The organism is Streptomyces sp. NPDC039480, assembly GCF_055597165.1.
Genome location: NZ_JBVITX010000013.1, coordinates 1 through 113,362, shown reverse-complemented (window position 1 = coordinate 113,362; position 113,362 = coordinate 1). Strand labels below are relative to the sequence as shown.

Annotated in this window: 101 protein-coding genes and 2 pseudogenes (1 of these 103 cut by a window edge); 57 read left to right on the top strand and 46 right to left on the bottom strand. The window is 71.1% G+C overall.

The window, feature by feature from the left end:
• From ACZ56E_RS33625 to ACZ56E_RS33605, 5 genes and pseudogenes are all read left to right on the top strand, one after another.
• A protein-coding gene (locus ACZ56E_RS33625) for an ABC transporter substrate-binding protein (RefSeq protein ID WP_471220043.1) crosses the window boundary here: on the top strand, positions 1-1,420 show its 3' portion. It extends 74 nt beyond the left edge of the window; the window shows 1,420 of its 1,494 coding nt (coding positions 75-1,494); the start codon falls outside the window, past its left edge; the stop codon is at positions 1,418-1,420.
• A 368-nt stretch (positions 1,421-1,788) separates the two neighbouring features.
• Positions 1,789-3,555 carry an ABC transporter permease subunit gene (locus tag ACZ56E_RS33620; protein ID WP_471220040.1) on the top strand — a complete coding sequence of 589 codons (1,767 nt, stop codon included), beginning with the start codon at positions 1,789-1,791 and terminating at the stop codon, positions 3,553-3,555.
• Between the two features lie 288 nt (positions 3,556-3,843).
• Positions 3,844-4,878, top strand: coding sequence for an ABC transporter ATP-binding protein (locus tag ACZ56E_RS33615; RefSeq protein WP_471220039.1), 1,035 nt, complete (start codon positions 3,844-3,846; stop codon positions 4,876-4,878).
• Positions 4,875-5,609, top strand: a complete 735-nt coding sequence (locus tag ACZ56E_RS33610; protein ID WP_471220036.1) for an ATP-binding cassette domain-containing protein — start codon at positions 4,875-4,877, stop codon at positions 5,607-5,609. The genes ACZ56E_RS33615 and ACZ56E_RS33610 overlap by 4 nt, the downstream gene beginning before the upstream one ends.
• A gap of 68 nt (positions 5,610-5,677) precedes the next feature.
• A pseudogene (locus ACZ56E_RS33605) lies at positions 5,678-6,937 on the top strand (MFS transporter); the annotation flags it as partial.
• Between the two features lie 667 nt (positions 6,938-7,604).
• On the opposite strand, the gene ACZ56E_RS33600 reads toward ACZ56E_RS33605, so the two are convergent.
• Positions 7,605-8,852 (bottom strand): FAD-binding protein, encoded by a 1,248-nt coding sequence (locus tag ACZ56E_RS33600; protein WP_471220034.1) that lies wholly within the window; start codon positions 8,850-8,852, stop codon positions 7,605-7,607.
• A gap of 167 nt (positions 8,853-9,019) precedes the next feature.
• Here ACZ56E_RS33600 and ACZ56E_RS33595 point away from each other — a divergent pair, with 167 nt between their 5' ends.
• Positions 9,020-10,132 carry a glycoside hydrolase family 43 protein gene (locus ACZ56E_RS33595; protein ID WP_471220032.1) on the top strand — a complete coding sequence of 371 codons (1,113 nt, stop codon included), beginning with the start codon at positions 9,020-9,022 and terminating at the stop codon, positions 10,130-10,132.
• A gap of 60 nt (positions 10,133-10,192) precedes the next feature.
• Here ACZ56E_RS33595 and ACZ56E_RS33590 read toward each other — a convergent pair whose 3' ends face one another.
• From ACZ56E_RS33590 to ACZ56E_RS33560, 7 genes are all read right to left on the bottom strand, one after another.
• Positions 10,193-11,341: an aldose epimerase family protein gene (locus ACZ56E_RS33590; RefSeq protein ID WP_471220030.1), complete on the bottom strand. Its 1,149-nt coding sequence runs from the start codon at positions 11,339-11,341 to the stop codon at positions 10,193-10,195.
• 32 nt (positions 11,342-11,373) lie between these two features.
• Positions 11,374-12,603, bottom strand: a complete 1,230-nt coding sequence (gene mmsB, locus ACZ56E_RS33585; protein WP_468302435.1) for a multiple monosaccharide ABC transporter permease — start codon at positions 12,601-12,603, stop codon at positions 11,374-11,376.
• Between the two features lie 10 nt (positions 12,604-12,613).
• Entirely contained in the window at positions 12,614-14,152 is a 1,539-nt protein-coding gene (gene mmsA, locus ACZ56E_RS33580; protein ID WP_471220284.1) for a multiple monosaccharide ABC transporter ATP-binding protein, read from the bottom strand.
• Between the two features lie 17 nt (positions 14,153-14,169).
• A complete protein-coding gene (gene chvE / locus ACZ56E_RS33575; protein WP_471220028.1) occupies positions 14,170-15,279 on the bottom strand; it encodes a multiple monosaccharide ABC transporter substrate-binding protein in 1,110 nt (369 codons plus the stop codon).
• A gap of 3 nt (positions 15,280-15,282) precedes the next feature.
• A complete protein-coding gene (locus ACZ56E_RS33570; RefSeq protein ID WP_471220026.1) occupies positions 15,283-16,251 on the bottom strand; it encodes a hypothetical protein in 969 nt (322 codons plus the stop codon).
• Positions 16,252-16,417: 166 nt separating this feature from the next.
• The gene (locus ACZ56E_RS33565; RefSeq protein ID WP_471220024.1) at positions 16,418-17,431 is read right to left on the bottom strand and encodes a zinc-dependent alcohol dehydrogenase; all 1,014 of its coding nucleotides are present in this window, start codon (positions 17,429-17,431) and stop codon (positions 16,418-16,420) included.
• Complete coding sequence (locus ACZ56E_RS33560) at positions 17,428-18,594, bottom strand: mandelate racemase/muconate lactonizing enzyme family protein (RefSeq protein ID WP_471220022.1); 1,167 nt, start codon at positions 18,592-18,594, stop codon at positions 17,428-17,430. Before ACZ56E_RS33560 ends, ACZ56E_RS33565 begins: the two co-directional genes overlap by 4 nt.
• A 247-nt stretch (positions 18,595-18,841) precedes the next feature.
• Between ACZ56E_RS33560 and ACZ56E_RS33555 the strand changes: the two genes are divergently transcribed.
• Together ACZ56E_RS33555 and ACZ56E_RS33550 are read left to right on the top strand one after the other, a co-directional pair.
• Entirely contained in the window at positions 18,842-19,612 is a 771-nt protein-coding gene (locus ACZ56E_RS33555) for an IclR family transcriptional regulator (protein WP_471220020.1), read from the top strand.
• The gene (locus tag ACZ56E_RS33550) at positions 19,609-20,472 is read left to right on the top strand and encodes an SMP-30/gluconolactonase/LRE family protein (RefSeq protein ID WP_471220018.1); all 864 of its coding nucleotides are present in this window, start codon (positions 19,609-19,611) and stop codon (positions 20,470-20,472) included. The genes ACZ56E_RS33555 and ACZ56E_RS33550 overlap by 4 nt, the downstream gene beginning before the upstream one ends.
• A 2-nt stretch (positions 20,473-20,474) precedes the next feature.
• Here the strand turns inward: ACZ56E_RS33550 and ACZ56E_RS33545 are convergent, their stop codons facing one another.
• From ACZ56E_RS33545 to ACZ56E_RS33520, 6 genes are all read right to left on the bottom strand, one after another.
• Positions 20,475-21,476 carry an ABC transporter substrate-binding protein gene (locus ACZ56E_RS33545; RefSeq protein WP_471220016.1) on the bottom strand — a complete coding sequence of 334 codons (1,002 nt, stop codon included), beginning with the start codon at positions 21,474-21,476 and terminating at the stop codon, positions 20,475-20,477.
• 16 nt (positions 21,477-21,492) lie between these two features.
• Entirely contained in the window at positions 21,493-22,266 is a 774-nt protein-coding gene (locus ACZ56E_RS33540; protein WP_471220282.1) for an ABC transporter ATP-binding protein, read from the bottom strand.
• Positions 22,267-22,306: 40 nt separating this feature from the next.
• Positions 22,307-23,359: a FecCD family ABC transporter permease gene (locus tag ACZ56E_RS33535; RefSeq protein ID WP_471220280.1), complete on the bottom strand. Its 1,053-nt coding sequence runs from the start codon at positions 23,357-23,359 to the stop codon at positions 22,307-22,309.
• A 50-nt stretch (positions 23,360-23,409) separates the two neighbouring features.
• Positions 23,410-24,675 carry an MFS transporter gene (locus ACZ56E_RS33530; RefSeq protein ID WP_471220014.1) on the bottom strand — a complete coding sequence of 422 codons (1,266 nt, stop codon included), beginning with the start codon at positions 24,673-24,675 and terminating at the stop codon, positions 23,410-23,412.
• On the bottom strand, positions 24,672-25,511 hold the full coding sequence (locus ACZ56E_RS33525) for a Rossmann-like domain-containing protein (RefSeq protein WP_471220012.1): 840 nt from the start codon (positions 25,509-25,511) through the stop codon (positions 24,672-24,674). Before ACZ56E_RS33525 ends, ACZ56E_RS33530 begins: the two co-directional genes overlap by 4 nt.
• 88 nt (positions 25,512-25,599) lie before the next feature.
• Positions 25,600-26,592: a pyridoxal-phosphate dependent enzyme gene (locus ACZ56E_RS33520; RefSeq protein ID WP_471220279.1), complete on the bottom strand. Its 993-nt coding sequence runs from the start codon at positions 26,590-26,592 to the stop codon at positions 25,600-25,602.
• Positions 26,593-26,795: 203 nt separating this feature from the next.
• On the opposite strand from ACZ56E_RS33520, the gene ACZ56E_RS33515 reads away from it, so the two are divergent.
• Together ACZ56E_RS33515 and ACZ56E_RS33510 are read left to right on the top strand one after the other, a co-directional pair.
• Positions 26,796-27,842 carry a GHMP family kinase ATP-binding protein gene (locus ACZ56E_RS33515; protein ID WP_471220277.1) on the top strand — a complete coding sequence of 349 codons (1,047 nt, stop codon included), beginning with the start codon at positions 26,796-26,798 and terminating at the stop codon, positions 27,840-27,842.
• Complete coding sequence (locus ACZ56E_RS33510; protein ID WP_471220010.1) at positions 27,839-28,321, top strand: Fur family transcriptional regulator; 483 nt, start codon at positions 27,839-27,841, stop codon at positions 28,319-28,321. The genes ACZ56E_RS33515 and ACZ56E_RS33510 overlap by 4 nt, the downstream gene beginning before the upstream one ends.
• Positions 28,322-28,906: 585 nt before the next feature.
• Here ACZ56E_RS33510 and ACZ56E_RS33505 read toward each other — a convergent pair.
• On the bottom strand, positions 28,907-31,210 hold the full coding sequence (locus tag ACZ56E_RS33505) for a heavy metal translocating P-type ATPase (RefSeq protein ID WP_471220008.1): 2,304 nt from the start codon (positions 31,208-31,210) through the stop codon (positions 28,907-28,909).
• A 176-nt stretch (positions 31,211-31,386) separates the two neighbouring features.
• Here ACZ56E_RS33505 and ACZ56E_RS33500 point away from each other — a divergent pair, with 176 nt between their 5' ends.
• Positions 31,387-31,770, top strand: coding sequence for an ArsR/SmtB family transcription factor (locus tag ACZ56E_RS33500; RefSeq protein ID WP_471220006.1), 384 nt, complete (start codon positions 31,387-31,389; stop codon positions 31,768-31,770).
• 29 nt (positions 31,771-31,799) lie between these two features.
• Here ACZ56E_RS33500 and ACZ56E_RS33495 read toward each other — a convergent pair whose 3' ends face one another.
• On the bottom strand, positions 31,800-32,972 hold the full coding sequence (locus ACZ56E_RS33495) for a carboxylate-amine ligase (RefSeq protein ID WP_471220004.1): 1,173 nt from the start codon (positions 32,970-32,972) through the stop codon (positions 31,800-31,802).
• Between the two features lie 91 nt (positions 32,973-33,063).
• Entirely contained in the window at positions 33,064-33,825 is a 762-nt protein-coding gene (locus ACZ56E_RS33490) for an NAD(P)H-dependent oxidoreductase (protein WP_471220003.1), read from the bottom strand.
• 168 nt (positions 33,826-33,993) lie between these two features.
• Here ACZ56E_RS33490 and ACZ56E_RS33485 point away from each other — a divergent pair, with 168 nt between their 5' ends.
• The 3 genes from ACZ56E_RS33485 to ACZ56E_RS33475 all read left to right on the top strand — a co-directional run bounded on the left by ACZ56E_RS33485 (position 33,994) and on the right by ACZ56E_RS33475 (position 37,531).
• Positions 33,994-34,227, top strand: a complete 234-nt coding sequence (locus tag ACZ56E_RS33485) for a hypothetical protein (protein WP_471220000.1) — start codon at positions 33,994-33,996, stop codon at positions 34,225-34,227.
• Positions 34,227-36,539, top strand: a complete 2,313-nt coding sequence (locus ACZ56E_RS33480; RefSeq protein WP_471219999.1) for a heavy metal translocating P-type ATPase — start codon at positions 34,227-34,229, stop codon at positions 36,537-36,539. Before ACZ56E_RS33485 ends, ACZ56E_RS33480 begins: the two co-directional genes overlap by 1 nt.
• Before the next feature lie 620 nt (positions 36,540-37,159).
• Complete coding sequence (locus ACZ56E_RS33475) at positions 37,160-37,531, top strand: copper chaperone PCu(A)C (RefSeq protein ID WP_471219997.1); 372 nt, start codon at positions 37,160-37,162, stop codon at positions 37,529-37,531.
• Here ACZ56E_RS33475 and ACZ56E_RS33470 read toward each other — a convergent pair.
• Entirely contained in the window at positions 37,528-38,121 is a 594-nt protein-coding gene (locus ACZ56E_RS33470) for a TetR/AcrR family transcriptional regulator (RefSeq protein ID WP_471219995.1), read from the bottom strand. The genes ACZ56E_RS33475 and ACZ56E_RS33470 overlap by 4 nt on opposite strands.
• An 82-nt stretch (positions 38,122-38,203) precedes the next feature.
• On the opposite strand from ACZ56E_RS33470, the gene ACZ56E_RS33465 reads away from it, so the two are divergent.
• The 10 genes from ACZ56E_RS33465 (at position 38,204) to ACZ56E_RS33420 (ending at position 50,495) form a co-directional block, all read left to right on the top strand.
• A complete protein-coding gene (locus ACZ56E_RS33465) occupies positions 38,204-39,181 on the top strand; it encodes a GNAT family N-acetyltransferase (protein WP_471219993.1) in 978 nt (325 codons plus the stop codon).
• 107 nt (positions 39,182-39,288) lie between these two features.
• Entirely contained in the window at positions 39,289-40,122 is an 834-nt protein-coding gene (locus tag ACZ56E_RS33460; RefSeq protein ID WP_471219990.1) for a M55 family metallopeptidase, read from the top strand.
• Positions 40,115-41,500 (top strand): M20/M25/M40 family metallo-hydrolase, encoded by a 1,386-nt coding sequence (locus tag ACZ56E_RS33455; protein WP_471219988.1) that lies wholly within the window; start codon positions 40,115-40,117, stop codon positions 41,498-41,500. The genes ACZ56E_RS33460 and ACZ56E_RS33455 overlap by 8 nt, the downstream gene beginning before the upstream one ends.
• Positions 41,501-41,527: 27 nt before the next feature.
• On the top strand, positions 41,528-43,516 hold the full coding sequence (locus ACZ56E_RS33450; protein ID WP_471220275.1) for a prolyl oligopeptidase family serine peptidase: 1,989 nt from the start codon (positions 41,528-41,530) through the stop codon (positions 43,514-43,516).
• The gene (locus ACZ56E_RS33445) at positions 43,513-44,457 is read left to right on the top strand and encodes a S66 peptidase family protein (protein ID WP_471219986.1); all 945 of its coding nucleotides are present in this window, start codon (positions 43,513-43,515) and stop codon (positions 44,455-44,457) included. The genes ACZ56E_RS33450 and ACZ56E_RS33445 overlap by 4 nt, the downstream gene beginning before the upstream one ends.
• A gap of 162 nt (positions 44,458-44,619) precedes the next feature.
• The gene (locus tag ACZ56E_RS33440; RefSeq protein ID WP_471219984.1) at positions 44,620-46,386 is read left to right on the top strand and encodes a CocE/NonD family hydrolase; all 1,767 of its coding nucleotides are present in this window, start codon (positions 44,620-44,622) and stop codon (positions 46,384-46,386) included.
• Positions 46,387-46,539: 153 nt separating this feature from the next.
• Entirely contained in the window at positions 46,540-46,785 is a 246-nt protein-coding gene (locus tag ACZ56E_RS33435) for a LapA family protein (protein WP_468603318.1), read from the top strand.
• A gap of 62 nt (positions 46,786-46,847) precedes the next feature.
• Positions 46,848-47,444 carry a GNAT family N-acetyltransferase gene (locus ACZ56E_RS33430; protein ID WP_471219981.1) on the top strand — a complete coding sequence of 199 codons (597 nt, stop codon included), beginning with the start codon at positions 46,848-46,850 and terminating at the stop codon, positions 47,442-47,444.
• Between the two features lie 90 nt (positions 47,445-47,534).
• Positions 47,535-48,431 carry an arginase family protein gene (locus ACZ56E_RS33425; protein WP_471219979.1) on the top strand — a complete coding sequence of 299 codons (897 nt, stop codon included), beginning with the start codon at positions 47,535-47,537 and terminating at the stop codon, positions 48,429-48,431.
• A gap of 84 nt (positions 48,432-48,515) precedes the next feature.
• Entirely contained in the window at positions 48,516-50,495 is a 1,980-nt protein-coding gene (locus ACZ56E_RS33420; RefSeq protein WP_471219976.1) for a DUF5107 domain-containing protein, read from the top strand.
• 25 nt (positions 50,496-50,520) lie between these two features.
• Here ACZ56E_RS33420 and ACZ56E_RS33415 read toward each other — a convergent pair whose 3' ends face one another.
• The 4 genes from ACZ56E_RS33415 to ACZ56E_RS33400 all read right to left on the bottom strand — a co-directional run bounded on the left by ACZ56E_RS33415 (position 50,521) and on the right by ACZ56E_RS33400 (position 53,402).
• On the bottom strand, positions 50,521-51,807 hold the full coding sequence (locus ACZ56E_RS33415; protein WP_471219973.1) for an amidohydrolase: 1,287 nt from the start codon (positions 51,805-51,807) through the stop codon (positions 50,521-50,523).
• Positions 51,808-52,000: 193 nt separating this feature from the next.
• Positions 52,001-52,738 carry a GntR family transcriptional regulator gene (locus tag ACZ56E_RS33410; protein WP_471219971.1) on the bottom strand — a complete coding sequence of 246 codons (738 nt, stop codon included), beginning with the start codon at positions 52,736-52,738 and terminating at the stop codon, positions 52,001-52,003.
• 83 nt (positions 52,739-52,821) lie between these two features.
• Positions 52,822-53,178, bottom strand: coding sequence for a VOC family protein (locus tag ACZ56E_RS33405; protein WP_471219969.1), 357 nt, complete (start codon positions 53,176-53,178; stop codon positions 52,822-52,824).
• Positions 53,179-53,324: 146 nt separating this feature from the next.
• Positions 53,325-53,402 carry a 50S ribosomal protein bL37 gene (locus tag ACZ56E_RS33400; RefSeq protein WP_370443954.1) on the bottom strand — a complete coding sequence of 26 codons (78 nt, stop codon included), beginning with the start codon at positions 53,400-53,402 and terminating at the stop codon, positions 53,325-53,327.
• A gap of 160 nt (positions 53,403-53,562) precedes the next feature.
• Between ACZ56E_RS33400 and ACZ56E_RS33395 the strand changes: the two genes are divergently transcribed.
• A complete protein-coding gene (locus ACZ56E_RS33395) occupies positions 53,563-54,048 on the top strand; it encodes a phage holin family protein (RefSeq protein ID WP_471219967.1) in 486 nt (161 codons plus the stop codon).
• A 129-nt stretch (positions 54,049-54,177) separates the two neighbouring features.
• On the opposite strand, the gene ACZ56E_RS33390 is transcribed toward ACZ56E_RS33395, so the two are convergent.
• The 3 genes from ACZ56E_RS33390 to ACZ56E_RS33380 form a co-directional block, all read right to left on the bottom strand.
• Positions 54,178-54,720: a nucleoside/nucleotide kinase family protein gene (locus ACZ56E_RS33390; protein ID WP_471219965.1), complete on the bottom strand. Its 543-nt coding sequence runs from the start codon at positions 54,718-54,720 to the stop codon at positions 54,178-54,180.
• 86 nt (positions 54,721-54,806) lie between these two features.
• A complete protein-coding gene (locus tag ACZ56E_RS33385; RefSeq protein ID WP_471219963.1) occupies positions 54,807-55,904 on the bottom strand; it encodes an enolase C-terminal domain-like protein in 1,098 nt (365 codons plus the stop codon).
• Between the two features lie 82 nt (positions 55,905-55,986).
• Positions 55,987-56,979, bottom strand: coding sequence for a TIGR03557 family F420-dependent LLM class oxidoreductase (locus ACZ56E_RS33380; RefSeq protein ID WP_471219961.1), 993 nt, complete (start codon positions 56,977-56,979; stop codon positions 55,987-55,989).
• A gap of 219 nt (positions 56,980-57,198) precedes the next feature.
• On the opposite strand from ACZ56E_RS33380, the gene ACZ56E_RS33375 reads away from it, so the two are divergent.
• On the top strand, positions 57,199-58,590 hold the full coding sequence (locus ACZ56E_RS33375; protein ID WP_471219959.1) for an NAD(P)/FAD-dependent oxidoreductase: 1,392 nt from the start codon (positions 57,199-57,201) through the stop codon (positions 58,588-58,590).
• The gene (locus tag ACZ56E_RS33370; protein ID WP_471219957.1) at positions 58,565-60,418 is read left to right on the top strand and encodes a transketolase; all 1,854 of its coding nucleotides are present in this window, start codon (positions 58,565-58,567) and stop codon (positions 60,416-60,418) included. The genes ACZ56E_RS33375 and ACZ56E_RS33370 overlap by 26 nt, the downstream gene beginning before the upstream one ends.
• 36 nt (positions 60,419-60,454) lie before the next feature.
• Here the strand turns inward: ACZ56E_RS33370 and ACZ56E_RS33365 are convergent, their stop codons facing one another.
• A complete protein-coding gene (locus tag ACZ56E_RS33365; RefSeq protein ID WP_471219953.1) occupies positions 60,455-61,009 on the bottom strand; it encodes a hypothetical protein in 555 nt (184 codons plus the stop codon).
• 222 nt (positions 61,010-61,231) lie between these two features.
• On the opposite strand from ACZ56E_RS33365, the gene ligD reads away from it, so the two are divergent.
• From ligD to ACZ56E_RS33310, 11 genes are all read left to right on the top strand, one after another.
• A complete protein-coding gene (ligD, locus tag ACZ56E_RS33360; protein WP_468603344.1) occupies positions 61,232-62,203 on the top strand; it encodes a non-homologous end-joining DNA ligase in 972 nt (323 codons plus the stop codon).
• 78 nt (positions 62,204-62,281) lie between these two features.
• Positions 62,282-62,662, top strand: a complete 381-nt coding sequence (locus tag ACZ56E_RS33355; protein WP_471219950.1) for a gas vesicle protein GvpO — start codon at positions 62,282-62,284, stop codon at positions 62,660-62,662.
• Between the two features lie 76 nt (positions 62,663-62,738).
• Positions 62,739-63,167 (top strand): gas vesicle structural protein GvpA, encoded by a 429-nt coding sequence (locus ACZ56E_RS33350; RefSeq protein WP_398299654.1) that lies wholly within the window; start codon positions 62,739-62,741, stop codon positions 63,165-63,167.
• Positions 63,164-63,904: a GvpL/GvpF family gas vesicle protein gene (locus ACZ56E_RS33345; RefSeq protein WP_471219947.1), complete on the top strand. Its 741-nt coding sequence runs from the start codon at positions 63,164-63,166 to the stop codon at positions 63,902-63,904. Before ACZ56E_RS33350 ends, ACZ56E_RS33345 begins: the two co-directional genes overlap by 4 nt.
• A gap of 10 nt (positions 63,905-63,914) precedes the next feature.
• Positions 63,915-64,160, top strand: coding sequence for a gas vesicle protein GvpG (locus tag ACZ56E_RS33340; protein WP_471219945.1), 246 nt, complete (start codon positions 63,915-63,917; stop codon positions 64,158-64,160).
• Positions 64,157-64,843: a DNA primase gene (locus ACZ56E_RS33335; protein WP_471219943.1), complete on the top strand. Its 687-nt coding sequence runs from the start codon at positions 64,157-64,159 to the stop codon at positions 64,841-64,843. The genes ACZ56E_RS33340 and ACZ56E_RS33335 overlap by 4 nt, the downstream gene beginning before the upstream one ends.
• Positions 64,836-66,002: an SRPBCC family protein gene (locus ACZ56E_RS33330; protein WP_471219941.1), complete on the top strand. Its 1,167-nt coding sequence runs from the start codon at positions 64,836-64,838 to the stop codon at positions 66,000-66,002. Before ACZ56E_RS33335 ends, ACZ56E_RS33330 begins: the two co-directional genes overlap by 8 nt.
• Positions 65,999-66,358 carry a gas vesicle protein gene (locus ACZ56E_RS33325; RefSeq protein WP_468603356.1) on the top strand — a complete coding sequence of 120 codons (360 nt, stop codon included), beginning with the start codon at positions 65,999-66,001 and terminating at the stop codon, positions 66,356-66,358. Before ACZ56E_RS33330 ends, ACZ56E_RS33325 begins: the two co-directional genes overlap by 4 nt.
• Entirely contained in the window at positions 66,342-67,190 is an 849-nt protein-coding gene (locus ACZ56E_RS33320) for a GvpL/GvpF family gas vesicle protein (RefSeq protein ID WP_471219938.1), read from the top strand. Before ACZ56E_RS33325 ends, ACZ56E_RS33320 begins: the two co-directional genes overlap by 17 nt.
• The gene (locus ACZ56E_RS33315; protein ID WP_362992974.1) at positions 67,187-67,375 is read left to right on the top strand and encodes a gas vesicle protein; all 189 of its coding nucleotides are present in this window, start codon (positions 67,187-67,189) and stop codon (positions 67,373-67,375) included. Before ACZ56E_RS33320 ends, ACZ56E_RS33315 begins: the two co-directional genes overlap by 4 nt.
• 3 nt (positions 67,376-67,378) lie before the next feature.
• Complete coding sequence (locus tag ACZ56E_RS33310) at positions 67,379-67,678, top strand: gas vesicle protein K (RefSeq protein WP_471219934.1); 300 nt, start codon at positions 67,379-67,381, stop codon at positions 67,676-67,678.
• A gap of 26 nt (positions 67,679-67,704) precedes the next feature.
• On the opposite strand, the gene ACZ56E_RS33305 is transcribed toward ACZ56E_RS33310, so the two are convergent.
• Together ACZ56E_RS33305 and ACZ56E_RS33300 are read right to left on the bottom strand one after the other, a co-directional pair.
• Positions 67,705-68,520 (bottom strand): class I SAM-dependent methyltransferase, encoded by an 816-nt coding sequence (locus tag ACZ56E_RS33305; RefSeq protein WP_471219931.1) that lies wholly within the window; start codon positions 68,518-68,520, stop codon positions 67,705-67,707.
• 105 nt (positions 68,521-68,625) lie between these two features.
• Complete coding sequence (locus ACZ56E_RS33300) at positions 68,626-70,155, bottom strand: phosphatase PAP2 family protein (protein WP_468603362.1); 1,530 nt, start codon at positions 70,153-70,155, stop codon at positions 68,626-68,628.
• Positions 70,156-70,259: 104 nt separating this feature from the next.
• Here ACZ56E_RS33300 and ACZ56E_RS33295 point away from each other — a divergent pair, with 104 nt between their 5' ends.
• From ACZ56E_RS33295 to ACZ56E_RS33280, 4 genes are all read left to right on the top strand, one after another.
• The gene (locus ACZ56E_RS33295; protein WP_468603364.1) at positions 70,260-71,888 is read left to right on the top strand and encodes an ABC-F family ATP-binding cassette domain-containing protein; all 1,629 of its coding nucleotides are present in this window, start codon (positions 70,260-70,262) and stop codon (positions 71,886-71,888) included.
• Positions 71,889-72,017: 129 nt separating this feature from the next.
• On the top strand, positions 72,018-72,251 hold the full coding sequence (locus ACZ56E_RS33290) for a DUF6158 family protein (protein WP_468603366.1): 234 nt from the start codon (positions 72,018-72,020) through the stop codon (positions 72,249-72,251).
• Positions 72,248-72,844, top strand: coding sequence for a TIGR03086 family metal-binding protein (locus tag ACZ56E_RS33285; protein ID WP_471219926.1), 597 nt, complete (start codon positions 72,248-72,250; stop codon positions 72,842-72,844). Before ACZ56E_RS33290 ends, ACZ56E_RS33285 begins: the two co-directional genes overlap by 4 nt.
• A gap of 30 nt (positions 72,845-72,874) precedes the next feature.
• Positions 72,875-73,891 (top strand): Ppx/GppA family phosphatase, encoded by a 1,017-nt coding sequence (locus tag ACZ56E_RS33280; RefSeq protein ID WP_471219924.1) that lies wholly within the window; start codon positions 72,875-72,877, stop codon positions 73,889-73,891.
• A 16-nt stretch (positions 73,892-73,907) separates the two neighbouring features.
• Here ACZ56E_RS33280 and ACZ56E_RS33275 read toward each other — a convergent pair whose 3' ends face one another.
• Both ACZ56E_RS33275 and ACZ56E_RS33270 read right to left on the bottom strand, forming a co-directional pair.
• The gene (locus tag ACZ56E_RS33275) at positions 73,908-74,471 is read right to left on the bottom strand and encodes a type 1 glutamine amidotransferase domain-containing protein (RefSeq protein ID WP_471219922.1); all 564 of its coding nucleotides are present in this window, start codon (positions 74,469-74,471) and stop codon (positions 73,908-73,910) included.
• 222 nt (positions 74,472-74,693) lie between these two features.
• Positions 74,694-75,068, bottom strand: coding sequence for a CBS domain-containing protein (locus ACZ56E_RS33270; RefSeq protein WP_468603374.1), 375 nt, complete (start codon positions 75,066-75,068; stop codon positions 74,694-74,696).
• A 159-nt stretch (positions 75,069-75,227) separates the two neighbouring features.
• On the opposite strand from ACZ56E_RS33270, the gene ACZ56E_RS33265 reads away from it, so the two are divergent.
• A complete protein-coding gene (locus ACZ56E_RS33265; protein ID WP_471219919.1) occupies positions 75,228-75,356 on the top strand; it encodes a hypothetical protein in 129 nt (42 codons plus the stop codon).
• Between the two features lie 75 nt (positions 75,357-75,431).
• Here ACZ56E_RS33265 and ACZ56E_RS33260 read toward each other — a convergent pair whose 3' ends face one another.
• Complete coding sequence (locus ACZ56E_RS33260) at positions 75,432-77,222, bottom strand: thiamine pyrophosphate-requiring protein (protein WP_471219917.1); 1,791 nt, start codon at positions 77,220-77,222, stop codon at positions 75,432-75,434.
• Between the two features lie 250 nt (positions 77,223-77,472).
• On the opposite strand from ACZ56E_RS33260, the gene ACZ56E_RS33255 reads away from it, so the two are divergent.
• Positions 77,473-78,282 (top strand): RNA polymerase sigma factor SigF, encoded by an 810-nt coding sequence (locus ACZ56E_RS33255; RefSeq protein WP_468603378.1) that lies wholly within the window; start codon positions 77,473-77,475, stop codon positions 78,280-78,282.
• 4 nt (positions 78,283-78,286) lie between these two features.
• On the opposite strand, the gene ACZ56E_RS33250 is transcribed toward ACZ56E_RS33255, so the two are convergent.
• Positions 78,287-79,417, bottom strand: a complete 1,131-nt coding sequence (locus ACZ56E_RS33250) for a PAS domain-containing protein (protein ID WP_471219915.1) — start codon at positions 79,415-79,417, stop codon at positions 78,287-78,289.
• Positions 79,418-79,492: 75 nt separating this feature from the next.
• On the opposite strand from ACZ56E_RS33250, the gene ACZ56E_RS33245 reads away from it, so the two are divergent.
• From ACZ56E_RS33245 to ACZ56E_RS33235, 3 genes are all read left to right on the top strand, one after another.
• Positions 79,493-80,200: an ANTAR domain-containing response regulator gene (locus tag ACZ56E_RS33245; RefSeq protein ID WP_471219913.1), complete on the top strand. Its 708-nt coding sequence runs from the start codon at positions 79,493-79,495 to the stop codon at positions 80,198-80,200.
• 272 nt (positions 80,201-80,472) lie between these two features.
• Positions 80,473-81,720 carry an aminotransferase class I/II-fold pyridoxal phosphate-dependent enzyme gene (locus ACZ56E_RS33240; RefSeq protein WP_471220273.1) on the top strand — a complete coding sequence of 416 codons (1,248 nt, stop codon included), beginning with the start codon at positions 80,473-80,475 and terminating at the stop codon, positions 81,718-81,720.
• Positions 81,717-82,868, top strand: a complete 1,152-nt coding sequence (locus ACZ56E_RS33235) for an MBL fold metallo-hydrolase (RefSeq protein WP_471219911.1) — start codon at positions 81,717-81,719, stop codon at positions 82,866-82,868. The genes ACZ56E_RS33240 and ACZ56E_RS33235 overlap by 4 nt, the downstream gene beginning before the upstream one ends.
• A 27-nt stretch (positions 82,869-82,895) precedes the next feature.
• Here the strand turns inward: ACZ56E_RS33235 and ACZ56E_RS33230 are convergent, their stop codons facing one another.
• Positions 82,896-83,510 carry a DedA family protein gene (locus ACZ56E_RS33230; RefSeq protein WP_471219909.1) on the bottom strand — a complete coding sequence of 205 codons (615 nt, stop codon included), beginning with the start codon at positions 83,508-83,510 and terminating at the stop codon, positions 82,896-82,898.
• Entirely contained in the window at positions 83,510-84,286 is a 777-nt protein-coding gene (locus ACZ56E_RS33225) for an MBL fold metallo-hydrolase (protein WP_471219906.1), read from the bottom strand. Before ACZ56E_RS33225 ends, ACZ56E_RS33230 begins: the two co-directional genes overlap by 1 nt.
• A gap of 83 nt (positions 84,287-84,369) precedes the next feature.
• On the opposite strand from ACZ56E_RS33225, the gene ACZ56E_RS33220 reads away from it, so the two are divergent.
• From ACZ56E_RS33220 to ACZ56E_RS33210, 3 genes are all read left to right on the top strand, one after another.
• Positions 84,370-84,795: a hypothetical protein gene (locus tag ACZ56E_RS33220; protein ID WP_471219904.1), complete on the top strand. Its 426-nt coding sequence runs from the start codon at positions 84,370-84,372 to the stop codon at positions 84,793-84,795.
• A 179-nt stretch (positions 84,796-84,974) separates the two neighbouring features.
• Positions 84,975-87,041 carry an alkaline phosphatase family protein gene (locus tag ACZ56E_RS33215; protein WP_471220271.1) on the top strand — a complete coding sequence of 689 codons (2,067 nt, stop codon included), beginning with the start codon at positions 84,975-84,977 and terminating at the stop codon, positions 87,039-87,041.
• Positions 87,042-87,124: 83 nt separating this feature from the next.
• A complete protein-coding gene (locus tag ACZ56E_RS33210; RefSeq protein ID WP_471219902.1) occupies positions 87,125-88,516 on the top strand; it encodes an amino acid permease in 1,392 nt (463 codons plus the stop codon).
• 6 nt (positions 88,517-88,522) lie between these two features.
• On the opposite strand, the gene ACZ56E_RS33205 is transcribed toward ACZ56E_RS33210, so the two are convergent.
• The 3 genes from ACZ56E_RS33205 to ACZ56E_RS33195 form a co-directional block, all read right to left on the bottom strand.
• Positions 88,523-90,154: a DUF6345 domain-containing protein gene (locus ACZ56E_RS33205; RefSeq protein ID WP_471219900.1), complete on the bottom strand. Its 1,632-nt coding sequence runs from the start codon at positions 90,152-90,154 to the stop codon at positions 88,523-88,525.
• Between the two features lie 513 nt (positions 90,155-90,667).
• Complete coding sequence (locus ACZ56E_RS33200; RefSeq protein ID WP_471219898.1) at positions 90,668-91,555, bottom strand: hypothetical protein; 888 nt, start codon at positions 91,553-91,555, stop codon at positions 90,668-90,670.
• 940 nt (positions 91,556-92,495) lie between these two features.
• On the bottom strand, positions 92,496-92,636 hold the full coding sequence (locus tag ACZ56E_RS33195; RefSeq protein ID WP_471219896.1) for a hypothetical protein: 141 nt from the start codon (positions 92,634-92,636) through the stop codon (positions 92,496-92,498).
• A 336-nt stretch (positions 92,637-92,972) separates the two neighbouring features.
• On the opposite strand from ACZ56E_RS33195, the gene ACZ56E_RS33190 reads away from it, so the two are divergent.
• From ACZ56E_RS33190 to ACZ56E_RS33180, 3 genes are all read left to right on the top strand, one after another.
• On the top strand, positions 92,973-97,241 hold the full coding sequence (locus ACZ56E_RS33190; protein ID WP_471219895.1) for a LamG domain-containing protein: 4,269 nt from the start codon (positions 92,973-92,975) through the stop codon (positions 97,239-97,241).
• A gap of 196 nt (positions 97,242-97,437) precedes the next feature.
• The gene (locus ACZ56E_RS33185) at positions 97,438-103,908 is read left to right on the top strand and encodes an RHS repeat-associated core domain-containing protein (RefSeq protein ID WP_471220269.1); all 6,471 of its coding nucleotides are present in this window, start codon (positions 97,438-97,440) and stop codon (positions 103,906-103,908) included.
• The gene (locus tag ACZ56E_RS33180) at positions 103,905-104,153 is read left to right on the top strand and encodes a hypothetical protein (RefSeq protein WP_471219894.1); all 249 of its coding nucleotides are present in this window, start codon (positions 103,905-103,907) and stop codon (positions 104,151-104,153) included. The genes ACZ56E_RS33185 and ACZ56E_RS33180 overlap by 4 nt, the downstream gene beginning before the upstream one ends.
• A gap of 637 nt (positions 104,154-104,790) precedes the next feature.
• Here ACZ56E_RS33180 and ACZ56E_RS33175 read toward each other — a convergent pair.
• The 4 genes and pseudogenes from ACZ56E_RS33175 to ACZ56E_RS33160 all read right to left on the bottom strand — a co-directional run bounded on the left by ACZ56E_RS33175 (position 104,791) and on the right by ACZ56E_RS33160 (position 106,358).
• Positions 104,791-105,000: a hypothetical protein gene (locus ACZ56E_RS33175; RefSeq protein ID WP_471219892.1), complete on the bottom strand. Its 210-nt coding sequence runs from the start codon at positions 104,998-105,000 to the stop codon at positions 104,791-104,793.
• 4 nt (positions 105,001-105,004) lie between these two features.
• A complete protein-coding gene (locus ACZ56E_RS33170; RefSeq protein ID WP_471220290.1) occupies positions 105,005-105,412 on the bottom strand; it encodes a PGRP and LysM peptidoglycan-binding domain-containing protein in 408 nt (135 codons plus the stop codon).
• A gap of 58 nt (positions 105,413-105,470) precedes the next feature.
• Positions 105,471-106,059 (bottom strand): annotated as a pseudogene (locus ACZ56E_RS33165) (N-acetylmuramoyl-L-alanine amidase); the annotation flags it as partial.
• A gap of 56 nt (positions 106,060-106,115) precedes the next feature.
• Positions 106,116-106,358, bottom strand: coding sequence for a hypothetical protein (locus ACZ56E_RS33160; protein ID WP_471219890.1), 243 nt, complete (start codon positions 106,356-106,358; stop codon positions 106,116-106,118).
• 969 nt (positions 106,359-107,327) lie between these two features.
• Between ACZ56E_RS33160 and ACZ56E_RS33155 the strand changes: the two genes are divergently transcribed.
• Both ACZ56E_RS33155 and ACZ56E_RS33150 read left to right on the top strand, forming a co-directional pair.
• On the top strand, positions 107,328-107,873 hold the full coding sequence (locus ACZ56E_RS33155; RefSeq protein WP_471219888.1) for a hypothetical protein: 546 nt from the start codon (positions 107,328-107,330) through the stop codon (positions 107,871-107,873).
• On the top strand, positions 107,870-107,995 hold the full coding sequence (locus ACZ56E_RS33150) for a hypothetical protein (RefSeq protein WP_471219886.1): 126 nt from the start codon (positions 107,870-107,872) through the stop codon (positions 107,993-107,995). Before ACZ56E_RS33155 ends, ACZ56E_RS33150 begins: the two co-directional genes overlap by 4 nt.
• A 235-nt stretch (positions 107,996-108,230) precedes the next feature.
• On the opposite strand, the gene ACZ56E_RS33145 is transcribed toward ACZ56E_RS33150, so the two are convergent.
• A complete protein-coding gene (locus ACZ56E_RS33145; protein WP_471219884.1) occupies positions 108,231-108,491 on the bottom strand; it encodes a hypothetical protein in 261 nt (86 codons plus the stop codon).
• A 714-nt stretch (positions 108,492-109,205) separates the two neighbouring features.
• Here ACZ56E_RS33145 and ACZ56E_RS33140 point away from each other — a divergent pair.
• Positions 109,206-109,850: a hypothetical protein gene (locus ACZ56E_RS33140; protein ID WP_471219882.1), complete on the top strand. Its 645-nt coding sequence runs from the start codon at positions 109,206-109,208 to the stop codon at positions 109,848-109,850.
• Positions 109,851-109,870: 20 nt separating this feature from the next.
• The gene (locus tag ACZ56E_RS33135; RefSeq protein ID WP_471219880.1) at positions 109,871-110,236 is read left to right on the top strand and encodes a hypothetical protein; all 366 of its coding nucleotides are present in this window, start codon (positions 109,871-109,873) and stop codon (positions 110,234-110,236) included.
• A gap of 156 nt (positions 110,237-110,392) precedes the next feature.
• Here ACZ56E_RS33135 and ACZ56E_RS33130 read toward each other — a convergent pair whose 3' ends face one another.
• The 4 genes from ACZ56E_RS33130 to ACZ56E_RS33115 all read right to left on the bottom strand — a co-directional run bounded on the left by ACZ56E_RS33130 (position 110,393) and on the right by ACZ56E_RS33115 (position 113,240).
• Positions 110,393-111,865, bottom strand: coding sequence for a hypothetical protein (locus ACZ56E_RS33130; protein ID WP_471219878.1), 1,473 nt, complete (start codon positions 111,863-111,865; stop codon positions 110,393-110,395).
• Complete coding sequence (locus tag ACZ56E_RS33125; RefSeq protein ID WP_471219876.1) at positions 111,862-112,215, bottom strand: hypothetical protein; 354 nt, start codon at positions 112,213-112,215, stop codon at positions 111,862-111,864. Before ACZ56E_RS33125 ends, ACZ56E_RS33130 begins: the two co-directional genes overlap by 4 nt.
• A 209-nt stretch (positions 112,216-112,424) precedes the next feature.
• Positions 112,425-112,874 (bottom strand): HNH endonuclease, encoded by a 450-nt coding sequence (locus tag ACZ56E_RS33120; protein ID WP_471219874.1) that lies wholly within the window; start codon positions 112,872-112,874, stop codon positions 112,425-112,427.
• 207 nt (positions 112,875-113,081) lie between these two features.
• A complete protein-coding gene (locus tag ACZ56E_RS33115) occupies positions 113,082-113,240 on the bottom strand; it encodes a hypothetical protein (RefSeq protein ID WP_471219872.1) in 159 nt (52 codons plus the stop codon).
• Between the last annotated feature and the right edge of the window lie 122 nt (positions 113,241-113,362).

The following is a 113,362-nucleotide window of genomic DNA, read 5'->3' as shown; positions in this document are numbered from 1 at the left end:
CGCGAGCACGGCAGGCTCCGGACAGGCGTCGGACGGCGAACGGATACGCGTGGCGATGATGAACCCGCCCCGCTCCGGCCTCTCCCCGCTCAGCGACGACGCCTTCAAGCTGTCGCGCTGGTCCACCGCGGAGACCCTGGTCACCCTGGACAAGGACGGCGACGCCGAACCGGCGCTCGCGACCAGGTGGAAGCGGACCGGCGAGCGCACCTGGACCTTCACCCTCCGCGAGGGCGTGACGTTCCATGACGGCACACCGCTGACCGCGCGGGCCGTCGTGCGGTCCCTCACCGAGGCGGCCACCGCCTCGCCCAAGCCGCGCATCCTCGACGGCGTCGACTTCACGGCCGAGGCCAAGGGCGACACCGTCGTCGTCACCACGGGCGAGCCCGACCCGCTCGTCCCGCAGCGGCTCTCCTCGCCGCAGCTGTCCGTCCTGGCCGCCAGGGCGTACCGGGGCAGGACGGTCGATCCGGTCGGGGCGGGCACCGGCGCCTTCGTCCTGAAGAAGGCCGACGGCACGTCGTCGGCGACCCTCGACCGCTACGAGAAGTACTGGGGCGGGCGCGCCAGGGCCGCCGGGATCGACGTGACGTACGTCCCCGACGGTGCCGCGCGGGCCGCCGCCCTGCGCAGCGGCGACGCCGACATCGTCGAGGCCATTCCGGTCTCGCAGGCCTCGCTCCTGGAGAAGGACCAGATCACCGAGGTGCCCATGCCGCGCACCAACACCCTCTACCTGAACACCGGTGAGGGCGTCTTCAAGGACGCGGGGCAGCGGGCCGCCGCCCGCGAGGCCATCGACGCCGACGCCCTCGTCGACGACATCTACGAAGGGCGCGCCGACACGGCGGAAGGTCTGCTGGGGCCGGCTCTCCCCTGGGCGGCGGAACGCGCCGGACGTACCCGCGCGGCCGAGCCGGCGAAACCGTCCGGCGACACCGTCACCATAGGCACCTTCACCGACCGGGCCGAGCTGCCCGAGGTGGCGGCCACGCTCCAGCAGCAGCTGAAGAAGGCCGGGTTCAAGGTGAAGCTGGAGGTGCGGGAGTACGCCGCCATCGAGGCGGACGCGCTGGCCGGGAAGTTCGACGCGTTCGTCCTCTCCCGCGCCACCGTCATCGACTCCGGCGACCCGGCCGCGTACCTGCGCAGCGACTTCGCGGGCGACGGCTCCTTCAACCTCTCCCAGCTCACCGACCCGGATGTCGACAAGGCCGTCCGCAAGGCGGAGAAGACCATGTCCGGCGACGCCCGCCGCGCCGTGATCCTCGACGCCGAGACCGCGGTCCTCAACACCGACGCGGCCGTCCCCATGCTCCACGAACGGGTCATCCAGGGCGACGCCACGAACGTCGTGGGCTCCGCGAAGGACCCACGCGAGCGTGAGCTGATCACCCTCGACACGTACGTCAAGTGATGCCGGAGATACGCCTCGTGGCGCGCCGGACCCGGCTCGTGACGCGCCGGGCGGCGCGTGGGGCTGTGGGGGTGGTTGGGGCTGTGGGGTCGGCGTGGTCGGCCTGGCCGATGCGGGCGGCAGGAGTGCGGGTCGTGCGGTCGTCGGGCGGGGTGCGGCCCCTGCAGCCGACGGCCGAGGCGCGGGCTGCGGGTGGGGGGTGTGCCGTGCGGTCTGCGGGCGGGGTGCGGGGCGTGCGGCCGACGGCCGAGGCGCGGGTTGCGGGACCGTCGGTCGGGGTGAGAGCCGGGCGGTCGGGCGGCGGGGTACGGCGGGTTGTGTGCTTGGCGGGGGTGTGGGGCGTGCGGCAGTTGGGCGGGTTGCGAGGCATGTGGCTGTCGGGTGGGTTGCGGGTCGGGCTTGTGCGGGTTTGTGCGCTTGTCGTGGTTCTCGCCGTCGTCGGGCTGCTGCCCTGGCTCTCCGGACGGGATCCGGCCCTCACCGTGCTCCGCGCGCGCTCCGCCGAGCAGGAGCCCACCGCCGAGGCGCTGTCGGCCGTCCGCGCCGACCTCGGCCTGGACGCCGGGCCCCTCACCCTGCTCACCGACTGGGCCCGCGGCCTGATCCGCGGCGACCTCGGCACCTCCTGGGTCTCCGGCGCCGACGTACTCCCCTCCGTGCTCTCCGGGCTCGGCGTCTCGCTCACCCTCATGGGCGCCTCGCTCGCCGTGGCGCTGCTCGTCGCGGCCGCCCTGTGCCTGCCCACGCTGGTACGCGGCGCGCGCGGCACCCTGCGCGGCGGGGGAGGAGCCGGCGGGGCGATGCTCGCCGCCGTACCCGAATTCCTGCTCGCCACCGTGCTGTTGATCGTGCTCGGCGTCTGGTGCGGGCTCCTCCCCGTCTCCGGCTGGCAGGGGCCACACCACCTCGTGCTGCCCGCCCTCGCCATGGGCGTCCCCGCGGGCGGGCTGCTCGGCCGGCTCGTCGCCGACGCGCTGCCCGCGGTGTTCCGCGAGCGCTGGACGGACGTGTGGCGGGCGAGCGGGACGAGCCCCGCCCGGCTGACCGGGGCGGCACTGCGGCGCGCTCTGCCCGCGCTCGTGCCGCAGATCGGCCTCGTCGCGGTCGGGCTGACCGGCGGCGCGGTCGCCGTCGAGACCGTCTTCGCGGTGCCCGGCCTCGGCCGCACCGCGCTCGGCGCCGCCAAGTCCCAGGACCTGCCGCTGCTCCAGGGCTCGGTCCTCGCACTGCTGCTCCTCGCCCTGGCGGCGGGCGGCTGCGCGGCCCTCGTACGGAAGGCGCTGTTCGGCGCCGCGCTCAAGGGCTCGGCGCTCGCGCTGCCCGCGCCGCCGCCGGGGCACGTACCGGCGAGGGTGCCGGCCCTGCTCGGGGCGGCCCTCGCGGCCGTCATCGGGTGGGGGCTGCTGCGCGACCCGTACGCCGTCGACACCGCGCTGCGGCTCGCCGCGCCCTCCGCGGCGCATCCGCTCGGCACGGACGCGCTCGGCCGCGACGTGCTGGCCAGGCTCGGGCACGGGGCCGCGAGCACCGTCGGCGTGGCGCTCGCCGTGTGCGCCGTCTCGCTGCTCGTCGCGCTCGTCCTCGGCTTCCTGCCGAGCGTGGCCGCGGGCGCGTCCGACATCGCCAACGCCCTGCCGCCCGTCGTGGTCGGCGTCCTCGCCGCCGCCCTCACCGGGCCAAGCACCTTCGGCGCGTCCCTCGCGGTCGCGCTCATCTCCTGGCCGCCGCTGGCCGCGCACGCCGCGGCGCTCGTCCAGGAGACGCGCGCCGGGGCCCACCTGACGGCACAGCGCGCCATCGGGGCGAGCCCCGCGTGGATCCTCACCCGGCACGTGCTGCCCGCCGTCGCGGGCCCCGTCGCCCGGCACGCGATCCTGCGCCTGCCCGGCACCGCGCTCGCCCTGGCGGCCCTCGGCTTCCTCGGCCTCGGCACGCGGCCGCCGTCCCCCGAGTGGGGGCTCCTGCTCGACGAGTCCCGGCTGTACGTCGAGAGGGCCCCGGTAGCGGCCCTCGCACCGGCCGCCGCACTCGCACTCCTTGCGGGCCTGGCGGTGACGCTGTCGGCGGTACGACCGCGGGGGGCGCGCACGATGCGTGCGGCACGCTCCGTGACGCTCGCGGAGGTCAAGGCGTGAAGGCCCCTTTGCTCGCTGTGCGGCCGGGTTCGGCGCGGTCGGTGCGTAGGGCACAGTCCACGCCGCGTACAGCGCGGCCGGTGCACAGGGCACAGCCCACGATGGTCGCGGAGGTCAAGGCGTGAGGGTCCCTTTGCTTGTTGTGCGGGGCGTGAGGGTGAGCGCCGTTCTTGCGTCGGCCGCTGCCGCACGTGCGCTGATACCAGCGGTGGTGCGGCCGCGCATGGCGCGTACGGCGCGTACGGCGCAGTCCACGATGCCTGCGGAAGACGAGGCATGAGCATGAGCATGAGCACGAGCCACCCTTTTCTCGTCGTGCGGGATCTGCGGGTGACCGTCGGGGCGGTGCCCGCGGTGCGCGGTGTGTCCTTCGATGTGCAGGCCGGGCGGGTCACCGCTCTGGTCGGGGAGTCCGGGGCGGGCAAGTCGCTGACCGCCAGGGCGGTCCTCGGGCTCGCGCCGCGCGGCGCCCGGGTGACCGGCAGCGTACGTCTCGACGGCGAGGAGATCGCCGGGGCGGGGCCGGACGTGTACGGACGCCTCTGGGGGCGGCGCGTCGCGTACGTCCCGCAGGACGCGCTGGCCGTCCTCAGCCCCGTGCACACGGTCGGCGCCCAAGTCGCCGCCGCCGTACGCTCGGTGGCCCGCGTGCCGCGCGCGGAGGCCCGCCGCAGGGCGGTCGCGGCACTGGACCGCGTCGGCATCGCGGACGCCGCACGGCGCGCCCGCTGCCTCCCGCACGAGTTCTCCGGCGGCATGCGCCAGCGCGCGGTGATCGCGATGGCGCTGGTGAACTCCCCGGACCTGATCGTCGCCGACGAACCGACCACGGCGCTCGACCCCCGCCTCCGGGAGGAGATCCTGCACACCCTGACGACCACACCCCGCGAGGGTGAGGACAAGTCATCGGCGCTGCTCCTCATCACCCACGACCTGCCCCTGGCAGCCGCCCACGCCGACCGCACGGTGGTCCTGTACGCGGGCAAGCCCGTGGAGTCGGGCCCGACGGCCCAGGTGCTCACCCGTCCGAAGTCCCCGTACACGGCGGGCCTCCTGGCCTCGCTGCCGGGAGCCACGGAGGCGCGGCGTGCGACGCGTGCGACGCGTGGGCCGCTGCCCGTGGTCGCGGGGAGCCCGCCGTCCCCGCTCGCCCTCCCCGCCGGGTGTGCCTTCGCGGACCGGTGCCCGGTGGCCGTCGACCGGTGCAGGGTGGCGGAGCCCGTGCTGGTCGACGGTGGGGGCGGGCACGCCGTCGCGTGTCACCGGTCGCGGGAGCTGCCCGTACCCCTCACCGCGCTGTTCGCCGAGGAGGCCGCCGCGTGACTCCGCTGCTCGAAGTGACCGATCTCGTCGTGCGGTACGGCGAACACACCGCCGTGGACCGTGTGTCGTTCCGCATCGAGGAGGGCGAGACGCTCGCGCTGACAGGCGAGTCCGGCTGCGGGAAGACGTCCACGGCGAACGCCGTGCTCGCGCTGCGCAGGCCCGAGCGGGGCAGCAGCGTCCGGTTCGCCGGGCAGGAGCTGACGACGCTGCGCGGGCGCGAACTGCGCGCGCTCCGCCCGCAGTTCCAGCCCGTCTTCCAGGACCCCTACGCCTCCCTCTCGCCCCGCGCCCCCATCGGCGCCACCATCACCGAGCCGCTGCGCGTGCACGGCAGGCCCGTCGCGGGACGGGCGGCCGAGCTGATGGAGCTGGTCGGCCTCGATCCCGCGTACGCGGGGCGCCTGCCGTACGAGCTCTCCGGCGGCCAGTGCCAGCGCGCCGGAATCGCCAGGGCGCTCGCCCTCGGCCCCCGGCTCCTCGTCCTCGACGAGCCGGTCTCCGCGCTCGACCCCTCCGTCCGCTCCGGCATCGTCAACCTCCTCACCGACCTCCAGGACCGCCTCGGACTCGGCTACCTCTTCATCTGCCACGACCTGGCCCTCGTCCGTCACCTCGCCCACCGCGTCGCCGTGATGTCGGCCGGGCGGATCGTGGAGACGGGGCCCACGCACGAACTCTTCGACGCGCCACGGGACCCGTACACCCGGCAGTTCCTCACCGGCCACTGAGTCTGTCCCGCTTCCCGGACCCATCGAACTTCTCACCCCACCCGATTCGAGCCCCACGAGCGTTCGCCATGTCTGCCGTTGCCCCCGCCACCCGCACCCACCTCTGGCGCACCCTGCCCGCCCTGCCCCGGCTGCTGATCGCCACCCAATGCGCCTTCAACATCGGCTTTTTCGCCGTGCTGCCATTCCTCGCCGACCACCTCGGCGACGCTCTCGGCCTCGGCGGCTGGCTGGTCGGGCTCGTGCTGGGGCTGCGCACCTTCAGCCAGCAGGGGCTGTTCGTCGTCGGCGGCACGCTCACCGACCGGTACGGGCCACGGCCTGTCGTGCTCGCCGGGTGCGTGCTGCGGGCCGTCGGCTTCGGCTGGCTCGGCTTCGCCGACGCGACCTGGTCCGTCATCGGCTCGGTGCTGCTCGTCGGGTTCGCGGCGGCACTGTTCTCGCCGGCCGTGGAGACGGAGATCGCCAGGCAGGCGGTGCGTCACGAGGAGGCGACCGGCGTCGAGCGGACCCGGGTCCTCGGCCTCTTCTCGGCGGGCGGCCAGGCGGGTGCCCTGGTGGGGCCGGTTCTGGGTGCGGCCCTGCTGGCGGGCGGGTTCCGGGTGGCCTGTCTCGCGGGGGCGGGGGTGTTCCTGGTGATCCTCGCCGCGCACGGCCGGCTGATGCCGGACACGCGCGCGGGCGGCGCGGGCGCGGGCGGCGCGGCCACGGACCGCCCGTCGCTGCGGGGCGGTGTACGGCAGATGCTGCGCCACCGCGCCTTCCTCGGCCTCTGCCTCGCCTACAGCGGCTACCTCCTCGCGTACAACCAGCTCTACCTCGCCCTGCCCGCGGAACTGGACCGCTCCCTCGGCTCGCAGGCCGCGCTCGGCTGGCTCTTCGCGCTCTCCTCGGTCCTGGTCGTCGCGGGTCAACTGCCCCTCTCCCGCTGGATCGCGGCGCGGCTCTCGTCTCCGGCGGCACTGCGGTGCGGCCTCGTTCTCGTCGCCGGGTCGTTCGCGGCGACGGGGGTGCTGCTTCCGGTGGGCGGTGTCGTGCCGTCGCTGGCGTTCGTGGTGCTGCTGACGCTCGGGCAGATGCTGGTGGTCCCGGCGGCCCGGGCCTGGCTCCCCGACCTGGTCGAGGACCGCAGACTCGGCTTCTTCACGGGGGCATTGTCCTCGGTCTCCGGCGCGGTGGTCCTCGCGGCAGGCGCCCCGGCGGGCGCCCTGCTGGAACGGGGCGGAGCGATACCGTGGGCAGTGCTGGCGGCGGTGCCGGTGCTGGGGCTTGTGGGGGTACGCCGGGTGCCGCGCCGCTCCGAAAGCCCTGGGCCGCCAGGCCCCGCCAAACGCACCCGCCTCGCGGAACTCACCGAGCCCGCCCGGGCCGCCGAGCCCTTCGGGTCTGCCGAGCCCGCCGCATCCGCTGGGGCCGCCGAGTCCGCCAAGGCCGCCGGGACTGCCGAGTCCGCCGAGCCTGCCCGGGCTGCCGAGCCCGCCGCATCCGCCGGGGCTGCCAAGTCCGCAGAGCCTGCCAAGTCCGCCGGGGCCGTCGGACCTGCCGGGGCCGCCGGGCCGGCGGGTGCCGCCGGGCCCACTGAACCCACCGAGTCCGCCGAGTCCATCGAGTCCGCCGGGACCGCCGCATCCGCCAGAGCTGCCGGGCCTGCCGCATCTGCCAAGCCCGCCGGGCAGGCCGGGCAAGCCGGGCAAGCCGGGCAGGCCGGGCAGGCCGGGTCTGCCCGGGCTGCAGCATCTGCCAACCCCGCCGGGCCGGCGGGTGCCGCCGGGCCCACTGAACCCGCCGAGTCCGCCTACTCCACCGACTCCACCGAGTCCGCCGGGACCGCCGCATCCGCCTGGGCTGCCGGGGCCGCCGCATCTGCCAAGCCCGCCGGGCGGCCGACTGGGGCCGCCGGGTCCACCGCCCCCGCCTGAACCCCCCCGCATCCGCCGGACCCGCCAAGCCCACTAGCCTGCCAATCCCACCGAACCCCCCGCCTCCCACCCCCGCCTAGAAAAGACCCCGGACGAAGGCGTTGCGGAACTTGCCCGGCGGGTCCAGCTTCTCCGCGAGTGCTGTGAAGTCGGCTCGGCGCGGGTAGCGGGCGTGGAGGTCGGTGGGCGGCAGGGTGAAGACTTTGCCCCAGTGGGGGCGTGGGGCGAATGGGGCAAGGTGGTTTTCGAGCAGGGTGACCGCCGGGAGCACCGCCGTCGGGTCCGGGGCCCAGGTGAAGTGGAAGGCCACCGTGTCGCGGCCGTACGCGGGGCTCAGCCACTGCGTGTCGGCGGCCACCGTGCGGACCTCGCAGACCTGGAGGACCGGGGCGATCGAAGCGCGCAGGGAGTCGAGCGCGTGGAGGGCGGCTAGCGCGTCCCGCCGGGGGAGGAGGTACTCCGACTGGAGTTCGGCGCCGCTGCTCGGGGTGAACGCCGGACGGAAGTGCGGCAGCCGCTCGTGCCAGGGCCCCGGTATCCCGTGTTGGTGCGTGCAGTTGACCGCCGGCATGCCCGGCACGGGGTGTGCGGGCGCGGTGGCGGGCCGCGCCCACGGGAAGTCGGCCGGCGGCCCGTCGGCGCGCCGCTTCAGCCACACCTGCGTGAAGCGGGAGCCGCGCCAGTCCGTGAAGAGACTCACGCTGTACGCCGCCGCGCTCACCGCCCCGAAGTCAAGCCCGGCCAGCGGGAGTTCGCCGTACACGTGCTGGCATACGTCGAAGGCGGGCTCCACGTCCAGGGTGAGGGCGGTGACGACACCCAGCGCGCCCAGCGCGACCACGGCGCCGTCGAAGCCGTCGTCGCCCCGGCGCACCGTGAGCAGGGAACCGTCCGCCGTGATCAGCTCGACGGCCCGGACCGCCGAGGACAGGGGCTGGTTGCCGTTGCCGGAGCCGTGCGTGCCGGTGGCGACCGAGCCGGCCACCGAAATGTGCGGCAGGGAGGCCAGGTTGGGGAGGGCGAGGCCCTGCGCGTGGAGGTGGCGGGTGAGTTCGGCGTAGCGTACGCCGCCCGCGACGCGCACGGTCCGGGCCGACGTGTCGACGTCGACGGACGGTTCGAGCCCGGCCAGGGAGACCAGGGCCCCGCCGGACCCAGGGTCGACGTCGGCGATCCTGTTGAACGAGTGCCCGGTGCCGAGGACCCGCACCTGGCGGCTGCCCGCGATCAGGTCCCGCAGTTCGTCGAGCGAGCGGGGGCGGTGCAGCTCGCCGGTGGAGAAGGTGATGTTTCCCGCCCAGTTGGTCCACGTGCCGCTCGTCATCCCCGGTACTCCCTCGGTGTCGACCTCGTCCCGTCCTACCCGTTGACCAGCTCCGAACACGCCTTTACCGTTTCGGCGTTCGACATCACAGATGTTGTTCGAAATCACGGACGTAACCACGGACGTCATCACGGACGTCCCCTCGCTCCGGAAAGGCGCGCCAGCGTATGAACCCCAGCGAACCCACCACGAACCCCGGCCGACACCCGCACCCGCACCCACACCGCAGACTCGTACTGAAGGGCGCCGCCCTCGCCGCAGGCACCCTCGCCGCCGCCCTGGCCGTCGCCCGCGCCGCGACGCCGGACACCTCGGCCCGCGCGCCCCACGCCGCCCTCTCCTTCCCCAACCCCCTCGTCCGGCAGCGCGCCGACCCGCACATCCACCGCCACACCGACGGCCGCTACTACTTCACCGCCACCTCCCCCGAGTACGACCGCATCATCCTGCGCCGCTCCCGCACCCTGCGCGGCATCGCGACCGCCGAGGAGGCCGTCGTCTGGCGCAAGCACGCGAGTGGTGACATGGGCGCGCACATCTGGGCGCCGGAGATCCACCACATCGACGGCAAGTGGTACCTGTACTTCGCCGCCGCGCCCGCCGACGACGTGTGGAAGATCCGTATGTGGGTCCTGGAGAATCCCCACCGCGACCCGTTCAAGGGCACCTGGACGGAGAAGGGGCGGATCGTCACCGCCTGGGACACCTTCTCCCTGGACGCGACCACCTTCACGCACCGCGGCTCCCGCTACCTCGCCTGGGCGCAGTACGAGCCAGGCATGGACAACAACACCGCCGTGTTCCTGTCCCGCATGGCCAACCCCTGGACGGTGACCGGGCCCCAAGTGCGGCTCACCACACCCGAGTACGACTGGGAGTGCCGCGGCTTCAAGGTGAACGAGGGTGCCTCGGTGATCCGGCGCAACGGGCGCGTCTTCATGACGTACTCCGCGAGCGCCACCGACGCCAACTACTGCCTGGGCCTGCTCACCGCCGACGCCCGCAGCGACCTCCTCGACCCGAAGTCGTGGACGAAGTCGCCGAAGCCCGTCTTCACCAGCAACGACACCACCGGGCAGTACGGGCCCGGCCACAACTCCTTCACCGTCGCCGAGGACGGCCGCACCGACGTCCTCGTCTACCACGCCCGCCAGTACAAGGACATCACCGGCGACCCGCTGCACGACCCCAACCGCCACACCCGCATCCAGCGGCTGGGCTGGAAGGCCGACGGCACACCGGACTTCGGCATCCCCGTGGCCGACGGCCGCAGCTCCTGAGAAACAGCGCGACCCGGCCACCTGGCCGGGTCGCGCCGAGCTCCGGACCTACGGCCCGGATCAGCGGGCGGAGAAGGCGTGGACCGTGCTCGACCGGTAGGTCTCGCCGGGCCGCAGCACCGTGGAGGGGAACGACGGCTGGTTCGGGGAGTCCGGGAAGTGCTGGGTCTCCAGGCACAGCCCGTCGCCCTGGCGGTACGTGCGTCCGGAGGGGCCCGTCAGCGTGCCGTCGAGGAAGTTGCCGGAGTAGAACTGCACGCCGGGCTCGGTCGTGGCGATCCTCATCGTGCGGCCGGACTCCGGGTCCCGCAGGGTCGCGAAGTGTTCGGGGCGGCGGGTGATGCCCTTGTCGAGGACCCAGTTGTGGTCGTACCCCTTGGCGGTCACCAGCTGCGGATGGGCGACGCGGATGTCCTCGCCGACGCGCTTCCCGCGCCGGAAGTCGAAGGGCGTGCCCGCCACCTTCGCCAGCTCACCCGTCGGGATCAGCCCCGCGTCGGTCGGCGTGAACCGCCCCGCCAGGAGCGAGAGTTCGTGGCCGTAGATGTCGCCGCTGCCCTCGCCCGCCAGGTTGTAGTACGTGTGGTTGGTGAGGTTCACGACGGTCGCCTTGTCGGTGGTCGCCGCGTAGTCGATCCGCCAGTCGCCCCTGCGGGTGAGGGTGTACGTCACCTTCACCCGCAGCGTCCCCGGATAGCCCATCTCACCGTCGACGCTCACATGCCGGAGGACCAGACCGACACCGGAGGACCCGGCGAACGGCTCCACGTCCCACACCCGCGTGTCGAAGCCCTTCGCCCCGCCGTGCAGGCTGTTCTCCCCGTCGTTGACGGACAGTTGGTAGGACTTGCCGTCCAGGGTGAAGCGGCCGCGCGCGATGCGGTTGCCGTACCGGCCGATGAGCGCGCCGAAGAACGTGGTCCCGGCGACGTACGCATCGAGGTTGTCGTAGCCCAGCGAGACGTTGGTGTACCGGCCGTGCCGGTCGGGCAGTTCCAAAGACTGCACGATGCCGCCGTACGAAAGGACCTTCATCCGCGTGCCGCCGTTCGCCAGCGACCAGAGGTACACCTTCGTCCCGTCGGCGAGCCTGCCGAACAGCTCCTTGGTGGGTCGCGCGCCGTCCGCCGCGTGCGACGTGCCGGCGACGGCCGCGGTGAGGCCGGTGGCGGCGGCCGCCGCCAGTACGGTGCGTCTGCTCGTTTCCATGTGCCGCTCCATAAGGGTGAGTTGGACTGTGACTACCGGCCGACCTTGCGCTTGTTCCAGACGTCGAACCCGACCGCGGCGAGCAGCACCAGACCCTTGATGACCTGCTGGTAGTCGGTGCCGATGTTGACCAGGGACATGCCCTGGTTGAGGACGCCGAGCACCAGGCCGCCGATCACGGCGCCCATCACCGTGCCCACGCCGCCGCTCATCGACGCGCCGCCGATGAACGAGGCGGCGATCGCCTCCAGTTCGAAGTTCAGGCCCGCCTGCGGGGTGCCCGCGTTCAGTCGCGCCGCGTACACACAGCCCGCGAGCGCCGCCAGCACACCCATGTTGACGAAGATCAGGAAGGTGACGCGCTTGTCCTTGACGCCGGACAGCTTCGCCGCCGCCTTGTTGCCGCCCAGCGCGTACACGTGCCGCCCGATGACGGCGTTGCGCATCACATAGCCGAGGCCGATCAGCAGGCCGCACATGATGAGCAGCACCACGGGCACACCGCGGAAGCTCGCCAGGGTCAGCGTGAAGGCGATGACAGCGGCGCTGATCGCGACCAGCTTGGCCACCCACAGGCTCGTCGGCGTGACGTCGAGGTCGTACGCCAACTGCTGCTTGCGGCTGCGCCATTCACGGAAGACGAGGAACGCGACCGTCACGAAGCCGATGACCAGCGTCGGGTTGTGGTACTGCGTGTACGGGCCCATCTCCGGAATGAAGCCCTTGGCGATGTTCTGGAAGCCGTCGGGGAACGGCGAGAGGGACTGGCCCTCCAGGACGATCTGCGTGAGACCGCGGAAGAGCAGCATGCCGGCCAGCGTCACGATGAACGACGGGATGCCCACGTACGCGATGAAGAAGCCCTGCCACGCCCCCGCGACCGCGCCGATCAGCAGCGAGAGGACGAGCGCGAGCACCCACGGCATGTCGTGTTTGACCATCATCACCGCCGACATGGCGCCGACGAAGGCCACCAGCGAACCGACGGACAGGTCGATGTGGCCGGCGATGATGACGATCATCATGCCGATGGCCAGGATGAGGATGTAGCCGTTCTGCTGGATCAGGTTGGAGACGTTGCTCGGCAGCAACAGGACGCCGTCCGACCAGATCTGGAAGAGGATGACGATGAAGGCCAGGGCGATCAGCATGCCGTACTGGCGCATGTTGGAGCGCACGCTGCGCAGCAGCAGTTCGCCGACGGAGGCCTTGGCGGGTGGCGTGGCCGCGGTGTCGCGCGGGGGCGTGGTCGTGGTGGTCATGGCGGATGCCTCAGCTTCTGTTCTTGGTCATGTGGCGCATCAGGAGTTCCTGGGTGGCGTCCGCGCGGTCGACCTCACCGGTCAGCCGGCCCTCGGCCATCGTGTAGATCCGGTCGCACATCCCGAGCAGCTCGGGCAGTTCGGAGGAGATGAAGAGGACCGCCTTGCCCTCGGCCGCGAGCTTGTCGATGACGGTGTAGATCTCGTACTTGGCGCCGACGTCGATGCCGCGCGTCGGCTCGTCGAGGATCAGCACATCGGGGTCGGCGTGGATCCACTTGCTCAGCACGACCTTCTGCTGGTTGCCTCCGGAGAGCCGCCCCACCTGCTCGAACACCGTGGGCGCCTTGATGTTCATCGACTTGCGGTAGCGCTCGGCGACGGACCGCTCGTGGTGCTCGTCGACGAAACCGTCCCGGCGCCGCATGCCCGGCAGTGAGGCCAGGGAGATGTTGCGGTTGATGTTGTCGATGAGGTTCAGGCCGTATTGCTTGCGGTCCTCGGTGACGTACGCGATGCCCGCGTCGACCGCGGCGGGCACCGTCTTCGTGACGACCCGGCGGCCGCCCACCGACACCGTCCCGGATACGTACTGGCCGTACGAACGCCCGAACACGGACATCGCGAGCTCGGTGCGGCCCGCGCCCATCAGGCCCGCGATGCCGACGATCTCACCGCGCCGCACGGTCAGCGACACGTCGTCGACGACCTTGCGCTGGTGGTCGACCGGATGCCGCACCGTCCAGCCCTCGACGGCCAGGGCGGGCGAGCCCGCGTCCTCGCCCTCGTAGGGTGTGCGGTCGGGGAAGCGGTGATCGAGGTCGCGGCCGACCATGCCGCGGATGATGCGGTCCTCCGACAACTCCGGCTCGGCGTCCGGCGTCTCACGGACCGTCAGCGTCTCGATGGTCCGCCCGTCGCGCAGGATCGTCACCGAGTCGGTGATGGCCCGGATCTCGTTCAGCTTGTGGGAGATGATGATGCTGGCGATGCCCTGCTCCCGCAGGCCCACGATGAGATCGAGGAGCTTCGCGCTGTCCTCGTCGTTGAGCGCGGCCGTCGGCTCGTCCAGGATGAGCAGCTTCACCTCCTTGGAGAGCGCCTTGGCGATCTCCACCAGCTGCTGCTTGCCCACGCCGATGTCGGCGACCGGCGTCTGCGGCTTCTCGTTCAGACCCACCCGCTTGAGCAGCGCGCTCGCCCTGCGCAGTGTGTCGTGCCAGTCGATGAAGCCGCGCCTGGCCTGTTCGTTGCCGAGGAAGATGTTCTCGGCGATGGACAGGTACGGGACGAGTGCCAGCTCCTGGTGGATGATCACGATGCCGTGCCGCTCGCTGGCGCGGATGTCCTTGAAGGCCATGCGCTCGCCCTCGAAGTGGATCTCGCCGTCGTAGCTGCCGTGCTCGTGGACGCCGCTGAGAACCTTCATCAGCGTCGACTTGCCCGCGCCGTTCTCGCCGCAGATCGCGTGGATCTCCCCGGCCCGCACGGTCAGGTTCACATCGGAGAGCGCCTTGACGCCGGGGAACGTCTTGGTGATGCCGCGCATCTCGAGTACGGGCCTGCTCACTTGAGCTGCCCTGCCGTGAAGTACCCCTCTTTGACGAGGAGTTGCGTGTTCGACTTGTCGATGCTGACCGGGTCGAGGAGGTACGACGGCACGGTCTTCTTGCCGTTGTGGTAATTGGTGGTGTCGTTGACCTTGGGCTTCTTGTCGTTCAGGACCGCGTCGCCCATCGCCACCGTCTGCGCGGCCAGCTTCCGGGTGTCCTTGAACACCGTCTGCGTCTGCTCCCCGCGGATGATGGACTTCACCGACGCCAGCTCCGCGTCCTGCCCGGTGATCACCGGCAACGGCTGGCTCTTGGAGCCGTACCCCGCGCTCTTCAGCGCGGAGATGATGCCGAGCGAGATCCCGTCGTACGGCGAGAGGACCGCGTCGACCCGCTCCGAGCCGTAGTTCTTGCTGATCAGGTCGTCCATGCGCTTCTGCGCGGTGCCGCCGTCCCAGCGCAGCGTGGTGGCCTGGTTCATCCTCGTCTGCTTGCTGCGGACGGTGAGCTGCCCGGACTTGAAGTACGGCTCCAGCACCTTCATGGCGCCGTTCCAGAAGTACTTGGTGTTGTTGTCGTCCGGCGAGCCCGCGAATAGCTCGATGTTGTGCGCGTCTCCGCCCTTCTCCGGCTTGCCCAGCTTCAGCTTGTCGACGATGTACTGCGCCTCGAGCCGGCCGACGCGCTCGTTGTCGAACGACGCGTAGTAGTCGACGTTCTTCGTGCCGAGGATGAGGCGGTCGTACGAGATCACGGGGATGCCGGCGTCGTGCGCGCGCTGCAGGACGTCGGTCAGCGCGGAGCCGTCGATGGCGGCGACCACCAGCAGGCTGCGCCCCTTGGTGATCATGTTCTCCAGCTGGGCGACCTGGTTCTCGACCTTGTCGTCGCCGTACTGCAGATCCGTCTTGTAGCCGGCCTTGCGGAACTGCTCGGCCATGTTCTTGCCGTCGGCTATCCACCGCTCGGAGGCCTTGGTCGGCATCGCGAGTCCGATGGTGGTGCCCTTTCCGGCGTCCGGCTTGTAGCGGCTGCCGCCCTTGGCCTCCTGGCCGCAGGCGGTGAGCGAGCCGAGCAGGACGGCGGTGGCCACCGCGGCGGTGAGGCGCGTGCGGGTGCGCATGGGTCAGCTCCTTTCCGGGAAGCGGTTCAGGTCGCCGGGCAGGCGCGAGCCCAGCGGCGACATCCCGGCACCGGCGCCGTGCCGGGCCAGCAGATCCAGGGCGAGCCGGCCGCGGCGCACGCGCTCGCGGGCGGTGTCGAGGGTGACGTCGCGCAGCTGCGCCCCGTACGGGTAGAGGGCGGGCGCCTTCGCCAGACCGAACTTCAAATAGAGGGGCGCGCCGCGCCGGATCAGCTCGGCGATCTCGTACATGCGGATGTAACCGCCGAGGTCGTCCGGCGCCTCCACGTACATGTCCATCGGCGCACCCGACACCCGCCGTATCTCGGTGAGGTGAGCGAGCGTCAGGTCGCTCGGCACGTTGAGCGAGTCCGCGCCGAGCCGCTCGTACACCGCGTAGGCGGCCGGGTTGACCGGGCCGATCAGGGCGGACACCTTCAGCGTCGTGTCGGCCGGGATGATCCCCGCGGTCCGCGCGCGGTGCAGCGTCCACAGCACACCCTCGTCGGCGACGAGCAGACACTTGACGCCCAACTCCGTGGCCCGCACAGCATCTTCGATGCACCCGGCGACTGCGTCGTGGCCGCGGGCGCGCAGCCCGGCCCCGCGCGAGTCGGTGCGCACGGAGGCGCCGGTGTCCCAGGTGCCGCGCGGCCCGGTGAACAGGCAGAGCTCGATGTCGCGCTCGGCGGCCGTCTCCACCATCTCCGTGATCTCGGCGTCGGAGAGCATCCACACGCCGCTGCCCTGGCTGATGCGGTGGATCGGCACGTCGAGCCGCGCGGCCTCCTTGAGCACGACGCCGAGCGCCTCGGGCCCCTCGACCGACGGAATCTCGACACGCCAGGTGCCACCGTCGGGAAACCTGTGGGGCGAGGCGTCGGCGGGATCGGGGGAGGGGGCGGCGAGCCCGAGCGCGGTGAGGGCGGGTTCGCCGGGCTGTCGGGGGAGAGAGGTGGAGGGGTCGGTCACGGTGTTCCTTTGCGTGAGATCGCGTAGTTCGAAATATCGAACGAAGTTCGTGTCATGGGGTGTGCTTCGGTGAGGCCGCGCAAGCGGGGGGCCCGCGTGCGGTGTGCTCAGGGGCGCGGGGAACTGCGCGACCAGCCACACACGGCCCGCAGACGAAGAGAAGAGCTCAGGGCAGCAGCAAGACCTTCCCGGTCCCGGGATCACCACCCCCGACCAGCGCAACCGCCTCCCCGAACCGCTCCAAGGGAAACTCATGCGTGATCAGCGGAGCCGGATCGAGCAGCCCGAGCTCGAACGCCCGCACCGCGTCGGCCCACGCACCGGACGACGCCCCGAAGACGGACCGCACCTCCAGCTGGCTGACGGACAGATGCACGGGATCGATCCCGACGGCCCCCTCCGCGAACATCCCGGTGAGCACCACCCGCCCGCCCCTGCGGGCGAGCAGACACGACGAGGCGGCCGTGGTCGCCGCACCCGCCGTCTCGACCACCAGGTCGAAGGACCCGTTCACGGCCCCCGCCTCCGCGGGAGTGAGCGCCGACGTCGCCCCGAACCCCAGAGCCAGCTGCCCACGGGCCGCGCGCGGATCGACGACGGCCAGCTCCGCGGGGCTGCCCGCCGCGAGCCACTGCACCGCGAGCAGCCCGAGCGTCCCCGCCCCGACCACCGCGACCCGCTCACCGGGCCGCGGCCGGCCCGCCCGCACGGCCGCCGCGATCACGGCGGACGGTTCGAGCAGGGCCGCGGCCCGCAGATCGGCGTCGCCACGCAGCGGATGCAGCAGCCGCGCGGGCACGACGACGTGGTCGGCGAAGGCGCCGGGTTCGGTGAACCCGGTCTCCGCGTAGCCGCCGCCGCACAGGCTCGTCTCGCCGTACCGGCACCGCTCGCAGACGCCGCACGCGCGAAAGCCCTCGGCGACGGTCTTCCGCCCGACCAGGCCGGGGTCGACCCCCGTGCCGACGGCCACCACGGTCCCGGCCCACTCGTGGCCGGGAACCACCGGGTAACGGACGTACGCGGCGTCGCGCTGTCCGTCGTACACCTCGCGGTCGCTCATGCAGATCCCGGCGGCGGCCACCTCGACGAGGACCTCACCGGGGCGCGGCTCGGGGCGCTCCCCGGCGACGAGGCGGTGGCTGCCGGGGCGGTCGACGACGACGGCGCGCGACGTCATGCGTCGGCCCCGCCCGGCGTCCGCTTCTCCCAGCCCTCGGCCCACAGGTCGAACCGCGCCCGCTGCTGCGGGAACTCGGCGGCGGCGTCGGTGTCCAGCTCGACACCGAGACCCGGCGCGTGCGACAGCTCGAAACAGCCGGTCTCCGGGTCGACCTGCGGCGCGCCCTTCACGACCTTCTTGATGTCCGCGTCCGCGAAGTCGTTGAAGTGCTCCAGGATCTTGAAGTTCGGGGCGGTGAAGCCGACCTGGAGCGAGGCGGCGGTCAGCACCGGGCCGCCGACGTTGTGCGGGGCGACCAGCATGTAGTGCGTCTCGGCGGTGGCCGCGAGCTTGCGGGTCTCCCAGATGCCGCCGATGTGGCCGACGTCGGGCTGGATGATGTCCACGGCCTGGCTCTCGAACAGCTCGCGGAACTCGATCCGGTCGTGGACGCGCTCGCCGGTCGCCACCGGCATGTCGACCCTGGCGGCGACCTTCTCCAGCGCCTTCAGGTTCTCCGGCGGTACGGGCTCCTCCAGCCAGGCGGGCCGGAACGGCGCGAGGTCGCGCGCGAGCCGGACGGCTGTGGCGGGCGAGAACCGGCCGTGCATCTCCAGCATCAGCTCGGCGTCGGGCCCGATGGCGTCGCGCACGGCCTCGATCAGCGAGACCGCGTACAGGCTCTGCTCGTGGTCCAGTTCGTAGTGGCCGGTCCCGAACGGGTCGATCTTCAGGGCGCGGTAGCCGCGATCCATGACGCCCTGGGCGGCCTTGTGGTACGCCTCCGGGGTGCGCTCCGTGGTGTACCAGCCGTTCGCGTACGCCTTGACGCGGTCGGTGACCTTTCCGCCGAGCAGCTGCCAGACGGGCACGCCGAGCGCCTTGCCCTTGATGTCCCAGCAGGCCATCTCGATGACGGCGATGCCCGACATCACGATCTCGCCGGCCCGGCCGTAGTCGCCGTACTTCATCCGGCGCACGAGGTCCTCGACCGCGAACGGGTCGGAACCCTTGATGTGATTGGCCTCCGCCTCGCGGAGGTAGCCGATGAGCGCGTCGGTGTGGCCGAGCATGCGGGTCTCACCGACACCCGTCAGGCCCTCGTCGGTGTGGACCTGGACATAGGTGAGATTACGCCACGGCGTCCCGACCACATGCGTGCTGATTCCCGTAATGCGCAAGGCAGTTGCCCCTTGACTTGTTCGGTATTTCGTCACACGTTCGAAATGCTGGCGTGACGTTATTCACGGTGGCCGGAAGGTGTCAATGGGTCGCGCGAAAAGGTCTTGGACGGGCTCGTCCCCGTACCGCCGGGGGTCGGGCGGCCATTGCGCCGCGAACTGCGCCGTGCCTACCCTGTGTTCGTCATATCGATCGGCGACCGAAGTTTCGGACAGTTTCGGACGCGCAGGGTGGGAGGCCGAACTCATGGGACGACTGGTGCCCGCGGTGACCAGGTCGCTGGACATACTCGAACTGTTCCTGGAAGGGGACGGTACGTTCTCCGCGCCCGAGGTCACCCGCAGACTCCAGCTGCCGCGCACCACCGTGCACGAGCTGCTCACCACCCTGGCGGCCCGCTCGTATCTCGTCCAGATCCCGGACCAGCCGGGTCGCTACCGCCTCGGCGTGCGCACCTACCAGCTCGGCAGCCGGTACGCGGAACAGCTCGACCTCGCCGCCGAGGGGCAGCAGGTGGCCCGCGAGGTCGCCGAGACCTGCGACGAGACCGTTCACGTCGCGATCCTGGAGGACACCGACGTCATCTACATCGCCAAGGTCGACTCCACGCACGCCGTGCGCATGGTCTCCGCGGCGGGCCGCCGTCTGCCCGCGCACTGCACCTCGGTCGGCAAGATGCTGCTGGCCTCGCTGCCGCCGGACGAGCTCGAATCCCGGGTGCGGGGACGGGAGTTCACCGCGATGACCGCCGACAGCATCACCGACCCCGACGAGCTCCTCGCCGCGCTCACCGACATCCGCGAGCGGGGTGTCGCCGTCGAGCACCGGGAGTCCAACCCGGACGTCAGCTGTGTGGCGGCGCCGGTGCGGGACAGTGCGGGACAGGTCGTCGCGGCCCTCTCCATCTCCGTGCCGATGATCCGCTGGAGCGAGGAGCGCGAGCGCGAACTGGCCGAGCTCGCCGCCAAGGGCGCCGGCGACCTGTCGGTCCGCCTCGGCCACCGGGGCGCGCGATGACGCATGGGACGAGGCGGGCGTACGACGTGGCGGTGCGCGCGGAGGCCGCGCTCGGCGAGGGCCCCACCTGGGACGCGGTCACCGGCCGCCTCATCTGGGTCGACATCCTCGGCTCACGCGTCCACACGTACGACCCCGTGGACGGCCGGTGCACCATCATGGCGACCGAACAGCACGTCGGCGCCGCCAAGCCCCGCGAGGGCGGCGGCCTGGTCGTCAATCTCCGCGACGGCATCGGCCTGTACGGCCCGGGCGGTACGCCCTTCAGCTGGCTGGTGCGCGACCCGGTGCCCGGCCGGCGGGGCAACGACGCCGCTGTGGCGCCCGACGGCTCGCTCTGGGCGGGCACCATGCGCTACGACGAGGCGGCGGGCGGCGGCAGCCTCACCCGTGTCGGCCCCGACGGCACCACGACCGAACTCCTCGGCGACGTGGCCGTCAGCAACGGCACCGGCTGGAGCCCCGACGGGCGCCTCGTCTACTACGTCGACAGTCCCACGCGACGTATCGACGTACTCGATCACGACGGCCAACGCTCCCTGAACAGGCGCCCGTTCGCACACATCGACAAGGACGCGGGCTTTCCCGACGGGCTCACCGTCGACGCCGACGGCTGCGTGTGGGTCGCGCTCTGGGACGGCGGCGCGGTCCGCCGCTACACACCGGACGGCCGCCTCGACCGCACCGTGGAGCTCCCGGTGCGCCGCCCCACGGCCTGCGCCTTCGGCGGCCCCGCCCTGCGCGACCTGTACATCACCACGGCCCGCACCGGCCTCGACCGCCCCCACCCCCTCTCGGGCTCGGTGCTGGTCGTGCCGGACGCGGGCCACGGGCTCCCTGGCGTGCCCTTCGCGGGCTGAGCTCAGCGCTGGCGGTCCAGCGCGCGCAGGTACTTGCCGAACTTCTCCAGGCCGTCGATGTTGCGCGGCCCGCTGATGCCCTCGTTGTAGTCGAGGACGAAGAAGTTGTTCTTCTTGACGGCGGGCAGCTCCTTCGTGTGCGGCGACTTCTTCAGGAACTCGATCTTCTTCTTCGCGGGCTGGTCGCCGTAGTCGAAGATGATGACGACCTCGGGCTCGGCCTCCGTCACGGCCTCCCAGTTGACCTGCGTCCAGCGCTCGTCGAGGCCGTCGAAGATGTTCCTGCCGCCCGCGCTCTTGATGATGTCGTTGGGCGGGACCTGGCTGCCCGCAGTGAAGGGCTGGTCGGTGCCGGAGTCGTAGAGGAACACCGGCACCCGCTCGCCGCCCTTCGGCGCCTTCTTCTCCACGGCCGCGACACGCTTCTTCAGGTCACCGACGACCTGGTCCGCCTTCTTCTCGACCCGGAAGATCTTGCCGAGCCGCTCCAGGTCGCTGTAGAGCGCCTTGAACGGCGTGACCTTCTCCGGGTGTCCGGGGTAGTTGAAGCAGCTCTCCGTGTGCATGAAGCTCTGGATGCCGAGCTTGTCCAGGGTCTTCGGCGTGATGCCGCGCTGGTCGCTGAAGCCGGAGTTCCAGCCCGCGACGACGAAGTCGGACTTCGCCTCGACGACGATCTCCTTGTTGAGCAGGTCGTCGCTGAGCATCTTCACCTTGGCGTACTCCGACGCCCAGGGCGACTCGCTCACCGGCGGGTTGGCGGGCGGCATCACATAACCGTGGACGTGCTCGGTCAGGCCGAGGCTGAACAGCTTGTCGGCGCTGCCGCCCTCGTACGCGACCGCCCGCTGCGGAACCTTGTAGGAGACGGGCTCGCCGCAGCGCTTGACGGTGGTCTTCTCGGACGCCTTCGCGGCGCCGTCCGAGTCGACCTCGGCGCCGCAGCCGACGAGCAGCGTCAGCGCGAGGGCGGAGCCGGCCGCGATGGATCGGGTGTGGGACATAGGGAGTCGGTGCCTTTCAGAGGGACGGGTGGAGCGCGTACAGAAGCTGCGGGTCGCCCGTCAGCGGATGCTTGATGACGCTGGCCCGCACGCCGAACACATCGGCCACCAGGTCTTCGGTGAGTACGTCCTCGGGCGTGCCGGACGCCACGAGCCGCCCCTGCGACAGCACGCCGAGCCGGTCGCAGGCGGCCGCCGCGAGATTCAGGTCGTGCAGCACGACGAGGACGGTGAGCCCGGCGCCGCGCAGATGCGAGAGGACCTCTATCTGATGGCGTACGTCGAGGTGGTTGGTCGGCTCGTCGAGGACGAGGACCCGCGGCTCCTGGACGAGGGCGCGGGCGAGCAGCACGCGCTGCCGCTCCCCGCCGGACAGGGTCAGGACGCCGCGCCCGGCGAGGTGGTGGATGTCGAGCCGCTCCATCGCCCGCGCGCACAGCTCGCGTTCGCGCGCCGTGAGCGCCTGGTTGCCGCGCTGGTGCGGGGCCCGGCCGAGCGCGACGACCTCCGCCACCGTGAAGTCGAGGTCGACGGCGCCGTCCTGCGTCATGGCGGCGACGAGCTGGGCGCTGCGGCGCATCGGGAGCCGGGAGATGTCGTCCCCGCCGACCCGCACGGTGCCCGTGGCCGGCCGCAGCGCCCGGTACACACAGCGCAGCGCGGTCGACTTCCCGCTGCCGTTCGGGCCGACCAGACCGACGACCTGGCCCTCGCCCACATCGAGCGAGAGGTCGCGCACCAGGCTCCTGCCGTCGATGACGACGCCGAGCCCGTCGACGCGCAGGTCCATCTCGGACCTTCCGGCTGCTTCGTCGTTGATGTCGGTCATGTCAACGCCCTCCGAACACATAGCCCTTGCGGCGCATCAGGCCGATGAACACCGGCACGCCGACGAGCGCCGTGATGACTCCGAGCGGCAGTTCGCGCGGCGCGACCACCGTCCGGGACAGCAGGTCGACCCAGACCATGAACACCGCGCCGACCAGCGGCGCGACGGCGAGCACCCGGGTGTGCGTGGCGCCGACGACCATCCGCACCAGGTGCGGCATGACGAGCCCCACGAAGCTGATCGCGCCGCTCACGGCGACCATCACGCCGGTGATCAGGGAGACGAGCACGAGCAGGGACCTGCGGTGCCGGTCCGGGCTGACGCCCAGGCTCGCGGCGGTCTCGTCGCCGAGCGCGAGGACGTCCAGCGCCCTGCCGTACCGGTACAGCGCGGCGACACCGAGGACCACGACCGCGGAGACGACGGGCAGCGTCCCCCAGGCGGCGGCCCCGAAGCTGCCCATGGTCCAGTACAGGACCATCGACGTCGCCTCGTTGTCCGGGGCGAAGTAGATGATCACGCTCATCACGGCCTGGAAGCCGAGCGACATGGCCACGCCCGTGAGGACCAGGCGCAGCGGTGAGAGGGAGCCCCGGTCGCTCGACGCGGCGTACACGAGGAAGGACGCGACGAGCGCGCCGACGAACGCGCCCGCCGACACCGCGTACACACCGAGCGCGGCCAGGCCGCCGGTCACCGTCACACCGACCGCGCCCACCGACGCCCCCGAGGAGACGCCCAGGACGAACGGGTCGGCGAGCGCGTTGCGCACCATCGCCTGGATGGCCACGCCGACCGCGCTCAGACCGGCGCCCACCAGCGCGGCGAGCAGCACGCGCGGCGTCCGGATCTGCCAGATGATCTGGTACGTCGTCGTCTCGTCGGCGCCGATGCGGCCACCGCTGAGCGCCGCCCACAAATAGCGGGTGGTCTCGGCGGGCGACACGTAGGCCGCGCCGAGGCCGATCGCCACGACGACGGACACGACAAGGACGGCGAAGAGCGCGGCACAGGTCAGCACCAGGGCCCCGGGCGATGCGAGCCGCTCCCGCACGGCGGCCCGGCTCTTCGGGGCCCCGTCCGGCGGCACCTGGGTGAGGGTGCTCACGCGGCGCCCGCCTTCGCCGTGCCGCGCAGCACCAGCACGGCGGCGCCGAGCGCCAGGATGACGAGGGCGCCGAAGGCGGCCGCGGTGCCGGGGTAGCCGGCCAGGCCGAGACCGGCGCCGCCGAGCGCCGCGCCGACGAACACGCCGAGGCTCTGGCCCGCCGCGTTGAGGCTCAGCGCCGAGCCGCGCAGCGTGGTGCCGCAGCGCCGCACGATGAGGCTGACCACGCACGCGGCGACGATCGCGTGGCTCGCCGCGTGCAGCGCGGTCATGGCGAGGGCCAGCGGCAGCCAGTGCGTGAAGTAGAAGCCCACGACGGAGACGAGGGCGGCGACCAGACCGATGGCGAGCAGGCGTTCCGTGCCGACGCGCGGCTGAGCCGAGTTGGTGATCCGCCCGGTGAGGAGGTTGCTGACGAAGAACGCGGCGCCGCTCAGCGTCCACACGAACGCGAAGAGCCCGGCGTCGAGGTCGAACCGCTCCTCGTAGAAGGCCGCGAGGTACGACAGGTAGCCCATGAAGACGGCGGTGCGCAGGAAGCCGATCAGGAGCAGCGGCACCGCGCCGCGCACGGCCGCGAGGGCCTTGAACGAGGCGAGATAGCCGAGCCGCGGGGTGTCCTCGGCGGCCTCGGCGCCGCCCGTCTCCCGCTGCCTCCCGCGCCGGGCCACGAAGACCACCGCGAGCAGCAGCGACACCACGGTCACGCCGATCAGGTCGCCCTGCCAGCCCCAGAACAGCGCGGGCAGCGCGATGACGGGGGCGGCGAGCATGGCGGTCATGGACTGGGTGGCCGTGACCAGGGTGGCCGCGCGCCCCGCCGCCTTGCCGGTGCCGAAGCGGTCGGCGGCCGCGGCGGTCAGCGCCGGGTTCAGCACCGACGTACTGGCGCCGATCAGCAGACAGAACACGGCGAGCAGCGCGAAGTCCCCGGCGGCGCCGAGCGCGGCCGACCCGCCGAGCGCGACGAGCGCGCCCGCCGCGGCCCACTCCTTGGGCACCCGGTCGATCAGCGGCGCCAGCGCGGTGCCGACCAGCAGGGCGGCGAGGCCGCCGAGTCCGCGCAGCCCGCCCATCGCGGCGACGCTGCTGCCGGCCTCGTCGGCGATGGGCACCAGATACGTGCTGAAGACGGTGAAGGGCAACAGGCCGACCGCGGAGGCCAGGAGCACGGGCCACAGCGTGCGGGCCATCCGCAGATCGCCCGGTACGGGTTCCTCGGCGCTGTCCGGCACGGGGTTCTTGACGGCGTCGACGCTCACGCTGCCGCTCCGTTCGACGCGAGGGCGGCGCGGTAGCGGTACATCGGCGTGGGGTCCGCGCTGAACTGCGAGAACGTGAACGGCTCCGCGTTGAGCCCGGTGACCCCCGCGCCGAGGAAGGCGCGGGCGACGGCGCTGCCGCTCTGGGCGTAGACGACCAGCGGCACGCCGTGCTCGACGCAGTGGCGCAGGATCAGGTCGAAGGTGCCGTTGCTGAGCGTCATGCCGGTGGCGACGACCGCGTCGGCTTGTGCGAGCACCTCGGTCATGTCGTCGGAGACGGGCTCGCCCCACGCGGTCGTTCGCAGATTCAGATCGCAGGGCAGACAGACGCCGCCCCGCTCCCGTATCGCCGCGACGAGCGGATTGACCACGCCGATCAGGGCGACCTTCGCGCCGGGCTCGATGTCGAGCAGCCCGGCGATGGCGGCGTCGCGGGCCTCGGCACGGACCTCGGGCGTGCCGACCGGCAGCAGGACGCGCTCGGCGTCGGCGGTGTCGCGGTGCGGGCGCACGCGGGCGAGGTAGGCGTCGAGGGCGGCGGTCCGCACGGGCGCGCACTCGTCGCGCAGCAGCTTGTCCAGGGAGTGGCCCGAGGCGTTCTCGCAGAAGCCCGGGGCGAGTTCGCCCGCCTCGAAGGAGCAGGCGCCGAACGAGTCGCCGACGCGGAGCAGCAAGTAGTGGTTGTGGTACGTGACGTCGCCGCCGGCGAGCCGGGTCGTGTTGTAGAGCCAGAACGCGCTGGTGACGGTGAGCTCGGCCGGGTCGGGGCCGTGGGCGCCCGACAGGACGGCCTCGGTGAGCTCGGCGACGGTGTGGGGCGTGGGGTGTGACATGTGTGTTCTCTCCGGGTGGCCGGCGGGTTCAGGAGGTGGCGGGCGGACTTAGGAGGTGGCGGACGGATTCAGGGGGTGGTGGACGGATTCAGGAGGTGACGGGTGGCCAGGCCGTCGTGGACCAGGGGTGTCGGAGGTCGCCGAGCGAGGTGATCTCGTGCGGCTTCAACGTCTCGATGTCCAGGGCCTGTTCGTGCCGGGCGTAGGCGCTCTCGACATAGCGGTGGCCGGTGTCGGCGGCGATGAAGACGTACGTACGCGTGTCGTCCCTGCGCCGCTCCCAGAGCGCGCTCAGGTAGGCGGCGCCCGCCGATAGCCCGGCGAAGATGCCGCTGGTGCGCAGCAGGGAGACCGCCCCGGACACGGCGCTGTCGAAGTTCACCCAGTGCACGCGGTCGTACAGCTCGTGCCGGACGTTGCGGAACTCGATGGCGCTGCCGATCCCGGCGATGATCATGTCCGGGTCCGCGACGTGCTCCGAGCCGAAGGTGACGCTGCCGAAGGGCTGCACGCCGATGAGCGACACGTCGCGCCCCGCCTCGCGCAGATAGGTGGCGAGGGCACCCGTCGAGGCGCCCGAGCCCACGCCGCCCACCAGCGCGAGGGGGCCGGCGGGCAGCTCCTTGCCGATCTCCTCGGCCACCTCGCGATAGCCGTGGTAGTGGATGTCGTCGTGGTACTGCCGCATCCAGTGGTACGAGGGATTGTCCGCGAGGATCTCGGCGATGCGCCGCACCCTCAGCTCCTGATCGAGACGGAGGTCCTTGGAGGGCGCGACCTGCTCCAGCGTGGCGCCGAGTATCTCCAGCTGTACGCGGGTCGAGCGGTCCACCGTGGTGGAGCCGACGATGTGGCACTTCATTCCATAGCGGTGGCAGGCGAGGGCGAGGGCCTGGGCGTAGATGCCGCTGGAGCTGTCGATGAGGGTGTCGCCCGGCCGGACGGCGCCGGAGTCGAGCAGGTGCCGGACGGCGCCGAGGGCGGAGTAGATCTTCATGGTCTCGAAGCGGAGGCAGGCCAAGTCCGGTGCCAGGGATATGAGATCGGGTTTCTTCACCGCTTCTGCGATGTGCGCGTGCATGGGCATGACTGGGATCCCCCCGTAGGGACGAGCGGGCAGGGAGGGGCGCCGGGGGAGTGCGGGCAGCCCCCGGAGCGGCCCCGGAACGCCGAGAGCATCACACTAGATGAAAATGATTGTCAAGAGCGGGTAAGTTCGGCACACTGGTCCGCGCGGGGTGCCGTGCAGGGTGTGCCGCGCTGTTCGAGAGGAGTCGCGTGAAGCTGTTCCAGGGGGCCGCAGCCCGGTCTCGCCCGACCTGTCCGCCGCGACAGGGGCCGCCGCCGAGGGCGGGGGTCGGCACGGCGTTCGGCACGTTCGGCGAACTGCTCCAGGGTGTTCTGCCGGAGGGGCGAGCCGACGGCGAGGGTGACAGGGACTTCCTCGTGACGCTGCCGGTCGCCCGGTGGACGATGGCCACCTTCCGGGAGGGCTCGGCGTCGGGCGAGCTGGAGGTCTGGCCGCCGCACAAAACGAAGGCGCTCCAACTCGCCCGTATGATCACGGACTTGACATCTCGCGGGCCGGCGGTTGCACCGCCCGGCGGGGTGCTGACCGTCAGCAGCGTCATCCCCGAGGGCAAGGGGCTCGCCAGCTCGTCCGCCGACCTCGTCGCCACGGCGCGGGCGGTCGGCCGCGCCCTCGACGTCCCGATGCCGCCCACCAGGATCGAGCGGCTCCTGGCCCGCATCGAACCCACCGACGGCGTGCTCTACCCCGCGATCGTCGCCTTCCACCACCGCAGCGTCCGGCTCCGCGCGGTCCTCGGCTCGCTGCCCCCCATGGCGGTGGTCGGCATCGACGAGGGCGGCTCGGTGGACACGGTGGACTTCAACCGCATCCCCAAACCATTCACTGCGGCCGACCGGCAGACGTACGCCGGCCTGCTCGAACGCCTCACCGCCGCCGTGCGCCACCACGACCTGGCGGAGGTCGGCCGCATCGCGACGCGCAGCGCCGTCATGAACCAGACCCTGCGCCACAAGAGGTCGCTGGAGCCCATGCGGGAGATCTGCCGCGAGGTCGGCGGGCTCGGCGTGGCGGTCGGCCACAGCGGTACGACGCTGGGGGTGCTGCTCGACGCCACGGACCCTGCGTACACGCGGCGGGTCACCGCGGCGGCGCAGGCGTGCGGGGAGCTGACGGGCGGCGGCCGCGAGGGGGGCGGGGTGACGGTCTACCGCACCCTGACCTTCGACCGCCCTTATGCCACGGCCCCCGCCATACAGGCCACCGTCGTCCCCCGCCCCGGACAGGACGGCGCGCCGTGACGACGAGATCCCGTCTCGGGCGAGGGGAGGAGCGCCGCCGCCCCGACGCGGGCCCCGAGGCCGGCGTGCGCAGAACCCGGCAACGAGCCGCGGTCCTCGAAACGCTCGGGCACTGCGGGGAGTTCGTCTCCGCACAGGAACTGCACGCCCTGCTCGCCGGCTCCGACCGGGCCGTCGGCCTCACCACCGTCTACCGCGCCCTGCGCGAACTCGACCGCGCCGGCCTGGTCGACGTCGTACGCGACGAGACCGGCGAACGGCTGTACCTGCGGCGCCCCACCGAAGAACACCGTCACTACGTCATCTGCCGCCGCTGCGGCCGCAGCAGCCCGGTGGACGCGGGCGCAGTAGAGGCATGGGCGGACCGCCTGGCAGAAACCACGGGTTACGCCGAGCTGGAGCACACCCTCGAACTCAGCGGGGTGTGCGGGGAGTGCGGGACGGGGAGGGCTGGGGCGGAGTCGGCGGGGGGCGGGTGACGGCCCGGGTCCCGTACGGGTTTCGCACCGGGCTGGCGCACACGCCGCCGAGTCCGGCGTGGCACCTGGAGGCCCGGCGCTGCGGGTCCTGTTGAGGCCCACGGGTCGCTGGCGGCCTTCGACGCCGGAAGGCAGGCTGCCTCGCCTGCTCCCGTACCGGCTGCGCCGAGCGGGTGCACAGCTGTTGAGGGCCCCCGCGGGCGGGCGGGCCTCGCATGACGGGCGACGCCCCGGGGGGGCAAGGCTCGCTTACCCGTTCCTCCTCAGCCCGCGCCGCCGCCTGGTGTGCCCCCTTGAGCTCAGTGAGTCGGCCGAGAGTGCCGTCCTGCGACCGCCACGCCGAAGGCGGCGGGGGAGGGTGCCGGGGGGCGACGGTTCTCGCACAGGTTGTGCCGAGCTGGTGCGCGCCCTTGACTCAGTGGGGTGTGCGGGGAGGGTCGGTCTGCGGTGGCCAGGGTGAGGTCGGCCGGAGGCGGGTTGTTGAGGCCCGCCGGGCGGTGAGGGCTTCGTGGTGGGCGGCGCCCCCCGGGCGGGGGGGCGGTGGTTTCCGCTCCAGCTCCGCCGAGCTGGTGCGCACTCTTGAGGTCAGCGGGGTGTGCCCGGAGCGTCGTTCTGCGAGCGCCACGCCGAAGTTCGCAGGAGGCGGAGGCCGTTGAGGCCTACCAGAATTGTGGAGCCCTCGTGGCCCGCGACGCCGAGGGGTAGCGGCAGGTGGCCCGCCAGGTCCCAGATGACCAGCGCGCCGATGCAGACGGAGGCGATCACGAGGTTCTGCACCACGACCCGCCGGGCCCGGCGGGAGAGGGCCACGACCGCCGGGACCGTGGTGAGGTCGTCGCGGACGACGACCGCGTCGGCGGTCTCCAGGGTGAGGTCGGAGCCGGTCCCGCCCATGGCGACGCCGATGTGCGCGGCGGCGAGCGCGGGCGCGTCGTTGACGCCGTCGCCGACGACCAGGACCCGCTCCCCCCGCTCCTCCCACTGCCGTACGGCGGCGACCTTGTCCTGCGGGAGCAGCCCGGCCCGCACGTCCTCGATCCCCGTCTCACGGGCCGTCGGCGCGGCGGCCAGGGCACTGTCACCGGTCAGCAGCGCCGGCGAGGAGCCGGTGAGCCGGCGCAACGCGACGACCGCTTCGGCGGCTTCGGGCCGCGGCAGGTCGGTGAGGTGCAGAGTCGCGACGGGCACGCCGTCGACCAGCACCACGGCGACGGTACGGGCGTCGTCCTCCGGCTGGCCCGGCGAGGCCGTGGTGCAGGGCTGGTTCGGGCTGTCGGTCCCGGGCTTTCGGCTCGTGACGGTTGCATGTGTTCCGTGCTCGGGTTGCGCGGGGGCGTCTCGCATGGGTTCCGGGCGCGCTGCGGCGATGGTGCGGGCGTCGTCGTCCTCGGGCCGGCCCGGCGTGGCCGTGGCGGGGAGTTGGTTCGGGTTGGTGGCCTCGGTCTCTCGGCTCCTGACGGATGCATGTGTTCCGTGCTCGGGTTGCGCGGGGGCGTCTCGCGTGAGTTCCGGGCGCGCTGCGGTGGCGGTACGGGCGTCGTCGTCCTCGGGCCGGCCCGGCACGGCCGTGGTGAGGAGCCGGTCCCGGTTGCCTACCTCCACCACCTGGCCCGCCACGATCGCCCGCACCCCGTGTCCCGGCTCCGCCGTGAAGTCGCGGGCGGGCCTCAGGGCCAGGCCGCGTTCCCGTGCCGCGGTGACCACGGCGCGGGCCAGCGGGTGCTCGCTGGGGTGTTCGGCGGCCGCGGCGAGCGCGAGCACCTCGTCCTCGGTCAGCCCCGTGCCGGGCAGCCGTCGGATGTCCGTGAGCCGGGGCGTGCCCTCGGTGAGCGTGCCCGTCTTGTCCAGGGCGACCTTGGTCACCGCACCCAACCGCTCCATCACCACGGCGGACTTGACGAGCACCCCGTGCCGCCCGGCGTTGGCGATGGCCGAGAGCAGCGGCGGCATCGTCGCCAGCACCACCGCGCACGGCGACGCCACGATCATGAAGGTCATGGCCCGCAGCAGCGTCCCGGCGAAGTCGGCGCCGAACGCGAGCGGGACGGCGAAGAGCGCGAGGGTGGCGACCACCACCCCCACCGAGTACCGCTGTTCGACCTTCTCGATGAACAACTGCGTCGGCGCCTTCGTCTCCCCTGCCTCCTCGACCATGGCGACGATGCGGGCGATGACGGACTCCGCGGGGTCGCGGTCGACGCGGACCCGCAACGCCCCCGTGCCGTTGAGGGTCCCGGCGAACACCGTGTCGCCCACCCCCCTCGGCACCGGCAGCGGTTCGCCGGTGATCGTGGCCTGGTCGACCTCGCTGCCGCCGTCGAGCACGGTGCCGTCGGCGGGCAGCCGCTCACCGGGTCGTACAAGGACCGTGTCACCGACCCGCAGCGAGTCGACCCCCACCCGCTCCTCCCCGGCTTCCCCGCCCGTCTCCGTCACCCGCACCGCCATGGCCGGCGCCAGATCGAGCAGCCCGCGCACGGAGTCCGTGGTGCGCCGGGTGGCGAGCGCCTCCAGTGCCCCGGACACCGCGAAGATGACGATGAGCAGACTGCCGTCGAGGAACTGCCCGATGGCCGCCGCACCGAGGGCGGCGACCACCATCAGCAGGTCGACGTCGAGGCTCCGCTCACGCAACGCCCGCAGCCCCGCCACGGTCGGCTCCCAGCCCCCGGCGACGTAACAGAGAACGTAGAGCGGACCCCACAACAGGCCGGGCGCCCCGGCGAGTTCCAGCGGGCACGCGAGCAGGAACGCGGCGGTCGCCAGCGCCGCCCAGCGGGCCTCCGGCAGGGCGAGAAAACGGGTCCGGCGCACCGGTGCGGCAGGTGCGGGGGCAGGGACCCGCCGGTCGCCCACCAGAGCGGAGGACGCTGAGGGCACGGAAGGCATCGGGGCACACCTCTTCGTGGACAGAAACAGGGCTGGAGATCAGGACAGGGCGAAGGAGCCGTGCGGCCAGCCAAGGCGCCACACGGCTGCGCGGACCGCGACGGCCCCGTGGACCCTCCTCACCATAGCGGAACACATGAAGAGGTCTTCAAGTGTATGACGAGTAGGATTGCCGCATGGGACACGGAGTCGACAGCGAGATCAGCCCTGCCACACACCTCGACGCGGACTCCGCCGCCACGATCGCCGCCACGCTCCAGGCGCTGGCCACGCCGTCCCGGCTGATGATCCTCAGCAAGCTGCGCCAGGGCCCGTGCGGCGTCGGCGCGCTCGCTGAGGCGGTCGGGATGGAACAGTCGGCGGTCTCCCACCAGTTGCGCCTGCTCCGCGCCCTCGGCCTCGTCACGGGCGCCCGCGAGGGCCGCCGCATCGTCTACAGCCTGTACGACAACCACGTCGCCCAGCTCCTGGACGAGGCCGTCTACCACATCGAGCACCTGCGCCTAGGCGCCCGCGACGCACCCGCCCGCGACGCACCCGCACGCGGCGACACACGCTGAACGTCGGGCTCTGACCCGTGCCCGTGGGGTCAGTCCAGCACTCCCAGCTCCGGATCCGGCCGAACCGGTGCGCGGCGCACCCGGGCCGTGCCCGGCGCCAAACCCGCGGTGGTGCGGTCGGCCAGGTCGTCGACGACGTCGCGCAGACTGCCCGCCCGCGCGTGGGCGGCGCGCTGCCGCTCGGCCCCGCCGCCGTACGTGACGAGCCGCCGCAGGACCGTGACCACCTGGCGGAGGTCGCCGTGCGCGGCCAGGGTCGGGCGGGCGTAGTCGAGGAGCTGCCGCACCAGGTGCGCGGCCGGTACGAGCCGGGTCGTCCGCGGGTCGAGACTGTGCCCTGTCAGGCCGTCCCGGGCGCAGCGCCAGTACGCGGCGCGCAGCAGGGCGTCGTCCACGGCGGGGCCGGGGTCGCCGCGGCGCACCCGCTCCAGGGCCTGGACGACCAGCGCCCGCACCAGGACGGCGAGCACCGCGCCCTCCTCGACGCTCGTGGTGACGTCCATCGCCCTGATCTCCACGGTGGGCAGGTGCGCGCACGGGCGTACGTCCCAGTAGAGCGAGCGTTCCCCGTGGGTCGCGCCCGCCACCTGCAGCGAGGCCGCGAGCGTGTCGTAGTGGGCGGCCGATGAGAAGTACGGCGGGGGGCCGGCCACGGGCCAGCGCGTGGCCCCCAGGGTCCGCCAGCTGCAGTACCCGCTGTCCCGCTCCTCCCAGAAGGGCGAGTTCGCCGACAGCGCCACGAGCGTGGGCAGCCACGGCCGCAGGTGATTGCTGACGAGGACGGCGTGGTCGCGGTCGGGGACCTGCACGTGGACGTGGAGGCCGCAGAAGGCGAAGGTGTCGTACAGCGACCGGAACGTCTCGACCTGGGCGAGATAGTGGGGGTCGGTGCTGAGGGGTATCGGCGCGCGCATGCCGAGCAGGGGCGTGGCGGAGGCGACGAGGCGCAGGCCCTCGTCGGCCGCCGCGGCGGCGACGGCCCTGCGGACGCGTCGCAGCTGGTGAAGGAGTTCGCTCAGGGTCCCGCAGGGTGGCGTCTTGCCCTCCACCTGGTACTGCGACGCCTCACCGGTGACGAGGTCACCGACCACCGGTTTCAGGCGGGGCAGGACCCGGGAGGCTGCTGCGACGACGGCACGGTGCGAGGCGTCGACGAGGAAGTACTCCTCCTCGACACCGACGGGAGGAAGGTGGTCCGCCATACGTGTCGTGTCCTTCGAAGAGGGGGCGAATGACGCGTGCCTGTCCACCTTCCTCGCCCGGAGCCATGACGGCGAGTCCGCACGGCCGGGCTCAACGGTGCACGCCCACTCCGGAGAGGCCGGGCGCGAGCTCGGGCCGCAGCACCAGGTCCTCGTCGTAGGCGCCGCCGTTCTCGCGGTGGAAGGGCAGCGGATCAGTGGTGTGCAGGGTGCGCAGGCGCTCCCTCAGCTCCGCCGCTTCGCGGGCGTAACCCGCAGGGGTGAGCCGGTCGGCGCCGTACACGACGAACGGCGGCAGCGCGGCCATGCCCGTGTACCAGAACGTGCCGTGCAGCAGGGGGAACAGCACCTGGTCGAGCTGGCCGTGGATGCCGCGCGGACCGAAGCCGGACTCCCGGGCGCCGACCGAGGTGACGACGAGCGCGCGCTTCCCGGCCAGGCCGCCGTCCCCGTACCGCAGGGTGCGGCCGTCCGGCCCCTTCAGGCCGAAGCCGAAGCCCTGGACGAGCACGCGGTCGAACCAGCCCTTGAGGATCGCGGGCGGCCCGAACCACCAGAGCGGGAACTGGAAGACCAGCGTGTCCGCCCACGCGATCTTCTCCTGCTCGCGGCGGATGTCCTCGCTCAACGCCCGCTCCGTGTAGGCGCGTTCCTGCTCGGCGCCCACGAAGAGCCGCTCGCGCGGCCGGTCCCCGAAGTCGTCGGCGTCCACCACGGCCTTCCAGCCCATGCGGTACAGGTCCGACGTGCGGTGCTCGTGCCCGAGGGACTCCAGCGTGCGCAGGCCGTCGGTCAGCAGGGAACCGCCCAGCGAGCGCCGTTCCGGATGTGCGAATACCCAGAGAATCTTCATGCCTCCGATCCTGTGCCGCCGTCCCGGCCCGTCACGAGTGGCCAGATGGCCATGACCCGCAAGGATCTGGCCAACTCTGATCTTCCCGGGAACTCGACGGCGACCGCGTCCGACTCCTGAAGCGGTGCGGGCCGTCCGGTCCGCGCCTGCGCGCGATCGGGAGCGGTGATGGCTGACCACCAAGGCCGGGCGATGGCTGACCACCAGCGGCGGAGATTCGTGCCGCCGCCCGCGCTCTGCGGCTTCCTCCTGCTGCTGGTGCTGATCTTCGCCGCGTCGTACGCCGTGGGGAGGGCGGCCGGACCGGTCGCGCCCGGCATGCACGAATCGACCACCGACTCCGGGTCCGACGGCGGCGGGGACGGCGGCGGCGTGGGCGGTACGCACGGCGGAGGCCACTGATGGCCACCGGAGCGGCGGACGCCGCCGTCACCACCGATCTGGCCATCGGCGGCATGACGTGCGCCGCCTGCGTGAACCGGGTCGAGAAGCGGCTCGGCAGGATGGACGGCGTGAGCGCGACGGTCAACCTCGCGACCGGCCGCGCCCGGATCAGCCACCCGCCGCACGTCACACCGGACGAACTCGTCGCCTCCGTGGAGCGCGCCGGGTACACGGCGGAGCTGCCCCCGCCGCCCGAGCCGGCCGCCGGGGAACGCCCACCGGACAGCGCGGAGCCGACGGAACCCGGCGCCGACCAGGAACAGCAGCGTCAACGGCAGCACCTGCTCGTCACCGCTCTTCTCGCGGTGCCCGTACTCGTCCTCTCCATGGTGCCCGCGCTGCAGTTCCGCAACTGGCAGTGGCTCTGCTTCGCGCTCGCCGCGCCGGTCGCCACCTGGAGCGCGTGGCCGTTCCACCTGCGTGCGCTGCGTAACCTGCGGCACTCGGCGGCGACCATGGACACGCTGGTCTCCCTCGGCGTCGCCGCGTCCTTCGGCTGGTCGGCGTACGCGCTCTTCCTCGGTGGCGCGGGCGCCCCCGGCATGACCATGCCGTTCACCCTGCTGCCCAGCGCCGACAACGGCACCGCACACGTCTATCTGGAGGCGGCCGTCGGTGTCCCGCTGTTCGTCCTCACCGGTCGGTTCCTGGAGGCGCGGGCCCGGCACGGCGCCGGCGCCGCCCTGCGCTCCCTCGCCGGGCTCACCGTCAAGGATGTCGCCGTACGCGAAGGTGGCACCGAACGCCTGGTCCCGCTGGGGCAGTTGGGCGTCGGGCAGGACTTCGTGGTACGGCCCGGCGAGCGGGTCGCCACCGACGGCACCGTCGTGGAGGGCAGCTCCGCAGTGGACCTGTCCCTGGTCACCGGGGAGAGCGAACCCGTCGAGGTCGGGCCGGGCTCCGAGGTGACCGGCGGCGCCGTCAACGCGGGCGGCCTGCTCCTCGTCCGCGCCACGGCCGTCGGCACCGACACGCAACTGGCGCGTATTGCCCGCATGGTGACGGAGGCTCAGGCGGGCAAGGCGGGTGCGCAGCGGCTCGCCGACGCGGTGGCCGGAGCGTTCGTGCCGGTGGTGCTCGCACTCGCCGCCACGGTGCTCGGCTTCTGGCTCGGCGCCGGAGCCGACCCGCAGGCGGCCGTCACCGCCTGCGTGGCCGTCCTCGTCGTCGCCTGCCCGTGCGCCCTCGGACTCGCCACCCCCACCGCCCTGATGGCCGCCACCGGCCGCGGCGCCCAGCTCGGCGTCCTGGTCAGCGGCCCCCAGGCCCTCGAAGCGCTGCGGCACATCGACACCGTCGTCCTGGACAAGACCGGTACCCTCACCTCGGGCCGCATGAGCGTCACCGCGGTCACGGCGGCGCCCGACGGCATCGGCGAGGAGGCGGCGCTGCGGCTCGCCGGGGCCGTGGAGCAGGGCTCGGAACACCCGCTGGGCCGGGCGATCACCTCGTACGCGAGGAAAGCACTGCCCGAGCGGGCGCTGCCACCGGTACGGGAGTTCGGCGCGGTGGCGGGGCAGGGCGTCAGCGGCGAGGTCGACGGGCACCTCGTCGAAGTACGGACGCCCGGCGACGAGTTGACCGGTGAACTCGCCCGCGCGCTGACAGCCGCCGAGGCCGCCGCGCACACCCCGGTCCTGATCCGCGTGGACGGCGTGCCCGAAGCGGTCGTCGCCGTCGGCGACCTGGTGCGCCCCGGCAGCTACCGCGCCGTGGACCGGCTGCGGCGCCTCGGGGTGCGCCCGGTCCTCGCCACCGGCGACCGCGAGGCCACCGCCCGAGCGGTCGCCGCACAGCTGGGCATCGACGACGTGCACGCCCGCTGCACCCCCGAGGACAAGGCCGCTCTCGTACGGGAGACGAAGGCGCGCGGCCACCGGGTCGCGGTCATCGGCGACGGGGTGAACGACGCCGCGGCACTGGCCGGCGCCGACCTCGGGATCGCCATGGGCGGCGGCACCGACGTGGCCATCGGGGCGGCCGACGTGACGCTGGTGCGCGGCGACATCGAAGCGGTCGCGGACGCGGTCCGGCTCGCCCGGCGCACCCTGGCCACGATCCGCGTCAACCTCGTGTGGGCCTTCGGCTACAACGCCCTCACCGTGCCACTCGCCGCGGTAGGCCTCCTCAACCCCATGGTGGCCGCCGCGGCGATGTCGGCGAGCTCCCTACTGGTGGTCGCCAACAGCCTCCGCCTACGCACCTGGCACCCCACCCGCACCCCGCCCCCCGGCGGACCACGCCGCACCACGAGCGGAGACCGACGATGACCGCCGACCCGCGTCCGGCAGAGGATCCGCCTCCGGCAGAGGATCTGCCTCCCGCAGGGGGCCCGCGTCCGGGAGGGGGCCCGCGTCCGGGAGGGGACCCGCGTCCGGGAGGGGACCCGCGTCCGGGAGGGGACCCGCGTCCGGCGGGGGAGCCGAGTGCGGCAGGGGGCCCGCGCCCGGGAGGGGACCTGCCTCCGGGAGGGGGCCCGCGTCCGGGAGGGGGCCCGCGTCCGGGAGGGGACCTGCGTCCGGCAGAGGATCCGCCTCCGGCAGAGGACCCGCGTCCGGCGGGGGACCCGCCCCCGGCAGGGGGACCGCGCCCGACCAGCGAACGACGCCCCACCGGGGACCCGCGCCGCACCGCCGAACGGCGCTCCACCGCCGACCCCCACCCGACCGCCGACCCCCACCCCGCCGTCGCACCGCCCCCGACCGCCGACCCCCACCCCACCGTCGCACCGCCCCCGACCATCGACCCCCACCCCTGGAAGCCGGACCGCCGCCGGCTCCGTGAGGCCTTCGGGGGCGCGCTCGAACCCCTCGCCGCCTGTGCCGTTGCGCTTGGGCTGCTCAGCACGTGGGTCGGGTTCGGGGGCGCGGGCAGTCCGGCGCGGGTCGAGGTGGCCACCGGGACCGTCTTCCGGCCGCAGGGGAACACGGAGGAGACTGCCGCGTTCTTCCGGATCTCCAACACCGGCGGGTCCGACGACACCCTGACGTCGGTGACGTCCCCCGCCTTCGACGACGTGATGCTCAGCCGGTACACGCCCACGGGCCGCGGCGTCGCCGGCATGCGCATGGTGGGTTCCGCGGCCGTCCCGGCCGGCGAGGGCCTCACCATGTCGCCGCGCGGCGTGGACATCATGGTGCGCGCGCGGGGCCCGCTCCGCCTCGGCGACCGCGTCCCGTTCGTCCTGACCTTCCGGCACGGCGGCACCGTCAGGACGGAGGCGGTGGTGATCCGCCCGTCCGTCTGGACGCCCAAGCCCTAGGGCGCCGCCGCCGACGCCAGGAAGTCGTCGAGCAGCGCGGTCTGCCGCTCCACGGAGAACCGGTCCGGGTCGAAGAGGGCCTGGACGACCAGGCCGTGGGTGAAGGCGACGGCGGTGGCGGCGAGCCGTTCCGGGTCGGCGGTGGCGGGCACTTCGCCGAGGTCGCGGGCGGCTTCGAGGTGCGGGCGGAGCGTCGCGCGGAGCCGTTCGTAGCGGCCGGCCTGCTCTGCGGCGAGCTCGTCGTCGGCGAGGGAGAGGCCCCAGGAGCCCACCCAGACGCGGTTGCGGGCGGTGTCGCCCGGGGTCAGCGGCAGGATGTCCAGGAGCATGGCGCGCACGGTGGCGAGGCCCGCCGCGGGACGCGTCCTGCGCGGCCGCTCGGCCGTGCGCTTCTCCAGCAGGCCGAGGGCGTGGGTGAGCAGGGCCCGCTTGGTCGGGAAGTAGTGCATCAGCATGCCGGTCGAGACGCCCATCGCGGCGGCGACCGCGCGCAGGGTCAGGCCGCCGAACCCCTTGTCGGCGAGGACCTGCCACACCGCCTCCGAGACGTCTTCGCGGCGGGCTTCACGGTCTCCGGGGGCGGGTGGCATGCTGCTACCTTACGTACCGAACACTTGTTACGTACCCCGTACCCCGTACCCCGTACCCCGTACCCAGGAGAGCGAGACTGCCGTGTTCACTGTGCCGCTCGGCGACCGTGCCCTGCTCCGCCCGCTGGAGCCCTGGCACGCACCGGAGTTCCTCGCCCACATCGACCGCGCGAGGCCCACCGTCGACCCGTGGATACCCTGGGCGACCCTCACCACCGACCTCGACTCCGCCACGGCCACCCTCCAGCGCTACGCCGACCGCCTCGCCGCGGACACCGGCCGCCTCTATGGCATCTGGCTGGACGGCACCCTGGTCGGCGGCGTCATGTTCACCCGCTTCGACGCCGACACGGGGGTGTGCGAGGTCGGCTGCTGGCTGGAGGGGGCCGCGGAGGGGCGCGGCCTGGTGACCCGGGCCTGCCGGGAGCTGATCGACTGGGCGTTCCGCGCACGCGGGATGAGCCGCGCCGAGTGGTGGGCCGGGTCGGGCAACACGCGCAGCATCGAGGCCGCGCGCCGCCTCGGCATGACCCGCGAGGGCGTGCTGCGACAGCGCTTCCCGTACCGGGGCGAGCGCCAGGACAGCGAGGTCTGGTCGGTCCTGCGCGACGAGTGGCCGCCCACCGAGGAGACGTCGAGCTCCGGCGTGCAGGCCGAACTCGACCGGCTCATGGACGTGTTCGTCGGCGCCTTCACCAACACCGGCGGCCGCGTGCCGGACCTCGGCGTCATCCGTGACGTCTTCATCCCGGAGGGCAGGATCATCGCGAACGTCGGGGACGAGCCGGTGATCTACGACGTGGACGCGTTCATCGAACCCCGGCAGAAGATGCTCACCGACGGCACGCTGACGGAGTTCTCGGAGTGGGAGGTCTCCGCGCGCACCGAGATCTTCGGCTCGGTCGCCCACCGGTTCAGCGCCTACCGCAAGTCCGGCCGCCACCACGGCGCATTGTTCGAGGGCTCCGGCCACAAGACCACCCAGTACCTCCGCACCCCGGCGGGCTGGCGCATGGCGTCACTCGCCTGGGACGACACGCCCGCCACCGGCGCCGAGTAGCCTGCCCGCACCCCCGTCTACACTCGCGCTGCGCACCTGATGGCAGTGTGAGCCCCATGGCACTGTGAGCTGTTTGGTGCGCCGAGCCGAGGGGAGGGGAGAGGGTTATGAAGATCCTCATCAGCGCCGACATGGAGGGCGCCACCGGCGTGACCTGGCCGGCCGACGTGCTGCCCGGGACCCCGCAGTGGGAGCGCTGCAGGTCCCTGTTCACCTCGGACGTCAACGCCGCCGTGCTCGGGTTCCTCGACGGCGGCGCCGACGAGGTGCTCATCAACGAAGCGCACTGGACCATGCGCAATCTGCTCCTGGAGGAGCTGGACGACCGCGCGGAGATGCTCACCGGGCGGCACAAGTCGCTCTCCATGGTGGAGGGCGTGCAGCACGGCGACGTGGACGGCATCGCGTTCGTCGGCTACCACGCGGGCGCCGGAATGGAGGGCGTCCTCGCGCACACCTACCTCGCCAACCAGATCACCGGCGTGTGGGTCGACGGCGTCCGGGCCAGCGAGGGCCTGCTCAACTCGCACGTCGTCGCCGAGTACGGCGTCCCCGTCGTCCTCGTCACCGGTGACGACCTGGCCTGCGAGGACGCCCTCGGCTACGCGCCGGGCGCGCTGAAGGTCGCCGTCAAGGACCACGTCTCGCGGTACGCGGCGGTCTGCCGCACGCCGGCCCGCACCGCGGCCGACATCCGCGCCGCGGCGAAGGAGGCCGCCACCCTCGCCGTGCGCCACGAGCCGGTGGCCGCCGGGCCGTTCACCGTGGAGGTCGAGTTCGACGCCGAGCACCTCTCCATGGCGGTGACCGTGGTGCCGGGCGTGCGCCGTACGGGGGAGCGCAAGGTCGCGTACGACAGCGAGACGATGTACGAGGGAATCCGTACCTTCAAGGCGGTTACGACGATCGCCTCTGCCGCCGTGGAGGAACAGTATGGCTAGTCAGCAGCTGGTGCAGGAGCGGGAGCCGAAGTCCGGGGACCAGGAGCAGGAGCCCGGGGACCGGGTGGACGCGCGGGCGCTCGACGAGGTCGTGACGTTCACCTCCGAGCTCATCCGCATCGACACCACCAACCGCGGCGGCGGCGACTGCCGCGAGCGGCCCGCCGCCGAGTACGCCGCCGAGCGCCTCGCCGACGCGGGCCTCGAGCCGACGCTCCTGGAGCGCACCCCGGGCCGTACGAACGTCGTCGCCCGCATCGAGGGCACCGACCCGGGCGCCGACGCGCTGCTCGTCCACGGCCACCTGGACGTGGTGCCCGCCGAGGCCGCCGACTGGAGCGTCGACCCGTTCTCCGGGGAGGTCCGCGACGGCGTCGTGTGGGGCCGGGGCGCGATCGACATGAAGAACATGGACGCGATGATCCTGTCCGTGGTCAGGCTGTGGGCCCGCGCCGGGGTGCGCCCCCGCCGCGACCTCGTGATCGCCTTCACCGCCGACGAGGAGGCCAGCGCCGCCGACGGCTCCGGATTCCTCACCGACCGGCACGCCGGGCTCTTCGAGGGCTGCACCGAGGGCATCAGCGAGTCGGGTGCCTTCACCTTCCACGACGGCCGGGGCAACCAGATCTACCCCATCGCCGCGGGGGAGCGCGGCACCGGCTGGCTCAAGCTCACCGCGCGCGGCAAGGCCGGCCACGGCTCCAAGGTCAACCACGCCAACGCGGTGAGCAGGCTGGCCGGCGCCATCACCCGCATCGGCGAGCACCGCTGGCCGGTCAGGCTCACCCCGACCGTCCGCGCCTCCCTCGTCGAACTGGCCACGCTCTACGGCCTGGAGACCGATCTCGAAGCGCCCGGGTTCGACGTGGACGCCTTCCTGGAGAAGCTCGGTCCGACCGCCGACCTCGTCGCCCCGACGGTCCGCAACAGCGCCAACCCGACGATGCTGCAGTCGGGTTACAAGGTCAATGTGATCCCTGGTGAGGCAGTGGCGTACGTCGACGGCCGCTTTCTGCCCGGCGGCGAGGAAGAGTTCCGCCGCACGCTTGACCGGCTCACCGGCCCTGACGTCGACTGGGAGTTCCACCACCGCGAGGTGGCGCTGCAGGCGCCGGTCGACTCGCCGACGTACGCGCGCATGCGGGCGGCCGTCGAGGAGTTCGCGCCGGAGGGTCACGTCGTGCCGTACTGCATGTCGGGCGGCACGGACGCCAAGCAGTTCTCGCGACTCGGCATCACCGGCTACGGCTTCTCGCCGCTGAGGACACCGGAGGGCTTCGACTACCAGGCGTTGTTCCACGGAGTCGACGAGTGTGTGCCCGTCGACGCACTGCACTTCGGCGTCCGCGTCCTCGACCGCTTCCTGCGGACGGCCTGACGGAAAATGGGGGAAGAGAAGGACATGATGCAGACCCGGGCGTACGGATCATGGCCGTCGCCGATCGACGCCGAGCTCGCCGCCACCCACGACGGCGCTCCGGGGTACGTGGGCTTCGTCGGCGCCGAGACCTGGTGGACCGAACCGCGCCCCACCGAGGCGGGCCGGCGCGCGCTGGTGCGGCGGCTGCCCGACGGCGAGGAGCGCACGGTGCTGCCCCCGCCGTGGAACGTGCGCAGCCGCGTCGTCGAGTACGGTGGCCGCCCCTGGGCCGGCGTCGAGCGCCCCGAGGGCCCGCTCGTGGTCTTCGTCGACTTCGCCGACCAGCGTCTGTACGCGTACGAGCCCGACGTCCCGGAGGCCGAACCGAGACCCCTGACCCCGGTCTCGGCCGTCGGCGGCGGACTGCGCTGGGCCGACCCGGTGCTCCACGCGGACCGCGGCGAAGTCTGGTGCGTCCTCGAGGAGTTCACCGGCGAGGCGCCCACCGAGCTGCGGCGCGTCATCGCGGCCGTGCCGCTCGACGGGTCGGCGGCCGGGGACCGGAGCGCTGTACGTGAACTGTCCGACGGCAGGCACCGGTTCGTCACCGGACCCCGCCTGTCGCCCGACGGCGCCCACGCCGCCTGGATCGCCTGGGACCACCCCCGCATGCCGTGGGACGGCACGGAACTGACGCTCGCCGACGTGCGCGACGACGGCACCTTCGGCGCGGCACGGACCGTCGCGGGCGGCCCCGAGGAATCGATTGTGCAGGTCGAGTGGGCCCACGACGGTCGGCTGCTGTTCTCCAGCGACCGCACCGGCTGGTGGAACCTGTACCGGGCCGACCCCGGGGCCGACGCCGCCGACGCACGGCCGCTCTGCCCCCGCGAGGAGGAGTTCGCCGGACCCCTGTGGCAGATCGGCCTGAACTGGTTCGCCCCGCTGGAGAGCGGACTGATCGCCGTCGTGCACGGCAAGGGCGCCACCGCACTCGGCATACTCGACCCCGAGACGGGCGAGGTCGTCGACTCGGCGGGCCCCTGGACCGAGTGGGCGTCCACCGTCGCCGCACACGGAACCCGCGTGATCGGCGTCGCCGCGAGCCCCCGCAGCGCGTACGAGGTCGTGGAACTGGACACCTGTACCGGCCACGCCCGCGTCATCGGCGCCGCCCACGACGACCCGGTCGACCCCACGTACTATCCGGAACCGCAGATCCGCACCTTCTACGGGCCGGCGGGACGCGAGATCCACGCGCACATCTACCCGCCGCACCACCCCGGCCACATCGCCCCCGACGACGAGCTGCCGCCCTACGTGGTGTGGGCGCACGGCGGCCCCACCGGCCGCTCGCCCCTCGTGCTCGACCTGGCCGTCGCCTACTTCACCTCGCGCGGCATCGGCGTCGCCGAGGTCAACTACGGCGGCTCCACCGGGTACGGCCGCGCCTACCGCGACCGGCTGCGCGAGCAGTGGGGCATCGGTGACGTCGAGGACTGCGCGGCCGTCGCCCTCGGCCTCGCCGACGAGGGCACCGCCGACCGGGCCCGGCTCGCGATCCGCGGCGGCAGTGCGGGCGGCTGGACCGCCGCCGTCTCCCTGACCAGCACGGACGTCTACGCCTGCGCGACCATCATCTATCCCGTGCTCGATCTCGCCGCGTTCGCGTCGGGGGAGACCCACGACCTCGAATCGCGGTACCTGGAGTCCCTCGTCGGCCGGCTCGACGAGGTCCCCGCGCGGTTCGCGGAGCGCTCGCCCGTGCTGCACGCCGAGCTGATCACCACCCCGTTCCTGCTGCTCCAGGGGCTCGACGACGTGGTCTGTCCGCCCGCCCAGTCGGAGCGGTTCCTCGCCAGGATGGCGGGGCGCGGCGTTCCGCACGCCTACATCGCCTTCGAGGGCGAGGGGCACGGGTTCCGCCGCGCCGACACCATGGTCCGCGCCCTCGAGGCCGAACTCTCGCTGTACGCCCAGGTGTTCGGGATCGACCTCGCGGGACGCGTGCCCACCCTGGAGCTCACCAAGTGATACCGCTCGTGCGGCCCGCCCGCCTCACCCCCGGCGCGCGGGTCGCGATCGTCGCGCCGAGCGGCCCCGTCCCCGACGACCAGCTCGAAGCGGGCCTCGACATCCTGCGCGGCTGGGACCTGGACCCCGTGGTCGCGCCCCATGTGCGCGACCGCCACCCGGAGTTCTGGTATCTCGCCGGGGCGGACGACGACCGCGCCCGTGATCTGGAGCAGGCCTGGTGCGACCCGTCCGTGGCCGCCGTGTTCTGCGCCCGCGGCGGGTACGGCGCCCAGCGGATGGTGGACCTCGTCGACTGGGCGGCGCTGCGGGAGGCGACGCGGGCCACCGGGCCCAAGGTGTTCCTCGGCTACAGCGACATCACCGCCCTGCACGAGGCCTTCGCCACGCGGCTCGGCGTCGCCACCCTGCACGGCCCGATGACGGCCACGACCGACTTCCTGAAGAACACGCGGGCCCAGGAACACCTGCGGGCGACCCTCTTCGCTCCGGATGAGACCCGGGTCATCCGGACGGCGGCAGCCCACGCGGCGCCGCTGTCCGGCGGCCGGGCCAGGGGCGTCACGCTCGGCGGCTGTGTGTCGCTGCTCGCCGCCGACCTCGGCACGCCCGTGGCGCGGGCCTCCGCCCGCGGTGGCCTGCTCTTCATCGAGGACACCGGCGAGGAGGCGTACCGCCTGGACCGGATCCTCACCCAACTCCTGCGCGCCCGCTGGCTGGACGGCGTGGCGGGGATCGTGCTGGGCTCGTGGCAGAACTGCGGGACCCGTGACGAACTGCGGGCGCTCTTCGCGGACCGGCTCGGCGGGCTCGGTGTGCCGGTGGTCGAGGAGTTCGGGTTCGGCCACTGTGAGGGGGCGTTGACGGTGCCGTTCGGGGTGGCGGGCGAACTCGACGCGGACGCGGGGACGTTGACGCTGGACGGACCCGCGCTGGTCTGACGGACCGCGCTGGTCCGAGGGGCCCACGCTGGTCTCACGGGCCCACAGAAACCGCTGTCATGGGCATTGACCTATACCTGACACGTGTCACAGCATGACTCGGGCCGGTGCTTACCGGTCGGTAGTCACCGGTCGTCGGCCGTCCTCAGCGTGGAGGTCCCCTTGTCCCGTCGCCGTGCCCTGACCCTCACCACCGCCGCGGCACTCGCCGCGCCGCTCGCGCTCACCGCCCCTGCCCCGGCGAACGCGGCGGGCCAGTACACCGTCACCGCGCTGAAGTTCACCGTCCAGGCGGGCGGCAGGAACTGCACGATCGACGCCGACCTGTACCGGCCCGCCGGCGTCGACGCCGCGCACCCCGCGCCGGCCGTGCTCACCACCAACGGCTTCGGCGGCAGCAAGTCCGACGGGACCGCCGCCACCGGGAAGGCCTTCGCCGAGCGCGGCTACGTCTCACTCGTCTACTCCGGACTCGGGTTCGGCAAGTCGGGGTGCCTGATCTCCCTGGACGACCCGGAGATCGACGGCAGGGCGGCGTCCGGGCTCATCGACTTCCTCGGCGGCAAGCGGGCCGCCGACGACGGGACAAGGGCCGACTACGTCACCGCCGACGGCGAGGGCGACCCGCGCGTCGGCATGATCGGCGGCTCGTACGGCGGTGCCGTCCAGCTGGCGACCGCCGCCGTGGACCACCGGGTCGACGCGCTCGTCCCGATGATCACCTGGAACGACCTCGCGTACTCCCTCGACCCGAACAACGCGGCCGACCGTCGCGTCCCCGGCGCCGCCAAATGGCAGTGGATGAACGGCTTCTACCTCATCGGCGAGGGCCAGCCGCTCCTCGTCCCCAACCTCGACCCCTCCCGCATCAACCGCCTCGACTGTCTGCACTTCGTCACCAAGGCGTGCGAGACGATCCGCACCCTCAACTCCGGCCGCTACCCGGCGGACAGGACCGAGGCGCTCCAGGAGTTCGCGCGAAGCGTCTCCCCGGTCTCCTACCTGCACAAGGTGAAGGCGCCGACGCTCCTCGTGCAGGGACAGGCCGACAGCCTCTTCAACCTCAACGAGGCCGAAGCGACGTACAAAGCACTCAAGGCCCAGGGCACCACGGCCAAGATGATCTGGCAGTCCTGGGGACACAGCGGCGGCACGACCGACCCCGATGCCGGGGAACTCAACCTCGAACAGGGCAACTTGGAGACGTCGTACGTCGGCAAACGCATCCTCGCCTGGTTCGACCGCTACCTCCACCTGAAGAAGGACACCGACACCGGCCCCGCCTTCGCCTACTACCGCGACTGGATCACCGAACCGGGCAACACCTACGCCACCGCCCCCGAAGTGCCCGCTCCCAGCGGCAGGTTCTACCTCTCCGGCGACGGCAAGCTCGTCGACAACAGGAAGAAGGTGGCCCGCGGCAGCCGCGAGTACCGCAACTGGCTGATCCCCACCAGCCATTCGGAGTCCTCGCTCGCCGGCATGCTCGGCCTGCCCGACCCGCGGCCGCACGACACCAGGGGCACCTACCTCGACTGGACGACCGAGCCCTTCACCGCCCCGGTGGACGTCGTCGGCGCGCCCAGGGCCACCCTGAAGGTGATCTCGCCGCGGACCGAGCGCGTGCAGCACTCCGGGGACGCCGCCGACAAGCTCGTCCTCTTCGCCAAGCTGTACGACGTCGCGCCCGACGGCAAGAAGACCCTCGTCCACCGCCTCGTCGCGCCCGTACGGGTGCCGGACGTCACCAAGCCGTTCACGGTCTCGCTGCCCGGCATCGTGCACCGCTACGAGAAGGGCCACCGGTTGCAGTTCGTGGTGGCGGCGAGCGACGGGGCGTACGGCGGCAACAAGGGCGTCAAGCCCGTCACCGTCACCAGCGCCCCCGGCGACACCGGCGTCCTCGACCTGCCGGTCGTCGGCCACTGAGCTCCGCGCCCTTCCGCCGCCGACGTCCGCCGACGTCACCCGTACGGCCCACCGCCCCGCCCCGGAGGCACCCCACCGCGCGCGCTCCGCTCCCCGGCTGCCCATGCTGGGGGCGGGGGAGGCCGGCGTACCTCCGACGGAAGGGTCCACACCATGAGCCCCACCACCTCCACGGGCGGCTCCAAGAGCGGCGGCCCGGGCGGCGGGCTGATGACACCCGGCAGGGTGACCGTCGCCGCGCTCGTCGTCCTGACCCTCGTCTTCATCTTCGAGAACACCCGCAGCACCAAGATTCGCCTGCTCATCCCGGAGGTGACCATGCCCCTGTGGATGGCCCTCCTCGGCACGGGCCTCATCGGTGCCCTCTGCGGCGCCTACTTCATGCGAAGGCGCAGGTGAGAGGGCGAGCGATGGTGCGGGGCCGGCGTGGCCGCAGGCGCCCCGCGACGTAGCGTGGACGCATGTCCGGTCACCCCACACCCCTCGCCGAAGGCCCTCACGTGGGCATTCGCCCCCTCACGTTGAACGACGGCCCCGAGTTCACCGCACGCGCCCGCGAGAGCCGGGAGCTGCACCGCCCCTGGCTCTTCCCGCCGTGCACGGACGACGCCTTCCGCGCGTACGCCGGGGCGCTCGTCGAGGATCCGGCCCGGGCCGGGTTCCTGGTGTACGAGCGCGACAGCGGTGCCGTCGGCGGGTTCATCAACATCAACAACATCGTCCGTGGCGCCTTCCGCAGCGGCGCCCTCGGCTACGGCGCCTTCGCGCACGCGGCCGGGCGCGGCCTGATGAGCGAGGGGCTCGGCCTCGTCCTGACGTACGCCTTCGGGGACTTCGGGCTGCACCGCCTGGAGGCCAACATCCAGCCCGGGAACGAGGCTTCGATCGGCCTTGTCCGCCGCGCGGGCTTCCGGTACGAGGGCTTCTCGCCGGATTTCCTCTTCATCGACGGCGCCTGGCGCGACCACGAACGCTGGGCGGTCACCGCCGGGACGGCCAGTGCCTCGGCGGTCTCCGGCCGCCCCCGGCGCCCGGGAGCGCCGACTCCGCCGGCGTGAACCACATTTGAGCCAGGCCGCGTTCGCCGAGAATTCCCGCGGTGGCGGCAGTGTTGAAAGCGTCGGGCCACGTCCCGGAGGATGGGCGGCATGCGGAACATCGTGGTCGTCGACGCCCCCTCCAACCTGGGCCTGCGCCCGCCCGCCCCCGGCACCGTGCCCGGCTGCCACAAACTGGCCGGCGCCCTGCGGGAGCGGGGCCTCCTGCGCCGCCTCGGGGCCTTCGAGGGCGGCGTCGTGGTCCCACCCCGCTACGACCGCGGGGACTGGCAGGAGGGCGACGGCGTCTTCCACGCGGACGCCATCGCCTCCTACACCCGCAGGCTCGCCGACCGCATCGAACACCACGTGCGCGGCGAGGACTTCGTCGTCGTCCTCGGCGGGGACTGCTCGATCCAGCTGGGCGCCGCGCTGGCGCTGCGCCGCATCGGGCGGTACGGCCTCGCGGCCCTGGACGGCTCCGCCGACTTCCGGCACCCCGGCAACTCCGACCGGATCGGCGCCGCGGGCGGCGAGGAGCTCGCCCTCGCGACGGGCCGCGGGCAGCGGGACCTCACCGACCTGGAGGGGCTGCGGCCCTACCTGCGCGACGAGGACGTGTGTCTCTTCGGGCTGCGGGACGGGGACGAGGACCGCGCCGAGTTCACCGCCCTGAAGATCGCCAACGCGACCGTCGGCGAGCTCAGGAAGTGGGGCGCGGAGAACGTCGCCCGCGCGGTCGCGCACACCCTGGAGGTGCCCGAACTCGACGGGTTCTGGGTGCACCTGGACGCGGACATCCTCGATCCGTCGGTGATGCCCGCCGTCGACAGCCCCGACCCCGGCGGCCTGTTCGCCGACGAACTCCTCGACCTGCTGCGGCCGTTCGTGCGCTCGCCGCGCTGCGTCGGCCTCAACGTCACCATCTACGACCCGGACCTCGACCCGGACGGCAAGGCGGGCGACCTGCTCACCGACGTGATCGTGTCGGCCCTCGTCCCGTCCTGAGCGGCCGCCGCCGCGCGGTCCGCGACGGCCTTCGCGCGATCCCGGCCGGGGAGACCCTGGCCGCCGCCCCGCCGACCGTGTTCCATGGTGATCGTGAAGACCACCGTGCGACGCGACGTACTGACCCTGCCCGCCGCCGGGACGGGGCCCGAGAACCCGCTGCCGCCCCTGCTGCCGCTGCGGACCCCGCACCCCCTCGACGAGCGCGCCAAGGAAGGGCTGCCGCGCGACATGGCGTGGCAACTCGGTTACGAGCCGCTGAGGTCACCGCTGCCCACGCGGATCCTCGACGGGTACGGCCGCGAGCGCACCGACACGGCCGTCGACGTGCTCGTCGTCGAGAACGACCGGCTGCGCGCCACCGTCCTGCCCGGGTACGGCGGCCGCGTCCACTCGCTCCTGCACAAGCCGACCGGGCGCGAACTGCTGTACCGCAACCCTGTGTTGCAGCCCGCCGCGTTCGCGCTCAACGGCGCGTGGGTCTCCGGCGGCATCGAGTGGAACATCGGCGCCACCGGCCACACCACCCTCTCCTGCGCCCCCGTGCACGCGGCCCGCGTGCGGGCACCCGACGGCGGCGAGATGCTGCGCCTGTGGGAGTGGGAGCGGCTGCGCGACCTGCCCTTCCAGGTCGACCTGTGGCTGCCCGAGGGGTCGGACTTCCTCCACGTCGGCGTCCGCGTCCGCAATCCGCACGAGAGGCCCGCGCCCGTCTACTGGTGGTCGAACATCGCGGTGCCCGAGGAGCGCAGGGTGCTCGCCCCCGCCGACGAGGCGTGGCACTTCACGTACCAGACGGGCGGCTTCCGGCGTGTGTCCGTGCCGGAGTCCGACGGGATCGACCGGACGTACCCGCTGCGCAGCGAGTACCCCGCCGACTACTTCTACGACATCCCGGACGGCGAGCGACGGTGGATCGCCGCGCTCGACGACACCGGGCACGGACTCGTCCAGACCTCCACGGACCTGCCGCGCGGCCGCAAACTCTTCCTCTGGGGCACGGGCACCGGAGGGCGGCGCTGGCAGGAGTGGCTCACCGAACCCGGCACCGGCGGCTACGCGGAGATCCAGTCGGGCCTCGCCCGCACCCAGCTCGAACACGTCCGCCTGGAAGCGGAGGCCGAGTTCAGCTGGCTGGAGGCGTACGGGCCGCTGACCGCGTCCGCGGACCGTGTGCACGGCGACTGGGCGGGAGCGCGGGACGAGGTCGCCGCGCGGCTCGACGACGCGCTGCCGAGGGAGGCCGTGGACGCGGCCCACGCAGCGTGGCTGACCGCCGCCGACACCGAGCCCGGTGACGTGCTCGCCGTGGGCTCGGGCTGGGGCGCGCTCGAAGTCCTGCGCGGCGGCTACAAGTTGCCCGGCACGCCCTTCCCCGAGTCGACGCTAGGCCCCGAGCAGGAGCCGTGGCTCGAGCTGCTGCGCTCGGGCGCCGTCCCCGAGCCGCGCAAGGTCGCGCCGCCCGGACCCACACTGGTCTCGCGGCACTGGCGGGACAGGCTGGAGACCGCGCCCGCACGGCCGGTCGCCGAGTACCACCTGGGCGTCGCCCAGTGGCACGAGGGCGACCGCGCCCAGGCCGTGCGCAGCTGGGAACGAGGCCTCGAACTGGCGCCCTCGCGCTGGCCGTTGCTCCGCTGCCTCGCCGTCTCCGACCACGCCGAGGGCAACACCGAGCGGGCCGCCGACCGGTATGCGGCGGCCTTCGACGACCTCTGCCAGGAGCGGCGCGACGACGGGCCCGCCTGGACCGCGGCCACCGCCGCGCTCGGCAGGGAGGCGATCACCGCGCTGCTCGCCGCGCACCGCACGGAAGCGGCCCGCGCGGTCTGGGACCGCCTGCACGAGACGACCCGCGCCGAGGGCCGCTTCCGCCTCCTGGAGGCACAACTCCGCCATGCCGAGGGCGACATGGCGGGTGTGCGTGCCGTCTTCGAGTCCGGCTTCGAGGCGGCGGACCTCAGGGAGGGCGCGGAGATGGTGGGTGACCTGTGGAAGGCGGCTACGGGGGAGGAGGTTCCGGCGCGGTACGACTTCCGGATGCGCCCGGATCAGCCTTCGTAGGCTGCACTTCCTGGGCCACCATGGGTCACACCAGTTCGCCGTCGCGGGCCACGACCCGGCCGCCGTGCACCACCATGTCCCGCTGCGGCATGTCGACGACCGCCTGGGGCACGCCCTCGCCGCGTACGAGGATGAAGTCGGCCGGGGCGCCCGGGGTGAAGTCCGCGTGGCGCAGGCCCATGACGTCCGCGCCGCCGTGGGCGCCCACGCGGTAGCAGTCCGTCAGCTCCTCGTCGAGGCGGACGTCGGTGACCCAGCCGAGGATGTGCGTGCGGTGGAGCATGTCGGCGTTCCCGAAGGGGCTCCACGCGTCGCGCACGCCGTCGGAGCCGAGGCCGACGCGCACGCCGTGCTCCCGCAGCTTCGCTATCGGCAGGACCAGCGACTCGTTCGGCGCCACGGTCGTCAGGGAGATTTCCAGCTCGCCCAAGTCGGCTGCCATGCGGCCGAGTTCGGTGTCCGGCAGGTTCGGCAGGCAGAACACATGGCTGACCGTGACCTTGCCGCGCAGGGACAGCGCGCGGGTGCGCTCGATGATGGCGCGCAGCACCTTCGTGCCCTTCTCGTCCCGGTCGTGCAGGTGGATGTCCACCCCCACCCCGTGCCGGTCCGCGAGGCCGAAGACCACGTCGAGCTGCTCGTCCATCGCGTCGTCGAAGCTGATCGGGTCGATGCCGCCGATGAAGTCGACGAGACCGGAGCGGGCCGCCTCCGCGAGGAGCTCCGCCGTGCCGGGCGCGCGGACCACGCCGTGCTGCGGGAACGCCACGATCTGCACGTCGAGCGCGTGCCGCAGCCGGTCCCGCGCGTGCGCGACGCCTTCGAGCCCCGCCAGATCATAGGCCGGTGCCACGTCCGCGTGGGCCCGCATCGCGCGCGTGCCGCGGGTCACGGCGTGCGCCATCAGGCCGTACGCGCGCTCGCCGACCGGCCGGGACTGGCTCTTGAACAGCTCCACGTCCTGGGCCACGTAGTCGGCGATGCCGCTGGCAGGCCTGCGCGTGACCCAGGAGCCGCCCCACGTGGTCTTGTCGGGGTGGATGTGCGCGTCCACGAGGGACGGCAGGGCGATCCGGCCGCCGCCTTCGACGACCTTGGCGCCCTTGGGCGCGCGACGGTCCGAGATCCGGCCGTCGACCACCGTGAGGTCGACGGGGGTGCGCCGGCCGAGCGGGCGCACGTTGCGGAACACGGTGGTCCTGGCGGTTGCGGACGCAGCTGCGGAGGCGGTGGGGGCGCCGGTCGACAGCGCGGCGCCGGCACCGGCGAGAGCGGCGCCGGCGATCACGCCGCGGCGGGACAGGGGTGTCATGGGGGACTCCTTCGGGCGGGGGAGGAGGAGCGGGGCAGCGGAAGGGGGGCGTCCGCAGTTTGTATACCAAGCCCTGACCCGTCGCAAGGGTGCGTGGGGAGTACGGTGGCATAAGGCCCGATATGGGCGGGGTGGTGCACAGGAGAGCGCGGTGATTGGGGAAGTTGGTATACAGAAGGCGACGCGCCTTCGATCAGCCCTGTCGGTCCTCGAAGCCCCCGGCGCTCTCCGCGCCCTCTTCGAAGAGGGACCTCAGGGCCACCGCCTGGCTGTCCCGTACATGGAGCAGCGTGCTCGCCGCCGCCGTGTCCTCGTCGCCCGCCGCGATGTGCCGGTGGATGAGCCGGTGCTGGGCCCGCATGTGGTCGGGCTCGGCGCGCATGCCGAAGAGGAGCTGGAGCTGCCAGCTCAGCTGCTCCATCGTGCGGGCGAGCAGCGGGTTGCCGGAGAGGGCGACGATCCCCTCGTGGAACGCGGTGTGGGCGGCGACCTCACGCGCCCCGTCGTCCGCGTCGGACGCCCGCTCGGCGTGGCCGAGGGTGGCCCGGAGCGCGGCGAGGCCCGGGGGTTCCTCCGGGGCGAGGTGCGCCACCCGGCGGGCCGCGAGCCGGGACGCCTGGACGGCGAGGGGCTCCCACACCTCGTACAGGTGCCGTACGTCGGCGCGCTCCAGGCGCCGCACCCGCACGCCGCTGTGCGGCAGGAGCTCCAGCAGGCCCTCGGCGACCAGCGCGCGCAGGGCCTCGCGGACGGGGACGCGCGACATGCGGAGCTCCTCGGCGACCTCCCGCTCCACCAGGCGGGCGCCGAGGGCGTAGCGGCGGTCGACGATGCGCTGCCGGACGGCCTCGCGGGCCTGGGCGCTCAGCGACGTCCGTTCGGCGCCGCCCGCCGTGGTGTCCGCCGCGCCACTCGCCGTACTGCCCGCCACGCGCACCGTCCTCCGCTCGGTCCGGGCCCGCGGCCCCTGGGGACGTCCGCCCCGCCGTGGAGGATAGCCGGGCGGACGGCGGGTCAGCCTCCGGTGACGCGGCGGTCCGCGTACTCGAAGACGGAGCCGTCGGGGTGCATCGCGATGAGGTTGCGGCCGGCCGGGGTGGGGACCGGGCCCGCGACGACCCGCGCCCCGGAGGCGTTCAGGACCGCGTACGCCTCGTCGACGTCCTCGACCGCGATGGTCGCCGCGACCTTGCGGAGCACCTCCAACTCGTGCTCCGGGCCGCTCATCAACAGGAAGCAGCCGACCGCCGCGACGGAGACGCCGCCGCGTTCGAAGCGCAGGGCCTTGCCGCCCGCGAGCCTTTCGTAGAACGCGACCGAGGACTCCAGGTCCTCGACGCAGATCCGCAGCGTGGTTCCCAGGATCTCCATGGTCGGAACGATTTCATGATTGCCCGTTCGGCCGCCACCGCCTCGGGCGAGAAGAGCGCCCAACTCCCTTCCGCCGCACGCACGCCCGCACGCACGTCGGAGGGCGGCACCGTGCGGTGCCGCCCTCCGTTCGCCGTGCGCCGTCCTCAGGACTGGGGACGGCTGCCGTGGTTCGCGCCGTTCTTGCGGCGGGCCTTCTTCTTGCGGCGTCGCTTCGAGGACATGGATACCTCCGTGGTTCCGATGGTGCTTCCCGGGTGCGAATCCGGACGATCACGCCCCGCCTACCCTAGGGGACAACCGGCCATGGTGTGTCCCGCGTCACGTGCGGGTCCGGGCCGGGCTCCGGTGTCTCGTGGGCGCGGGAGCGGGTACCCGGCCGCCATGACTGGCCCCGAGAAACCACTGACCAGCCCGGAGAAACCACTGACCGGCCTCGACAAGGGCCTGACCGACGAACTGGTCCGGACGATCCGCGCCGAGCTGCGGGAAGAGCTGCGCGAGCAGACCAGGAAGCAGCGGCGCAAGGCCACGCTGTACGCCGCGTCCGGCGCCGCCGCCCTGTACGCGGGCGCCGCGGCGGCCCTGGCCATCGGCCTCGTCATCGACCTCGGTCTGCCCGACTGGGCGGCGGCGCTCATCGTGGCGGGACTCCTCGGCGCGGCGGCGGTCCTGCTGCGCAACGCGGCGCGGCCGCGGCCCGGCAAGGACGCGCGGGAGGCCGGGGGCGCCGGGGCGCTGCCCGAGCCGGGCGGCAGCGGACTCGCCGCCCCCGGGGTCCCGCCCGGCGGCCTAGGCGTCCCCGACGCCCCGCCGATGCCCCCCACCGCCCCGCCGGTCCCGGAGACCCCGCCCCGCCGGACCACCTGAACCCGAACGAGTTCCGGTGCCGCGGGCGGAGTCACCGATACGACGTAGAGGTAAATGTGGACGTGCGGCCCCCGCCGCTGGGTCAGCCCGCGGGGACCCCGCCACCGCGTCAGCCCCGCCCCCGCCCCGTCAACGCCCCGCCCACCCCGTGACCCCCACCACCTCCGCCGCGATGTCCCCCACCTCGCGGCCGTCCGTGGTGACGCGGTGCGTGCCGGGGGCGGCGTGCTCGTCCAGGTGGCGGGCCATGAACCTGCTTCTCCGCAGCTGCTGTTCGAGTTCCGAGCCGCGCTCGCGGTCGGTGAGGCGCTGCTCGGCCGTGGTGTCCGTCGCGGTCAGCAGGACGCGGACGAGACGCGGGCCGTCCAGCGCCCGGGTGAAGAGGTGTTCCTCGGCGGCCAGGACACTCGCCGTGTTCGTGTAGACGAGCCGGCCGCAGCCGAGCGCGCGGTAGTTGGCCCAGACCGCCGCGAGATTGCGGCCCGTGATCCCCGAGCGGTCCGGGTCGCCCGGCGGCGCCGGGTGCACCGCGTCCAGGAGGTCGCCCTCGATCAGGGCGTGGCCGATGTCCGCCGCCCGCAGCCGGGCCGCCACCTCCAGGCCGACCGACGACTTGCCGACGCCCGACCGCCCTCCGATGAGCAGCACTTCCGCGCCCCTGCCCGCACTCATGGATCTCTCCGCATGGGCCGAGCCTCCCAGGGCGCCCCGGCCCGCCGCGACCGGGATTTCGGAGCGGGGCCGGGAGGGAGCGGCTCTCAGGCCACCCGGAACTCCTCCACGTCCTCCGTGCGCAGCTGCAAGCCGTGGCCGACGCCGGCGCCCGGGCGGACCACGCCCCCGGTCGGGTCGAGCGCGCCGTCGAAGAACATCGACTCGATCCGCACATGGTCGTGGAACCACTCGATGTGCCGCAGGTTCGGCACGCAGGCCGCGGCCGCCGCGTGGGCGTGCGGCGCGCAGTGGCCCGAGACCTCCAGGCCGTGCGCCTGGGCCAGGGCCGCCGCGCGCAGCCACTCCGTGATGCCGCCGCAGCGCGTCGCGTCCACCTGGAGGCAGTCCACGGAGGGGATCATGCGGGCGAAGTACGGCAGGTCGTAGCCGTAGCCGCCCGCCGTCACGTCGCACACCAGGGCGTCCCTGACCAGCGCGAGCCCCCGCAGGTCGTCCGAGGAGACCGGCTCCTCGAACCAGCCGACGCCGTGCTCGGCGAGCACCCGGCCCACCCGTACCGCCTGTTTGCGCGTGTAGCCGCCGTTCGCGTCGACGTACAGCTCGGCCTGCGGGCCGATGACGTCGCGCGCGGTGCGGACGCGGGACACGTCACGCGCGGCCGACCGGCCCCAGGCCTCGCCGACCTTGATCTTGACGCGCGGGATGTGCTGGCCGTGCACCCAGCCGTTCAGTTGCGCCGCCAGGTGGGTGTCGTGGTACGTCGTGAAGCCGCCGCTCCCGTAGACGGGCACCTCGGCGCGGGCCGCCCCGAGGAGGCGTACGAGAGGCAGCTCCAGGAGGCGGGCCTTCAGGTCCCACAGGGCGATGTCGATCGCCGAGATCGCGCACCCGGCGGCGCCGGGGCGGCCGGTGTTGCGGACGGCCTGGGTCATCGCGTCGTGCGCGGCGGGGATGTCGAGGGCGTCGAGTCCCTTGATGACGGGGGTGAGCTGCTCGTCCACCAGGGCGGCCACGGTCGCGGGGGCGTAGGTCCAGCCGGTCCCCGTCGCGTCGCCCGCCGTGACCTCGGCGACGACGATGGTCGTGGTGTCCCAGGCGAAGGTGCCGTCGGCCTCCGGGGCGTCGGCGGGCACGGTGTAGGCGGAGACGACGGGTCGTTCGAGGGGAACTTCGTGGTTCATCGGGTCTGTCCTGGGTCGTGACGCATGGGGGGTGGGCAGCGGGTGCTTTCGCCGGCATCCGGGGGGTGCCGGGCCGTGCGGGTCATCGCGGCGCACCGTCCCCCGGTGTGGCGGGCGGGGCGCTCTGGAGCTGCGGCAGGACCTTCGTGCGGTAGAAGTCGAAGAAGCCCCGCTGGTCCGGGCCGATCTGGCTCACGTACACCCGGTCGAAGCCCGCGTCGGCGAAGGCGCCGAGCGCGCCGACGTGTTCCTCCACGTCGTCGCCGCACGTGAAGGAGGAGGCGGCCATCTCGTCGGTGACCAGCGGGTCGAGCTGCTCGAAGTGGCGTGGCGTCGGCAGGAGTTGGGCCATTTCGCCGGGAAGTAACTGACTGCCCCACAGTTCGCGCGCCTGACGCACCGCGGCCTCGCGGTCGAGGCCGTAGCAGACCTTGATGCCGCCGCTGACCGGCTTGCCGCCGCCCCCGCCCTTGCGGTAGCGGGAGACCAGCGTCTCGTCGGGCGTCATCGTGATGAAGCCGTCGCCGATACGGGCGGCAAGCGCCGTCGCCTTGGGGCCGAAGCCCGACACGTCGATGGGCACCGGCTCGTCCGGCACCGTGTACAGGCGGGCCTTCTCAACGGTGTAGTGCGTGCCGTGGTGGTTGACCTCCTCGCCGGTGAAGAGGTTCCGCATCACCTGGACGGCCTCCTCCAGCATCTCCAGGCGGATGTGGGCGGGCGGCCAGGACCCGCCCAGGATGTGTTCGTTGAGCGCCTCGCCCGTGCCGACGCCGAGCCGGAAGCGGCCGCCCGTCATCACCGCGCTCGTCGCCGCGGCCTGCGCCACGACCGCCGGGTGCATGCGCACGGTCGGGCAGGTCACCGCGGTCTCCACGGGCAGCGACACCGCCTCCGTGAGCGCGCCGATCACCGACCACACGAACGGGCTCTGCCCCTGTGCCGCGTTCCACGGGTGGTAGTGGTCGGAGATCCACAGCGCCTGGAACCCGGCCTGCTCGGCCATCCGGGCCTGCTCGACCAGTTCGGCGGGACCGAACTCCTCGGTCGCCAGGAAGTATCCGTACTCGGGCATGGGGGGTTGCACCTCCGGTGGGCGGGCGGAGCTGGATGAATACGGCTGCGGGTAACCCCTGGGCGCGGGAGGCAAACGGCGCTCGCGCGGCGTCCCTGCGGTGTGGTACCGGCGTTCGCGGCGGGGGAGCACCACGACCCTGGCCGGGAGTTTGGCGTCCGCCGCGCAGGGGCACGCGGGGCGTCCGACCGCGCCGGACCCGACCCGCCGGAGGCGCACGTGAGCCGACCCCGCATCGTCATCGTCGGAGCCGGGTTCGCCGGTTACCGCACCGCCCGCACCCTGGCCCGGCTGACCCGGCACAAGGCCGACATCACCCTGCTCAACCCGACCGACTACTTCCTCTACCTGCCGCTGCTGCCGCACGTCGCCACGGGCGTCCTGGAGCCGCGGCGCGTCACCGTCTCCCTCACCGGCACACTGCCGCGCGTGCGCCTGGCGCTCGGCGAGGCCGACGGCGTCGACCTGGAGCGGCACAGGGTGACGTACACCGACCCCGAGGGGCAACGCGGTGAGCTGCCGTACGACCGGCTCGTCCTCAGCGTGGGCAGCGTGAACAAGCTGCTCCCCGTGCCCGGCGTCGCCGAGCACGCGCACGGCTTCCGCGGCATGCCGGAGGCGCTGTACCTGCGCGACCACATCACCCGCCAGCTGGAGCTCGCCGCGACCGCGCCGGACGCGGCGACCTGCCGGGCCCGCTGCACCTTCGTGGTCGTCGGCGCCGGCTACACCGGCGTCGAACTCGCCGCGCACGGCCGCCTGTTCACGGACGCCCTCGTACGCAAGCGGCCGCTGCGGCAGGGCATCCGGCCCCGCTGGCTGCTGCTCGACATCGCGGACCGCGTCCTGCCCGAACTCGACCACCGGCTGTCGTCCACCGCCGACCGCGTGCTGAGGCGGCGCGGCGTGGACGTGCGCACCAGGACCTCCGTCAAAGAGGCCACATCGGACGGAGTACTTCTGGACGACGGGGACTCCGTCGACACACGCACCCTCGTCTGGTGCGTCGGCGTACGCCCCGATCCGCTCGTCGCGGGACTCGGCCGGCCGCTGGAGCGGGGGCGACTGCGCGTCGACACGTTCCTTCAGGTGCCGGGACACCCCGAGGTGTTCGCCTGCGGGGACGCCGCGGCCGTGCCCGATCCGACCAGGCCCGGCGAGTTCACCCCGATGACCGCCCAGCACGCCTGGCGCCAGGGCGCGACGGCGGGACGCAACGTCGCCGCGTCGCTCGGCCACGGCACCCGGAGCACCTACCGCCACCGCGACCTCGGTTTCACCGTGGACCTCGGCGGCGCCCAGGCCGCCGCCAACCCGCTCGGCGTACCGCTGTCCGGGCCGCTCGCCGGCGCCGTCACCCGCGGCTACCACCTGGCGGCGATGCCCGGCAACCGCGTGCGGGTCGCCGCGGACTGGCTCCTCGACTCCCTGCTGCCGCGCCAGGCCGTGCAGTTGGGGCTCGTCCGCTCCTGGTCCGTACCGCTGGAGTCCACCTCGCCGGAGGTGGCCCGCGTGCCGCACCAGCGGGCGAAGGGGAGCGCGCAGCCCGAGCACGACCCGACCCCGATGCCGAAGGAGGACCCCGATGCCGACCAGCACCGCACAACTTGACGCACTCGCCCGGCAGTTGCGCGTCGACTCCGTCCGGGCCGCGGCCGCCGCCGGCTCCGGACACCCCACCTCGTCGATGTCCGCCGCCGACCTGATGGCGGTGCTCGTCGGCCGCCATCTCCACTACGACTTCGACCGCCCCGACCATCCCGGCAACGACCGCTTCATCCTCTCCAAGGGCCACGCGTCACCGCTCCTCTACGCCGCGTACAAGGCGGCAGGCGCGCTCACCGACGACGAACTGCTCACCTTCCGCGAGCACGGCAGCCGCCTCGAAGGCCACCCCACGCCGCGCGCCCTGCCCTGGGTCGAGGTCGCCACCGGCTCGCTCGGGCAGGGGCTGCCCGTCGGCGTCGGCATGGCCCTGTCCGGCAAGCGGCTCGACAGGATCCCGTTCCGCGTCTGGGTGCTGTGCGGCGACAGCGAACTGGCGGAGGGATCCGTGTGGGAGGCCGCCGAGCACGCCGGATACGAGCACCTCGACAACCTCACCGCGATCGTCGACGTCAACCGCCTCGGCCAGCGCGGCCCGACCCGCCACGAATGGCAACTGAGCGCCTACGCCGACCGGTTCAAGGCCTTCGGCTGGCACGTCGTCGAGACCGACGGGCACGACGTCGACGCCGTCGACCGCGCCTGCCAGGAAGCGCGCTCCACCGCGGGACAGCCCACCGTGATCCTCGCCCGCACCGTCAAGGGCAAGGGCGTCGCCGCCGTGGAGAACCGCGAGGGCCTGCACGGCAAACCGCTGCCGGACGCCGAAGCGGCCGTCGAGGAGCTGGGCGGCGTACGCGACGTACACGTGGAGGTGCGCAGGCCGGGCGCCGCACGGACCCTGCACGCCGTGCGCAGCGGCCACCTCGAACTGCCGCGCCACGCACCGGGCGACGCCGTCGCGACCCGCACCGCGTACGGCCAGGCACTCACCGCGCTCGGCACCGCACGCGGCGACGTGGTGGCCCTGGACGGCGAGGTCGGCGACTCGACACGGGCGGAGTACTTCGCCAAGGAGCACCCCGACCGGTTCTTCGAGTGCTACATCGCCGAACAGCAACTCGTCGCCGCAGCCGTCGGATTGGCGGCGCGCGGCTGGGTGCCGTACGCCTCGACGTTCGCGGCGTTCCTCACCCGCGCCCACGATTTCGTCCGGATGGCGGCGGTCAGCGGCGCCGACATCAACCTCGTCGGCTCGCACGCGGGCGTCGCCATCGGCCAGGACGGCCCGTCCCAGATGGGCCTGGAGGACCTGGCGCTCTTCCGCGCGGTGCACGGCTCCACCGTCCTGTACCCGTGCGACGCCCACCAGACAGGGCAGCTCGTCGCCGAGATGGCAGGACTCGACGGAATCCGCTACCTGCGTACGTCACGCGGGGACGCACCCGTCATCTACGGCCCCGACGAGAAGTTCCCGGTCGGCGGCTCCAAGGTGCTGCGCTCCAGTGACGCGGACCGGCTGACCGTGGTGGCGGCGGGGGTGACCGTCCACGAGGCGCTGACCGCGGCGGACGCACTCGACCGCGAGGGCATCCCCGTGCGCGTCGTCGATCTGTACTCCGTCAAGCCCGTCGACCGCCGCACCCTGCGCGAGGCGGCGGAACGCACCGGCTGCCTCATGACCGTCGAGGACCACCGGGAGCAGGGCGGCCTCGGTGACGCGGTCCTCGACGCGTTCACCGACGGCAGGCCGGTGCCGCGCCTGGTGCGGCTCGCCGTGCGGACGATGCCGGGCTCGGCGTCACCGGCGGAGCAGCTGCGCGCCGCGGGCATCGACGCGGAGTCGATCGCGGCGGCGGCGCGGCTCCTGGTGGAGCAGGGCGTGGTCCGCTGAGCAGGAGTGGGAGTAGGAGTAGGAGTACCAGCGCGGTCAGCGGTGCCGGGGCGTCCTGAACCAGGCGTTCGCGGACGGGTGGAACATCAGCGCTGTCGCCGTGAGCGCGGCGGCCAGGTGCAGCACGACCCCCGTGCCGGCCGGCCAACGGTCGGGCCAGGCCGCCAGGGTCGGCGCGGCCAGCGCCCCGAACGCCGCCAGGGCGCCGGTCAACGCCCAGCGCGGCCAGTGGGCGCCGCGGCGCAGCCGCACCGCGACCAGGACGACCGCGGAGAACAACGCCATACGGAGCAGGAGCCCACCGGCGGACGCGTCGAGGCCGCTGCCGAGGTCACGGCCGCTGCCGCTGCCCCCGGACGCCTCCCTGACGACCGCGAGCGCCCTCTCGAAGACGCCCGCGGCCGCCGCGGTGAGCCAGAGCGCGAAGGCCGCCCTGACGGTGGCGGGCGCGGGCGGCTCGTCGGTGCCGGGCAGCATGCGGGCGAGGAGTCCGGGTTCGGGGGAGCGGGGCCTGGGGCGGGGGACGCGGGGCAGGGCGGGGCGGGAGGCGTTCGTCACCTCGGTGTTGTGCGTCAGGGAGCTGTGCTGCATGGCGGGCCTCACAAGAGCGGGACGGCTGGTCGATACCCCGATCCTTCCGGCCGCGAGGCCGTCCGGCACGCCCGCCGGCCCCCGGCTTCCGGGTGGTGTCAGCCACCCTGCCGACCAGGGTGAACACCACCGTGTCGGTGCGTCCTGGGGCGACTACCGGACTTGACGCTGGGTACTCGCCGGGGCACGTCGCACTTGGCGAACCGAGCCGAAGGGACCTCCATGAACGACGTACGGACGGTGCGGGCCGGCCGCCGCACCGTAGAGCTGCACCGACCGCAGAAAGTCCTCTTCCCCGGCCTCGACGGCAAGAGCAAGGGCAAGGGGAAGGGCGGCGGGGGCACCGAGGGGGACCACGGCGGCACGGGCCACACGAAGGCAGACCTCTTCGACTACTACCGGGCCGTCGCCCCCTTCATGCTGCCCCACCTGCGCGACCGGCCGCTGATGCTGGAGCGCCACCCGGACGGTGTCGACGGCCCGCAGTTCATGCAGAAGGACACCCCGGACCACTATCCGGACTGGATCACGCGCGCCGAGGTGGCCAAGGAGGGCGGCACGGTCACCCACACCGTGTGCGACGACACGGCGACCCTCCTCTTCCTGGCCGACCAGGCCTGCGTCACCCTGCACCGCTGGCTCTCCCGAACGGCCCGCATCGACCGCCCCGACCGGATCGTCTTCGACCTGGACCCCTCGACGGACGACTTCGGCGCGGTGCGCGACGCCGCCCGGCTCCTCGGCGAACTGCTCGACCACATGAGCCTGCCGTCCGCCCTGATGACGACGGGCTCGCGCGGACTGCACGTCGTCGTGCCGCTCAACGGCCACCACGACTTCGACGACGCGCGGGCCTTCGCGAAGGACGTCGCCGACACCCTCGCCGAAGCCCATCCCGAGCGGCTCACCACGGCCGCCCGCAAGAAGGACCGCGGCGACCGGCTCTACCTCGACGTGCAGCGCAACGGGTACGCGCAGACGGCGGTGGCGCCGTTCTCCGTACGGGCCAAGCCAGGGGCCCCGGTGGCCGTGCCCATCGCCTGGGAGCAGCTCGACGACCCCGCGGTGCACGCCCGGAGCTGGACCATCGACAACGCGGTGGAGCAGGCCCGCACCGACCCGTGGGCCGGCGTCCTGCGCTCCGGACGCGCGCTCGGCCCCGCCCGCCGCAAGCTCCGCGCACTGCGCGGCTGACCGCCCGGCGTCCTGGCCGGACACGTAGCGATCACGTTTGGCCAAGGCTCTTCGGGTAACCCGGTGAAGGAGGTGAACATGGCCAATACGTCACGTAAAACCACAGAAGACACAGACAACAAGACATCAGGTGAAAAGACGTCTGATGAGAAGGCGTCGCAGGCCACGGCCGCAGACGGTGAGAAGGCTTCGCTCCCCGGCCCCATGGCGGTCCTCCGCCACGCCAGGGAACAGCTCGCCGAGCTGACCGGGACGACGCCCGAATCGGTGTCGTCCTTCGAACGCGCCGAAGACGGCTGGCTGTTGGAGATCGAGGTCCTCGAACTCTCCCGTGTCCCCGACACGATGAGTCTCCTCGCCAGCTACCAGGTGCAGCTGGACCCGCAGGGCGAGCTGACGGGCTACCGACGGCTCCGCCGTTACGAGCGCGGACGCTCGGAACCCCGCGGCACCGGCTAGGCCGGAACACCGCAAGCCAGGACAGGAAACCAAGGCAGGACGAGAACACCCCCAGACCCAGGGAGGCACAGTCGGCATGACCGTAGTCCCGGCACAACAGTCCGGCGGCGGAGGCGGCACCAGTGGCCTGTACGACGTCGTGGAACTCATCCTCGACCGAGGACTCGTCATCGACGCCTTCGTACGCGTTTCGCTCGTCGGTATCGAGATCCTGAAGATCGATGTCCGTGTCGTCGTCGCGAGCGTCGACACGTATCTCCGGTTCGCCGAGGCGTGCAACCGCCTCGACCTGGAGACCGGAAAGAAGAAGGACCCCGGCCTGCCCGACCTCGTGGGCGAGATCACCGAGTCCGGCGCCAAGGGCAAGTCCAAGGGAGCGCTCTCCGGAGCGGCCGAGACCATATCGGATGCCTTCAAGCAGTCCCGTGAGGAAGGCCAGCGCCAGACCGAGGACCGGCCGAAGCGCCGTTCCACCACGTCCCGCCGGAAGGAGGAGCAGGAGTGACCACCTACGTCTACGGCATAGCCAGCAGCTCCCACCCGGCGCTGCCCGAGGGCATGGAGGGCATCGGCCGGCCGGCCTGCCCCGTGCGCATCCTGAAGAGCGGTGAGCTCGCCGCCATCGTGAGCGACGCCCCCGAGGACCTCAAGCCCAAGCGGCGCGACCTCCTCGCGCACCAGAACGTCCTGTCGGAGGCCGGCGCCGCGGGCTCCGTGCTGCCGATGCGCTTCGGCAGTCTGGCCCCGGACGACGAGACGGTCACCTCCGTGCTCGGCGAACGGGCCGACCACTACCTGGAGCGGCTGCGCACCCTCGACGGCAAGGTCGAGTACAACGTGAAGGCCTCCCACCACGAACAGGCCGTCCTGCACCAGGTCCTCGCCGAGAACCCGGAGCTGCGCGCGATGGTCGAGGCCAACCAGCGCCAGGGCGGCGGCACCCACGAGCAGAAGCTGCAGCTCGGCGAGATGGTGACCTCGAACGTGCGGGCCCGTGAGCAGAGCGACGCCGTCGAGGTGCGGCGCGCGCTGGAACCGGCCGCTGAGGCGATCGCCGACGGCCCCGAGAGCAGCGGCTGGCTGGCGAACGTCTCGTTCCTGGTGAACCGCAAGTCCGCCGAGGGCTTCCTCTCGGCCGTCGAGGAGCTGCGGGCCACGCAGCCCCACCTGGACCTGCGCGTGCACGGTCCGCTGCCCCCGTACAGCTTCGTCGACCCGGGGCCCGCCAAGCCCGCGGAGTGAGAGTGACGGCATGGGCCTGATCGGTGAACTGCTCATGCTGCCTCTCGCACCGGCCCGCGGCTCCCTCTGGGTGCTCAGGCAGGTGGTCGACGAGGCGGAGCGGCAGTACTACGACCCCTCGGCGATCCGTCGTGAACTCTCCCGCCTCGAGGAGCTCCTGGAGGCGGGAGAGATCGACGAGGCCGAGTTCGAGCGGCGCGAGGACGAGCTCCTCGACCGACTGCAGCACAGCACAGGACAGGACTTCAGACAATGAACCGAATGGCAGTGGGCCTCGCCGTGGGCGCGGGATACGTCCTCGGTCGCACGAAGAAGGCGAAGTTCGCGTTCGCCGTCGGCACGATGGTGGCCGGCAAGCGGCTCAACCTGAGCCCCAAGGCGCTGGGCGCGTTCGTCAACCAGCAGCTGCAGAACAACCCGCAGTTCAAGGAGATCGGCGACCAGCTGCGCCAGGACGTGCGGGGCGTGGGCAAGGCGGCCACGGGATCGCTCCTCAACCGGCAGCTCGAGGGTCTCGCCGACCGGCTGCACGACCGCACCCTCGGCGTCCAGGACCGCATCTCCGGCGTGGTGCCGGGCCAGGCGGACGACGCCGACCAGGACGAGGACGCCGAAGACCGCGACCGGGATCGGGACGAGGACCGGGATCAGGACGAGGACGCGGAGCCCGAGCGGTCGGCACAGCGCAAGAAGGCGCCGTCGAACCGGACCGCCCGGAAGCCGGACGAGAAGTCGGACGAGAAGCCGGACGCCAAGTCCGCGACGAAGGCCGCCGCGAAGAAGACCCCGGCTAAGAAGAGCCCGCAGAAGACAGCCCGTAAGACCGCTCAGAAGAAGTCCACCGCGGCGGCGCGCGGCACCGCCCGCAGGGCTGCGTCGTCGGCGTCGTCGGCCCGCAGCGGCGGCGGCAGGACGAAGGGAGGCAGCGACCATGGCTGAGTCACCTTTGAGCAACATCACCCGCAGCCCGGCCGCCGACCGCCTGAAGGAAGAGGCGCAGGCCTACATGATGGCCCAGGTCGAGCGCATGCTCGTCGGCGTGGGCCACCGGCTCGGCGACGCGACCGTCAAGCTGAACGACATAGCGGAGGGCAAGAGCCCCGGCTTCGGCAAGCTGGCGGCCCAGGCGGGCAAGAAGGTCGCTGAGGGCAAGGGCCCGGTGCGCAGCGCGCTGGAACTCGGCGGCAGCCACCTGAAGGACTCCGTGAAGGGCGCTGTCCAGAACATCGGCGGCGGCAAACGCAAGAAGGGCGGCGCGGGCCAGAAGCCGACAGTCATCATGGAGTACGTCGACGTGGGCGTGCCGCTCCGCGAGGCGTACGACCAGTGGACCCAGTACCAGGAGTTCGCCACGTTCACCAAGGGCGTCAAGGACGCCACCGTGGCGAGCGACACGGACACCGACTGGAAGCTCAAGGTCTTCTGGTCCACCCGCAGTCTGAAGGCGCACACCACCGAGCAGGTGCCGGACCAGCGCATCACCTGGACGTCGGAGGGCGGCAAGGGGACGGCGAAGGGCGTCGTCACCTTCCACGCGCTCGCCGAGAACCTCACCCGGGTGCTGCTGGTCATCGAGTACTACCCGAAGGGCCTCTTCGAGAAGACCGGAAACATCTGGCGCGCCCAGGGCCGCAGGGCCCGCCTGGACCTCAAGCACTTCGCCCGGCACATCTCGCTGCGCGGCGAGGCGAGCGACGGCTGGCGCGGCGAGATCCGCGACGGCGAGGTCGTCCGCAGCCACGAGGACGCCGTGGCCGAGGAGGAGGACGAGCACGAGGCGCAGGACGAGCACGAGGACGAGCACGAGGCGCAGGACGAAGCGCAGGACGAGCCGGAGTCCGAGTACGACGAGGAGGACGAGGAAGAGGACGAGCGGGGGGACGAACCGGCCGAGGAGTACGAGGACGAGCCCGAAGAGGCTGAGGACGAGGAGCTCCAGGGCGAGCACGAGTCCGACGAAGAGGACGAGGCCGAGCCCGAGCCGGAGGATGAGCCCGAGGACGAGTACGACGAAGAGCCCGAGGACGAGGCCGACGCCGACGAGGAGAAGCAGCGCGAGTACGCCGAGTCGGCCGGCGGCGGACGGGCCCGTCGATGACGACCTCCTCTGGCGGCGGACTGCCCGGCCCCTACGGCGGAGGCGGCGGCGGTGCCAACCTCGCCGACATCCTCGAACGCGTCCTGGACAAGGGCATCGTCATCGCCGGCGACATCAAGATCAACCTGCTCGACATCGAACTGCTCACCATCAAGCTCCGCCTCATCGTCGCCTCCGTGGACAAGGCCAAGGAGATGGGCATCGACTGGTGGGAGGGCGACCCGGCGCTCTCCCAGGGGGCGCGCCGCACGGAACTCTCGCGGGAGAACGCCGAGTTGCGGCAGCGTCTCGCGGAACTGGAGGAGCGGATGTCCCTGGAGCCGGCCGAGAAGGAGACACATGAACGCCGTGAATGATCCGCACGGCGACGGTCCGCGCCACGACGACCTGCGGTACGTCTACGCGGTCTGCCGCCCCTTCACCGCACCGCTCGCCGCCGACCTCACCGGGGTCGGCGGCGTTCCGCCCCGCCGCCTGGAGCACGAGGGCCTCGTCGCCCTGGTCGGCCCGGTGCCGGAGCGGGACTTCGCCGAGGACGCGCTGCGCTCCCACCTGGAGGACCTGGACTGGCTCTCCGACACGGCACGCGCGCACCAGCGGGTGATCGACGCGCTCACCTCCGTCACCTCACCGCTGCCGCTGCGCCTCGCGACCGTCTTCCGTGACGACAGCGGCGTACGCGCCATGCTGGCGGACGGCGCGGAGCGCTTCCACCGTGTCCTCGGACGGATCGACGGACGCGTCGAGTGGGGCGTGAAGGTCCACCTCCTGCAGAGCGAGGAGTCCGCGGCGCCGCAGGACGCCGCACCGGCCCGGCAGACCGGGCCGACCAGCGGGCGCGACTATCTGCGCCGGCGGCGCAGTCAGCGCACGGCGCAGGAGGAGGGCTGGCAGCGGGCCGAGGCCTTCGCCCGGCGGCTGCACGAGACGCTGTCGCGGCGTGCCGAGGACTCCCGGCTGCACGCGCCGCAGAACGCGGAGCTGTCCCGCACGCCGGGTCGCAACGTGCTCAACGCGGCGTATCTGGTGAGCCGGGAGGACTCCGAGGAGTTCGTCGAGCTCGTGGACCGCACGAAGGACGAGGACGAGGGGACGAGCCGGCTGCGGGTGGAGCTGACGGGGCCGTGGGCCGCGTACTCCTTCACCGGCGACGAACGCGCCGACGAAGAGAAGGACCGTGCCGAATGACCGTCGTCGAACGCCGCGAGATCGCCCTGGTCGACCTGCTCGACCGGCTGCTCGCGGGCGGCGTCGTCATCAAGGGCGACATCACCCTGCGGATCGCGGACGTCGATCTCGTACGCATCGACCTCAACGCGTTGATCAGCTCGGTGAACGAACAAGTGCCGTCGCCGTGGCCGGACAGGGAGTGAACCATGGAACCGGAGCGCCACGACGAACACCGCAAGCGCATGGACCTCGACCCCGACACCGTGGAGCGGGACCTGGTGAAACTGGTCCTGACCGTCGTCGAACTCCTCCGTCAGCTGATGGAGCGGCAGGCGGTGCGCCGCTTCGACACCGGTGAGCTGTCCGAGGACCAGGAGGAAAGGATCGGCCTGACGCTGATGCTCCTGGAGGACCGGATGGCCGAACTGCGGAACCGGTACGGGCTGCGGCCCGAGGACCTGAACCTGGACCTCGGGCCGCTGGGCCCCCTGCTCCCCAGGGAGTGAGCCGCCCCGGCGAAGTGCCCGGCGGCTCACTTCCGGCAGAGCACCTCCCCGTGCAGCACCGCGAACCACGCGTCCTGCCGCCCGCCCCACTCCCGCCACGCCGCGGACACGGCACGCAGCCCCTCCGCGTCCGCGTGGCCGCCCGCCACCGCGCGCTCGGCGTACGCGGAGGCGAGCGTGCGGTCCGCCCACAGACCGCTCCACCAGGCCCGCTCCTCCGCGGAGCTGTAGCACCAGGTGGCGGCGGTCGCGGTGATGCCGGCCTCCGCGAAGCCCGCTTCCAGGGCCCAGGACCTGAGCCGGCGCCCCGCGTCGGGCTCGCCGCCGTTGGCCCGGGCCACCCGCAGGTACAGGTCCAGCCAGTCGTCCATGGCGGGCAGCTCCGGATACCAGGTCATCGCCGAGTAGTCCGCGTCGCGGGCTGCCACGATGCCGCCCGGCCTGCAGACGCGGCGCATCTCGCGCAGCGCCCGGACCGGGTCGCCCACGTGCTGGAGCACCTGATGGGCGTGGACGACGTCGAACGTGTCGTCGGGGTGGTCGAGGTCGTGCACGTCGGCGACGGCGAACTCGACGTTGTGCAGGCCGCGTTCGGCCGCGGTGGCGCGCGCCGTGTCCAGGATGCCGGGGGCCCGGTCCACGCCGGTGACGCGGCCGTCGGGGACCAGCGCGGCGAGGTCGGCGGTGATGGTCCCGGGGCCGCAGCCGATGTCCAGGACCGTCATGTCGGGCTTCAGCGAACCGACCAGATAGGCGGCCGAGTTGGCGGCGGTGCGCCAGGTGTGCGAGCGCAGCACGGACTCGTGGTGCCCGTGCGTGTAGACGGCGGTCTCCTCCGGCATGGCGGAACTCCTTCGGGTGCGACTGTACGAGGCACCGTACGCCGCCATGCCGAATAGTGAGATCTGCGTATCAGTATGTGGTCCATGCGTTCCGTTGGCGGACGGTCAGCGGGCCGCCGGAAGCGGCCGGTAGACGGTCAGCGCCTCGGGCAGCTTGTCGACCGTCAACGAGCCATGGACGCGCGTCACTTCACCGTCGTACGCCACGACCGTGCCCGCCGCGAGGCCGTCCACCCGCAGCCGGGGCAGCCGTGCGGCCGTCTGCGCGGGGGAGCGCACGTCGGGGCCCGTCAGCGCCGCGGCGAGGAGCCTCGCGCCCGGCCTGCGGCCGCCGTGCACGACGCGCACGTCGAGCAGCCCGTCCGCCAGGTCGAGCCTGCGGCCCGGAGTGAGGCCGGGCCGGTGGTAGGTGCAGTTGCCCGCGAAGAGCATCCACATCGCCCGCTCCTTGCCCCGGAACTTCGCGACCAGCGGTCGTTCGTCGGAGCGCAGCACCTTCAGCGCCGCGAGCACCGAGGCGGGATGGCCGCCGATGCGGTGCGCCCAGTGCTCGCGCTGCCGCACCAGCTCCGGGTACACACCCAGGCTGAACGTGTTGAGGAAGTAGCCCTCTTCCTGCTCCCCGGACCCGTTCTCCGAGGTGAAGCGGCCGACGTCCACGGCGACCGCGTCGCCCGCCTCCACCGCGCAGGCCAGATCGCGGACGTCCTCGACCCCGAGGTCGTACGCGAAGTGGTTGAGCGTGCCGCCGGGCAGCACCGCGAGCGGCAGGCCGTGGTGCAGCGCGACCCGGGCCGCGGCGTTGACCGTGCCGTCGCCGCCGCACACGCCGAGGACCTGGGCGCGGGCCGCGGCCTTCTCCAGCTCGGCGCCGATGTCGGCGGGCTCGGCGACGACGACCTCCGCCTCCGGCAGCGCGTCACGCAGCGTCTTCACGCGCTGCGGGGTGCCCGCCCCCGCGTTGGCCACCAGGACGAGCCCCGCGCCGCCCGGCAGCGCGGGAGCCGTCACCCGGGGGCGGCCGGGCGGCGCCAGCTGCGCCCGCGTCGGCACCAGACCGCGCACCGCGAACGCCGCGCCCGCGCCCAGCGCCCCGCCCACCAGGACATCGCTCGGAAAGTGTGCCCCGGTGTACACGCGGGAGACCGCGACGGCCGCCGCGAGCGGCGCGACGGCCGCACCCCACGCCCGCGACTCCAGCGCCACACCCGTGGCGAACGCCGCGGCGGACGCCGAGTGGCCGGAGGGGAACGACGTGGTGATCGGCTGCCGCTTGAGCTGCCGGATCAGCGGCACCGGGTCGAGCAGCGGCCGGGGCCTGCGCACCGAGCGCTTGCCCAGCGTGTTGATCGTCGCGGAGGCCAGCGCCAGGGAGGCCACACCGCGCAGGGCGGCGCGCCGGGCCCGCGGGGTGCGCGTCGCGGCGATCCCCGCGGCCGTCGCGAACCACAGCACGCCGTGGTTGGCGCTCCGGCTCAGCCGGGGCAGCAGCGGGTCGGCGCCGGGCCAGTGCCGCGCGGCGACCGCCTCGAACAGCCGGCTGTCGAGGGCGACCATGCGGGCCTTGAACGGATGGTGCCCGGCGGCGGGGCGGGACAGGTCGATGCCGGAGACGTCCGGGGAGTCAGCGCACATGCCGCACGCGTACCCTGCACGCGGCCCTTCAGGCCGGACGGGTGAAGCGGACCGGGCGGGAATCGGTTTGCCCGGGCACCCGTCGGCCACGGACAATCCCGCTCATGGGACATCTGGAAGCCGCACACCTCGAGTACTACTTGCCGGACGGGCGGGCGCTGCTCGGTGATGTCTCCTTCCGGGTCGGCGAGGGCGCCGTCGTCGCCCTCGTCGGGGCGAACGGCGCGGGCAAGACGACACTGCTCCGGCTGATCTCCGGCGAGCTCCAGCCGCACGGCGGCAGCGTCACCGTGAGCGGCGGGCTCGGCGTGATGCCGCAGTTCGTCGGCTCCGTGCGCGACGAGACCACCGTGCGCGACCTGCTCGTCTCCGTCGCCCAGCCGCGGATCCGCGAGGCCGCGAAGGCCGTCGACGCCGCCGAGCACGCGATCATGACGGTCGACGACGAGGCCGCCCAGATGGCGTACGCCCAGGCGCTCTCCGACTGGGCGGAGGTGCAGGGGTACGAAGCGGAGACCCTGTGGGACATCTGCACCACCGCCGCGCTCGGCGTCCCTTATGACAAGGCCCAGTTCCGCGAGGTCCGCACGCTCTCCGGCGGTGAGCAGAAGCGCCTCGTTCTGGAGGCCCTGCTGCGCGGCACCGACGAGGTGCTGCTCCTCGACGAGCCGGACAACTACCTCGACGTACCGGGCAAGCGCTGGCTGGAGGGGCAGCTCAAGGAGACCCGCAAGACCGTCCTGTTCGTCTCCCACGACCGGGAGCTGCTCGCCCGCGCCGCCGAGAAGATCGTCAGCGTCGAGCAGAGCCCCGGGGGCGCCGACGCGTGGGTGCACGGCGGCGGCTTCGAGACGTTCCACGAGGCCCGCAAGGAGCGCTTCGCGCGCTTCGAGGAGCTGCGCCGCCGCTGGGACGAGAAGCACGAGCAGCTGAAGAAGCTGGTGCGCACCCTGCGCCAGGCCGCCGACGTCAGCCACGAGATGGCCTCGCGCTACCACGCGGCGCAGACCAGGCTCCGCAAGTTCGAGGAGGCGGGCCCGCCGCCCGAGCCGCCGCGCGAGCAGGACATCACCATGCGGCTGCACGGCGGGCGGACCGGCGTCCGGGCGGTGACCTGCGAGGGCTTGGAGCTCACCGGCCTGATGCACCCCTTCGACCTGGAGGTCTTCTACGGCGAGCGGGTCGCGGTCCTCGGCTCGAACGGCTCGGGCAAGTCGCACTTCCTGCGGCTGCTCGCGGGCGACACCGACAACCCCGTCGCGCACACCGGATCCTGGAAGCTCGGCGCGCGCGTCGTGCCAGGGCACTTCGCGCAGACCCACGCCCACCCCGAGCTGCTTGGCCGCACGCTCCTCGACATCCTGTGGCGCGAGCACGCGCAGGACCGCGGCGCCGCGATGTCCCGGCTGCGGCGGTACGAGCTGACGGGCCAGGCGGAGCAGAAGTTCGAGCGGCTCTCCGGCGGCCAGCAGGCCCGCTTCCAGATCCTGCTGCTCGAACTGCAGGGCTGCACGGCGCTGCTCCTCGACGAGCCCACGGACAACCTCGACCTGGAGTCCGCCGAGGCGCTGCAGGAGGGCCTCGAGGCGTTCCAGGGGACGGTCCTCGCCGTCACCCACGACCGCTGGTTCGCCCGCTCCTTCGACCGCTATCTCGTCTTCGGCAGCGACGGCCGGGTCCGCGAGACACCGGAGCCGGTGTGGGACGAGCGGCGGGTCGACCGGGTGCGCTAGGGCCTGTCCGGCGGACCGGCCACGGCTGCGGAGCGCGCGCGAACCGTGTGCGGTGCATCCTGGGTAGTACGGGCCCAGCGGGTACCCGGGAGGCAGGGAGCGAGACGACCACAGCGATGGGAGCGCGCCATGAACGGAGTCGAGCCGAGCCGGCTGGACGACCAGCAGCTCATCAAGGAGCTGGAGACGATCCACCGCACCCGCCACACCACCCTGCTGCACGGTTCGAGCGACGCCCTGCGGGCCCACAACGAACGCATGGCCCAGCTGGAGGGCGAGTATCTGCGCCGCCACCCGGACCGCTCCGTGGCGGGCGGACGGACCCGCGAAGGCGCGCGGGAGAGGGGAGCGACAGACTCATGACGGACCGTTCCACGAGCAAGGCGGACCCGCCCCTGCTGGACCGGCACGGCGCGGCACTCGACCTCTTCACCGACCGCGTGCACGCCGTCCGCGCCGACCAGTGGGACGCCCCCACCCCCTGCACCGACTGGACCGTGCACGACCTGGTGAACCACCTCACGGCCGAACAGCTGTGGGTGCCGCCACTGGTCCGCGACGGGGCCACCATGGAGTCCGTCGGCGACCTCTTCGAGGGGGACATGCTCGGCCCGGACCAGATCGCCTCCTGGGACACCGCGGCCGCCGCCTCGCGGGCCGCCTTCCGCGAACCGGGTGCCCTGAACCGCATCGTCCACCTCTCCTCCGGTGAGGCCTCCGCCACCTTCTACTGCGGGCAGATGACCGTCGACCTCGTGGTGCACGCCTGGGACCTGTCCCGCGCGATCGGCGCCGACGAGCAACTGCCCGACGAGCTCGTCGACTTCGCGGTACGGGAAGTCGCCCCGTACGCCGACGAGTTGGAGAAGAGCGGCCTCTTCGCCCCCGCCGTGGAGCCGCCGCACGACGCCGACGCGCAGACGAAGCTGCTCAACCTCATGGGCCGCAGGGTGTGACCCCCTGGCCGCAGAGGGAATCTGGTGTTCATGAGAGTCGGTGTGGTGGATGTGGGATCGAACACGGTGCGGCTGGTCGTCGCTGACGCCGACGGGCAGGTGCCGTTGCCGGTCCACACGGTGAAGAGACGGCTGCGCCTGGGAGAGCACCTGGACCAGGACGGGCGGCTCGGCGAGGAGCCGGTCAGGCAACTGGTCGCCGCGGTGCGGGACGTACAGGACGAGGCGCGGCGATGGGGCGTGGCCGAGCCCTTCGCCTTCGTCACGTCGATCGTGCGCGACGCCCCGAACCGCGCGGAGGTCCTTGAGGCGGTGGCTGCGGGGACCGGGGTGCGGCTGCGCACGCTGTCCGGTGAGGCCGAGGCGGAGCTGACGTTCCTCGCCGCCCGGCGGTGGATGGGCTGGCGCGCGGGGCCGCTGGTGCTCTTCGACATCGGCGGCGGCTCCCTGGAGGTGGCCTTCGGGCGCAGCCGCCTGCCGGACTACGCGGCCTCGCTCCCGCTGGGGGCGAGACGGCTGACGCGGGAGCTCTTCGACGGCCAGGACCCGCCCCGCGAGGAGGACCTCAAGGCGGTACGGCGCCAGGTGCGCCACCAGCTGCGCGACGTGGCCGCGCGGATCCGCTGGGAGATGCCGCACACCGCCGTCGCCACCTCACGCACGTTCCAGCAGCTCGCCCGGTTGTGCGGGGCGGCTCCCGGCCGCTACGGCCCGTTCACGGAGCGGCAGTTGGGCCGCGCCGACCTGGGCAAGGCGGTCCGGGAACTGGCCAGGCTGCCCGCCGAACGGCGCGCCCAGCTGCCGGGCATCTCGGCGGCGCGCGCCGGACAGTGCGTGGCCGGCGCGGTCGTCGCCCACACGGCCATGAAGCTGACCGGGATCGAGACGGTGACGGTCTGCCCGTGGGCGCTGCGCGAGGGGATCCTGCTGCGCTACATCGAGGACGGTGACGCCGACTGGTGGGCCGGGGAACACGTGCACACCGCCGACGGCGCGCACGGTGACCCGGCGTCCCTGCACCTGGCCACCGCGCCCTGCGCCACCTGAACGCGGCCCTTCCGGGCTACTTTCCCTCGGCTGCCTTGGCCGCCTTGGCGAACTCCGCGACGAACGTCTCGCAGAACGCCTTGAGGTCGTCCGGCTTGCGGCTGGTGACGAGCGTGTTGGGGCCGCCCGTGCAGACCTTGACCTGCTCGTCGACCCAGGTGCCGCCCGCGTTGCGGATGTCGGTCTTGAGGCTCGGCCAGGAGGTCAGCGTCCGGTCGCGCACCACGTCCGCCTCGACGAGGGTCCACGGGGCGTGGCAGATGGCCGCCACCGGCCGGCCCTGCTCGAAGAAGTTCCGCACGAACGCGACGGCCTTCTCGTCCATCCGCAGGAAGTCCGGGTTGGCGACCCCGCCGGGCAGCACGAGCCCGCCGAACGCGTCGGCCCGCGTCTCGCCCACGACCTCCTGGACGGGGAACGTGTCCGCCTTGTCGAGGTGGTTGAAGCCCTGCACCTCGCCGGACTGCGTCGACACCAGGACGGGCTCGCCGCCCGCGTCCTCGACGGCCTGCCACGGGTCGGTGAGTTCGATCTGCTCTACGCCCTCGGGCGCCACGAGAAATGCGATGCGCTGCGGCATGGCGGAGTGTCCTTCCCACTTCTTGCGGTTCTTGCGGTTCTTACGGCTCCTGCGCGGCTGATGCTCCGCGCAGGCGGCTCATCTGTACGGGTGCCTCACCGGGAGGGTTATATGTACACCCTTTTGCCCTTTCTACGGGCCTTTGGTCCCAGGGCGGCGCAGCGACACGGCACGCGCGGCGGCCCGGGCAGTGCGCGGCGGCCCGGGCAGTGCGTGGCGGGGCTATGCGAGGCCCGGCGCGAGGTCGCCGAGGCTCACCATCCCCACCGGCCGCCCGTCCTCGACGACGGGCAGCCGCCGCACCGCGTGGTCGCGCATCAGACCGACCGCGGCCGACACCGCGTCGTCGGGGCCCACCACCACCGGATTGGGCGTGCAGACGGCCTGCGCGCTGACCGTCAGCGGATCGGCGCCGTCCGCCACGGCACGCAGCGCGATGTCCCGGTCGGTGAGCACACCGAGAACCTGACCGTCCACGGCGACCAGGACGTCGCCGATGTTCTGGGCGCGCATCAGCTGCGCCGCTTCCACGAGAGAAGCGTCGGGGCGGACGGCCACGACGCCCGGCGTCATGACGTCCCTCACGTAATCGGCCATGGCTGGGCCCTTCCTGCATATGTCCTTCGTACGTTCGTCGTGTGCCCTCGCCGCAGTACCCCCGAGCCCCGCGGCCATGCCCTTTCCGGGAGGTTTGCGCCGCCGGGCCGGGGAGACCCGGCCCGCGACACCCCCCACACCGACTGGGAGGGCAAGGTCATGGCGGTACTCGCTGTATTCATCCCGCTCGTGATGCTGGGCGTGGTCCTGGCACTCGGCCGGTACGAGGAGATGCTGCTGCCGCCCGCGAAGAACCCGGACGATGTCGTAGGGCGCCGCACCGCGTGACGCGGAGCAGCACAGTGCCGCCGGGCCCGTCGAAACGGCCGGGCGGCACTGTCGCGCGCGGCACCCCGCGAGGCCCTAGTGCCGGCCCCACTCCTGCATCTTCGCCTTGAGGCCCTGCTTGATCATCGAACCCCGGTCCGCGTCACCTTTGAGCATGGAGGACACCGTGGCCTCCAGCTGGTCCCACGTCGCGTGCGGCGGGATCGGCGGCACCGCGGGGTCGGTGCGGAACTCGAGGACCGCGGGGCCGTTCGCCGCGAGACCCGCGCGCCAGGCGTCCTCGACGTCCTCGGGGCGCTCCACCCGGATGCCGGTCAGCCCGATCGAGCGGGCGAAGTCGGCGTACGGCACATCGGGCAGGGACTGCGACGGCAGGAAGGACGGGGCGCCCTCCATCGACCGCATCTCCCACGTCACCTGGTTCAGGTCCTGGTTGTTCCACACGCCGACGACCAGCCGCGGATCGTCCCAGCGGTGCCGGTACTTGGCGGCGGTGACCAGCTCCGCCATGCCGTTCATCTGCATCGCGCCGTCCCCCACCAGGGCCACCACGGGCCGGTCGGGATGCGCGAACTTCGCCCCGATCGCGTACGGCACACCGCACCCCATCGTGGCCAGCGTGCCCGACAGCGAGGCCCGCATGTCGCCGCGGAGCGTGAGGTGGCGCGCGAACCAGTTCGCCACCGAGCCCGAGTCGGCGGTGATGATCGCGTTGTCCGGCAGCAGTGGGTCGAGGGCGCGCGCCACGTGCTCCGGATTGACCGGGTCGGCGGAGAGCGCCGCCCTGCGCTCCAGCACACCCTTCCAGCGCGTCACGTTCGCGCAGATCTCGTCGTACCACTCGCGGCAGACCCCGCGGCGGTCCTTGTCGATGAGCGGGATCAGCTCGCGCAGCGTCGCCCGCGCGTCGCCGACGAGATTCACCTCGTACGGATAACGCATCCCGACCATGTGCGGATCGATGTCGATCTGCACGCCCCGCGCGGAGCCGAACTCCGGCAGGTACTGCGAGTAGGGGAAGCTCGAACCGATCGTCAGGAGCGTGTCGCAGTCACGCATCAGCTCGTAGCTCGGACGGGTGCCGAGCAGGCCGATGGAACCGGTGACGTACGGAAGCTCGTCGCTCAGCGCGTCCTTGCCGAGCAGCGCCTTCGCCACGCCCGCGCCGAGCACCTCGGCGATCTCCTCGACCTCGGCACGCGCACCCGCCGCTCCCTGGCCGATGAGGATCGCCGCCTTGTCGCCGGAGTTGAGGACCTCCGCGGCGCGCTCCAGGGCGGTCGGCGAGGGCATCGCCGTCCAGCTGCTGCGGTCCAGGCTGGAGGGGACCATCTTGAACGCGTGCGAGGGAGGGGAGTACTCCAGCTCCTGCACGTCACCGGGGACGATGACGGCCGTCGGGCAGCGCCGCGCGTACGCGGTACGGATCGCCCGGTCGATGACGTTCGGCAGCTGCTCGGGCACCGTCACCGTCTCGACGAAGTCGCCCGCCACGTCCTTGAACAGCGTGTGCAGGTCGACCTCCTGCTGGTACGAGCCGCCCATCGCGCTGCGGTCCGTCTGCCCGACGAGGGCGAGGACCGGCACATGGTCGAGCTTCGCGTCGTAGAGACCGTTGAGGAGGTGGACCGCCCCGGGGCCCGACGTCGCCACGCACACGCCGAGCCGCCTGCCGAACTTGGCGTACCCGACGGCCTGGAGAGCGGCCATCTCCTCGTGCCGCGCCTGCACGAAGCGCGGCCGGTCCTCGGCCCTGCCCCACGCGGCGAGCAGACCGTTGATGCCGTCCCCCGGATAGCCGAAGACCTGCTCCACGCCCCAGGCGCGCAGCCTCTCCAGAATGTGGTCGGCGACCTTGACGCTCATGACGGAGCCCTCCGGGCGGATCGGGAATCGGCAGTGCCGTCCGGGTGTCCGGTCGAACCCGCGAGAAACCTCGGGGTGTTTGCTGCCGAAAGCTCGGGGCAGGCGGAAGGAAGTGCTTCGGACCGGAGGCACGTCCGTGGGAGCGACCGCGTCGCTCGCCCCCGGGTGTGCCCCGCAGTGCTCCGACACGCACGCGCTCCCACGGTGACCGTCCACCCCAAGGCACCCCACGAGGGAGTTGCGACGCACCATGCGATCCCACGCCAGCACCGCAGTAGCCACCAGGACCAAGCGGCATCCGCACGACGATGCCCCGGACACGGCGGAGGGCTTCGCCCGCCTCGTCGAGATGGAACCCGGCCCCGAGCGGGACGCCCTGCGCCAGGAGCTCGTCCGGGCCTGGCTGCCCATGGCCCAACGGCTCGCCGCCCGGTTCCGCAACCGCGGCGAGGCCCTCGACGACCTGCGGCAGGTCGCCGCCCTCGGCCTCGTGAAAGCCGTCGACCGCTACGACCCGCAGCGCGGCACCGCATTCGAGAGCTACGCGGTACCGACCGTCACCGGTGAAATCAAGCGGCACTTCCGCGACCACATGTGGACCCTGCACGTGCCGCGCCGAGTCCAGGATCTGCGCAACCGCGTACGGTTCGCCCGCCAGGACCTCTCCCAGGTCTCCGGCCGCGCCCCCACCATCGCCGAGATCGCCGAGCACGCGCAGATGAGCGAGGAGGAGGCGAAGGCCGGTCTCGAGGCGCTCGACAGCTTCACCGCGCTCTCCCTCGACGCCGAACTGCCCGGCAGCGAGGACGGCTACTCACTGAGCGACGCGCTCGGCGGCCCCGACCCCGCGCTCGACGTCGTCGTCGACCGCGAGGCCGTCAAGCCGCGCATCGCCGAGCTGCCCGAGCGCGAGCGGGAGATCCTCTACATGCGCTTCTTCGGCGACATGACACAGAGCCGCATCGCGGACGAGATGGGCATCTCGCAGATGCACGTCTCACGGCTGATCAGCCGCTGCTGCGACCGGCTCCGTGACCAGGTCATGCGGGACGCCGCCTGACACCTCAGCGGTCGGCGGTGCCACGCCGCATGGCGAGCGCCATGTGCCGAGACATCACGTCGACCGCCCGCGCCTCGGCCAGCGAGAAGGCCAGCCGCGCCCCGCTGCGGAACAGCGTGAGGACACCCTCCACCGGGCCCTGCGGACGGGCGGCCAGCGGCACACAGAGCAGGGACGTGACCTCCGCGCGGATCAGCACGTGCGCGCCGGACGCGTCCCTGCCGAAGGCGTCCGGGTCCTCCGGGCGCACCTGCAGCGACGCAGCCCCGCCGCGTGCCGCCTCCAGGACGAGGGGGGACGCGGTGGGGTCCTGCGCCAGTACGTCGGCGACCGGACCGTCCTGCGGACCCAGCACCGTCGTGCGCCGCAGCCGCGCCGCACCCTCGTCGGCGATCACCCAGTCGGCGAACCGCCCGTGCAGGACCGCCGCCGCCCGTTCCAGGACGGCCGCGCGGTCCCCGGCGGGCGCCGACAGCAGCGCCGACGTCATGGCGTCCATGAGGTCGAGCTGCGCCGCGTGCCGCGTCGCCTCGCCGAGGTCGGGGGCCGGGCCCGGCGCGCTCGGCCCCTGCCGCGCGCGGTCGGCCGCGGGCTGCAGCACGACGAGGACCGCCAGCCGCGGCTCGGCGCCGGGACGCAGCGCCGTGAGGGTCGCGCGGACCGGCGTGCCGGGGCTCTGCTGGAGGTGGACGTTCAGACTGCGGTCGCCCTCGCCGCGGGCGACCGCCGCGGTCTGCGAGCGGAAGGCGACCCGGTCGGCGTGCATCAGGAAGCCGGTCAGCGGCCGGCCCGTCGCGTAGCCCGCGCGGACCCCGGTGAGGCCCGTCGCGGCGAAGTTCATGCGGCGGACCACGGTCTCCCGGTCGACCAGCGCGACCGGCAGCGGCAGCCGCTGGAACAGGGAGCGCAGCAGCCGCTGCTCGTCCCGGTCGGAGGTGGCGTCGTCCCACCGTCCGTTGACGGCGAGCCGCTGGTACGTGGGCCACAACTGGTCGGCCACGTGATCGAGTTCGAAGATCGCCGCGTCGAGCACGGTGCTGAGGTCGTCCGCGGGAACCGACCGGGCGGACTTCAACTCCGCTATGCGGCGCACAAAATCCGCGAGCTCTTCACCGAACTCCTCCATTTGCGACATGCGTCGAACCTATCCGTTGCGGCAGTTTCCCGGGGGCCGTGGAGGGAAGCCGACAGAGAAGAGGAGGAACACGTCATGGCGCCCATGCCCGACCCGGACCTGCTTCGACCCGAGTCGTCCTTACCCGGCCGCAGGCTCTCCGAACTCGCCGAACAGGCCGTGCGGTGCACCCCCGCCTGCTGCGGTGCGAGCACGACGGTCTCCGACGGCGGCGACGAGCACCCCACCGCCGTCACCCACCCCGACCTCGCCGGGCTCGTCTCGGTGCAGCTGCACTCGGGCGACGGGCCCATTCCCGCCGCCGAGGAGTGGGGCGCGCCGGTCGGCGCCGACGATCTGCTGCGGGACGAGCGATGGCCCGAGTACCGCGCGATGGCCCTCGACTCCGGCGTACGCTCCAGCGTCACCCTGCCCTTCCGGCGCGGCGGGCTCACGGTCACCCTGAGCCTCTTCAGCTTCCGCCCCGGAGCGCTCGACGACCCCGGCCACGGGCCCGCCCAGGCGCTCGGCGACCTCGCCACGACCAGCTTCGTGCGCGACCGGCACTACCGCGCCGCGCTGACCGAACTGGACCAGCTGGGCACGGCCATGCGGACCCGGCCCGTCGTGGACCAGGCGTCCGGCATCGTCATGCACGTCCTGGAGTGTGACGCGGACGCCGCCTTCGGGGTGCTGCGGCGGATATCCCAGACGACCAACAGGAAGCTGGCGGACGTCGCGGCCGCGCTGGTCGAGACGAAGGGCCGCGGCCTGGAACGCGAACTGGTCTCCCTGGCCCGCTGAGCGCGGCGGCGGGAGACGGCGACAGCCGAGCGAGACATGGGCCCGAACCGGGCGGACGACCGGTTCGGGCCTTCCGCGTGTGCCCCGGGACGCTCACCCGGGCGGAGGCCAGGGCGGGCGGGGGAGGGGGCGCCGCGCTGTGATGGACATGTACGGCGAAGCCCCGGCGCTGTCCCGGTGACGCCCCCGGCGATGCGCCGGCACGTGCTGGATTCACACCCCCGCGACGGGGCATGACCAGGACAGAGGTACGCGAGTGCACGGAGGTACGGATGCGGCGGACGGACACGGAGGGCCGCGGACCCGTCCGGTACGGGCCGCACCCGCCGGAGCCTGGCCTCCCGGTGCTGCCCGAGCTGGCGGCGGCCGCCGCCGCGGCAGCGGGCCGCTCCCCGTGCGAGCCCGCGGGCGGCGGTCCCGTGCTCCTCGACGCCGCGTGCGGCTACTGGACCCGGCGCGGCCTGCCCGTTGAGCGCGACCGGACCGTCGCCGCCCCCGGCGCCCCGCCCCTCCTGCTCGCCCTCACCGCGGCCCTCGGCGGCGACGTCCTGCTGCCCCGACCCTGCTCCGCCTGGTGGGCGCCCCAGGCGCGGCTGCTCGGCCGCGGCGTCTACCACGTGCCCACACCCGCCGAATGCGGCGGCATCCCCGACCCGTACGCCCTCCTGGAGACCGTCCGCCGGGTCCGCGCCGAGGGCGGCACACCCCGGCTCCTCGTGCTCTCCGTCGCCGACGACCCGACCGCCACCGTGCCGCCACCGGAAACGCTCCACGAGACCGTCGAGGCGGCCGTCGGCGAAGGCCTGCACCTCGTCAGTGACGAGACCTGGCGCGACACCCTGCACCAGCCGCACGACACCGTCCTGATCGGGCCCGCCGAGATGGACCACGAGCGGGTCACCGTCCTCTGCGACCTCGCCGGCGCGTTCCTGCCCCCGGCGCTGCCCGCCGCCGTCGCCCGCTTCCCCGCCACCACCGAAGGCGCCGACCTGCGCGCCCGCACCCTGGACGTCCTCACCGCGCTCGGCGCGACCCTCGCCGCCCCGGCGGCGGCCGCAGCCTCGTACGCACTCGGCGAACCGGACGAGATCACCGAACGGCTCACCGCCACCGTCCGGCTGCACGCGCGCGTGGCCGCCGCCGCGCGGCGCGCCCTCCTCGCCGCCGGCATCCTCACCCGCCCCCCGCAGGCGGGCCGCCACCTCTACGCCGACCTGGCCCCCCTGCGGTCCGCGCTCGCCGCGCGGGGCGTCGGCGACGCACAGGACCTGGAGGACTTCCTCACCGAACGGCTCGGCATGCCCGCGCCGGGCGGCCACCGCTTCGGCGACGACATGGACGCCCTGCGCGTACGCCTGTCCACGGCCCCCCTCCTCGGCTCCACCCCCGAGGAACGCCTGACATCCCTCACCGCCGCCGACCCCCTGGACCTGCCCCATGTGAAAAGAGCACTCAGCACCTTCGCATCCCCCTTCGAAGACCTCCGCACAACAGCCCGCCGAACGGAGCCGCCTCGATGACCCAACAGACCCAACAGCACGACGGCGGCCCCCGGCACCGGACAGCGCCGCTGCGCCCGGGTGCCGCCCGAACGCCTGACGCCGGCGTGACGCCTGGGGCCGGCGTGACGTCCGACGTCGGCCTGGCGTCCGCGACGGGCCCAGCGCCCGCCACCGGCCTGACCCCCGACACCCCCACCCCGCCGCGTCCGCCCCGCGGACCCCGCGTGTGGCCGGCGTCGTTTGCCGATCGGCTGACCGCTCCGTTGCCCGGGCTGCGGGGGCTGGCTCGGTTTGCGCGGGAGAGTGCGTTGCGGCCGCGGCCCGAAGGGCTCGTCGATGTTCCGCGGCTGCCCTTCGAACCCGGGCCGTTGCCGGACGTCGACGCGCGTACCGTCGCCGTCACCTGGGCCGGGCACGCCAGTTGGATCATCCGCATCGGTGGTCTCACCGTCCTCACCGACCCCGTCTGGTCGAGGAAGATCCTCGGTACTCCGGCCCGCGTCACACCCGTCGGTGTCGCCTGGAGCGCGCTGCCGCGCGTCGACGCGGTCGTCATCAGCCACAACCACTACGACCACCTCGACTGGCCCACCCTGAAGAGGCTCCCCAGGGACACCCCCGTCTTCGTGCCCGCGGGCCTCGCCCGCTGGTTCACCCGCCGCCGCTTCGTCGACGTCACCGAGCTCGACTGGTGGGAGGGCGCCGAACTCGGCGGGGTGCGCCTGGACTTCGTGCCGGCGCACCACTGGTCCAAGCGGAGCCTCCTCGACACCTGCCGCACGCTGTGGGGCGGCTGGATACTCACGGACGCGCGCGGCCGGCGGGTCTACTTCGCGGGCGACACCGGCTACGGCCACTGGTTCGAGCGGATCGGCGCCCGCTACCCCGGCATCGACCTCGCCCTCCTGCCGATCGGCGCGTACGACCCGCGCTGGTGGCTGCGCGACGTCCACTGCGACCCGGAGGAGGCGGTGCGCGCGGCGACCGACCTGGGGGCGCGCCGCATGGCCCCCATGCACTGGGGCACCTTCCTGCTCTCCACCGAGCCGGTCCTCGAACCGCTCACCCGGGTCCGCGAGGCCTGGGCGAGGACGGGGCGGCCGCGCGAGGACCTGTGGGACCTGCCGGTGGGCGCGTCACGGGTCCTCGCCAGGACGACGGCCTAGGCGGGGAGCCCAGGCAGGGGCAGCGGCCTAGGCGGCGGCGCGGCGCACCTTGCGCCACAGGGACGGCGCCACACTGATCAGTACCGTCAGCGCCACCGCCACCGCCACGCCCTCCCACGGCTTCTTGAAGAGGGACCCGCCCAGGATGCCGATCAGCTGGTACGTCACCGCCCACGCGAGGCACGCCGGCACGTCCCCGCGGGCGAACTGACGCAGCGGCATCTTCGCCATCAGGCACGCCAGCATCACCGGGATACGGCCCGCGGGCACGAGCCGCGACAGTACGAGGACCATCACCCCGTGGTCCGCCAGCTTGGCCTGCGCCTGCGCGAGCCGCTCCTCCGGCGCCCGGTCACGGATCGCCGCCAGCCAGCGCGACCCGTTCTTCGACCGCATCCCGCGCCGCCCGAGCCAGTACAGGGCCATGTCCCCGAGAAACGCCGCGAGCGCCGCGACACCGAACACCACCAGCAGCGCGAACGGCGCCGTCTGATGGAACGCCACCACCGCCGCCGAACTGACCAGCGCGCCCGTCGGCACCACCGGGACCAGCGCGCCGATCACCACGAGGAGGAACAGCGACGGATAGCCGACCGCCTGCTGCGTACTCTCCGGCGTCACCTGGACCACCGCGGCGAGCATCACCTGGACACCTCCGGCTGCACGCTCTCCCCGTGCGCGAGCCGGTGCACGGCCACCTCGGGGGCGAGCCGGGCCGCCTGCCGTACGAACTCGTGGCCCGGCGTGTGGAACTCGTGCGGGCGGACGGCGTCCATGCCTATCGGCCAGTACGTTCCGTAGTGCACCGGAACCGCGCTGCGCGGCGCGATCCGGGCGAGAGCTTCCGCCGCCCGGGCCGCGTCGAGATGACCATGGCCGAGATAAGGCCCCCACCCGCCGACCGGCAGCAGCGCCACGTCGACCGGGCCCACCTCCTCGGCCATCCCGTCGAACAACCCCGTGTCCCCGGCGAAGTACGTGCGCGCCTCACCCTCCACCACATAGCCGAGTGCGGGCGACCGGTGCGGGCCGACGGGCAGCCGCCGCCCGTCGTGCAGCGCGGAGACCACCCGTACGACGAGATCGCCGACCGGGACCTCGTCGCCCGGCACGACCTCGGTGAAGCGCAGGTTCGGCAGCCTGCGCGCAAGACCCGGAACCGACCGCGCCGTCCCGCGCGGTACCAGCGCACGGGTGCCGGGCACGAGCCGGGCGAGCGACGGTACATGCAGATGGTCGGCGTGCAGATGCGAAAGGAGCACGACGTCGGCGACCGCGGCGCGCGGCGGCGGAAGTGCGCCCCTGCGGCGCCGCAGATGCGCCAGACGGCGGGCGAAGAGCGGATCGGTCAGTACGCGGATGCCCGAGTCCTCGACCGTGCAAGTGGCGTGACCCCACCATGTGACCTCGACGGGCACCCGGTTCCTCCTTCGTGCGACTGTCTCTGAGCCTACGGCCAGGAGTAGGGTCAGCGGCTGAGACCGAAGGCCAGGGGGACGCCGTGGACGATGCCGTGGGCCGCACCGCCGCCGTGCGCGTCGCGGCGATCGCCAGCCTGACGCCTCTGGAGGAGCTGGAGGCGGACCCCTTCCTGGTCGACTCCCGCAGCCAGCACGCGATGTGCGCGCGATGGGCCGCCGCGCGGGGATACGTGATCACCCGCGAACTCGTCGTACGAGGACTGCGCGCCGACCACGACATGCTGTGGGGCGACATCGAGGCCGGCCTCGTGGACCTCTTCGTCGTGCCGAGCCGCAGGGTCCTGGAGCTGGCGCTGAGATCCGCGGACGAGTTCACCGCGGAGTGCGGGCGCCGGGGCGTCCGCATCGAGACGGCGGGCCTCGCCGAGCCGGCGTACGACTCCCAGATGAAGGCGAGCGTGCACCGCAGACTCTCCATGCCCACAGCAGGCTACGACGGCCGCTGAACCCCACCCCCCACCAGAGCCCCCACCGCCGTGCTCCGTCGCGGTGCGGCGGGTTGTGACACGCTGGTGGCTGAAATCCGGGGTTGGTGGAAGGGCTGGGCGTGGGGCGAGGGCGATGGCGGCGGGTCGGCAGCGCTCTGTGGCGTGTGGTCGCCGTGTGGGCCGTCAGCACGCTGACGATGCTCGTGCTGGCCGGCATCCTGCCGGACTTCAAGCTCCAGTCCGCCGACGGCGACAGCGCCACCCGTATCGCGGTCACCGCCGCCCTCGGCGCCGGCGCCTTCGGTCTGCTGTCCGCGCTGGTGTGGCCCCTGCTGGTCCGCGCCCTGCTGCTCGTGCCCGCGCTCGTGCTCGGGCTGCTCGCGTTCTTCCTCAATGGTTCGCTGCTCCTGCTCGCCCTGAGCCTCATCCCTGAGGACCGCGGTGAGGCGGGCGCGGAGACCGCCGTCGTCGTCGCCGCGGTGATGTCCGCCGTCGCCTCGGCCACCGGCGGCGCCCTCGCCGTGCGGGACGACGACGCCTATCGGCGCAGGCTGTACCGGCTCGCCGACCGGCGTCGCAGGCGCGGGAGCGACGGGAGCCCGGGGCCCGTGGGACCCGGCACCGTCTTCATCCAGCTCGACGGCGTCGGCCACGACGTCCTCACGGCCGCCGTCGCCAAGGGGCTCATGCCCACGGTCGCCCGCTGGCTAGGAGGCACCGGGACAGGCGGCGCCGCCACGCACCGGCTCACCCCCTGGCGTACCGACTGGTCCAGCCAGACCGGCGCCAGTCAGCTCGGCATCCTGCACGGCTCCAACCACGACGTGCCCGCGTTCCGGTGGTACGAGAAGGACACCGGCGAGGTCATGGTGAGCAACCGGCCCGCCTCCGCCGTCGAACTGCAGCGGCGCGCCATCGCCCGCACCGGCGACGGCGGGCTCCTCACCGTCGACGGAGCGAGCCGCGGCAACCTGTTCAGCGGCGGCGCCGAGCAGCTCGCCCTCGTCCTGTCCGTGGCGGCCCGCCGGGGCAAGGGCAACCGGTCGCGGGCCGGATACTTCGCGTACTTCTCCGACCCCGCCAACGCCGTCCGCACCGCCCTCTCCTTCGTCGCCGAGGTCTTCCGGGAGATCGGCGAGTCCACCCGCGCCCGCATCAGGAAGACCCGCCCGCGGGTCTCCCGCGGCGGTCTCTACCCGTTCATCCGCGCCTTCGCGACCGTCGTCGAGCGCGACGTCGTGGTCGCCGCCGTCATCGGCGACATGCTCGCCGGGCGCAGCGCGGTCTACGCCGACCTCGTCGCGTACGACGAAGTGGCGCACCACTCCGGCCCTTCGGGCAAGGACGTCGAGAAGGTCCTGCGGCGGCTGGACCGGTCGCTCGCGCTGCTCGACCAGGTCGCGGACCACGCGCCGCGCGCCTACCGGATCGTGGTGCTCTCCGACCACGGACAGAGCCCCGGCGAGACGTTCCGCGCCCGCTACGGCCTCACCCTCGCCGACCTGGTCAGGGCCGGCTGCGGGCTGCCCGTGCCGCGCAAGGCGCAGCGCACGCACAGCGGCGCCGAGGCCCGTTCGGCCGTGCGGGCCGCGCTGCGCAGGCCCGTCGAGGAGGGGGCCGAGGAGCGCCGCCCGGCCCGCCGTGCCGAGCCGATCGTGCTCGCCTCCGGCAACCTCGGGCTCGTCTCGTTCCCCGACGTGCGGCACCGCATGTCCCGCGAGGAGATCGACCGCCGCCATCCGGCGCTCCTCCCCACCCTCGCCAATCACCCGGGCGTCGGCTTCCTGCTCGTACGGAGCGAGGAGCGGGGCCCGGTCGTGCTCGGGGCACGTGGCGCCGAGGTGTATCTGGACGAGGACCCCGCCGATCTCGGGCCGCTCGTCGACTTCGGTCCCGGCGCCGCGGAGGCCGTACGGCGCACCGACGGCTTCCCGCACACCGCCGACATCATGGTCAACTCCTGGTACGACCCGGAGGAGGGCGAAGTGCTCGCCTTCGAGGAGCAGATCGGCTCGCACGGCGGGCTCGGCGGGGCGCAGTCCCGGCCCTTCCTGCTGTCGCCGCTCGTGCTCTCCGAGCCGGTGCCGGACGGCGCCGAGCCGGCCGGGGCCGAGCAGGTCCACCACGTGCTGCGGCGCTGGCTGGGGGAGGCCCAGGGCCCCCAGATACCCGTGGCCGTCGACGTGAACGATTCCTTGTTCGACACCCCGGACGACACAGCTTTTGCGGCCCCCGACCACGCCGCGCCGGATAAAACACACTGATTTGGATCGGCGTCCGCGGTGCCCGACCATGTCTTGCGCCCGGCGATCCCGGGCGCCGGGCACGACGAGAGGCGCACCACCCCATGCACGACACCGGAACCGTTGCACCGTCGGATCCGGGCCCCGACCAGGGAGAACCGGCGCAGGCGCCGAGCAAGCACGCCCGCCGCTTCGGGCTTCCGATCGCCACCTGCCTCGTCATGGGGAACATCATCGGCGGCGGCATCTTCCTGCTCCCGGCCTCCGTCGCCCCGTTCGGCACCATCAGCCTGGTCGCCTTCGCCGTGCTGACCGCCGGGGCCATCGCCCTGGCCCTCGTCTTCGGCCGGCTCGCCGAGCGGGACCCGCGCACCGGCGGCCCGTACGTCTACGCCCGCGCGGCCTTCGGCGACTTCGCGGGCTTCCTGGCCGCCTGGTCGTACTGGATCACCACCTGGGTGAGCAACGCGGCCCTCGCCGTCGCCGCCGTGGGGTACCTGGACGTCCTGATCCCCGTCAACGACCACAAGTGGACCGCCTGCCTGGCCGCGCTCGTCCTGCAACTCCTGCCCGCCCTCGCGAACTTCGCCGGCACGCGGTACGTCGGGGCCGTCCAGCTGGTCGCCACCGTCCTGAAGTTCCTGCCGCTGCTGCTCGTCGCGGTCGGCGGTCTCTTCTTCTTCGACAGCGCGAACCTCGGGGCGTTCCAGGCGAGCGACGACAGCCCGCTTGGCGCCGTCTCCGCGGCCGCCGCGATCCTGCTCTTCTCCTACCTGGGCGTCGAGTCGGCCGCTGTCAGCGCCGGCGAGGTCCGCGACCCGCGGCGCAACGTCGGCCGCGCCACCATCCTCGGCACCCTCGGCGCCGCCCTCGTCTATCTGCTCGGCACCCTCGCCGTCTTCGGGACGGTCGCGCACGACAAGCTGGTCTCCTCCACCGCGCCGTTCTCGGACGCCGTCGACGTGATGTTCGGCGGCTCCTGGGGCGGCACCGCGGTCGCCTTCGCCGCGCTGATCTCGATGGTCGGCGCCCTCAACGGCTGGACGCTGCTCAGCGCGCAGACGCCGTACGCGGCCGCCCAGGACGGGCTCTTCCCGAGCGCGTTCGGGAAGAAGAAGCGCGGCGTGCCGACCGTCGGCGTCCTCGTCACCGTCGTCCTCGCCTCGCTGCTGACCGTCTACAACTACACGGCGGGCTCCGGCGGCGTCTTCGAGTCCCTCGTCCTGATCACCACGTTCACGGCGACCGTGCCCTATCTCCTCGCCACGGCCGCGCAGATCTACTTCCTGGTCTCCGGGCAGCGCGAGCGCGTCCACCGCGGCCGGCTGGTCCGGGACGGCGTCCTCGCGGGCGTCGCGTTCGCGTTCTCCATGTGGCTGGTCGCCGGGTCCGGTTACGCGGCCGTCTACCAGGGCGTGCTGTTCCTCTTCGTCGGTGTGCTCGTCTACGCGTGGATGGCGGCCCGCAAGCAGCGGACCGCCACCGTGAACCACTGAGCGGGGTTACCTCGCCAGCGGCGCGACGACCCAGCGGCGGGTCTTGAACATGCCGCCCTGCGAGCCGATCTCGATCAGCTTGCGGGCCGCGGGGTACGCCTCGTTGCCCGCCAGCTCATAGCCGACCTCGAAGGTGCCGGGGACGTCGCTGACCTGGGGCGCCCGTGCCGCCGCCGCGGCCTGTGCCGGGTCGTCGGCGGTGACCGTCGCGAGCTCCGCGAGGAGCTTGCGCTGCGCCGCGTCGAGCGCCTTGCGCGGGTCGCGCTCCAGCGGCGCCGCCGTGGCCTTGCCGCCCTTGGGCGGCGGTGGCGAGACCTCGGTGCTCGGCTCGCGTGTGATGCCGGTGGTCCGGCGGGTGGCGATCTCCGCCTGGACGGCGGTGCCGTCGTTGTCGAGCCCGACGCGGATCAGGCCCTGCCCCGGCGTGATGACGGGCACGCCGTCGAAGACCTGCCGGAACGTCACGTGCGTCTGCAGCGTCACCGGGCGCCCGATCTCGGAGCCGTCCTTGGTCCCGGAGTTCTGCATGAGGTCGTGCACGCTGTCGACGACCAGCTCGGCGCCCTCGGCGTACCGCTCGGCGACCGTGCGGGCCGCCTCGACCGCCCGTTCGGTGGGCAGCTGCTGGGTGTTGCGGCGGTTGGGCTCGGCGAGCCTGACCCAGCGGACGCCCTCCGGTCCTGTGGAGATGATGCGGTCGCCGGAGGTCGCGTTGAGCACGCCGAGCTCATCGACCTGCACTTCTTGCAGCGCCGCCGACGGGAAGTCGGTGAGCTGTCCCAGCCTGCCGAGCTCGGCGCTCGGGTCGCGGGGCGCCAGCTGGACGATCTGCTGCTGCCCGGGGAGCTGGGTGAGCGGCTCCCTGACGCCTTCGCGGGCGTAGTACCAGCGCCACGCGTACCAGTTGTCCGGCACGTGCTCGCGGAAGAAGTTCCGCTCGGTGTTGAGGCGGTTGGTGGCCTCGGCCTGGGTGGCGCCGACCGCGCACACCGACGGCGCCTGGCCGTGGTAGATGTCCCAGCTGGCGTTGAGCCAGGCGTCGCAGTACGTCTGTCCGGCCCGCCACTTCTCCCAGAACTTCTTGCCGTAGTCCGGGCTGTCGATGCTGACGGTCTCGAACCCGAAGATCATGCGGAAGCCGATGTTGGGCCCGGCCCACGTACGGATCGGCGAGTGCCCCCCGGTGACTTTCAGCGAGTCGCAGGTCGACCAGAAGACGTAGTTCGCCTTCTCGTTGCCGAGGGCCATCCGGTTGGAGACGGCGTCGCTGCGGCCGTCCCAGGCGGCGCCGAGGGGCGCGAAGAAGACGCCGTTGCCGTCCATGCCGCCGTGCCCCGAGTGGTAGACGGCGACGACCGCGTCCATCCCGTAGCGGTCCTGCCAGTTGTCGTACGTCTCCTCGTACGCCCACACCTGCGCGCCGCCGTCGGCGAACCAGAAGTTGCGGTCGTAGAACTGCTGGAGGTACGCCAGCCAGCCGGTGGCGTCGGCGTGCGTGTGGTAGAGCGGCGACTGGTTGACGAACTTCTGGATGCTGAAGGCCCCCCACCAGCCGAAGGTCGAGTCCCGGTCACCCGCGGCGCCTGGCTTCTCCGGTTCGAGCGGCGACGGACCGCGGTCCGAGTAGTTGATGCGCATGGCCATACCCCCTGACAGGATCTCCTCGCTGTCGTGCGCGAAGCGGCCTCAAAGTGTCACCGCGCACGCGCCTTGCCCAGCTTCCATTCCGGCCATAGACCCCCCACCACGTGCCTGTTCCCGCACCTCAGAAGCCCCTGTGGCGCGGCGCCCCGCACGACGGCGTTCGTATCGACGGACGCACACCTGCACCCTCGACTCGAACACCTCCCGGGCGCCGGGCGGGCGCCGGGAGGCCCGTTTTCGTCCCGGGCTCCGGAAGTGAGAACGTCGGTCTTCCGGCGCGGGGCACGCGACAGGACCATGCGGTCGCCGAGGCCTCGTATGCCTCGCCTATCCCCGCCCGTCGTTAGCTGTCAGGCTCCTTCTGTCCCCACCTTGTCCCCACTGGCGTCCCCACAAGAGAGGGAACGACCAGTGTGTGGGAGAGGCTGTTCTAATGCCGCAGGTGATCGGCGGCTAACGATTCGGGAGAGCACCGCATACGGTTCGCGGTCGCGCTCGGTGCCAGAGCTAGGTGGGGTCGGCTAGCCAAGCTGTCGACTGCCCGTTCTTGGGGAAGGTGACCTGGTGGAAGCCCTCGGGCGGTATGCCGGGGTGCCGGTGCCGTACGGTCCCCTGGTACACGGAGTCCGAGACGCATAGAGCGAAGTCGCGGTCGCTTTCGCGCAGAGCAGCCCGTAGGAACTCGGCGTCCAGCAGGCGGAAGGCGTCATTGCGGCCGGAGCCGACCCAACCGCCAAGTCCGTCGACCGCCACGTCTCCCGATGAGAGTACTGTCCGCAACCTGATCTGTGCCGAGCTCGACGCCATTCGGTTTACCGCGCGCAGATGCACTGGGGCTTCGGTGAGCAGAGCGCGAAGCAGCTCGACTAGCGAGGCTTCGGCGGCGACCAGCTCCATGATTGAGTCTCCGCGGTCGGCGCGTTGCCGCTGGGTTCCGTCGATTCCAGCGGAAGTCAGTACGCGGTCGGCGATGTTAGAGAGAATGCGACGCAGATATTGCTGCTCAACGTCGTCGTGGCCGGCGTACCGCTCGATGCCCCACAGCAGGATGGTGCGGCTCGAAGGGTCTCTTTCGATTGGCGTTACTGGTGCGGCTCGGAGTTGTTCGGAGATAGCTGCGCGCATCCAGAGTGGATGTATGGCCTCCAGCTGCTTCTCAGCTGTGACAGCGGGAGCTCTGGACGAAAGGATCTCGATGAGAGCGTCCACGAGTTGCCATTGTGGCAGGCGAGTACTGCTGAAGGCGTCGTGAATCGAACTCTTTGACATTCCCGCTTGGTGGAGCTCACGGGCCATCACCGTGAGGCTGGGTAGTCCAGCTAGGAGATGCAGTTGGTGGAGCGCGTCGTTGAATTCGCGATGCTCATGACTGGCCAGCTCCGGTTTGCGGAACACCCCTGGTCTCCCCACGCTCGCCCTCCGTCCATGACTGTCCAAGGCTGTCCAACAGCATGGCATCTCAGCTGAAGGCAGAGGATGGCATCCGGAGATGTTCAGAACTGGCCTCTAGGCGTCCAGCGCACGTAGGTCCGCCGTGATGCTCGAAGCCGCACTCGGTTGGTCCGGGGCGGTTAGAGGGAGGGCAGGAATCGTGCGGACGAAGTCGATGGTTCGGCGGCTTGTGAACACCGCGCTGTTTGCGGTGATCCGTGGGACTGCTACGGCTGCGGGTGGCGCAGTGGTTGCTGGTGGTGTGTGGTGGCTCCAACGCCGCTAGATGGCCCTGCGGGTCCCGCCGACCCTCACTTCTTTCCTCGGCAGGATGGACCTTGCGGAGCCGGGGGCCACCAAGTACACGAGTGGTGCTCGGGTGCGGGGCGACGCGGCTTCCAGCGTGAGCAGCCCTCGCAGTGGGAGGAGCACAGCGTGGCCTCGCCTTGCGTTTGCTGTGTGCCGTAGGCCGGCAGTTGTGGTTGGTGGGCGAACTCAATGTCGGGTGAGCCGCATGCTGTGCGGCGTTTGCCGTGGAGGCGGGGCAGGGTGCCGGTCTTGTCGGGTGGGCCGGCGGCGTAGCCCTGGAGTTGGATGTGGGCGCTGTGCAGGTCGACTTGGGGTACATCTGGCCGTTCGCGGTTGATGTACAGCCAGGCCTGGTGGCCGATGGTTCGGTTCGACGTGCGTGGGTCTGCTTTGAGGTCCGTCCGGTGAGGGGGGCCGAGGCCGTCTTCGGCTGCCTCGTAGTAGGTCACGGCCCATACGGCGTACCAGTTCTTGCCTAGGTTGGGGCGGTATGCCGTGGTACGTGGGGTGTTACTGCTGCTGTTCTTCCTTGTGGTTGGCGTGGAGGGGGTCGGGTGTCCCGCAGGCGGGGCAGCGGTTGGGTGCTTGCCCCGGGTCAGACCGGCTTACCGGAAACGATCACGGCGTCCTCGTAGGAGAGGACGCCCCGGTGGATCCACGTATTACTGACCACTTCGGGCTTGATGCGGTACACCCGCCCGACCTCCTGCCGGCCACACAACAGCGGCTCCGTCACATCTGCCTCCTCTCTATGACGACACATTCAGGAGAGCAGAACAGTGCTAGCGACTGAGGATTCGATGGGTTCGGTTCGTGGTTGACGACGGGACCGGGTCGTACGGGAGGAGAACCTTCCGGATGTGAAGCCCTGTTGGGGGTCGCCGCCACCATTGATGTTATGAAGCCGATGCACTCTCGAGCACAACCGTGACCGAAGTCACAAGTGCGACAAGCCTTTTGTGGCATGCGCCCTGAATGGCCTACTGGGTTCTTTACTTGGCGACTACATACAGTCCTGGCTTGGTTCCCTCGTTAAGGGAACTTTCATCTTTGTGACAGGTCGGGGTGGGATATGTGGAGGCGCGTGTGTTCGCGCGGAAGTGCTGGGGCTTTGGCAAGTCTGGTAAGTGTGGCCATCGTGACGGGCCTCGCCCCGGCGGCGACCGCGACGGCCGACTCGCCGGCCACACCCCCAGTGGTGAAGGCTGAGCACGAAGGTTCCCCTGACGAAGAGGCGAGTGCCGAGGCAGCGTTGGCAGCGGCCAAGCGCACGGGCAAACCAGTCGAGGTGACCTCGCTGCGCAGTGAAAGCAGCGACACCTACGCCACGGCCGACGGAAACCTTGAGGCGCGGGAGTACCTGCGCCCAGTCCGGGCCCGGGTGGGCGAGCAGTGGAAGGCAGTGGACACCGAGCTCGTCAAGTCTGCTGAGGGAGTCGTGGCGCCGAAAGTTGCCACGGTAGGCCTTGAGTTTTCAGGCGGTGGTGATGAGCCGCTGGTGCGGATAACGAAGTCAGGCCGTGAGCTGGCGTTGTCGTGGCCCGGCAAGCTGCCGGCGCCGCGGTTGGAGGGTGCGACCGCCACCTACCCTGACGTGCTTCCGGATGTGGACCTGCGGATGGGGGCGCAGGAGGACGGGTTCACGCAGCTACTGGTCGTCAAGACCGCCAAGGCCGCTGAGAGTTCGGAGCTGGCTGAGCTGCGGCTCAAGCTGGCGGCTGACGGAATGGATGTGAAAGAAACCGCCGAGGGAATGCTCCAGGCAGTCGACCGGGGCGCCAAGGGCGCGGTCTTTGAGGCGCCGAAGCCAATGATGTGGGACTCCAGCCCGGGGGCCGGTAGTACGCCGAGTATGGAAGCTACGCGGACCCGGGCAGGTGCAGCCACCGACGTGAAAACCTCGCCGACTGCGGAAGAGCCCGCAGCCGGAGAGTCCGGCAAGCTTGCGCCTGTCGGGGTAGAGGTCCCTGCGGGCGGCAAGGAGCTGGTGCTGACGCCGGACGCGGAAGTGCTGAAGGGCAAGGACACCACGTATCCGGTGTTCATCGACCCCCAATGGTATTCGCCGCGCGCGACGGCATGGACGATGGCTTCGAAGCACTGGGACAGCTCACCGCAGTGGAAGTTCAACGGTGACCGCGACGCCGGCATGGGCTATTGCAACTGGAACTACTGCATGCCCAATGACACCAAGCGGCTCTTCTACCGCGTTCCAGTCTCGAAGTACGCAGGCAAGTCGATCTTGTCTGCCGAGTTTGTAGTCCGCAACACCTGGTCCGCCTCGTGTTCGGACCGCACCGTGGAGCTGTGGAAGACCAAGGACATCTCGTCCTCCACAACTTGGAACTCCCAGAACACCCCGGGGTTCTGGATCAAGAAGCTCAAGTCGGAATCGTTCGCCCACGGCTACTCGGGCTGCGCCGCCAAGGACGCCGAGTTCTCAGTCCAGTCAGCAGTACAGGACGCGGCTGACAGCAGGGACCCGACGATGACGTTCGGTCTGCAGGCCGCCAGTGAGTCAGATGCGTACGGCTGGAAGCGGTTCTCCGACAAGGCATTTCTGCGGGTGAAGTACAACCGTGCGCCCGCTCAGCTCCGGAGCTCGCAGCTGAAAATGGAGTACGGCGGCACCTGCAAGAGTTCCGGGAACGCAGCGCGCGTGCGCACGCTGGGGAAGATCTATATCAACGATGTGAAGGACCCGGACCGCGACGACGTGTCGGTGCAGTTCCAGGCCAAGTGGGACGGGGGAAGTTGGAAGCCGGACCGCACGTCGGCGGACCCCTCTGGCTCGAGCTTCGCCATCCGTCTGCCGTCGACGATCCCCGTCAACAAGCAGGTCAATTGGTACGCGCGCGTATATGACGGGGCGCAGTACTCGCCGTGGTCGTACGCGGGAAACCCCACCGCGTGCTACTTCGTTTACGACACCAAGGTCCCCAAGGCACCCGCGGTCGCCTCCGGCGAGTACCCGGCTTCCGAGCCGGAAGACCCCAAGGACCCGTGGTATGACGGCGTGGGCAAGTACGGGTCTTTCGACCTGGACGCCACCGACAGTGATGTGACCACCTACTGGTACGGCATCAACAGCGATCCCAGTGCAAAGCACAAGATCACCACATCAGGCGGCGCGGCGAAGGCTGCAAAGGTGTTGCCGGCCAAGCCGGGGCTCAACTTCATCACGGCCCAGGCCTTCGACAGCGCGGGCAACGGCAGTGAGATCCGCACCTATCAGTACCGAGTCAAGGCGGGCCAGCCGGAGCGGGCCACTTGGCAGCTGGACGAGCCGGCGGACGCGAAGGAGGCCAAGGGCTCGACGCCGGCGCGCACCGCGGAGCTACACGGCGGAGCCACCCCGGGCGTGGCCGGTGTTCAGGACAGCGCCATATCGTTCAACGGTACGGACGGTTACGCCTCCACGGACATTCCTGTGGTAGACACCAGCCGAGGCTTCGCGGTCTCCGCGTGGGTGAAGCTGTCAAAGCTGCCCGAGGAAGCGGCGGTCATCGCCACCCAGCCTGGCAATCACAGTCCGGGATTCGAGCTCTACTACTCCAAGACCTACGACCGATGGGCATTCAACCAGTACAAGTCCGATACCGCTGACGCTGGTATCGCCCGGGCCATGGCGGACAAGCCCGGTGGCGTGGCCGCGGACAAGTGGACACACCTGATCGGCTCTTACGATTCGACGCGTGATGTCCTGGAGTTGTTCGTGGACGGCAAGCTGGTTGGCCGAACCGCTTACGACAGTCCATGGGAGGCTCGCCGCGGCCTGCAGATCGGCGCCGCCTCCTACAGTGGCAACGCTGCGGCGTTCTTCCCGGGAGCAGTCGACATAGTGCAACTGTTCGACAAGCCGCTGGCCCAGGACGAGGTCGACAAGCTGCATGCGAAGCAGACCGTCGGAGATCCGGGCCGCCCCGCGCTTGCGGTCTTCGACCTGGACGAGCCAGCGGACGCCACTGAGATCACCGGACACGGTGGGGTGCTGCCCGCGGCCTACCACGGCGGTGTCACCACCGGCGTCCCCGGCATCGCGGGCAGGGCCGCCACGTTCAACGGCACCGACGGCTACGCCAGGATCGGCCAGACCAGCGGACCACACCTGAACACATCCCGCAGTTTCACGGTCTCCGCCTGGGCCAAGCTCGACAAGAAGCCCGACGGCGCAGCGATCATCGCGGCGCAAGCGGGCAAGGAGCGTCCCGGCTTCGAGCTGTACTACTCCTCCACCTACAACCGGTGGGCCGTCAACCAGTACTCCGCCGACGCCGCCGACGCGACCCCGATCCGCGCCATGCAGGACGACGATGCCAGCGCCTATGTGGGCGAGTGGGCGCAGTTGGTGGGTGTACACGACACCGACGCCAACACCTTGACCCTGTACGTCAACGGGTCCAAGGCCGGGTCGGTACCGCTGGCTGGTGCGTTCTACGCCGATCAGTCCATGTATCTGGGCGCCGGCAGCTACAGCGGCCAGGTCAAGAACCACTTCCCGGGCAGCATCGACGACGTGCGTCTTCTGGACCGGCCGGTGTCGGCCGAAGAGGTCCAGCAGATGTTCAAGCAGCGCCCGCTGGTCAAGGGCCGCTGGAACTTCGAAGGGATCAATAGCAGCGGGACCACCACGCCGGACTCCTCCGCAGTGAAGCGGCCAATGAGTCTTCATGGCGGCGCGCAGCTTGGCACGGGAATGATCGACAACAGCGGGCTGCAGCTGAATGGCACGGACGCCTATGCCGGTACCTCGCTGATGCCAGTCGATACGAGCGCCAGCTTCACCGTTACCGCCTGGGCCCAAGCTGCGGCAATTCCGGCTCATGGCGTCGCCTTGGTCAGCGGCGCGGGCCTCAAGAATGATGCCTTCACGGTGCGTTTCCAGCCGGACTCCAAGGACCCCGAGGGCCTCGGTCGTTGGGAGCTCACGATGCCGGCCAAGGACAGTGCTGATGCGCCCGTCACTCGGGTGAGCAACACCGAGTTCTACGACGCACGCGAGTGGAACCACCTGGCGGTGGTCTACGACGGCTTCGCCAAGGAAGCCCGCCTCTACGTCAACGGCGTGCTGCAGGAGGTCGCCTGCGGGGATGCGGACGGTAACGGCGACGCTGACGATGTGGCCTGCCAGGACCTCATCGCGTGGGCCGACAACGTACTCACCTTCAAAGCGCCGATGTCCCTGCAGGTAGGCAAGGCCAAGGGCGATGCCAGCGGAACCTACTTCGCCGGCACCGTCGACGACGTATGGGCCTTCCAGGGTGCACTCAACGACAGTCAGGTCAGCGAACTGGCCGGGTCCTGGTTCGACATCCCCACTGACGTACCCGCCGGGAGCTGATCCGGCACCAGGTGTGTGCTCGGCCGCGCGGCCGAGCACACACCGACCTCTGCTGTTCACCCTCTCTCACGTTCCGCGCCGCACCCCCAAGAGGTTGCGGTGCCCGGCAGCGATGGACTCATCACAGATGCAACCCATACCAGCGCATTCGCGCGGAGTTAGACTGCTCCGTAAAACCTCGCTCGCATTGTCCGCGGTGCTCGTCGGAAGCCTGCTGCAGGTGACGACAACTCAAGCAGCCGCAGCCGGCAGTGGGCTGCCAGGCTTGCCCAAGTCGGAAAAGCCGGTGGCGGGCACCCACAGCGGCAAGGTAAAACCCCGCTCCGTTCCCAAGGGGCCACGCGTACCTGTAAAGGCGCCGAAGAGCGAGTGGCCCAAGCCCTCGGCGTCGACGGTGGATCTCCCGGCAGTCGATGCCGACGACGGTAAGTCTCTTGTTTCCCCCAAGGGACCCCCAATCAGGATCGGCCGTGCCGCGAGCGGCCATAGCAAGGACCGGCCCGCCGCGCAAGACGTGTTGGAACGGGTAGAGACCCGCGTTATGGGCCGCAAGCAGGCGGCTCGCGCAGGGGTGAAGGGCATGCTGTTCACCCTGAAGCCTGAGGTATCCACGTTGGCCAAGTCCAAGGCTGGAGCGGCTTCGAAGGACCAGGCCAAAGCCACCACCGGTTCGAAGCTGAAGCTGCGAGTCACAGTCCACTACGACGGCTTCGCACAGGCCTACGGCGGCGCGTACGCCTCGCGGATCCGGCTGATCAAGTTGCCCTCCTGCGCTTTGACCACCCCCGCCAAGGCGGCCTGCCGTACCGGCACTCCTGTTGCTGCGGCCAACGACACAGCCAAGCACTCGCTGAGTGCCAAGTCGGTGAGTCTCGCCGCAAGTGGACCGACGGTCCTGGCCGCCACCTCGTCGGCCGGTGGCGACAAGGGCGATTACAAGGCGAGCCCGCTCTCCCCGTCCGCCGCATGGAGCACAAACCTCAACACCGGCGACTTCAGCTGGTCTTACGACATGAACGTACCGGCCGTACCCGGCGGGTTGAAGCCGAGCGTGGCCCTGTCGTATTCATCGGGCTCGATTGATGGCCGTACTGGAGGGTCGAACAACCAGGGCTCCTGGGTCGGTGACGGATTCGACCTGTCTCCAGGATTCATCGAGCGGCGCTACAAGTCGTGCGCGGACGACGAGGTGAAGAACACCGACGGGAACAAGCCCGGTGATCTCTGCTGGGACTACGACAACGCCTTCATCAGCTTCAACGGAAAGGGCGGCGAACTCGTCCATGTGCCCGGCAATCCCGACAAGGACGAGACGACCGAAGAGTTCAAGCTCAAGCAGGACGACGGCACCCGCATCGTCCGGCGGAAGTCCGCCAACCGCGGCAACGGCGACAACGACGGCGAGTACTGGCGCCTGACCAGCCCGAACGGCACGAAGTACTACTTCGGCTACAACCGGCTCCCCGGCTGGGCCGAGGGCAAGGACACCACCAACTCCACCTGGAACGTGCCTGTCTACGGCAACGACACAGGCGAGGACTGCCACAAGGACTCGTTCGCCGATTCCTGGTGCCAACAGGCCTGGCGGTGGAACGTCGACTATGCGGTGGACCCACACGGCAACGCGATGGGCTACCACTACACCAAGGAGACCAACTCCTACGGACGTAACCTCAAGGCCGAGGACGACACCTCCTACACTCGCGGCGGCTACCTCAAGCGCATCGACTACGGACTGAAGTCCTCTGATATGTACGCGGACAAGCCACAGGGACAGGTCGTCTTCGACAACGCAGAGCGGTGCCTGCCACAAAGCGGAGTGACCTGCGCGGCGGACACCATCGGTGATAAGGCGTTCTACTGGTACGACACTCCCTGGGACCTGAATTGCAAGGCCGGGACGAAGTGCGACAACGGCCGTCTGTCCCCGTCCTTCTGGACCCGCAAGCAACTGACCGAGGTCACCACCCAGGTACTCAAGGGCGATGGCACGTACAGCAAGCTTGATTCATGGAAGCTGAACCATCGGTGGGGCATGGCGGACACCGACTACCAGCTTCTGCTGGACAGCATCCAGCACACCGGCGAGTCTGCCACCCCGGCGATCACCCTGCCGAAGACGACCTTCGACTACACCCAGCTGGAAAACCGCCTCGACAAGACTGGCGACGGTTACGCACCCTTCATCAAGTCCCGTCTTTCCGGAGTAGCGGACGAGTCCGGAGGACAGGTCACCGTCGACTACTCGACTCCCTCCTGCAGTTGGGACAACCTACCCACCCCGGAGACCAACACCACCCGCTGCTTCCCCCAGTTCATAGGCGGCGACAGCGAGAGCGACCCAGAGCAGCACTGGTTCAACAAGTACGTTGTCACCTCCGTCGTTTCCAAGGACCGCACCGGCGGAGCCCCCGACCAGTTCACCCGTTACGAGTACCTCGGCGATGCCGCGTGGCACTTCGATGACGACGACGGCCTGACCAAGAAGAAGAACAAGACGTGGTCACAGTGGCGGGGCTACGGCCACGTACGCGTTCAGACTGGCGGCCAGGGCGGCGCCACTGCCATGAAGACACAGCAGGACTCCTACTTCCTGCGCGGCATGGATGGCGACCGCAAGAACAAGGACGGCGGAACTAAGTCCGCCTCTATCTCCCTGGGGGAAGGGGAGGGCGACCCGATCACCGACCACGAGTCCGTGGCCGGCATGCAGTACAAGACCGCCTCCTACGACAAACCCGGCGGCAAGATCCTGAGCAAGGCCGTCAGCCGCCCCTGGCATCACGAAACGGCCAAGAAGGTCCGGGACTGGGGCACTGTTACAGCCAACCTCACCGGAACTTCCAGCACCAAGAACTGGACCTCCACCGACAACGGCGGCGGTACCAACTGGCGCATCACCTCCACAGCCACTCAGCACGACACCGTCGCAGGCCGGGTCACCGAAGCCAACGACTTCGGCGACAACTCCACATCCGCAGACAACCAGTGCACCCGCACCACCTACGCGACGAACGACGCGGACAACATCCTCAATCTCCCCTCCAGGGTCGAAACCGTCGCCAAGGCTTGCGACACTGCGCCGGAAAGATCCAAGGACGTGATCTCCGACGTCCGTACTGCCTACGACGGCAAGGGCTACGGGCAGGCGCCGACCAAGGGCGATGTGACCGCTACGGCCACCCTCAAGAAGCACACCGGAACCAAGGCTACCTACCTTGAGACAGGTGCCAGCTTCGACAGCTATGGCCGCGTTCTCACCAGCACCGATCTGGCCGCCGACGTCACCGTGGACGGTGGCGCAGAACCAGTACGCGCCAAGCGAAGCGACGGCCGCACCACCACCACCACCTACACGCCGACTACCGGCCTACCCACGCAAACCAAGGTCACTACGCCGCCCGCGAAGCTGCTCGACACCTCAACGGCACAGACGACCACCAAGAATCTCGATCTGCGTGGGCAGGCTGTCAAGCACACCGATACCAACGGCAACACCACCGAGTTCGCCTACGACGCACTCGGGCGCTCCAGCAAAATCTGGACCGCCAGGGACACGAGCCAGACACCCAACTACGAATTCACCTATACCTACGCCGAGAACAAGCCGGTCGCCGTGGCGACCAAGACCCTGGACAACAACGGCGGACAGGTCACGTCCTACACGCTGTACGACGGCCTCCTACGCCCGCGGCAGACCCAGAACCCGGGCCCTGACGGTGGAACGCTACTCACCGACACCTTCTACGACGAGCGCGGGCTGGCAGAGCGGACCTTCGCCCCCTACTACGCCACAGTCAAGCCTGGCACCGGCCTGTTCAAGCCTGCTGACGCACTCGCCGTCGACTCACAGACCATCACCGCCTACGACGGACAGAACCGGCCCACCGAGATCAAGCAGATAGCCGGCAACGGCGATGGCGGCAAAGTCCTCAACACCACCAAAACGATTTACGGCGGAGACCGAGTCACCGTCATCCCGCCTACCGGTGACACCGCGACCACGACCCTCAGCGATGCCCGGGGCAACACCACCGAACTGCGCCAACTTCACACGCGCAGCGCGGATGCCGCATACGACACCACCACCTACAAGTACACGCCCCGGGGCGAACTGGAGAAGGTCACCTCTCCGGCTGGGAGCAGCTGGAGCTACACTTACGACCAGCTCGGACGCCAGATCGAGGCCACCGACCCAGACAAGGGCACCAGCACCAGCCACTTCGATGACCGCGGGCAGCTGACCTCTACCAAGGGCTCCCGCACCGACACCCCGGCGCTCGCATACGTCTACGACAACCTCGGCCGCAAGACAGAACTGCACGAGGATTCCCCCAACGGACCTCTGCGCGCTAAGTGGGTCTACGACACGGTCACCGGTGCCAAGGGCCAACTCGCCGAGTCCACCCGCTATGTGGACGGCGAGGCCTACACCTCCAAGGTCACCGACTACGATCAGCTCTACCGGCCGACGAAGACGGCTGTCATCATCCCCGCTAGCGAAGGCAAGCTGCAGGGCACCTACCAATCCGGCACGCAGTACAAGCCCTCCGGCCTGGTCGGCGCCACCAGCTACTCGGCCGCCGGGGCCCTGCCCGGCGGGTCGGTCAATTACGGGTACGAGGACCAGACGCTGCGTCCGACCTCTGTCTATGGCCAGGGCATGTCCAGCAGCGTCAGCTACAGCTTCACCGGCAAACCCCTGACGTACACCATGGGCTTGACCGATGGTGTCAAGAAGTCTCAGGTCACCAACACATATGAAAAGGGCACTCAGCGACTGGCCACCACCCGCGTGGATCGTGAGGGCCAAGCGGGTGTGGACCGAGCCGTTACCTACGGCTATGACGAGGCCGGCAACGTCCTGTCGATGGCGGATATCTCTCGCACCGGTACCGACAACCAGTGCTTTGCCTACGACTACTTGGCTCGTCTGACGGAAGCGTGGACGCAGTCCACTGCCACCTGCACGGATATGCCCGCAGCCGACAAAATCGGTAGCCCAGACCCGTACTGGCACTCCTACACCTACGACGAGGCCAGCAACCGCAGCACAGAGACCCAGCACGATCCCGCTGGTGGCGCCAACAAGGACATCAAGCGCACCTACGCCTACCCCGGCCCGAACAAGCCCCAGCCCCACACCCTCTCGTCCGTCACCACTACCGGCCCAGCCGGAACCAAAACGGAGGACTACGGCTACGACGCCGCGGGCAACACCATCAGTCGCCCAGGCCAACAGCTGGACTGGGACGCAGAAGGCCACCTCGCCAAGGTCACCGAAGGCGACAAGAGCACCGAATACCTGTACGACGCCGACGGTAACCGCCTCATCGGCCGCACCAGTACCGAAACGACCCTCTACCTCGGCCACAGCGAGATCACCCTCACCAAGGGCGCCGACAAGACCAAGGCGACTCGCTATTTCGACCTCGGTGGCGGACAGAACGCCGTCCGTACCGACAACGGCTCTTTCGCCTTCGTCATCGGTGACCATCAAGGAACCGGCCAACTAGCCATCAACGCATCAGACCTATCCCTCACTGAGCGCAGGCAACTGCCCTTCGGCGCGCCTCGCGGTGAAGCTCCCAAATCATGGCCGGGCACCAAGGGGTTCGTAGGCGGAACCGATGACACCGAGGCCACAGGACTAACCCACCTGGGCGCACGTGAGTACGACCCGGCAACGGGGCGCTTCATCTCCGTAGACCCGCTCCTGGAAGCCCAAGAGCCCCACACGCTCAACGGATACGCGTACTCGAGCAACAACCCGATCACCAACTCCGACCCCACAGGGCTTTCAGACTCCATCACATGCCGAGGTTCGGAGTGCGGCGGCGAGCAGCAGTTCAAGGAATCCCATGCCTCCCCGGACTTCTCCACGGGACAGACTTGGGAACAGAAATACCCCTGGGAAACCTCGCACTACGGCTACTACGACCAGTACGCGGGAACCAGGGCAATCAACACATGCGACGCCTCGTGCTCTCAGGCGCTCGACTACGGCCTGAAGGCCCCGAAGATCACAAACGCCAATCTCTGCGGCTTCTCCGTAAGTTCAGGATGTGACTCCGGATTCCGTGAACGAGCAGCGCGCGGATACAAAGAGTTGGCCGTTCTCGATGACTATTACAACTGCACCGTCCACCACGATGAGTCTGCTTGTGAGGTTGCCGGTTCGGCTTCGTCATCCGCAGGGGCCACGTGGGCAGGCAGCGTATTCTTCGCTTTTGGGCGCCAGATGGAGCGGCAACTCCTCAACAAGGCGGCATCAACTGGTGCGAAGCTCGGAAAGGTGCGGTGGACCCCTGAGGGGACAACTAGGTCAGCCGCTGCAGATGCGTATGAGGCTGGAACCGCTGGAGCCCGAAGTGAACTTGCTACGGGGAAGCGGCTGGTTCCTGCACTTGACTACGTTAAGGCTGATGGAACTCCAGCAGCAGTCCGGTTCGACGGTATGAGCAACGGTCAGTTGATTGACCGCAAACTGGGGGTTGCTACTACTCAGAAGTCGAAGCTAGCTGCTGCCCGACAATCTATGGCCCTCGCCCAGAACGGGCGCACCGCCATCTGGGAGGTTGCTGACCAGCGTGCCTACCGGCGAGCCACTAGAATGCTAGGGCAACAAAACATAGTGAACATCAAGGCGAGGATCGTAGAGCCGTGAACATGACCGTCGCTCGCGCACTGATCGACCTGCTCTTGTCGCTGGAGCTGTCAGACGAAGAGTCCGTGTCCCTGGAAGCCTCGACGGCTTTCGTTGAGGACGCTTCGACGACGCTCTCTGCTCTGTCTAGGCCGGAGCGGGAAGAGCTGACGTCTATCATCCGACAAATGGAGAATGAAGCCACCACGGAGGAGCGCCGAGAAGTTCTTCGGAGCCTTCCTGAAGATATCGGACTCTTGGACTGACAGGTCGGACCGTCCCACCTTTCTAACCCTGTACTTGCATAGGATTAGAAAGTAGGTAAGGGGGCGCATTCCGATGCCTCTAGGTGTGACTCTTTACGTCTGACGAGAGGGGCCTCCATCATTTTCGTGATGGAGGCCCCTCTCGTGTCTGCGTGACCTACTTGGGGGTTTTACTCCACTCCACTATTCCGGCAGACTGCGGAGGATGAAGGATGAGCCTTAGCAGTGAGCCACTGATCGCCGTCGCGGAACGTAACGCGGCTTCCGCACGCTCACCCGACTCCAGCCCTTGGACTCAACTAAATGGCTTCAGACGCTGCCAGCGCATCGGTGCCATTCCGGGGTGAGGAGGGTTTCGTGAGTGTTGCCCATCGGATATACAGGAGGCGAGGTCCCTGGGCGTGGGTCAGGCGCCAAATGCCTCCTGGTGTCACCAGCGGAACAGATCCCTCAAGTTTTGTTTTCGGTATGTGGCCTACGTGGAATGAAGTCGACTCTATTCGGGCCTTCCTGCGCATGTCACCGACTTGAAAGGCAATGCGACGCTGCCGCCAGATTCTAGTGCCGTCGATGCAGCAAACCTCTTCCGTGGTTGGTGGAATCCGGTAAGGCGGCGTGCTGCGTCTTTGCCACCCGGTTAAGGAAGCGCGGGCGGTTCCTGGTGAAGAGCCTTGACCGTCTTGCCATCCTCCACCCGCTGGACGGCCTCACCGGTACCGAGGATCGCGGCGACCAGGGCGAGGATCAGTCCCGTCGGCAGACCGTCCACGAAGTAGGCGACGAGAGCCAGTGCTGCTGCGGCGATGGTGTAAAGGCGGGTGCTGTGCGCGTGAATGAAGTCGGTCAAGGTTCTACTCCCCGTAGGCGAGTTCGTGCAGGAAACTCCAGCCCCGGCGGCCGATCGCCGGATCAGCGGGGTGACCTGCGGTGAAAAGGTTGTGCGTGAGGTTGAAGGCGGCGACGGCCTTCTGCGTCTGCGGCCCGTACGCGTCGGCCAACGGCACCGACCGGTCAAGCCAGCCAGCGTCCTTCAGCGCCTTCTGGAGACCCTGCGCAGACGGTGCCGAGCGGCCCGGAGCAAGACCCTCCGGAAACGGAGGAGCGGAATTGGAGCCGGCGCACGACTTCCCCGGAACGGTGAGCTTCTGCCCCGCCTTGATCACGAACGGCTTCTTGACCTTGTTGGCCTGGGCGAGAACTTCCCAACGGACGCCGAGCTTTTTGCCGATCCCAGACAGCGTGTCGCCGCTCTTGACCACGTGGGTCGACGAACCCGCCGTCGCCCCCCGCCGAACCACTGCCTGAACCTCCACTGGACGGCTTTGACTTCAGCCGGGCAGCCACGCGCTCGCGCAGCCAACGCACGGTGAAACCCTTGGGATCGACCTTGCCGGGCTGCCACTCCTTGTGGCCGATCACGCTCGCCGCGCTCCGACCATGCGCGCGGCACAGCGCCGCCGCCCGCTCGATCGCCTCAAGCTGCGCCTTCGGCCACGGGTCCGTGCCATCACCGCGGTTCTCGCACTCGAAGCCGTAGAAATGCGTGTTGCCGTCGGTGTCCGTTCGCAGCTGGAAGCCCGCGCTCGGCGATGACGGCCCGTAGCACGTCACCATCACCGCGGCCGGCGTGGTTCGTGCGGCCGTGATCGATCAGGTACACGGTGCCGTCCTTGGCGATCATGCCGTGACACAGCGGACCCGGCAGACCCGCGTAACCGCGCTCAACGATGCTGACCGTATTGCTGGTACCCGAGGGCACGGTGTGGTGGATCACCACACCGTTCACCGGACCGAACGGCCCCTTATGATTCCTGTTGTGGGTTCTCCACCCCGGTTGCTCCACCACGTGCACGCCTTCGGCGCGCAGCGCGGCAACGAGACGGTCGGCGCTGATAGGTGTCGCCACGATCGGCGCTCACTGTTCTCCCCGCGCCCCAACTACAACCCCTGGCCCCAGGCCTGCTACGAGGCGGTACCTCGCGAGGCCAGCCACAGCTGGAGGGACATCAAAGGCACCGGCGAGACGAACGAGCTGAACACCAGCCGACGCGTCGCCATCGCCTGCGCCTGATCCTCACGGCGCTGCTGCTCCGTGCGCTCCAGGCTCTGATCCACCTCAGCTCGCAAAGCGCCAAAACCCGTCTCGAGATGTGCGATCCGCTGCTCCACACCGCACTGATCCGCCCGGTACACGTCCTCGGTCACGACGTGATCAAGGCGGGCTGCCAGCCGTGCGAGGTCGCCACGAAGGTGCTATCGAAGCTGCGAGACGGCACGGTGCAGCTCCCAGAGCGTCGGCTCGGCGCCGGGAGGCACGGACACCGCGATCACTCCTGAGCAGCCCCGAGCCCTACCGTGATCGTACGTGTGTGAAGGCCATAGCCGCTCTGACCTGCTCCTGCTTGTTCGCTTGCTGCTCAAACGTAGCGAATAACATTTAAAGGTACCTAAATCTTTTGAAAGATACTCCTTAGCAGAGCTAAATGGATGATGTGGCATTCAATAGATTGTCAGTGGTGATTGCTTAGTCGGAGTCCAAGACGCGGGTTACTCCAATCCACTAGGCTCGGGAGCATCCGCCAAGAGATGAGAACTTAGACATCTCCTTCTGTCTTACAGATGGGATGTCGAAGCGAGCTTGACCGCCAACGAGCCCGCACTCGTCATTCACGCAACAGAGTGCCCCCGCCCGCACCAGGTCGGTGCAGGACAGGGGCCCTGTGGGAGCGGCCGCAGAGCCGCCGACCCCGATGGGTGAAACATCGGGGTCGGCTTCTACGACATGGCCTCAACGATCAAGGTTGCCGCCGCGGACGCGAACGCGGATGCGAATGCACCGACGACGATCAGCACCAAGTCCCGGTGACCGAGTCGCCGAAGCCACTCCTTGAACCTACGCATCCAGAACCTCCTGTGAGTCGTCCCGAGCCCGGTTGCCCGGGAGGTGAGATGAGGAAGGAGGAACTGTGCGTACGCACGAGTTGAGGGTAAGCCGAACACCGGGCCCGGCGACGCCATTTGGTGAAAACCGAGCTGTTATAGCGTGCATCTTGGGGCGCAGCGCGCGGGACGCCATCGTCGGAACGGCGACAGCCTCGCACCGATTGTCGGCCTGGACACCGCTTGATCCGTCAGAGTGGGTGTCCAGGGGCCCAATGGTGGAAGGGGGGCCCGGTGGTCGGTAGCTTTTTGTACTGGTCAGACCGCGCCATCCAGAGGCTCGCGGAAGACGACAGCGTCGAGTCGACGGGTCGAGCGTGCTGGACGGTAGGCATCGGCGCCGGGGGCTTTCAGGCGGGCCTCGCGGGCCAGGAGCGCCTCACCCGCAACAGGCTGGAAGAGGCACGGCGAGTAGGGCAAGCACTGGGCAAAGCGGTGATCGAAGACTTCGCCATGCCGCCGCCCGCCGCGTTCATCCAGGCCACCGGGAGGGTCTCGTTCGCTCAATTTGAGAGCGTTTACGCGAAGAACCCAGGCGCACTACTGCACCTCCAGACGCATAGCCCGGCGGGCCAACGAATCGACGTCTGTCTGTTCGGGAGCCAGGACAACGTCAGCGGCTTCGGCCCCTGGGACGACTTCGAAGGCGGCTGGATCTTCTCCGAAGCGCCTGCGATCGACAAGTTGCTCCGGGCCGGCGACGGAGACGGACTCCCGACCGAAGACGATGCGGAAGCCCTCGCTGTCGAGGCACTGAAGATCGCCATGCACCAGGGATGACGGGTACCGACGAGCAACACGCGGGCCGCCCCGAGACCCGCGGCTACACCGTCGGTCATAACGGCGACTGCACTGTGCTCGCGAAGGTCTACGCCGATGTCGTCCTGGAAGCCGGTCGGTAGCGCTTCCATGAAGGAGACCCGCTTGCCGGTGCCGAACGGATCATCGTGGGCAAACCGCTGTGGGCTCGAACCGTGCACCCCGAGGCGACTACCCGCTACGCGGCAGATGCCCTGGTACGTGGGCGGCTCCGCGTTCGCGTAGAAGCTCGCTGTGAACGGCCGTCCTGCCACGGGGCATTCCGGTGTGCGGCAGGTGGCGGTCATGGTGACCGGGGTCGGGTCGTCCATGGGTGGTTCAGTCCTCTCCGATGATCACCCAGTGCACGAGGGTTGGCGTGGTGTTGGTGCGGTGGACCCAGATGGGCAGGCCGCTCGAGGAGACAGCCGTGACCCCGACTCCGACGACGGTTTTGCCGGGTACGGAGGTGACGGGGGTGACGAACGCCCGGAAGTTCTTCCCCTTGATGTTCCCGCCGCTCAAGGTGATGGAGGTGGGCTTGTTCGCCACCGGGTTGATGGTCGCCGTGCCCATGGAGACGTTGTCCGACCGCAGCACGCCCGCCGCCCGGTTCGATGCCGCGGACAGGGTGGCGGCGCCCGACCGTAGCGACAGGCTGCCTCCGTCCTCCCTGGACCCCAGTTGTACGGAGTTCTTGCTGAGGAAGAGGCGCCCGCCGACCGGTTTGGCTCCCCTGGCGGTGATGCGCTCCGCAGTGAAGAAGACGTTGCCGAAGAAGGTCCGCCACCGGTAGACGCCGCTGTCGTCCGCGTCGGTGAACGTCCCGGAGTTGATGCCGATGTTCGCGTCCGAAGGGCTGGAGCCGCTGACGTTGATGTAGGCCCGGTTCGAACCGTCGACGGACGCCCAATAGATCTACGGATAGACGGCGTTGGACTCCATGCCGATCGCCGAACCGTTCGTGCTGATCGCCCGCAGCCGGGCTGCATTAAGACGACGTGTACCCCGTGGCGGCGGCCTGAACGGTGCCGCCGGTGATGGTTGGATCGGTAGACACCCCCAGCGACACCTCACGCAGCTGCGATAGGCCTGGTGCAGCTGGGCGGGATCTGCATACGGAGGCATAGAGGGATGCGACCACCTCAACGAGATTACTGCTCGCTTCCCTTGCCAGGGTCGCCTCGGCTGCGCTGGAGAGCGATCCCAGCCAACTCGTCGCCCTGCAGGCCTGAGTAGATCATGCACATAAAAGGATTTGCCTGGGGTAACGCTAGCTGCCCCGGAGGCGCCGTCGTCCCATCTGGAGTCAGAGTGAATCGCCGTTTTCTGTCCGTTGCGGTCGCCATCACCGCAAGTACCGCGCTGCTGCTGAGCGGTTGCAGTTCGGGCGGCAGTGACGATGACGCATCTGACAAGATCAAGAGCGCCGAGCAAGACAAGGGCGCCTCGACGTCCGCAGACCCGTCGGCGAAGCCAGACGGGGGCAAGCGGCCGGAGATCACGCTGCCCAAGTCCTTCCAAGTCTCCTTCGACGGTTGGACGAACAGCGATCCGAAGCTGCAGACTATCTTGGACGACGGCAAGGAGCGACTCCGTGCCTCCTACGCCGCGATCATCAACAAGGATCCGCGGGACGACGCCTTCACCTTCTACAGCGAGAGCGACGCGCTGCGCACCGGCACCGAGTGGATCAAGGGATTCACGGACAAAAACCTGGTACTGATCGGCAGGGGCCGGGTCTTCCAGCCGCAGCCTCGCATCAGCCCGGACGGTTCCGGCACGCTCTTCTACTGCGTGGACGAGGGCAAGGGATCGGCCAAGGACACCAAGACCGGCAAGGTCACCGCCACCCCCGCCGACGATGCCCTCGTGCTCTACCGCACCAAGTTGCACAAGACCAAGGAAGGCGTCTGGAAGACCACGATGGCCCAGACGGAGCGCGGAGCCTGCAAGTGAGGAAGCCGCCCCCTCGCGCGGTGACGCTCACCGCAGCGTCCCTGCTGGTCACGCTGCTGACCCCCTCGGCCGCCTTCGCCTGGGGAACGGACCCGGGAGAGGGCGCCAAACCGCCCGCCAAGGACAGCGCCAAGGGCACGACCAGCGGACCGGAACTGGGAGCCGAGGTCACCCGCACTCGCATCGTCGTCACGCAGTCCGGAGCTGGCACGGCCAAGCCCTCGGCCGGCGGACCGACCGCTGTCGACCCGACCTGGAGACCCCCGGCCTGCTGGTACGAACTGCTCGCCAGAGAACAGGGCGCCCTTGTTCATCTTCTCCGTCGCGTCCTTGAGCTGTTGCGGTGTCCGCCACGGGCCACACCAGCCCCCAGGGCCCCGGCCTGATCGCAGGCCGGGACAAGAACGGCACGGTCTCACAACTCATGTGCGTGTTCCGCGGTTAGGCACTCTCGGCGGATCACTGGCGGAGCCATAACCGGACCGATGCTGCGGTGACGGTGCCATGGAAGACCTAGGCCCTGTACCCCGGGACGCGACCGGTCAGGACCGCCCGGATGCCAATCTCCGCGCCACCAGGGTGGCCCCGACGACCGGGAGTTGATGGAGATCGTCTTTCGAAAGGCCGTATGTCTTTGCGGCAGCCCGAATGAAGTCGACGAGGGTGAAGAAGGCCAGAGCGGTGGCCTCATCATGCGCGGTCCGGATCGTGGCCTCAGGCACTTTCCAGGCCCGCAGCGCCCGGCGGGTATCCCCGGCCAGCGAGTGGAGGGCACCGTCGTGCAGTGGGGTGGGGGCCAGCATGGCGGCAAGCGACTCGTCGGACTGGCACAGCAGCCCATCGAGTCGTGCCACCTTGCGCAAGTGACTCTCGTTCGGCGCGACGAGCTGTGCAACATGCAGGCCGGTCCAGTCGAACCCTTCCGGGCTCGCACGGAAGTCCGCCGCCTTGTCCGTCGCCTCCGCCAGGCTGCGTGTCAGAAGTTCCAATCCGTGGCGTTCCGAATCGATCCGCTTGCGGAAACTCGCGTCGCGGTGGCCCACGGCCCGCTCGTGCTCACGGATCCGGGTGTCGCTCAGGGATAGCTCGATCAGGCCAGCGGCACGCTCACGCGCGGGGCGGTGCGTTCTCCCCCGCCTGACCATCAAGGCTTCCTCCAATGACTGCACGGCCAGCATCCCGATCACGGCGCTCACAAGACCGTAGAACTCACCGGCGTCCTCCAGCCATTGCCGGCGCACGAAGCGAATATCGGACGCGTACTTCTTCATCTCCTGTGCGGTCACGCGGTTCACGGCCTGGAGGGCCAAGAGGTCGGCCTCGGACTCCTGTTCCGGAGACTGGGAGCATTCGGCCTGATGGGCCAGTGCGTGGTGGGCCATTTCATGGCCGAGGAGAAACCGGATCGCCATCAGCAGGAACAGGTCGGACGCGCTTTGATGTGAGGAACCGTCCTCATCGCGTCGGTCCTGCTGCGTGATCACAGTGGTGGCGACACCATTGGCCCGGCGGTTGACATGGTGGTAACGCAGCTTCGCCGCCAGACGTGCCGGGTCACCGACCGGCGAGCCCTTGAGCTGAGCGACAACGAAATGGAATAGCGCCTTCAGTATCGAGGGTTTGTCGAAGATCGGTGAGAGTCCGCTGCTGACATGTTGACAGTAGGAGGTGCACAGAGCAGCCAGTGAATCCGAGAGCACCACCAGGCCGGATTCATCCACCTGCGGGGCATAGTGAGCAGAGACAGACTGGCTGCTGGTGGCCACCACCACGAGCCGTGACATCCGTTCTCCCCGCCCCATCTCGGTGAGGGCGGTCGTCAGTTCCGCGGCAGCAGCTTGGAGTACCTCATCCAGGGACGCGCCGAAGAGTTCGGGATACGGCAGTCGCCACTTCTGGTCGCCGCTCAGAGCGCCTATGTCGGCCATGTTCTTGCGCAGGTAGGCGTCATAGCTCTCCGTGGCCACCGGAAAAAAGAGGCGTCCGGCGCCCTCAGCCATCGATCCGGCGGTCATGGCAGCGGGGTGTGGCCGGAGCACAAGGCGCCGACCCCCAACCGGGCGACCAGGACGGCCACCAACGCCGACTTCGTCGGGTCCCCGGCGAAGTCGCCGAGGATCTCGTACAGCGCATAGGCGTCGATCACTCGGTCCGAGGGACTTGTGCCCGCCACCGACTTGAGCCGCTCATGCCCGCAGACCCTGCTGCGCACGGTGTCCAACTGCCCGCGGAACCATTCGCGGCCGAACCGGCGCGGGAGGTCGGGATCGCTCGGCCCCACTCCGACCGTATCGCCCAGCAGTGACGCCCCCAGGAGCGCATACAGCTCGGCCTCGGTCTTGTTGAGGTACTCGTCGACAGACATGCGCTCTCCCCCGTCACGACAGACTCTGAGCCCCGTCAGATCACCTTGGCCGCTTCCCCGGCGCAGGGTGCTACACGACGGCGATCGCGACCTCGGCGCCATGGAGACACACCTGGACGGTATGGGCGCAGGGGAAAATTGTCAGCGGCGCACCAGACGCGTAAGACACCACGGGCGTACGCCCCCCGGCGCACTTCCGCGGTGAATTCTCACTGCGTCAGACTCGATCCGCACCGACGGCGCGGTGGGGTCACAAGGCGACAGTGGTGTTCAAGGGATGTCCTCAGGGGTGTTTCTCGGTGCGGTTGCTGTCGGCGTGGCGTCTGGAGCCCGGCTTCGTCGTCAGGAGACGTAGATGCTGAAGCCTGGTCTTCGCCGGGTGAGGCGTACGGGACGACAAGGCGGCGGGCGCCGGCACGACCCCCGGCTTCTTCCAGGGCAAGGACGCGAAGGGCGGTGCGTGAGGGGGATGCGCTGTTGCAACTACGGCATGCCGGAACGACGTTGCTGACGTCGTCTCGCCCGCCCTCGCTCACTGGGATCACGTGATCTATGGCTTCAGCGCCGCCCCAAGAGCAGTAAGAGCAGCTTCCTCCGAAGATTGCGAGGGCAGCTTCCCGGGCGATACTGGGCAGGTATCCGCGCGCGCTCGGTTTCATGCGCGCAGTATGCGTGCCGCCACTGACAGTGGCGGGATGATGGTCCTACCGTCGGGTCCGGGCATGCAAGGTGATCACGGAGACCGTGGCCGAGCCTGCGGCAGGGGGCTCGTCGGGCGCGGTCGCGGTATCGAGTTGGGCCAGGCGCCGTTCGAGGGCTGTGAGGTTGGAGGAGTTGTCGATGGTGGCGATGCCGTTGACGGTGACCTAGAGCGGGTCGGTGAGGATCTGTGCGATGCGCTCTTGTAGGACTTCGTGGGCGATGGCCCGGGCGGTGCCGAGCCGTTCGTAGCGGCTGGCCAGTTCTTCGGGCGGGGTGTCGCTGCCGAGTAGGGCTTGTAGCCAGTGCAGAACCTCACCGGTCACGGTGCGCTCCAGGGAAGTGGCGTGGGGGGGGGGGTGTGTTAACCCACCCACCCCGATGGGGGGGGGTCGTGCTCTTTGGGGGTTTTTTTTGGCCCCCCCCCCCTTTTCGTGTGGGGGTGGCA

Excerpts from the sequence above, each read along its gene's own strand:
- ACZ56E_RS33370 (WP_471219957.1), top strand. The coding sequence starts at position 58,565 with ATGCCGACCAGCACCGCACAACTTGACGCACTCGCCCGGCAGTTGCGC.
- ACZ56E_RS33400 (WP_370443954.1), bottom strand. The coding sequence starts at position 53,402 with ATGTCCTCGAAGCGACGCCGCAAGAAGAAGGCCCGCCGCAAGAACGGC.
- ACZ56E_RS33285 (WP_471219926.1), top strand. The coding sequence starts at position 72,248 with ATGACGGACCGTTCCACGAGCAAGGCGGACCCGCCCCTGCTGGACCGG.
- ACZ56E_RS33210 (WP_471219902.1), top strand. The coding sequence starts at position 87,125 with ATGCACGACACCGGAACCGTTGCACCGTCGGATCCGGGCCCCGACCAG.
- ACZ56E_RS33300 (WP_468603362.1), bottom strand. The coding sequence starts at position 70,155 with ATGTGCGCTGACTCCCCGGACGTCTCCGGCATCGACCTGTCCCGCCCC.
- ACZ56E_RS33550 (WP_471220018.1), top strand. The coding sequence starts at position 19,609 with ATGACGCATGGGACGAGGCGGGCGTACGACGTGGCGGTGCGCGCGGAG.
- chvE (WP_471220028.1), bottom strand. The coding sequence starts at position 15,279 with ATGCGCACCCGCACGCGCCTCACCGCCGCGGTGGCCACCGCCGTCCTG.
- ACZ56E_RS33520 (WP_471220279.1), bottom strand. The coding sequence starts at position 26,592 with ATGCACGCGCACATCGCAGAAGCGGTGAAGAAACCCGATCTCATATCC.
- ACZ56E_RS33390 (WP_471219965.1), bottom strand. The coding sequence starts at position 54,720 with ATGAGTGCGGGCAGGGGCGCGGAAGTGCTGCTCATCGGAGGGCGGTCG.
- ACZ56E_RS33235 (WP_471219911.1), top strand. The coding sequence starts at position 81,717 with ATGACCCAACAGACCCAACAGCACGACGGCGGCCCCCGGCACCGGACA.
- ACZ56E_RS33485 (WP_471220000.1), top strand. The coding sequence starts at position 33,994 with ATGGCTGACCACCAAGGCCGGGCGATGGCTGACCACCAGCGGCGGAGA.
- ACZ56E_RS33615 (WP_471220039.1), top strand. The coding sequence starts at position 3,844 with ATGAGCACGAGCCACCCTTTTCTCGTCGTGCGGGATCTGCGGGTGACC.
- ACZ56E_RS33425 (WP_471219979.1), top strand. The coding sequence starts at position 47,535 with ATGCGGAACATCGTGGTCGTCGACGCCCCCTCCAACCTGGGCCTGCGC.
- ACZ56E_RS33620 (WP_471220040.1), top strand. The coding sequence starts at position 1,789 with ATGTGGCTGTCGGGTGGGTTGCGGGTCGGGCTTGTGCGGGTTTGTGCG.
- ACZ56E_RS33245 (WP_471219913.1), top strand. The coding sequence starts at position 79,493 with ATGGCGCCCATGCCCGACCCGGACCTGCTTCGACCCGAGTCGTCCTTA.
- ACZ56E_RS33420 (WP_471219976.1), top strand. The coding sequence starts at position 48,516 with ATGGTGATCGTGAAGACCACCGTGCGACGCGACGTACTGACCCTGCCC.
- ACZ56E_RS33365 (WP_471219953.1), bottom strand. The coding sequence starts at position 61,009 with ATGCAGCACAGCTCCCTGACGCACAACACCGAGGTGACGAACGCCTCC.
- ACZ56E_RS33600 (WP_471220034.1), bottom strand. The coding sequence starts at position 8,852 with ATGACGAGCGGCACGTGGACCAACTGGGCGGGAAACATCACCTTCTCC.
- ACZ56E_RS33555 (WP_471220020.1), top strand. The coding sequence starts at position 18,842 with ATGGGACGACTGGTGCCCGCGGTGACCAGGTCGCTGGACATACTCGAA.
- ACZ56E_RS33350 (WP_398299654.1), top strand. The coding sequence starts at position 62,739 with ATGACCGTAGTCCCGGCACAACAGTCCGGCGGCGGAGGCGGCACCAGT.
- mmsA (WP_471220284.1), bottom strand. The coding sequence starts at position 14,152 with ATGCGCGGCATCACCAAGACGTTCCCCGGCGTCAAGGCGCTCTCCGAT.
- ACZ56E_RS33590 (WP_471220030.1), bottom strand. The coding sequence starts at position 11,341 with ATGGAAACGAGCAGACGCACCGTACTGGCGGCGGCCGCCGCCACCGGC.
- ACZ56E_RS33250 (WP_471219915.1), bottom strand. The coding sequence starts at position 79,417 with ATGTCGCAAATGGAGGAGTTCGGTGAAGAGCTCGCGGATTTTGTGCGC.
- ACZ56E_RS33290 (WP_468603366.1), top strand. The coding sequence starts at position 72,018 with ATGAACGGAGTCGAGCCGAGCCGGCTGGACGACCAGCAGCTCATCAAG.
- ACZ56E_RS33540 (WP_471220282.1), bottom strand. The coding sequence starts at position 22,266 with ATGGACCTGCGCGTCGACGGGCTCGGCGTCGTCATCGACGGCAGGAGC.
- ACZ56E_RS33505 (WP_471220008.1), bottom strand. The coding sequence starts at position 31,210 with ATGCCTTCCGTGCCCTCAGCGTCCTCCGCTCTGGTGGGCGACCGGCGG.
- ACZ56E_RS33455 (WP_471219988.1), top strand. The coding sequence starts at position 40,115 with ATGGCTAGTCAGCAGCTGGTGCAGGAGCGGGAGCCGAAGTCCGGGGAC.
- ACZ56E_RS33460 (WP_471219990.1), top strand. The coding sequence starts at position 39,289 with ATGAAGATCCTCATCAGCGCCGACATGGAGGGCGCCACCGGCGTGACC.
- ACZ56E_RS33405 (WP_471219969.1), bottom strand. The coding sequence starts at position 53,178 with ATGGAGATCCTGGGAACCACGCTGCGGATCTGCGTCGAGGACCTGGAG.
- ACZ56E_RS33190 (WP_471219895.1), top strand. The coding sequence starts at position 92,973 with ATGTGGAGGCGCGTGTGTTCGCGCGGAAGTGCTGGGGCTTTGGCAAGT.
- ACZ56E_RS33380 (WP_471219961.1), bottom strand. The coding sequence starts at position 56,979 with ATGCCCGAGTACGGATACTTCCTGGCGACCGAGGAGTTCGGTCCCGCC.
- ACZ56E_RS33120 (WP_471219874.1), bottom strand. The coding sequence starts at position 112,874 with ATGAAACCGAGCGCGCGCGGATACCTGCCCAGTATCGCCCGGGAAGCT.
- ACZ56E_RS33450 (WP_471220275.1), top strand. The coding sequence starts at position 41,528 with ATGCAGACCCGGGCGTACGGATCATGGCCGTCGCCGATCGACGCCGAG.
- ACZ56E_RS33270 (WP_468603374.1), bottom strand. The coding sequence starts at position 75,068 with ATGGCCGATTACGTGAGGGACGTCATGACGCCGGGCGTCGTGGCCGTC.
- ACZ56E_RS33230 (WP_471219909.1), bottom strand. The coding sequence starts at position 83,510 with ATGCTCGCCGCGGTGGTCCAGGTGACGCCGGAGAGTACGCAGCAGGCG.
- ACZ56E_RS33240 (WP_471220273.1), top strand. The coding sequence starts at position 80,473 with ATGCGGCGGACGGACACGGAGGGCCGCGGACCCGTCCGGTACGGGCCG.
- ACZ56E_RS33415 (WP_471219973.1), bottom strand. The coding sequence starts at position 51,807 with ATGACACCCCTGTCCCGCCGCGGCGTGATCGCCGGCGCCGCTCTCGCC.
- ACZ56E_RS33500 (WP_471220006.1), top strand. The coding sequence starts at position 31,387 with ATGGGACACGGAGTCGACAGCGAGATCAGCCCTGCCACACACCTCGAC.
- mmsB (WP_468302435.1), bottom strand. The coding sequence starts at position 12,603 with ATGACCACCACGACCACGCCCCCGCGCGACACCGCGGCCACGCCACCC.
- ACZ56E_RS33215 (WP_471220271.1), top strand. The coding sequence starts at position 84,975 with ATGCTCGTGCTGGCCGGCATCCTGCCGGACTTCAAGCTCCAGTCCGCC.
- ACZ56E_RS33330 (WP_471219941.1), top strand. The coding sequence starts at position 64,836 with ATGGCTGAGTCACCTTTGAGCAACATCACCCGCAGCCCGGCCGCCGAC.
- ACZ56E_RS33435 (WP_468603318.1), top strand. The coding sequence starts at position 46,540 with ATGAGCCCCACCACCTCCACGGGCGGCTCCAAGAGCGGCGGCCCGGGC.
- ACZ56E_RS33310 (WP_471219934.1), top strand. The coding sequence starts at position 67,379 with ATGGAACCGGAGCGCCACGACGAACACCGCAAGCGCATGGACCTCGAC.
- ACZ56E_RS33430 (WP_471219981.1), top strand. The coding sequence starts at position 46,848 with ATGTCCGGTCACCCCACACCCCTCGCCGAAGGCCCTCACGTGGGCATT.
- ACZ56E_RS33275 (WP_471219922.1), bottom strand. The coding sequence starts at position 74,471 with ATGCCGCAGCGCATCGCATTTCTCGTGGCGCCCGAGGGCGTAGAGCAG.
- ACZ56E_RS33280 (WP_471219924.1), top strand. The coding sequence starts at position 72,875 with ATGAGAGTCGGTGTGGTGGATGTGGGATCGAACACGGTGCGGCTGGTC.
- ACZ56E_RS33385 (WP_471219963.1), bottom strand. The coding sequence starts at position 55,904 with ATGAACCACGAAGTTCCCCTCGAACGACCCGTCGTCTCCGCCTACACC.
- ACZ56E_RS33355 (WP_471219950.1), top strand. The coding sequence starts at position 62,282 with ATGGCCAATACGTCACGTAAAACCACAGAAGACACAGACAACAAGACA.
- ACZ56E_RS33255 (WP_468603378.1), top strand. The coding sequence starts at position 77,473 with ATGCGATCCCACGCCAGCACCGCAGTAGCCACCAGGACCAAGCGGCAT.
- ACZ56E_RS33150 (WP_471219886.1), top strand. The coding sequence starts at position 107,870 with ATGACGGGTACCGACGAGCAACACGCGGGCCGCCCCGAGACCCGCGGC.
- ACZ56E_RS33565 (WP_471220024.1), bottom strand. The coding sequence starts at position 17,431 with ATGACGTCGCGCGCCGTCGTCGTCGACCGCCCCGGCAGCCACCGCCTC.
- ACZ56E_RS33305 (WP_471219931.1), bottom strand. The coding sequence starts at position 68,520 with ATGCCGGAGGAGACCGCCGTCTACACGCACGGGCACCACGAGTCCGTG.
- ACZ56E_RS33295 (WP_468603364.1), top strand. The coding sequence starts at position 70,260 with ATGGGACATCTGGAAGCCGCACACCTCGAGTACTACTTGCCGGACGGG.
- ACZ56E_RS33495 (WP_471220004.1), bottom strand. The coding sequence starts at position 32,972 with ATGGCGGACCACCTTCCTCCCGTCGGTGTCGAGGAGGAGTACTTCCTC.
- ACZ56E_RS33315 (WP_362992974.1), top strand. The coding sequence starts at position 67,187 with ATGACCGTCGTCGAACGCCGCGAGATCGCCCTGGTCGACCTGCTCGAC.
- ACZ56E_RS33335 (WP_471219943.1), top strand. The coding sequence starts at position 64,157 with ATGAACCGAATGGCAGTGGGCCTCGCCGTGGGCGCGGGATACGTCCTC.
- ACZ56E_RS33470 (WP_471219995.1), bottom strand. The coding sequence starts at position 38,121 with ATGCCACCCGCCCCCGGAGACCGTGAAGCCCGCCGCGAAGACGTCTCG.
- ACZ56E_RS33395 (WP_471219967.1), top strand. The coding sequence starts at position 53,563 with ATGACTGGCCCCGAGAAACCACTGACCAGCCCGGAGAAACCACTGACC.
- ACZ56E_RS33325 (WP_468603356.1), top strand. The coding sequence starts at position 65,999 with ATGACGACCTCCTCTGGCGGCGGACTGCCCGGCCCCTACGGCGGAGGC.
- ligD (WP_468603344.1), top strand. The coding sequence starts at position 61,232 with ATGAACGACGTACGGACGGTGCGGGCCGGCCGCCGCACCGTAGAGCTG.
- ACZ56E_RS33340 (WP_471219945.1), top strand. The coding sequence starts at position 63,915 with ATGGGCCTGATCGGTGAACTGCTCATGCTGCCTCTCGCACCGGCCCGC.
- ACZ56E_RS33260 (WP_471219917.1), bottom strand. The coding sequence starts at position 77,222 with ATGAGCGTCAAGGTCGCCGACCACATTCTGGAGAGGCTGCGCGCCTGG.
- ACZ56E_RS33490 (WP_471220003.1), bottom strand. The coding sequence starts at position 33,825 with ATGAAGATTCTCTGGGTATTCGCACATCCGGAACGGCGCTCGCTGGGC.
- ACZ56E_RS33205 (WP_471219900.1), bottom strand. The coding sequence starts at position 90,154 with ATGCGCATCAACTACTCGGACCGCGGTCCGTCGCCGCTCGAACCGGAG.
- ACZ56E_RS33545 (WP_471220016.1), bottom strand. The coding sequence starts at position 21,476 with ATGTCCCACACCCGATCCATCGCGGCCGGCTCCGCCCTCGCGCTGACG.
- ACZ56E_RS33265 (WP_471219919.1), top strand. The coding sequence starts at position 75,228 with ATGGCGGTACTCGCTGTATTCATCCCGCTCGTGATGCTGGGCGTGGTC.
- ACZ56E_RS33480 (WP_471219999.1), top strand. The coding sequence starts at position 34,227 with ATGGCCACCGGAGCGGCGGACGCCGCCGTCACCACCGATCTGGCCATC.
- ACZ56E_RS33125 (WP_471219876.1), bottom strand. The coding sequence starts at position 112,215 with ATGTCTGTCGACGAGTACCTCAACAAGACCGAGGCCGAGCTGTATGCG.
- ACZ56E_RS33595 (WP_471220032.1), top strand. The coding sequence starts at position 9,020 with ATGAACCCCAGCGAACCCACCACGAACCCCGGCCGACACCCGCACCCG.
- ACZ56E_RS33525 (WP_471220012.1), bottom strand. The coding sequence starts at position 25,511 with ATGTCACACCCCACGCCCCACACCGTCGCCGAGCTCACCGAGGCCGTC.
- ACZ56E_RS33130 (WP_471219878.1), bottom strand. The coding sequence starts at position 111,865 with ATGACCGCCGGATCGATGGCTGAGGGCGCCGGACGCCTCTTTTTTCCG.
- ACZ56E_RS33320 (WP_471219938.1), top strand. The coding sequence starts at position 66,342 with ATGAACGCCGTGAATGATCCGCACGGCGACGGTCCGCGCCACGACGAC.